This window comes from Marinobacter sp. L-13, assembly GCF_056857715.1.
This window is the reverse complement of sequence record NZ_JBSXNQ010000068.1, coordinates 173015-287611: the sequence shown is the minus strand read 5'-3', so window position 1 is coordinate 287611 and position 114597 is coordinate 173015. Positions and strand designations below refer to the sequence as shown.

General features: G+C 58.9%; 105 protein-coding genes, 1 tRNA gene and 1 riboswitch (2 of these 107 only partly in view). Of the genes, 50 read left to right on the top strand and 56 right to left on the bottom strand.

Annotation, left to right across the window (positions count from 1 at the left end; translation table 11 throughout):
- The 6 genes from AC13DD_RS20500 to AC13DD_RS20475 form a co-directional block, all read left to right on the top strand.
- Window positions 1-318 carry the 3' end of a formate/nitrite transporter family protein gene (locus AC13DD_RS20500; protein ID WP_008176963.1) on the top strand. 531 nt of this gene lie to the left of the window's left edge, so 318 of the gene's 849 nt are visible here — the last part of the coding sequence; its start codon lies beyond the left edge, outside the window; the stop codon is at window positions 316-318.
- A 77-nt stretch (window positions 319-395) separates the two neighbouring features.
- The gene (locus AC13DD_RS20495) at window positions 396-2120 is read left to right on the top strand and encodes a bifunctional protein-serine/threonine kinase/phosphatase (protein ID WP_482931661.1); all 1725 of its coding nucleotides are present in this window, start codon (window positions 396-398) and stop codon (window positions 2118-2120) included.
- Window positions 2121-2334: 214 nt separating this feature from the next.
- The gene (locus AC13DD_RS20490; protein ID WP_008176957.1) at window positions 2335-2853 is read left to right on the top strand and encodes an Hcp family type VI secretion system effector; all 519 of its coding nucleotides are present in this window, start codon (window positions 2335-2337) and stop codon (window positions 2851-2853) included.
- Window positions 2854-2906: 53 nt separating this feature from the next.
- Window positions 2907-3254 (top strand): hypothetical protein, encoded by a 348-nt coding sequence (locus AC13DD_RS20485; RefSeq protein ID WP_139043689.1) that lies wholly within the window; start codon window positions 2907-2909, stop codon window positions 3252-3254.
- 10 nt (window positions 3255-3264) lie between these two features.
- Window positions 3265-3714, top strand: coding sequence for a hypothetical protein (locus AC13DD_RS20480; protein ID WP_139043688.1), 450 nt, complete (start codon window positions 3265-3267; stop codon window positions 3712-3714).
- Between the two features lie 103 nt (window positions 3715-3817).
- Window positions 3818-4141: a hypothetical protein gene (locus tag AC13DD_RS20475; protein ID WP_273084176.1), complete on the top strand. Its 324-nt coding sequence runs from the start codon at window positions 3818-3820 to the stop codon at window positions 4139-4141.
- A gap of 119 nt (window positions 4142-4260) precedes the next feature.
- On the opposite strand, the gene AC13DD_RS20470 is transcribed toward AC13DD_RS20475, so the two are convergent.
- Together AC13DD_RS20470 and AC13DD_RS20465 are read right to left on the bottom strand one after the other, a co-directional pair.
- Window positions 4261-5166, bottom strand: a complete 906-nt coding sequence (locus AC13DD_RS20470) for a nucleotidyl transferase AbiEii/AbiGii toxin family protein (RefSeq protein WP_008176949.1) — start codon at window positions 5164-5166, stop codon at window positions 4261-4263.
- Window positions 5167-5213: 47 nt separating this feature from the next.
- On the bottom strand, window positions 5214-5786 hold the full coding sequence (locus tag AC13DD_RS20465; protein ID WP_008176946.1) for a type IV toxin-antitoxin system AbiEi family antitoxin domain-containing protein: 573 nt from the start codon (window positions 5784-5786) through the stop codon (window positions 5214-5216).
- Between the two features lie 299 nt (window positions 5787-6085).
- Here AC13DD_RS20465 and AC13DD_RS20460 point away from each other — a divergent pair, with 299 nt between their 5' ends.
- Entirely contained in the window at window positions 6086-6751 is a 666-nt protein-coding gene (locus tag AC13DD_RS20460) for a hypothetical protein (protein ID WP_050898367.1), read from the top strand.
- Here the strand turns inward: AC13DD_RS20460 and AC13DD_RS20455 are convergent.
- Window positions 6735-9380, bottom strand: coding sequence for a nitrate reductase (locus AC13DD_RS20455; protein WP_092033118.1), 2646 nt, complete (start codon window positions 9378-9380; stop codon window positions 6735-6737). The genes AC13DD_RS20460 and AC13DD_RS20455 overlap by 17 nt on opposite strands.
- A gap of 95 nt (window positions 9381-9475) precedes the next feature.
- Between AC13DD_RS20455 and AC13DD_RS20450 the strand changes: the two genes are divergently transcribed.
- The 4 genes from AC13DD_RS20450 (at window position 9476) to AC13DD_RS20435 (ending at window position 13319) form a co-directional block, all read left to right on the top strand.
- Complete coding sequence (locus tag AC13DD_RS20450) at window positions 9476-9658, top strand: hypothetical protein (RefSeq protein ID WP_139043687.1); 183 nt, start codon at window positions 9476-9478, stop codon at window positions 9656-9658.
- Between the two features lie 223 nt (window positions 9659-9881).
- Entirely contained in the window at window positions 9882-11264 is a 1383-nt protein-coding gene (locus AC13DD_RS20445) for a CmpA/NrtA family ABC transporter substrate-binding protein (protein ID WP_482931660.1), read from the top strand.
- Between the two features lie 27 nt (window positions 11265-11291).
- The gene (locus AC13DD_RS20440; RefSeq protein ID WP_286803757.1) at window positions 11292-12299 is read left to right on the top strand and encodes an ABC transporter permease; all 1008 of its coding nucleotides are present in this window, start codon (window positions 11292-11294) and stop codon (window positions 12297-12299) included.
- A 153-nt stretch (window positions 12300-12452) separates the two neighbouring features.
- On the top strand, window positions 12453-13319 hold the full coding sequence (locus tag AC13DD_RS20435) for an ABC transporter ATP-binding protein (RefSeq protein ID WP_482931659.1): 867 nt from the start codon (window positions 12453-12455) through the stop codon (window positions 13317-13319).
- Between the two features lie 10 nt (window positions 13320-13329).
- On the opposite strand, the gene AC13DD_RS20430 is transcribed toward AC13DD_RS20435, so the two are convergent.
- Window positions 13330-14625, bottom strand: coding sequence for a nitrate- and nitrite sensing domain-containing protein (locus tag AC13DD_RS20430; protein ID WP_092033062.1), 1296 nt, complete (start codon window positions 14623-14625; stop codon window positions 13330-13332).
- Between the two features lie 384 nt (window positions 14626-15009).
- Here AC13DD_RS20430 and AC13DD_RS20425 point away from each other — a divergent pair, with 384 nt between their 5' ends.
- From AC13DD_RS20425 to nirD, 3 genes are all read left to right on the top strand, one after another.
- Window positions 15010-16242, top strand: coding sequence for an NAD(P)/FAD-dependent oxidoreductase (locus AC13DD_RS20425; RefSeq protein WP_288365683.1), 1233 nt, complete (start codon window positions 15010-15012; stop codon window positions 16240-16242).
- 25 nt (window positions 16243-16267) lie between these two features.
- On the top strand, window positions 16268-18793 hold the full coding sequence (nirB, locus tag AC13DD_RS20420) for a nitrite reductase large subunit NirB (protein ID WP_482931658.1): 2526 nt from the start codon (window positions 16268-16270) through the stop codon (window positions 18791-18793).
- Between the two features lie 224 nt (window positions 18794-19017).
- Window positions 19018-19386: a nitrite reductase small subunit NirD gene (gene nirD, locus AC13DD_RS20415; RefSeq protein ID WP_008176927.1), complete on the top strand. Its 369-nt coding sequence runs from the start codon at window positions 19018-19020 to the stop codon at window positions 19384-19386.
- A gap of 135 nt (window positions 19387-19521) precedes the next feature.
- Here nirD and AC13DD_RS20410 read toward each other — a convergent pair whose 3' ends face one another.
- Window positions 19522-22686, bottom strand: a complete 3165-nt coding sequence (locus AC13DD_RS20410) for an efflux RND transporter permease subunit (RefSeq protein WP_482931657.1) — start codon at window positions 22684-22686, stop codon at window positions 19522-19524.
- Window positions 22686-23750: an efflux RND transporter periplasmic adaptor subunit gene (locus AC13DD_RS20405; RefSeq protein ID WP_053113564.1), complete on the bottom strand. Its 1065-nt coding sequence runs from the start codon at window positions 23748-23750 to the stop codon at window positions 22686-22688. The genes AC13DD_RS20410 and AC13DD_RS20405 overlap by 1 nt, the downstream gene beginning before the upstream one ends.
- A 200-nt stretch (window positions 23751-23950) precedes the next feature.
- Between AC13DD_RS20405 and AC13DD_RS20400 the strand changes: the two genes are divergently transcribed.
- Window positions 23951-25318, top strand: a complete 1368-nt coding sequence (locus tag AC13DD_RS20400) for a WS/DGAT/MGAT family O-acyltransferase (protein ID WP_053113562.1) — start codon at window positions 23951-23953, stop codon at window positions 25316-25318.
- A 10-nt stretch (window positions 25319-25328) separates the two neighbouring features.
- Here the strand turns inward: AC13DD_RS20400 and AC13DD_RS20395 are convergent, their stop codons facing one another.
- Both AC13DD_RS20395 and AC13DD_RS20390 read right to left on the bottom strand, forming a co-directional pair.
- Window positions 25329-25736, bottom strand: a complete 408-nt coding sequence (locus AC13DD_RS20395) for an NINE protein (RefSeq protein ID WP_176443079.1) — start codon at window positions 25734-25736, stop codon at window positions 25329-25331.
- Between the two features lie 366 nt (window positions 25737-26102).
- Window positions 26103-27209, bottom strand: a complete 1107-nt coding sequence (locus tag AC13DD_RS20390; RefSeq protein WP_482931656.1) for a helix-turn-helix domain-containing protein — start codon at window positions 27207-27209, stop codon at window positions 26103-26105.
- 225 nt (window positions 27210-27434) lie between these two features.
- Between AC13DD_RS20390 and AC13DD_RS20385 the strand changes: the two genes are divergently transcribed.
- Entirely contained in the window at window positions 27435-28340 is a 906-nt protein-coding gene (locus AC13DD_RS20385) for a metal-dependent hydrolase (protein ID WP_482931655.1), read from the top strand.
- A gap of 132 nt (window positions 28341-28472) precedes the next feature.
- On the opposite strand, the gene AC13DD_RS20380 is transcribed toward AC13DD_RS20385, so the two are convergent.
- From AC13DD_RS20380 to AC13DD_RS20370, 3 genes are all read right to left on the bottom strand, one after another.
- On the bottom strand, window positions 28473-29258 hold the full coding sequence (locus tag AC13DD_RS20380) for a class II glutamine amidotransferase (RefSeq protein ID WP_288365688.1): 786 nt from the start codon (window positions 29256-29258) through the stop codon (window positions 28473-28475).
- 48 nt (window positions 29259-29306) lie between these two features.
- Window positions 29307-30407, bottom strand: a complete 1101-nt coding sequence (locus tag AC13DD_RS20375; RefSeq protein WP_008176916.1) for a GGDEF domain-containing protein — start codon at window positions 30405-30407, stop codon at window positions 29307-29309.
- A 101-nt stretch (window positions 30408-30508) separates the two neighbouring features.
- Window positions 30509-31324: an SDR family NAD(P)-dependent oxidoreductase gene (locus AC13DD_RS20370; RefSeq protein WP_053113553.1), complete on the bottom strand. Its 816-nt coding sequence runs from the start codon at window positions 31322-31324 to the stop codon at window positions 30509-30511.
- 205 nt (window positions 31325-31529) lie between these two features.
- Between AC13DD_RS20370 and AC13DD_RS20365 the strand changes: the two genes are divergently transcribed.
- Entirely contained in the window at window positions 31530-31988 is a 459-nt protein-coding gene (locus AC13DD_RS20365) for an NfeD family protein (protein WP_008176913.1), read from the top strand.
- A 2-nt stretch (window positions 31989-31990) separates the two neighbouring features.
- Entirely contained in the window at window positions 31991-33025 is a 1035-nt protein-coding gene (locus tag AC13DD_RS20360; RefSeq protein ID WP_273070950.1) for an SPFH domain-containing protein, read from the top strand.
- A gap of 13 nt (window positions 33026-33038) precedes the next feature.
- On the opposite strand, the gene yfbR is transcribed toward AC13DD_RS20360, so the two are convergent.
- Complete coding sequence (gene yfbR / locus AC13DD_RS20355) at window positions 33039-33632, bottom strand: 5'-deoxynucleotidase (RefSeq protein WP_273018459.1); 594 nt, start codon at window positions 33630-33632, stop codon at window positions 33039-33041.
- Window positions 33633-33738: 106 nt separating this feature from the next.
- Here yfbR and AC13DD_RS20350 point away from each other — a divergent pair, with 106 nt between their 5' ends.
- Entirely contained in the window at window positions 33739-34563 is an 825-nt protein-coding gene (locus tag AC13DD_RS20350) for a substrate-binding periplasmic protein (protein WP_227497887.1), read from the top strand.
- A 2-nt stretch (window positions 34564-34565) separates the two neighbouring features.
- Here AC13DD_RS20350 and AC13DD_RS20345 read toward each other — a convergent pair whose 3' ends face one another.
- Window positions 34566-37391 (bottom strand): DUF748 domain-containing protein, encoded by a 2826-nt coding sequence (locus AC13DD_RS20345; protein ID WP_039882155.1) that lies wholly within the window; start codon window positions 37389-37391, stop codon window positions 34566-34568.
- A 79-nt stretch (window positions 37392-37470) separates the two neighbouring features.
- A complete protein-coding gene (locus AC13DD_RS20340) occupies window positions 37471-38757 on the bottom strand; it encodes an MHYT domain-containing protein (RefSeq protein WP_008176902.1) in 1287 nt (428 codons plus the stop codon).
- 234 nt (window positions 38758-38991) lie between these two features.
- Between AC13DD_RS20340 and pdxH the strand changes: the two genes are divergently transcribed.
- The 5 genes from pdxH to AC13DD_RS20315 are packed head-to-tail and all read left to right on the top strand — an operon-like array spanning window position 38992 to window position 41787.
- Window positions 38992-39627, top strand: coding sequence for a pyridoxamine 5'-phosphate oxidase (gene pdxH, locus AC13DD_RS20335; protein WP_008176900.1), 636 nt, complete (start codon window positions 38992-38994; stop codon window positions 39625-39627).
- Window positions 39596-40354, top strand: coding sequence for a 4'-phosphopantetheinyl transferase family protein (locus tag AC13DD_RS20330; RefSeq protein WP_008176898.1), 759 nt, complete (start codon window positions 39596-39598; stop codon window positions 40352-40354). Before pdxH ends, AC13DD_RS20330 begins: the two co-directional genes overlap by 32 nt.
- Window positions 40355-40387: 33 nt before the next feature.
- Window positions 40388-40969 carry a DNA-3-methyladenine glycosylase I gene (locus AC13DD_RS20325; protein ID WP_008176897.1) on the top strand — a complete coding sequence of 194 codons (582 nt, stop codon included), beginning with the start codon at window positions 40388-40390 and terminating at the stop codon, window positions 40967-40969.
- 57 nt (window positions 40970-41026) lie between these two features.
- Complete coding sequence (locus AC13DD_RS20320) at window positions 41027-41332, top strand: DUF6482 family protein (RefSeq protein ID WP_008176895.1); 306 nt, start codon at window positions 41027-41029, stop codon at window positions 41330-41332.
- On the top strand, window positions 41329-41787 hold the full coding sequence (locus AC13DD_RS20315; RefSeq protein WP_008176894.1) for a DUF3429 domain-containing protein: 459 nt from the start codon (window positions 41329-41331) through the stop codon (window positions 41785-41787). Before AC13DD_RS20320 ends, AC13DD_RS20315 begins: the two co-directional genes overlap by 4 nt.
- Before the next feature lie 33 nt (window positions 41788-41820).
- Here AC13DD_RS20315 and AC13DD_RS20310 read toward each other — a convergent pair whose 3' ends face one another.
- The 8 genes from AC13DD_RS20310 to AC13DD_RS20275 all read right to left on the bottom strand — a co-directional run bounded on the left by AC13DD_RS20310 (window position 41821) and on the right by AC13DD_RS20275 (window position 52484).
- A complete protein-coding gene (locus AC13DD_RS20310; RefSeq protein WP_008176892.1) occupies window positions 41821-42819 on the bottom strand; it encodes a sigma-70 family RNA polymerase sigma factor in 999 nt (332 codons plus the stop codon).
- A 138-nt stretch (window positions 42820-42957) separates the two neighbouring features.
- Window positions 42958-44400, bottom strand: coding sequence for an aspartate kinase (locus tag AC13DD_RS20305; protein WP_039882177.1), 1443 nt, complete (start codon window positions 44398-44400; stop codon window positions 42958-42960).
- Between the two features lie 50 nt (window positions 44401-44450).
- The gene (gene ectB / locus AC13DD_RS20300) at window positions 44451-45719 is read right to left on the bottom strand and encodes a diaminobutyrate--2-oxoglutarate transaminase (RefSeq protein ID WP_008176887.1); all 1269 of its coding nucleotides are present in this window, start codon (window positions 45717-45719) and stop codon (window positions 44451-44453) included.
- A 207-nt stretch (window positions 45720-45926) separates the two neighbouring features.
- Complete coding sequence (gene ectA, locus AC13DD_RS20295) at window positions 45927-46442, bottom strand: diaminobutyrate acetyltransferase (RefSeq protein ID WP_008176886.1); 516 nt, start codon at window positions 46440-46442, stop codon at window positions 45927-45929.
- A 148-nt stretch (window positions 46443-46590) separates the two neighbouring features.
- Window positions 46591-47541, bottom strand: coding sequence for a metallophosphoesterase family protein (locus AC13DD_RS20290; RefSeq protein WP_008176885.1), 951 nt, complete (start codon window positions 47539-47541; stop codon window positions 46591-46593).
- 4 nt (window positions 47542-47545) lie between these two features.
- The gene (locus tag AC13DD_RS20285; protein WP_014578974.1) at window positions 47546-48949 is read right to left on the bottom strand and encodes a sodium:solute symporter family transporter; all 1404 of its coding nucleotides are present in this window, start codon (window positions 48947-48949) and stop codon (window positions 47546-47548) included.
- A gap of 387 nt (window positions 48950-49336) precedes the next feature.
- Window positions 49337-50308 carry a radical SAM protein gene (locus AC13DD_RS20280; RefSeq protein ID WP_339624145.1) on the bottom strand — a complete coding sequence of 324 codons (972 nt, stop codon included), beginning with the start codon at window positions 50306-50308 and terminating at the stop codon, window positions 49337-49339.
- Entirely contained in the window at window positions 50295-52484 is a 2190-nt protein-coding gene (locus AC13DD_RS20275) for an FAD-dependent oxidoreductase (RefSeq protein WP_273070969.1), read from the bottom strand. Before AC13DD_RS20275 ends, AC13DD_RS20280 begins: the two co-directional genes overlap by 14 nt.
- 254 nt (window positions 52485-52738) lie before the next feature.
- Between AC13DD_RS20275 and AC13DD_RS20270 the strand changes: the two genes are divergently transcribed.
- From AC13DD_RS20270 to AC13DD_RS20255, 4 genes are read left to right on the top strand one after another with little or no spacing between them, the layout of a single operon-like run.
- On the top strand, window positions 52739-53356 hold the full coding sequence (locus AC13DD_RS20270; protein ID WP_008176878.1) for an RNA polymerase sigma factor: 618 nt from the start codon (window positions 52739-52741) through the stop codon (window positions 53354-53356).
- Window positions 53350-53616, top strand: a complete 267-nt coding sequence (locus AC13DD_RS20265) for a zf-HC2 domain-containing protein (RefSeq protein WP_008176876.1) — start codon at window positions 53350-53352, stop codon at window positions 53614-53616. Before AC13DD_RS20270 ends, AC13DD_RS20265 begins: the two co-directional genes overlap by 7 nt.
- Window positions 53613-53924: an EthD family reductase gene (locus AC13DD_RS20260; protein ID WP_008176874.1), complete on the top strand. Its 312-nt coding sequence runs from the start codon at window positions 53613-53615 to the stop codon at window positions 53922-53924. The genes AC13DD_RS20265 and AC13DD_RS20260 overlap by 4 nt, the downstream gene beginning before the upstream one ends.
- A 42-nt stretch (window positions 53925-53966) precedes the next feature.
- Window positions 53967-55139 carry an ADP-ribosylglycohydrolase family protein gene (locus AC13DD_RS20255; protein WP_008176872.1) on the top strand — a complete coding sequence of 391 codons (1173 nt, stop codon included), beginning with the start codon at window positions 53967-53969 and terminating at the stop codon, window positions 55137-55139.
- A 16-nt stretch (window positions 55140-55155) separates the two neighbouring features.
- Here the strand turns inward: AC13DD_RS20255 and AC13DD_RS20250 are convergent, their stop codons facing one another.
- Window positions 55156-55848: a TVP38/TMEM64 family protein gene (locus tag AC13DD_RS20250; RefSeq protein ID WP_008176869.1), complete on the bottom strand. Its 693-nt coding sequence runs from the start codon at window positions 55846-55848 to the stop codon at window positions 55156-55158.
- A gap of 143 nt (window positions 55849-55991) precedes the next feature.
- Entirely contained in the window at window positions 55992-57014 is a 1023-nt protein-coding gene (locus AC13DD_RS20245; RefSeq protein ID WP_273070970.1) for a Fe(3+) ABC transporter substrate-binding protein, read from the bottom strand.
- Window positions 57015-57207: 193 nt separating this feature from the next.
- Here AC13DD_RS20245 and AC13DD_RS20240 point away from each other — a divergent pair, with 193 nt between their 5' ends.
- Complete coding sequence (locus AC13DD_RS20240; protein ID WP_008176865.1) at window positions 57208-58323, top strand: ABC transporter ATP-binding protein; 1116 nt, start codon at window positions 57208-57210, stop codon at window positions 58321-58323.
- A 7-nt stretch (window positions 58324-58330) separates the two neighbouring features.
- Here the strand turns inward: AC13DD_RS20240 and AC13DD_RS20235 are convergent, their stop codons facing one another.
- From AC13DD_RS20235 to AC13DD_RS20225, 3 genes are all read right to left on the bottom strand, one after another.
- The gene (locus tag AC13DD_RS20235; protein WP_104270409.1) at window positions 58331-60043 is read right to left on the bottom strand and encodes an ABC transporter permease; all 1713 of its coding nucleotides are present in this window, start codon (window positions 60041-60043) and stop codon (window positions 58331-58333) included.
- Between the two features lie 147 nt (window positions 60044-60190).
- On the bottom strand, window positions 60191-61042 hold the full coding sequence (locus tag AC13DD_RS20230) for a UDP-2,3-diacylglucosamine diphosphatase (protein ID WP_482931654.1): 852 nt from the start codon (window positions 61040-61042) through the stop codon (window positions 60191-60193).
- 177 nt (window positions 61043-61219) lie between these two features.
- The gene (locus AC13DD_RS20225; protein ID WP_008176858.1) at window positions 61220-61843 is read right to left on the bottom strand and encodes a YbhB/YbcL family Raf kinase inhibitor-like protein; all 624 of its coding nucleotides are present in this window, start codon (window positions 61841-61843) and stop codon (window positions 61220-61222) included.
- A 114-nt stretch (window positions 61844-61957) separates the two neighbouring features.
- Between AC13DD_RS20225 and AC13DD_RS20220 the strand changes: the two genes are divergently transcribed.
- The 3 genes from AC13DD_RS20220 (at window position 61958) to AC13DD_RS20210 (ending at window position 63316) form a co-directional block, all read left to right on the top strand.
- Window positions 61958-62290 carry an ankyrin repeat domain-containing protein gene (locus AC13DD_RS20220; protein WP_008176856.1) on the top strand — a complete coding sequence of 111 codons (333 nt, stop codon included), beginning with the start codon at window positions 61958-61960 and terminating at the stop codon, window positions 62288-62290.
- Between the two features lie 6 nt (window positions 62291-62296).
- Entirely contained in the window at window positions 62297-63040 is a 744-nt protein-coding gene (locus AC13DD_RS20215; protein WP_219122437.1) for a spermidine synthase, read from the top strand.
- A 102-nt stretch (window positions 63041-63142) separates the two neighbouring features.
- Window positions 63143-63316: a hypothetical protein gene (locus AC13DD_RS20210; RefSeq protein ID WP_227510501.1), complete on the top strand. Its 174-nt coding sequence runs from the start codon at window positions 63143-63145 to the stop codon at window positions 63314-63316.
- 33 nt (window positions 63317-63349) lie between these two features.
- On the opposite strand, the gene AC13DD_RS20205 is transcribed toward AC13DD_RS20210, so the two are convergent.
- Together AC13DD_RS20205 and yghU are read right to left on the bottom strand one after the other, a co-directional pair.
- On the bottom strand, window positions 63350-63910 hold the full coding sequence (locus AC13DD_RS20205; protein ID WP_482931653.1) for an LOG family protein: 561 nt from the start codon (window positions 63908-63910) through the stop codon (window positions 63350-63352).
- On the bottom strand, window positions 63907-64779 hold the full coding sequence (gene yghU / locus AC13DD_RS20200; protein WP_014578957.1) for a glutathione-dependent disulfide-bond oxidoreductase: 873 nt from the start codon (window positions 64777-64779) through the stop codon (window positions 63907-63909). The genes AC13DD_RS20205 and yghU overlap by 4 nt, the downstream gene beginning before the upstream one ends.
- Window positions 64780-64888: 109 nt before the next feature.
- Between yghU and AC13DD_RS20195 the strand changes: the two genes are divergently transcribed.
- Window positions 64889-66997 (top strand): 4Fe-4S binding protein, encoded by a 2109-nt coding sequence (locus AC13DD_RS20195; RefSeq protein ID WP_482931652.1) that lies wholly within the window; start codon window positions 64889-64891, stop codon window positions 66995-66997.
- A gap of 26 nt (window positions 66998-67023) precedes the next feature.
- On the opposite strand, the gene AC13DD_RS20190 is transcribed toward AC13DD_RS20195, so the two are convergent.
- Window positions 67024-67578 (bottom strand): carboxymuconolactone decarboxylase family protein, encoded by a 555-nt coding sequence (locus tag AC13DD_RS20190; protein ID WP_273017721.1) that lies wholly within the window; start codon window positions 67576-67578, stop codon window positions 67024-67026.
- A gap of 117 nt (window positions 67579-67695) precedes the next feature.
- On the opposite strand from AC13DD_RS20190, the gene AC13DD_RS20185 reads away from it, so the two are divergent.
- Together AC13DD_RS20185 and AC13DD_RS20180 are read left to right on the top strand one after the other, a co-directional pair.
- Complete coding sequence (locus AC13DD_RS20185; RefSeq protein ID WP_273084121.1) at window positions 67696-68301, top strand: TetR/AcrR family transcriptional regulator; 606 nt, start codon at window positions 67696-67698, stop codon at window positions 68299-68301.
- A gap of 246 nt (window positions 68302-68547) precedes the next feature.
- Window positions 68548-69858 (top strand): NAD(P)/FAD-dependent oxidoreductase, encoded by a 1311-nt coding sequence (locus AC13DD_RS20180; protein WP_482931651.1) that lies wholly within the window; start codon window positions 68548-68550, stop codon window positions 69856-69858.
- A gap of 24 nt (window positions 69859-69882) precedes the next feature.
- Here the strand turns inward: AC13DD_RS20180 and AC13DD_RS20175 are convergent.
- Window positions 69883-69956 (bottom strand) — tRNA-Gly (locus AC13DD_RS20175).
- Window positions 69957-70026: 70 nt separating this feature from the next.
- On the opposite strand from AC13DD_RS20175, the gene AC13DD_RS20170 reads away from it, so the two are divergent.
- The 3 genes from AC13DD_RS20170 to AC13DD_RS20160 all read left to right on the top strand — a co-directional run bounded on the left by AC13DD_RS20170 (window position 70027) and on the right by AC13DD_RS20160 (window position 72911).
- Complete coding sequence (locus AC13DD_RS20170) at window positions 70027-71751, top strand: potassium/proton antiporter (RefSeq protein WP_008176837.1); 1725 nt, start codon at window positions 70027-70029, stop codon at window positions 71749-71751.
- A gap of 107 nt (window positions 71752-71858) precedes the next feature.
- A complete protein-coding gene (locus AC13DD_RS20165) occupies window positions 71859-72422 on the top strand; it encodes a L,D-transpeptidase family protein (RefSeq protein ID WP_008176836.1) in 564 nt (187 codons plus the stop codon).
- 207 nt (window positions 72423-72629) lie between these two features.
- Window positions 72630-72911, top strand: a complete 282-nt coding sequence (locus tag AC13DD_RS20160; protein ID WP_008176834.1) for an Lpp/OprI family alanine-zipper lipoprotein — start codon at window positions 72630-72632, stop codon at window positions 72909-72911.
- A gap of 42 nt (window positions 72912-72953) precedes the next feature.
- On the opposite strand, the gene AC13DD_RS20155 is transcribed toward AC13DD_RS20160, so the two are convergent.
- From AC13DD_RS20155 to AC13DD_RS20125, 7 genes are all read right to left on the bottom strand, one after another.
- Window positions 72954-73757 (bottom strand): slipin family protein, encoded by an 804-nt coding sequence (locus AC13DD_RS20155; protein WP_273017725.1) that lies wholly within the window; start codon window positions 73755-73757, stop codon window positions 72954-72956.
- A gap of 37 nt (window positions 73758-73794) precedes the next feature.
- Window positions 73795-75282, bottom strand: a complete 1488-nt coding sequence (locus tag AC13DD_RS20150; RefSeq protein ID WP_482931650.1) for an NfeD family protein — start codon at window positions 75280-75282, stop codon at window positions 73795-73797.
- A 112-nt stretch (window positions 75283-75394) separates the two neighbouring features.
- A complete protein-coding gene (locus AC13DD_RS20145; protein ID WP_008176827.1) occupies window positions 75395-76441 on the bottom strand; it encodes a L,D-transpeptidase family protein in 1047 nt (348 codons plus the stop codon).
- A 52-nt stretch (window positions 76442-76493) separates the two neighbouring features.
- Window positions 76494-77063, bottom strand: a complete 570-nt coding sequence (locus AC13DD_RS20140) for a TMEM165/GDT1 family protein (protein ID WP_008176825.1) — start codon at window positions 77061-77063, stop codon at window positions 76494-76496.
- A 4-nt stretch (window positions 77064-77067) separates the two neighbouring features.
- Window positions 77068-77250: riboswitch (yybP-ykoY riboswitch) on the bottom strand.
- 51 nt (window positions 77251-77301) lie between these two features.
- Complete coding sequence (locus tag AC13DD_RS20135; RefSeq protein WP_008176822.1) at window positions 77302-78693, bottom strand: DHA2 family efflux MFS transporter permease subunit; 1392 nt, start codon at window positions 78691-78693, stop codon at window positions 77302-77304.
- Window positions 78694-78696: 3 nt separating this feature from the next.
- Window positions 78697-79122: a MarR family transcriptional regulator gene (locus AC13DD_RS20130; RefSeq protein ID WP_008176821.1), complete on the bottom strand. Its 426-nt coding sequence runs from the start codon at window positions 79120-79122 to the stop codon at window positions 78697-78699.
- 162 nt (window positions 79123-79284) lie between these two features.
- A complete protein-coding gene (locus AC13DD_RS20125; protein ID WP_482931649.1) occupies window positions 79285-80568 on the bottom strand; it encodes an MFS transporter in 1284 nt (427 codons plus the stop codon).
- Window positions 80569-80839: 271 nt separating this feature from the next.
- Between AC13DD_RS20125 and AC13DD_RS20120 the strand changes: the two genes are divergently transcribed.
- The 4 genes from AC13DD_RS20120 (at window position 80840) to AC13DD_RS20105 (ending at window position 85752) form a co-directional block, all read left to right on the top strand.
- Window positions 80840-81742, top strand: coding sequence for a helix-turn-helix transcriptional regulator (locus AC13DD_RS20120; RefSeq protein WP_175497395.1), 903 nt, complete (start codon window positions 80840-80842; stop codon window positions 81740-81742).
- Between the two features lie 150 nt (window positions 81743-81892).
- A complete protein-coding gene (locus AC13DD_RS20115) occupies window positions 81893-83512 on the top strand; it encodes an ExeM/NucH family extracellular endonuclease (protein ID WP_482931648.1) in 1620 nt (539 codons plus the stop codon).
- A gap of 128 nt (window positions 83513-83640) precedes the next feature.
- A complete protein-coding gene (locus tag AC13DD_RS20110) occupies window positions 83641-84528 on the top strand; it encodes an alpha/beta fold hydrolase (protein ID WP_008176813.1) in 888 nt (295 codons plus the stop codon).
- A 156-nt stretch (window positions 84529-84684) separates the two neighbouring features.
- Window positions 84685-85752 carry an AraC family transcriptional regulator gene (locus AC13DD_RS20105; protein ID WP_008176811.1) on the top strand — a complete coding sequence of 356 codons (1068 nt, stop codon included), beginning with the start codon at window positions 84685-84687 and terminating at the stop codon, window positions 85750-85752.
- Here AC13DD_RS20105 and queE read toward each other — a convergent pair whose 3' ends face one another.
- Window positions 85753-86409 (bottom strand): 7-carboxy-7-deazaguanine synthase, encoded by a 657-nt coding sequence (queE, locus tag AC13DD_RS20100; protein ID WP_008176809.1) that lies wholly within the window; start codon window positions 86407-86409, stop codon window positions 85753-85755.
- A complete protein-coding gene (queC, locus tag AC13DD_RS20095) occupies window positions 86409-87074 on the bottom strand; it encodes a 7-cyano-7-deazaguanine synthase QueC (protein ID WP_008176806.1) in 666 nt (221 codons plus the stop codon). The genes queE and queC overlap by 1 nt, the downstream gene beginning before the upstream one ends.
- 185 nt (window positions 87075-87259) lie before the next feature.
- Here queC and AC13DD_RS20090 point away from each other — a divergent pair, with 185 nt between their 5' ends.
- Complete coding sequence (locus AC13DD_RS20090; RefSeq protein WP_039882176.1) at window positions 87260-87793, top strand: 3'-5' exonuclease; 534 nt, start codon at window positions 87260-87262, stop codon at window positions 87791-87793.
- Window positions 87794-87808: 15 nt separating this feature from the next.
- Here the strand turns inward: AC13DD_RS20090 and AC13DD_RS20085 are convergent, their stop codons facing one another.
- Window positions 87809-88048: a hypothetical protein gene (locus tag AC13DD_RS20085; protein WP_008176800.1), complete on the bottom strand. Its 240-nt coding sequence runs from the start codon at window positions 88046-88048 to the stop codon at window positions 87809-87811.
- Between the two features lie 546 nt (window positions 88049-88594).
- On the opposite strand from AC13DD_RS20085, the gene AC13DD_RS20080 reads away from it, so the two are divergent.
- Window positions 88595-88867 carry a hypothetical protein gene (locus AC13DD_RS20080; RefSeq protein ID WP_041645887.1) on the top strand — a complete coding sequence of 91 codons (273 nt, stop codon included), beginning with the start codon at window positions 88595-88597 and terminating at the stop codon, window positions 88865-88867.
- A gap of 25 nt (window positions 88868-88892) precedes the next feature.
- On the opposite strand, the gene AC13DD_RS20075 is transcribed toward AC13DD_RS20080, so the two are convergent.
- From AC13DD_RS20075 to AC13DD_RS20065, 3 genes are read right to left on the bottom strand one after another with little or no spacing between them, the layout of a single operon-like run.
- A complete protein-coding gene (locus AC13DD_RS20075; RefSeq protein ID WP_008176796.1) occupies window positions 88893-89306 on the bottom strand; it encodes a response regulator in 414 nt (137 codons plus the stop codon).
- Window positions 89307-89320: 14 nt separating this feature from the next.
- Window positions 89321-89878, bottom strand: a complete 558-nt coding sequence (locus AC13DD_RS20070; RefSeq protein WP_008176794.1) for a hypothetical protein — start codon at window positions 89876-89878, stop codon at window positions 89321-89323.
- 32 nt (window positions 89879-89910) lie between these two features.
- The gene (locus AC13DD_RS20065) at window positions 89911-93399 is read right to left on the bottom strand and encodes a response regulator (protein WP_482931647.1); all 3489 of its coding nucleotides are present in this window, start codon (window positions 93397-93399) and stop codon (window positions 89911-89913) included.
- A 172-nt stretch (window positions 93400-93571) separates the two neighbouring features.
- On the opposite strand from AC13DD_RS20065, the gene AC13DD_RS20060 reads away from it, so the two are divergent.
- Window positions 93572-94642 carry a hypothetical protein gene (locus AC13DD_RS20060; RefSeq protein ID WP_482931646.1) on the top strand — a complete coding sequence of 357 codons (1071 nt, stop codon included), beginning with the start codon at window positions 93572-93574 and terminating at the stop codon, window positions 94640-94642.
- Here the strand turns inward: AC13DD_RS20060 and AC13DD_RS20055 are convergent.
- On the bottom strand, window positions 94639-94890 hold the full coding sequence (locus AC13DD_RS20055; protein WP_064229378.1) for a hypothetical protein: 252 nt from the start codon (window positions 94888-94890) through the stop codon (window positions 94639-94641). The genes AC13DD_RS20060 and AC13DD_RS20055 overlap by 4 nt on opposite strands.
- A gap of 196 nt (window positions 94891-95086) precedes the next feature.
- Between AC13DD_RS20055 and AC13DD_RS20050 the strand changes: the two genes are divergently transcribed.
- Window positions 95087-95431, top strand: a complete 345-nt coding sequence (locus AC13DD_RS20050; RefSeq protein WP_008176786.1) for a hypothetical protein — start codon at window positions 95087-95089, stop codon at window positions 95429-95431.
- A 10-nt stretch (window positions 95432-95441) separates the two neighbouring features.
- On the opposite strand, the gene AC13DD_RS20045 is transcribed toward AC13DD_RS20050, so the two are convergent.
- Both AC13DD_RS20045 and AC13DD_RS20040 read right to left on the bottom strand, forming a co-directional pair.
- Window positions 95442-96728 carry a serine hydrolase domain-containing protein gene (locus tag AC13DD_RS20045; RefSeq protein WP_053113496.1) on the bottom strand — a complete coding sequence of 429 codons (1287 nt, stop codon included), beginning with the start codon at window positions 96726-96728 and terminating at the stop codon, window positions 95442-95444.
- A 124-nt stretch (window positions 96729-96852) separates the two neighbouring features.
- The gene (locus AC13DD_RS20040; protein ID WP_175497392.1) at window positions 96853-98040 is read right to left on the bottom strand and encodes a sensor domain-containing diguanylate cyclase; all 1188 of its coding nucleotides are present in this window, start codon (window positions 98038-98040) and stop codon (window positions 96853-96855) included.
- Window positions 98041-98262: 222 nt separating this feature from the next.
- On the opposite strand from AC13DD_RS20040, the gene ybaK reads away from it, so the two are divergent.
- Both ybaK and AC13DD_RS20030 read left to right on the top strand, forming a co-directional pair.
- A complete protein-coding gene (ybaK, locus tag AC13DD_RS20035; protein ID WP_008176781.1) occupies window positions 98263-98745 on the top strand; it encodes a Cys-tRNA(Pro) deacylase in 483 nt (160 codons plus the stop codon).
- Between the two features lie 3 nt (window positions 98746-98748).
- A complete protein-coding gene (locus AC13DD_RS20030; protein ID WP_053113494.1) occupies window positions 98749-99942 on the top strand; it encodes a cation:proton antiporter in 1194 nt (397 codons plus the stop codon).
- 98 nt (window positions 99943-100040) lie between these two features.
- On the opposite strand, the gene AC13DD_RS20025 is transcribed toward AC13DD_RS20030, so the two are convergent.
- The 8 genes from AC13DD_RS20025 to AC13DD_RS19990 all read right to left on the bottom strand — a co-directional run bounded on the left by AC13DD_RS20025 (window position 100041) and on the right by AC13DD_RS19990 (window position 112726).
- A complete protein-coding gene (locus AC13DD_RS20025; protein WP_014578929.1) occupies window positions 100041-102284 on the bottom strand; it encodes an NADP-dependent isocitrate dehydrogenase in 2244 nt (747 codons plus the stop codon).
- Window positions 102285-102768: 484 nt separating this feature from the next.
- Complete coding sequence (locus AC13DD_RS20020) at window positions 102769-104757, bottom strand: acetoacetate--CoA ligase (RefSeq protein ID WP_008176774.1); 1989 nt, start codon at window positions 104755-104757, stop codon at window positions 102769-102771.
- 16 nt (window positions 104758-104773) lie between these two features.
- Complete coding sequence (locus AC13DD_RS20015) at window positions 104774-105553, bottom strand: 3-hydroxybutyrate dehydrogenase (protein ID WP_092032234.1); 780 nt, start codon at window positions 105551-105553, stop codon at window positions 104774-104776.
- Window positions 105554-105566: 13 nt separating this feature from the next.
- On the bottom strand, window positions 105567-106931 hold the full coding sequence (locus AC13DD_RS20010; RefSeq protein WP_008176768.1) for a TRAP transporter large permease: 1365 nt from the start codon (window positions 106929-106931) through the stop codon (window positions 105567-105569).
- Window positions 106931-107569: a TRAP transporter small permease subunit gene (locus AC13DD_RS20005; protein ID WP_008176766.1), complete on the bottom strand. Its 639-nt coding sequence runs from the start codon at window positions 107567-107569 to the stop codon at window positions 106931-106933. The genes AC13DD_RS20010 and AC13DD_RS20005 overlap by 1 nt, the downstream gene beginning before the upstream one ends.
- Before the next feature lie 116 nt (window positions 107570-107685).
- The gene (locus tag AC13DD_RS20000; RefSeq protein ID WP_053113486.1) at window positions 107686-108738 is read right to left on the bottom strand and encodes a TRAP transporter substrate-binding protein; all 1053 of its coding nucleotides are present in this window, start codon (window positions 108736-108738) and stop codon (window positions 107686-107688) included.
- 327 nt (window positions 108739-109065) lie between these two features.
- Entirely contained in the window at window positions 109066-110511 is a 1446-nt protein-coding gene (locus tag AC13DD_RS19995; RefSeq protein ID WP_008176761.1) for a sigma-54 interaction domain-containing protein, read from the bottom strand.
- A gap of 109 nt (window positions 110512-110620) precedes the next feature.
- Window positions 110621-112726, bottom strand: a complete 2106-nt coding sequence (locus tag AC13DD_RS19990) for a 3-hydroxybutyrate oligomer hydrolase family protein (protein ID WP_482931645.1) — start codon at window positions 112724-112726, stop codon at window positions 110621-110623.
- Window positions 112727-113080: 354 nt separating this feature from the next.
- On the opposite strand from AC13DD_RS19990, the gene AC13DD_RS19985 reads away from it, so the two are divergent.
- Entirely contained in the window at window positions 113081-113992 is a 912-nt protein-coding gene (locus AC13DD_RS19985) for an alpha/beta fold hydrolase (protein WP_482931644.1), read from the top strand.
- 11 nt (window positions 113993-114003) lie between these two features.
- Here AC13DD_RS19985 and AC13DD_RS19980 read toward each other — a convergent pair whose 3' ends face one another.
- Window positions 114004-114366: a DUF6164 family protein gene (locus AC13DD_RS19980; protein ID WP_008176755.1), complete on the bottom strand. Its 363-nt coding sequence runs from the start codon at window positions 114364-114366 to the stop codon at window positions 114004-114006.
- Between the two features lie 97 nt (window positions 114367-114463).
- On the opposite strand from AC13DD_RS19980, the gene AC13DD_RS19975 reads away from it, so the two are divergent.
- Window positions 114464-114597, top strand: partial view of a DUF2868 domain-containing protein gene (locus AC13DD_RS19975; RefSeq protein ID WP_482931643.1) — the beginning only. It continues 1276 nt past the right edge of the window; the window shows 134 of its 1410 coding nt (coding positions 1-134); the start codon lies at window positions 114464-114466; its stop codon lies beyond the right edge, outside the window.

Sequence of the window (114597 nt, the reverse complement as noted above, 5' to 3'; positions counted from 1 at the left end):
GGCGTGGTTGGCGCCATGATTTCCACCAGCGTCAGTGGCAAGGTACTGGCTATGTGGATGCCCATCATGCTGTTCTTCTTCATGGGTTTCGAGCACTCCATCGTGAACATGTTCCTGTTCCCGTCTGCCATCATCATGGGCGGCGAGTTCTCGGTGATGGACTACCTGTGGTGGAACGAGATTCCCACCGTTCTGGGTAACCTGGTTGGCGGCCTCGCCTTTACCGGCCTGACCCTCTACACCACCCATGTGCGCACCGCGCCCAAGCGCAAGGTTGCGGAAACCTACAACGACGCTGCCCTGGCCCGTACCAACTGAGTCGGGGCGTCCTGCAACTCCGGCTGCCGCACCCGCCGGAGTTGCTTTTTCCTTGATCGAGGAAATGCCGTTTCCCAATGACCAGCTCCCTTTCCGTTTCCGCCGGCCAGTACTCCGACGCTGGCGTCAAACCAGTCAACCAGGACTTCCACGGTTTACTGGTGCCAAAGGGCCACCAGCTGATCACCAAAGGCATCGCCGTTGCCATCGCCGACGGCATCAGCTCCAGCAATGTCAGCCAGATTGCCAGCGAGTCCGCCGTCGCGGGTTTCCTCAGCGACTACTTTTCCACTCCGGAAAGCTGGTCGGTGAAACAGTCCGCCCAACGGGTGCTGCTCGCAACCAATGCCTGGCTTCATGCCCAGACCCGGCAAAGCCAATACCGCTATGACCGCGACCGAGGCTATGTCTGTACCCTGAGCGTGATGGTGCTCAGGTCCGCCACCGCACATCTGTTTCATATCGGCGACACCCGCATCTACCGGGTTCACCACGACCAACTTGAACAGCTCAGCACCGATCACCGGCTCTGGCTCTCCCCGGAAGAGAGCTGCCTGACCCGGGCCATGGGCATTGGCCATCAACTGGATATCGATTATCGAAGCCTGCCGATCCAGCCCGGCGATACCTTTTTGCTGGCGACCGACGGCATCCATGAGCACCTGGATGAGCGAACCATGGCCGGTATCATCCGGGAATCTGGCGATGATCTGGACGCTGCCGCCCGCCGGTTGGCAGCCCAGGCCCTCGAACAGGGCAGTGATGACAACCTGACCGCCCAGATCATCCGGGTGAACTCAGTCCCCGCGGTTCCGGAAAGCAGCGAGCTGTTTCACCAGCTGGCCCAGCTGCCCTTTGCGCCGGAACTTCAGCCGGGCCAACATCTGGACGGTTACCGGATTCTGAGACAGATTCACGCCAGCAGCCGCAGCCATGTCTACCTGGCGGTGGATGAGGAAACCGATACCCGGGTGGTGCTGAAGATGCCCTCACTGGAACAGAGACACGATCCGGTCTACCTGGAACAGTTTTCCACCGAGCAGTGGATTGCCAGGCGAATCAGCAGCGCTCATGTCGCAAGACCGTTCCAGTCCAGCCAACGACCCAGCTTTCTCTACCAGGCCACAGAGTTCGTGGAAGGCTGTACCTTGCGGCAATGGATGCTGGACAACCCGGCTCCGACACTTGATACCGTGCGTGATCTCGTTGAGCAGATTGGTAAAGGCTTGAGGGCATTCCACCGGCTTGAAATGGTGCATCAGGACCTGAAGCCGGAAAACGTGCTGGTGGATCCCCATGGCACTGTCACGCTGATTGATTTCGGTGCCACCCGGGTCGCCGGCCTTGAGGACTCTGAGATCGGCGAACAGGCGGTTCCTCGGGGGGCCGCCCTTTACAGTGCCCCTGAGACCTTTCTCGGCGAGCCCGGCAGCTGGCTATCAGACCAGTTCTCCCTGGGCGTGATTACCTACCAGTTGCTCACCGGCCAGCTTCCCTATGGCGCGGAAGTACCGAAAATCCATAGCCGGAACCAGCTTCGCGGGCTGAACTACCGGCCCGCGAGACACTTACGTGAGAATCTTCCCGCCTGGGTCGACGATGCCATTGAAAAAGCGGTTCACCCTCAGGCCCACAGACGTTACCCGGCGCTCTCGGAATACCTGTACAAGCTGCGACACCCATCCGTCGACTGGCACAAGCGTCATCGGCCGCCACTGATAGAGCGCAATCCCGTGGCCTTCTGGCAGGGTGTATCCGGGTTATTGCTCCTGGCATTGCTGGCAGCCCTCGGCCTGGGCTGAAGCGAGCATTACCGAGCAAATTCTTGCCCCGCCAGCAATTCGTCGCCTGGCGTTCGGGCGCGGGATTGCCTGGCACGCCTCGAGCATCACCAACAGAAACGCTAAAATCCTGTTTTTATTGCCATTACCTCTTATGGCACGGGCTTTGTAATGAAAGTCGGCGTCCAGGGAACACCCCGGGGACACTATTCATTCACAAGTCATGGAGCAGACTATGCCAACTCCTTGTTATATCAGCATCGAAGGCCAGACCCAGGGCAACATTACTGCCGGCGCATTCACTTCCGATTCCGTCGGTAACATCTACGTGGAAGGCCACGAAGACGAAGTGCTGGTTCAGGAATTCAGCCACGTCGTTACCGTACCGACCGATCCCCAGTCCGGTCAGCCTTCCGGCCAGCGCGTGCACAAACCGTTCAAGTTCACCTCCGCCCTGAACAAGGCCACCCCGCTGATGTACAACGCCCTGGCCTCCGGCGAGATGCTGCCCAAGGTCGAGCTGAAGTGGTACCGCACCTCCGTTGAGGGCAAGCAGGAGCACTTCTTCTCCACCATCCTCGAAGATGCGACCATTATCGACATCAACTGCAACATGCCCCACTGCCAGGACGCCGGCAACGCCGACTTCACCCAGCTGGTCACCGTTTCCCTGTCCTACCGCAAGGTAACCTGGGAGCACGCCGTTGCCGGTACTTCCGGTGCTGACGACTGGCGTTCGCCGATCGAGGCGTAATCACGCCAGAAGGGCCCCGCAGGGGTCCTTCTGCCTTTGCAGGGATGAAAAAAATGGATAGTCAATTGTCGGCCGAAGACATTGATAAAATCAGAGCCATCATGAAGGCGTTCTACGGCCATTCTGTTGCTTCAGGATTCACTGAAAGCAGCGTAACCGAAGAAACCGTGCGCGCTATCGCCCATATGCTCGTGGAAACCGTCGATTGTAGTAGATGGGTTGATGCTGTTCCTTCTCCACAGGACCTACTACGACCAACACGCAGGATCACAAAATGGGCTTTACGCCTGATTCGCGAGGCAGGGAAACCTTTTTTGCAGAACGAAGTGAAGGTAAGCTGGATTTGCCGAACTGTTCGTTCTGGCCAGTTCAGATCCTCTATCGAAACGACATTGAGATGAGACTCCCACCATGGCAAGGATAGCCCTAGCTTTATCATTTTTACTTCTTCTCTCCGGCTGCGCATCCCAATCTTCATTGGTCATTCAACCATACAGCGAACTAGCTATAGAAGTACCAGAAAAGATGTTCTCCTCTGTGAAGATGAGGGATGGCGAGCTTGTATTTTTGAGAAACAACCGGGTCGTAGGTTTTGTCAGATCGGAGGAGATTCCAAGTACAGTAAGCTCAAGTTCAGCGATTGACACCTCAACGACGCTTTTTGAGAGTGCCAATCAGGGTTCAAGTAAACCAATTTGGATGGAGCAAATTCCCGAAGCTCAGGTATTTGGAGTAGTTCAGGGGGACTTTAGAACCGTATTTATTGTACCGAACGGCCAAGCTCAATCGCTTATTACCTTCCAGGGCCCAGTTGAAAGCTCAACGTCATTGCGGATAAATGGCGCGAAGATTTCAGAATAATGCATAGCTACCACTCACCCGAGTCCCGAATTCAGCAGCCTTCCAGCAGCTTTACGTCGAAATACAACCGGTAATGAGAAGATTCATAATTTTAAGGATTGTTTTGGCCAGCCTGGTCTCAGGTTGTGCTGTAACTGACCAGGCATCCATTGAGTTTCGCACCTCCAACGATCTGACGTTCGAACTCAGTAAGAGTCGGTTTGATGCTATCGAAGTGCAGCCTTTCGAAACGCAACAATACTCTGGTAAGGTCAAAAAGTTGGATTTGGGTGGCAGCGCCTACGGCTTCTCGGTCACCGTCAAAGGCTACACCACTGCATTTATCGCGACCTCGGAACACCCTTCTTCATGGATTACCATTAGTACTCAGGATGACGTGTTCGGCGAAGTTCTATCTTCTTTGTCTGTCAGTAAAACACGCGAATGATCTATGCTGTCTATGTCAGGTTTTCCAGCTTTTCGGTATGACGGTCCAGCCCATTGGAGCCGTAAATATGCTGCAAGCGCTGCAAAAGTTCTTGCTTGATACTGTCTTCCGAAATAAGACTAGCCATAAGCCTGCCGACTCCATGGACCGGGTGGGCACCAAATTTCCTTGGGCGCGTCCACGTCTCTGCTCAGCATCAAAGGGCCGAGGAACTCAACCACCGCCTCTACTACCTCCGAAAAAGCCTCTGGCACATGTTCTTGGCCAAGGCGCTTACGGAAAGCCCGCCACTGTGGTTGCTTGCTGTCCATAAAAGCGGCAGAAAAGGGACTGGTTTCAGGGATTGCTGTCCCACGCTTTCGGAAGGTGCCCTCAACCGCCCCCTCGAGATTTTCCAACCGGAACTCGTGCTGACGCGAAAGCAGCCAGATATCGTAAAAGTCCTTCATCCGGCTGTTCAGTTCGCCAAGGTTGACCATCGCCTGGAACTTCTCAGCAATCGACGATTCCGGGGTGTAGCACTTAATCCGTGCAGTTGGAAAATCCAGCAAGCCCGGGAACTCCAGCCAGGATGGGAACGGAAATATGGGATCGCCAAAGCCAATGTCCAGTTGCATTGGAATCCTGGCGTTGTCGAGAAAACCGCTGAAGGTCACCCTTAGCCCCTGATAGTCTGCATCTTCGGTAATGGTCTCCGCCTTCAGGGTATCCGGATCAAATCGCAAGCCATCATCCGGCACCTCAGTCGCAATAATCTCGCCCACCTGGGCCAAAATAGCCTCTGGATCATTGCTGGTCTGGCCCGACATATCGATATCCCGTGTCGGTCTGCTGTTCGGCCCCTGCATTGCCCAGAACATCAGCGCACCTTTGAGGGTAAAGCAGCGGTTATGGGGCGACTGACTCAACCGGTAAAGAAACCGCTCCATGGCGTAATACTGCAGCAGTTCATCAAAGCGACGCTTTTCTTCCCGGGACTTATTCAGCAATCTCTGCCGAACGGACGCAGCAGTGTTTTGTGCCACCGTGATCTCCTTTCACTCTTTTTATTCCATCGCCAGGATGATTCTGTTCACAGCTTGGCTTCCAAGTAGGGTGCCATGACATTGGCGACCCTGCAGATTCTGGCATATTCCATCAGTTTTCCTGGACGGAAGTTTTTGCGGGTGCGGTATAGATCCAACGCCTCCAGAACCACATCCATGCCGATTCGATTCCGGAACTTGAAACAGTCGGCCAGGGTTTTCTCCGGGTTGTAGACGTTCAGGGTGATGGCATCCACGTCAACCTGTTCAATGCCTTCACTAAAGGCCCGCCCGGAGAACCGGTACCCGGCTACCGGCGGATAATCCAGCACCGGCAAACGGGCATCCCGCTCCACCGCCAGATGCACCTGATGGGGAATCTGTGTAGTAATGTCGTGCCAGGCCAGCGCGGAAATCAGGCAAAGCACCGCATTGGGAAAACGGGTAGCGGCAGCCACCAGATCCGGGTTCTCTATTGAGGGCAGGTCCGCCAGCCGGTAAATGCCACGGCTGACCGGCTCAATCAGCCCCTCGTCCCGAAGCTGATAGAACTGGTACCGGCTAAAGCCCCGAGCCAGCGCTTCTGTCAGGCGGAGCTGACCGCCGCGTTGACGGAACATGGTTTGGAGTTTTGCCCTGGAAGATCGGGCGGAGTCGGAGCCAGACAAATCGTCACCACTTATTTATATATGGTGACAGTTTGTCTGAATGGCATAGGTCATTCAAGTGTCGGCTTTGCTGGACCTTTCCCAAGGTCGATAATCAGTACCACCGCATAATATTGCCGAGCCAGACCATAGCAAACCGTAAATTCGAACGTTAAGCTTGTTTGGTATTACGCATCCGTGAAGTAGCCAGGTACCCAAGTTTGCAGAAAACGCCCCTACCAACCCAGACCGCCATCAGCCTTGGCGAACTCATGTGCGCCGTCACCCGGGACTGGCTCTGGCAACCGGCGGAGCAATGGGTCCGGGAACGCAATCCGGGCAGCGTCCTGCATTGCCGGGTTGGGTCCGGCCAGGCCACCTATCACCGTTACGATTCTCGAGACGGGCAACACCTGATCACCTACGGTGCCCGCATGATTGCCGCCAAGCACCAGCCGGAGACGGCGAGCGGCTGGCTGTCAGGCCGAGAGATCCGGAAACGGGGGTACTTTGGCGGGGAACTGAGCACTCTGAATCTGTTGGCACACACCTGCTGCCACGAGTTTGCCCATCTCCTGCAGCAAAGTGCCGGCCAGCGATATCGGGGCTCTGTGCACAACCGCCATTTCTATACCATTCTGGATGAGTTGCACGAGAACGGGGCGGCGCAAGCGACCCGTAAGGCCCTGGCAGATGAGGCGAGGGAACAGGGTCTGGCGCTACCGGATACGCCCTTCGAGCCTGTGGACACAAGGCAACAGATGGCCCACTGGCAGGTGGGCGATACCGTGCGTTTTGGTGCCGGCCGGCGGGAACTGCACGGGCAGATCATTCGGGTCAATCGAAAGACCTGCACCGTGGACGGCATCGGGCACTCGAAAGGGGTGCGATACAGAGTGCCTGTGCAGATGCTAAGCCCGCTTACACCACCTCGGTAGAGGCAACCAGGAGGCTCCGTATCTCCGGCACACAGGACCCACAGTTGGTGCCACACTTGAGCTCACGGCCGAGGGCATCGACGCTGTTGGCACCCCGCCCAATTGCCTGCTGAATCTGTCGGTCCCCAACCTGGAAGCAGCTGCAAACCAGGTTGCCAGCATCATCCCCATCGACGGCCTTTGCCGCCAGCAGGCCGCGCCGGCTCGCCTCGTCGAGCTCTGGCTGACTAAAGCAGCTGACCAGCCAGTCCACGGATGGCAAGGCAGCCGCGTCACGATCCACCATGAGTACCGCCTCCAACTGACCATTGCGCAACCGCGCCGCCCGGAAGCGGCCTTCGCGGACATCTTCCATCACCAGCTGCGGCTGGCCGCCGAGCCAGTCTGGCACAGCACTTTTCCAATCCATTTTGCACTGCCCCGCCACGATCCAGCTATCGCAATCGGGCAGAACCTGTTGGGCCCAGTAGTCTGCCTTCCAGCGTTTTGGACGATCCCGTCGCACCAGCAAACGTCCATACCAACGGGCAGGCCAGTGGGTGAGGGTAGCACGACCGTGCTTGGCTTCCGGTTGCCCGGATATCGGGTCTACCAGGCTGTCAGTAAGCGCTGTAGCCAGACCCTGCCCGGTGAACTGATCGTTCCAGTGGATCGGCACAAACACCTCACCACGCCGCTGCTCCGGCGCACTGCGCACCCGGCCGACAAAGTGCCCATGGGCACTCTTCAGTGTTGCCAATGCCCCCGGGGTGAGGGAAAGCGCCCGAATATCCTCGGGATGCACCTCAATGAACGGCTCGGGGCGATGGGCCAGCAACCGGCTGGACCGGGCTGTCCGGGTCATGGTGTGCCACTGGTCCCGGATACGGCCGGTATTCACGATCAACGGAAACGCTTCATTCGGATTCCTGGCCGGTAATCGAGAGGCAACTGGCATCAGTCGAGCGCGCCCGTTGGCGGTCGCGAACCGACCGTCAGTGAACAGTCGCCTGGAATCAGACGCCGCCCCGGTAACCGGCCATTGGACAGGCTCAAGCAACTCGTATTGTTCATTGCTCAACTCCGCCAGCCCGGAAATATCAAAGAAACGCTGACCGGCGTTCTCGAACCCCGACAACCGGGCATGTTCCCGGAAAATGTCCGCGGGCTTCCCATAGTCAAAGCCCGCCTGGTGTCCCAGGGCGCGGGCCACCGCACTGACGATCCACCAGTCGGGCCGGGCCTCTCCGGGCAACGGCAAAAAGCGCCGCTGACGGGAAATGCAGCGTTCGGAATTGGTAACCGTGCCGTCTTTCTCACCCCAACCTGCCGCCGGCAACAGGATGTCCGCATGGCGAGCGGTGTCTGTGTCCCTGACGCAATCAGACACAATGACAGTCGGGCACAGGTCCAGAGCCCGCCGAATACGATGGGTCTCCGGCAAACTGACCGCAGGGTTGGTGGCCATGATCCACAACACCTTGATATCACCCCGCTCAACCGCATCGAACAGGTCGACGGCTTTCATGCCCGGTCCATCTGCGACCGCCTCGGTCTCCCAGAACCGGGCCACGCGGTCCCGGGCATCCGGTCTGTCGTAATCCATATGAGCGGCAAGGGTGTTGGCCAGCCCACCCACTTCCCGGCCACCCATGGCATTGGGTTGGCCGGTCAGGGAAAAGGGGCTGGCGCCGGGCTTTCCCACCCGGCCTGTGGCCAGATGGCAGTTGATAATGGCGTTGCCTTTATCGGTGCCGGCTGAGGACTGGTTGATGCCCTGGGAGAACGCCGTCACCGTGCGCTGTTCTTCTGCGAACCATCGGTAAAAGGCAATGACATCTTCTACCGGCAGTTCACAGATCCTGGACACCGCTTCGGAAGAGGGTGCCGCGATTCTGGCAGCGCTGAGGCTGGCGTCGAAACCCTCACAATGGTCCTCCAGATAGCCATTATCAACAGCCTGCTGGTCGGCCAGCCAGACCAGTAAGCCATTGAACAGCACCGTATCGGTCCCGGGGCGGATGGCCAGATGCAAATCCGCCAGATCGCTGGTCGCGGTTTTACGGGGATCAATCACTACGACCCGGCGACCGGGTCGCGCCGAAGCCTGCATTCTCTGATAGAGCACCGGATGCGCCCAGGCCGCATTGCTGCCGGCCAGCACCAACAGGTTGGCCAACTCCAGGTCTTCATAACAGCCGGGAACCAGATCCCCGCCAAAGGCCCTTTTATGGGCTGCAACGGCAGACGACATGCACAGGCGGGAATTGGTATCCACGTTGGGTGTGCGGATAAACCCCTTGGCGAGTTTGTTGGCCACGTAATAATCTTCCGTCAATAACTGACCGGAGAGATAGAAGGCCACAGACCGGGGCCCATGAAGCGCCACTGATTCACGAATCCGTCGGGCCACTTCCGCCACTGCCTGCGGCCAGGCACTTTCACGACCGTGAACAACAGGCCGCAACAGTCGTCCATCAGGAGTCAGCGTTTCGTGTAAGGCAGAGCCCTTCACGCAAAGGCGCCCCAGATTCGCCGGATGTGTCTCATCCCCGCGGGTCGCAGATGGCGTTGCGCTCACTCCACAACCCACACCGCAATACGGGCAGGTGGTTTGAACCGTCGCCGGTTTTTTGTTGGTACCGGTCACAGCACCTCCTCGGGTTTCATAAAAAAAGCCCGCCAATCCGGATGCCTTGGAGGCGCATCAGGGGCGGGCTTCTTTGCCAATGGAATCAGGTTGTCTTGAACAGTCGCATTACCGGCTGCAATAACAGGGCCATTCCGATCAAGGGCGGCTCCGGGCTCTGCCAGACACCGACTATGGCGGCTCTCGAGGATTTCAGCCCCGCATCAATGCGCCAAGGCTCCGGGCCAACCATCAAATCCGGTATCAAAGTGGTGCAAACCTGGCCTACCACGCACTAAAACCAGACGAATGCCCGCTCACCATACCTGCCGCCTCCTCGAAGAACTCTCCTAACTCGTTGTTTTATTGAGACCAGCCGAGATGGCACGGCCCGTGCAAGACTATAAACAGAGACGCGCGTTACGACTCAACAGAAAACTGATCCCCAGGCACAGGCGCCTGCTTTCCGGTAACGGAGAGCGGGCGTTTTTGCATTTGGGCCAAACAGAATGAGGTATATCCATGTACACGCTCACACGAAGAACCGCCCGCTGGCTCACTCGAATTCTGCTAACAGCCACCTTCTGGACAGTCAGCACGGGGACTCACGCGGAAATTGGTCCGGCCGAGAAGCCGGACCTCAAGCTCGGCTTTATCAAGCTGACCGATATGGCGCCCCTGGCGATTGCCTGGGAACAGGGCTTCTTTATGGACGAAGGCCTTTTCGTGGAACTTGAAGCGCAGGCGAACTGGAAGGTGCTGCTGGACCGGGTCATCACCGGAGAACTGGATGGCGCCCATATGCTCGCTGGCCAGCCTCTTGGCGCCTCCATCGGCTACGGCACCCGGGCCGATATCATCACGGCCTTCAGCATGGACCTGAACGGCAATGGCATTACGGTTTCAAACGATGTCTGGGACACCATGAGCCAGCACATCCCCGACAATGCCGACGGCAGGCCCGAACATCCCATTAGCGCCAGCGCGCTGCGGCCGGTCGTGGAAGCAGCCCGGGATCGGGGCGAACGGTTCCGGATGGGCATGGTGTTTCCCGTGTCCACCCATAATTACGAGCTTCGCTACTGGCTGGCGGCCGGTGGCCTGAATCCCGGCTACTACGCGCCCCAGCGCGGCGACACCAGCGGCACCCTGGAAGCCGACGTGCATCTGTCCGTAACTCCGCCGCCGCAGATGCCCGCCACCATGGAGGCGGGCACCATCCAGGGCTACTGCGTGGGTGAGCCGTGGAATCAGCAAGCGGTTTTCATGGGCATCGGCGTGCCGGTGATCACCGATTACGAAATCTGGCCGAATAACCCGGAAAAGGTCTTTGGGGTTACCCGGCAGTGGGCCGAAGACTATCCCAACACCCACCTGCGACTTTTGCGCGCCATGATTCGGGCCGCCCACTGGCTGGATGAGAACAACAACGCCAACCGGGACGAGGCCGTAAAAATCCTGGCCCGGCCCAGCTACGTGGGTGCCGATAAGGCGGTGATCGCCAACTCCATGACCGGCACCTTCGAGTATGAAAAAGGCGACATTCGCGAGGTTCCGGACTTCAATGTCTTCTTCCGGTATCACGCCACCTACCCCTATCCGTCTGATGCCATCTGGTATCTCACCCAGATGCGCCGGTGGGGCCAGATCCCCGAGGCCAAGCCGGACGACTGGTACATGGAAACCGCAGCCAGGGTTTACCGGGCCGACATCTACGAGCAGGCAGCTCGTTCACTGATTGCCGACGGCACGCTGAAGGCCAAGGATTTTCCGGACTTCGATGCCGAGAACTTTCAGCGCCCGCAACAGGGCGAGCTGATTGACGGTATCGCCTTCACCCCCCGAACACCCAACGCCTATATCGACAGTTTCGAGATCGGCCTGAAAGGTACGCAAACCCCGTAACCGGGTTTGCAAGGAGGTTTGATAACCATGACTACGATTACTTCGGCCAAAAAACCCTCCCAGCCGCCGCGCTGGCTGGGCCAGAGATTCAGGTCCCTCGGTGAGTCGCTGACACCCGGCCAGCTCGCCGCCACCGGGCGCCAGATGTTGCTGCCACTGATAGGTATTCTGGTATTCGTCGGTTTCTGGCATCTGGCTGCACCGCAGGTGGATACCTCACTGGGCAGCTTCCCGGGCCCGGCACAGGTCTGGGAACAATCGGGGCAACTCTGGCAGGAGCACGTCAACCAGCGCGAGCGGGCCGACAAGTTCATTGCCATGCAGGAAGAGCGGAACGCCCGGATTCTGGCGGACAACCCTGAGGCTGAGGTCAGGATTCGGAATTACCCCGGTGCCCCCACCTTTCCCGACCAGATCCTGACCAGTCTGGTTACGGTCCTGGCCGGATTCATCGTGGCGACCGCTATCGCCGTGCCCCTGGGCATCGTGGTTGGCCTGAACCGGCATTTCCAGGCGGCGGTCAACCCGCTGATCCAGGTGTTCAAGCCGGTGTCACCGCTGGCCTGGTTGCCGCTGGTGACCATGGTGGTCTCAGCAACCTACGTGAGCGATGACCCGATGTTCGAGAAGTCGTTCCTGACCTCCATGATCACGGTCACTCTGTGCAGTCTATGGCCCACGTTGATCAATACCAGCGTCGGTGTGGCCGCGGTCAATCCGGATCTGCTGAATGTCTCCAGGGTGCTGCGGCTGTCGTTCTGGACCCATGTCCGCAAGGTGGTTTTACCTTCTTCGGTGCCGATGATTTTCACCGGCCTTCGGGTGTCGCTGGGCATTGCCTGGATGGTGCTGATCGCGGCCGAGATGCTGGCCCAGAGCCCGGGGCTGGGCAAGTTTGTCTGGGACGAGTTCCAGAACGGCAGCAGCCAGTCCCTGAGCAGGATCATGGTGGCGGTTCTGGCTATCGGGTTTATCGGGTTTGTGCTGGATCGGGTGATGCTGTTGATTCAGCGCAGGGCGGCCTGGAACGAATGAGCCCTGGTTTGGAGTATGCCGCACCGGGCAGGGGATGCCTCCCGGGACACGCGGTGAATACATCCCTGTACGCTCCGCAAAAACATCCATGTTTTTGAGGGTCCCGGGAGGCATCCCCTGCCCGGTGCTCCGCATGATTGAGAGGTGACTTCTATGAGTAAAACACATTTGGAACTGACTGGTGTTGAGATGGCGTTTGATACGCCGAAGGGGCCATTTGTGGCCCTGGACAACATTAATCTGAAGATACAGAAGGGCGAGTTTGTTTCCCTGATTGGCCACTCCGGTTGTGGCAAGTCCACCGTCCTGAACATTGTGGCTGGCCTGCTTCAGGCGACCAGGGGCGGCTGTGTGCTGGATGGCCATGAGGTGAATTCGCCGGGGCCGGAGCGTGCGGTGGTGTTTCAGAACCATGCGCTGATGCCCTGGCTGACGGTGTACGAGAATGTCGAGCTGGCAGTGCAGCAGGTTTTTCGAAAATCCATGGGCAAGCAGGAGCGACGCGACTGGATTCATCACAACCTGGAGCTGGTGAATATGGCCCATGCGGCGGACAAGCGACCGGGTGAGGTATCGGGTGGTATGGCCCAGCGGGTGGGGATTGCCCGTGCCCTGGCCATGAAGCCCAGCGTGCTGCTGATGGACGAACCGTTCGGCGCGCTGGATGCACTGACGCGGGCCCACTTACAGGACTCGTTGATGGAGATTCAGCAGGAGTTGAACAACACGGTAATCATGATCACCCACGATGTGGACGAGGCGGTGTTGCTGTCAGACCGGATCATCATGATGACCAACGGGCCCGAGGCCACCGTGGGCGAGGATCTCTACATTGACCTGCCCCGGCCGCGCAACCGGGTGACTCTGGCCGATAACCCGGAATACGTGCATTACCGGCAGGAGGTCTTGCGCTTCCTGTACGAGAAACAGCGCAAGCTGGAACACATCTCGACACGTCGTTCGGGAAAGCCGGAAGCCTCCGAGGGTGAGCAACCGAAGGCCCGGGCCGCCAGGGCGTGATACGTTTCGGTTACTTCAGAACATCCGCCATGGACACCAGGGCCCGGGCTACCTCGGGCAACTTCCGGCCCTGGTCCATGGCCAGTTTCCTTAATACCCGGTGAGCTTCGTCGTTGCTGATCCTGCGATGTTCCATCAGCAGCAGCACGGCCTTTTCCTGGGTTTTGCGGTCTTCCAGAGCTTCCCTGGCACTCTGCAGCTCATCGGTCATCTGCTGCAGGCGCCGGGTTTGCTCCTGGACCAGATCGAAGATGGAACGGCCAAACTGCTGACCAATACCGTCGCTGGCCCATGACTCACCGGCCTGTTGTTCGTTTCCGGAATCGCACAGCACCAACATGGGTTGAGAAGCCGGTTCCTGGGCATCCAGGGAAGTAATCAGGGTTTCCTGGTGGGCCAGCGAGTTTCTGGCATCGGCAAAACGCTCGGTGCAACGGGCGTGAAAACAGCCCTCCACGGAATCCTCTATCTTTTTGAGTTCATCCATCCGCTCAGACATGAGCCTGAACCATTCATCGGCCAGGGCCGGGTCCAGGTCTTTATAACGACCAATGGCTGTGCCCCGCTGGCGGAGGTTTTCAATTTCGGACTCACGGGGGTTTTCGCGCAGTTTTTCCCACAGGTCCAGGGAACCCTCATCGGCAAAGCTGTTAAACACCTCGAAACAGCGTTCCTGCGCCTCAATCAGGTGCGCCATGCGCTCTGACAGTGCACGATCAAACCGGCCACTGGAAAACCCCGCCGAACCGACAGCCCGCTCCTGTCCACAGAATTCTTTGCCGTTCATCAGGTGCACCATGGCCACCAGAAGCCCCGCTATGGTGGGGTCAACCGCGGTATCTGCGGCCTCAAACACCACCGCAATCAGGTTGTGGATCAGGGTACTGTAATCCTCGGTGGCAGAGGCCGCGGTTACTTTCCGGGCCACCACACACCGTCGCAGTTCGGGCAAGCCCTCAAGGCCGTGAAGGGCGCTCGCAAGCTGGTTAAGCAGGCGGCTACTGACAGGATGCGCCGTCAGTTCCTGGTGAATCTCGGCAAGGGCCTGCTCAAACTCAGAACGGAGCTGATCCGACGTCGCAACCAGGTGTTTTCGCTCCTGGGCAAACTTTTCGCCGGAAGAACCAAGAAACACGTTAGACGCACCCCGCTCGCACTGCAGTGCATGTACCAGATTGCTGATGCACTGGACCAGTTTGCCCATCTGCAAGAAGTACTGGAGGTTCATCAACTCGCAGCTTTTCGAGGCAATCAGGTAGTCGCCCGCGGATGGCGATTTATAGGCGGGGGCACGTTTGGTGTTCATAACAGACTCCGGAGGCAGACAGCCTCAAATGCGACAATCACGGTCAGATCAGTCACTCGCGTAACCAACCTCCTGCCAGTGCGCAGCAATTACCGCGCCACCGCATCTGGCCCAAAACCGTGCAATCCGCCCCGTCGCAGGGCAGTTTTCAAGTGTTCGTACTGGTGATAGCAGCCTTATAAAATTCTAATTATCTGATTTTTAAAGGTTCGTAGAACTGGCACGAAGATCGCTTTGCAATTGGTAAGGACGAACGTCTCGGCCAAGGATCAGGCCGGACCATCAGATCATTGTTGTTGGCATTGGCGCCGGACCATCGACTTCCCCTCGGGAATAGATGCTCCGGCTTTTTTTGTTTGGTCGAAAAGTACGGGTTCGAGCGAAATGACAGGAAACACTGAATCGACACTGGTGATCTGCGGGCACGGCATGGTTTCGCAACGCCTGCTGGAAGCTCTCTGCCGTGGGCGAGTCAGACCGTTTACCCGCATCATCGTGTTCAACGGCGAAGCATCCGCTGCCTACAACCGGATACAACTCTCGCTGCTGCTCGCCGGTGAAACAAACGAAGCTTCGCTGGCCTTGCAACAGGACGAGTGGTTTCGGAACAACGGCATTGAAGTCTGCAACGGAGAACCGGTAGTCACCATCAATCGGGAAGATCAGACGGTGACCACCGGATCCGGTCGGGTGCAACCCTATACCCATCTGGTGCTGGCCACCGGATCTCGGCCCGCCAAACCGGGGCTACCGGGCGCAGACCTTCCGGGTGTCATGACCTTCCGGGACCTGGAAGACACCAGGACCCTGATTGAGTCTGCTGGCCGCCATCGGCGGGCGGTGGTCGTCGGCGGAGGCTTTCTTGGCCTGGAAGCCGCTGAAGGTCTCCGCCAGCGTGGTATGGCCGTCACCCTGCTGCACCGCAGCGGCCATCTTCTGAACCGTCAGTTGGACAGAATCGGGGGTCAGCTCCTGCAACAGCACATGGAAGAGCGGGGCGTAAATATTCGCACCGGAACGGCTCCCAAAGCCCTGCTCGGGCGTTCCATGGTCCGGGCCGTCCAGCTGGATGACGAAACTCTCGTCAGCACGGATCTGGTGCTATTCGCCACCGGTATCACGCCTGCTACCGAGCTTGCCCGGACTGCCGGCCTGGAATGCGATCGCGGCATTCTCGTGGACGGGCAGCTAAGCACCAGCGATCCGGCAATCTCTGCGCTGGGTGAGTGTTGTCAGCGTGGAAACACCACCTTCGGACTGGTGGAACCCGGGTACCAGCAGGCCGAGGTGCTTGCAGGCGTGCTCAACGGAAACACTCCAGACGCCGAGTATCGGCCGGTGGACACACCGACCCGCCTGAAGATCAGCGGCGTTCCGATTTTCTCCTGCGGACAGATCAGCCCCGACGGGGACACCGAATCCGTGGTCTGGCAGGACCACGAACAGAACCACTATTGCCGGCTGCTGATCCGCAATCAGCGCCTGACCGGCGCCGTACTGCTGGGCGACACCCGGGACGGCCCCTGGTACAGCCAGCGCATTCAGCAGCAGGACGATATTTCCCGCTACCGGGACTTCATTGCATTCGGCAAGAACTACTGCGAGGCGGCGGCATGAGCCGCTCCGGAAAGAGGACAGACCCATGAGCAAGAAAACCCTGATAGTCGTCGGCAACGGCATGGTCGGCCATCACTTCCTGGAACAATTCTGCGCCAGCCCGGCCGCTGCCGATTTCGAGATCATCGTGTTCGGCGAGGAAAAACAGCTGGCCTATGACCGGGTTCACCTGTCCGAGTATTTCGGCGGCTCCAGCCATGCCGATCTCGCCATGGGTACCCTGGAGTGGTACACCGAGCAGGGGATTCAACTGCACCTGAACGAACAGGTAACCGGCATAAACCGGGAAAATCGCACTCTGGAAACGCCCCGTGGCAGCTACCGGTACGACGAACTGGTGCTGTCCACCGGCTCCTATCCGTTTGTACCCCCTATCAAGGGCAATGACCGCCCGCACTGCCTGGTTTACCGGACCCTGGATGACCTGGATGCCATTCACGCCAGCTCGGAAGGTGCCCGCACAGGCGTGGTGGTAGGCGGCGGCCTGCTGGGTCTTGAAGCTGCCAATGCGCTCAAGAGCCTGGGACTGGAAGCCCACGTTGTGGAATTTGCACCCCGGCTGATGCCGGTTCAGCTGGATGCCGATGGCGGCGCCCTGCTGCGCCACAAGATTGAGGAGCTTGGCGTTCAGGTGCACACCGAGAAGGCCACCACAGCGATTACCGAGGGCGAGGATGCCCGTCTGCGCATGAATTTCAGCGACGAATCCTTCCTCGAGACAGACCTGATCGTCTTCTCCGCAGGCATTCGGCCCCAGGACGCCCTGGCCCGGGCCAGTGGACTGGAGATCGGCGAGCGCGGCGGCATCGCCATCGACAACCACTGCACCACTTCGGACCCCCATGTGCACGCCATTGGCGAGTGCGCACTTTGGGAGCAGAAGATTTTCGGCCTGGTGGCCCCCGGCTATACCATGGCCCGCACTCTGTCTTCCGCCCTGAACGGTGATCGGGAGACTGCTTTCACCGGCGCCGACATGAGCACCAAGCTCAAATTGCTGGGTGTCGACGTGGGTTCCATCGGCGACGCCCATGCCCAGACCCCGGGCGCTCGCAACATCCGCTTTAACGATGAACAGGCCGGCCACTATCGACGAATGGTGATCAGCGAGGATGGCAAGACCCTGCTGGGCGCAATTCTGGTGGGCGACAACAGCCACTACGACACCCTGCTGCAATATGCCCTCAATGGCATCACCCTGCCGGAGAATCCGGAAACGCTGATCCTGCCGGAGAGCCAGGGCGGAGCGCCGGCCCTGGGCCCGGATGCCCTGCCGGAAACTGCCTCCATTTGCTCCTGCCACAACGTCACCAAGGGCGATATCTGCGGCGCCATTGATGCCGGCTGCTCGGACCTTGGCAGCGTCAAGGCCGAAACCAAGGCCAGCACCGGCTGTGGCGGCTGCACCGCCCTGCTCAAGAACGTAGTGGACAGCGAGCTGGAAAAACGCGGCGTGGAGGTCAGCAAGGATCTGTGCGAGCACTTCCCGTACAGTCGCCAGGAGCTGTTCCACTTGGTGAAGGTGAACGGCATCCGCACCTTCCGCACCCTGATCAGTCAGCACGGCAAGGGGCACGGCTGCGACATCTGCAAACCGGCGGTGGCGTCGATTCTCGCCACCTGCTGGAACGAGCACATCCTGGCCACCGACCACGTGCCGCTTCAGGACACCAACGACACCTTCATGGCCAACATGCAGAAGAACGGCACTTACTCGATTGTGCCGCGCATTCCCGGCGGCGAGATCACCCCGGACAAACTGATTGTGCTGGGTGAGGTGGCGAAGGAATACGATCTTTACACCAAGATCACCGGCGGCCAGCGCGTGGACCTGTTCGGCGCCACCCTGAGCCAGTTGCCGGAGATCTGGGAAAAGCTGATCGCTGCGGGTTTCGAGACCGGCCACGCCTACGGCAAGTCACTCCGTACCGTGAAATCCTGCGTCGGCAATACCTGGTGTCGCTACGGCGTTCAGGACAGCGTGGGCATGGCGATTCGCCTGGAGGACCGCTACAAAGGCCTGCGGGCGCCCCACAAGGTGAAGATGGCGGTCTCGGGCTGTACCCGGGAATGCGCGGAAGCCCAGAGCAAGGACTTTGGTGTGATTGCCACGGAGAACGGCTGGAACCTGTATGTCTGCGGCAACGGTGGCATGCGGCCCCGCCACGCCGATCTGTTTGCCACGGATCTGTCTGACGAGGAGCTGATCCGGACCATTGACCGGGTGGTGATGTTCTATGTGCGCACGGCCGACCGGCTGCAGCGCACCAGTGTCTGGATGGAAAATCTGGAGGGCGGCCTGGAGTACCTGAAGCAGGTGGTTCTTGAGGACAGTCTGGGGATCGGCGCTGAGCTGGAGGAGCACATGGAGGGGATTGTTGGGACCTACCAGTGCGAGTGGAAGACGGCCGTCGAGGATCCGGAGAAGCGGAAGCGGTTCCGGGAGTTTGTTAATGCGCCTTCGCAGTGCGATCCGGTTCAGGAGTGGACTGTTGAGCGGGGGCAGCGTCGGCCTTTACTCGAAAACGAGCTGGAGAGCGAGGCCGTGTAGATTTCTTGTTGGGGGGCGGAGCGCGGGGGCAGATATCTTTTCCCTCGGGAAAAAGAACTCGCTGCGCTCAGACACCTTTTTCCTGTCGGTAAAAGATATCCACCCCCACGCTCATCAAATCACCCGTTAACGCCATAAGACAAATAAAACCGAATTTTGAAGCTGAATCACCCCACAAACCAGAAATATTCGGTTGATTCGCAATAGCGACATTGGAGGAGCACATGAAACCACGCACTCGTTGGGAAGCCGTCTGTACCGTTGACGACCTGGTGCCGGAATCTGGCATCGCGGTATGGACCGAAGAAGGTCCGGTGGCGGTGTTTTATCTGCCGCATCGGCTGCCGGCGTTGTTTGCCATCAGCCATACGGACCCGTTCAGCGGCGCCAATGTGCTGGCCCGGGGGATTACCGGGGATCTGAAAGGGGAGCCGGTGGTGGCGTCGCCGTTGTACAAGCAACATTTCAGTCTGCTTACGGGTGTCTGTCTGGAAGACGATACCGTGCGGGTCAAAACCTACCCTGTCCTGCTGGACGGCAACCAGATCCGCTTGGAAGTACGGGCCAACCAGCGAGAATCCATCGCGGCCTAGGCCCTTAACAATGCCGGCGAAAGCCGGCGCGTGGTATGGGAAGTCTTTGTGCAGGGGAAAAGATGTCTGAGCGAAGCGAGTTGCTTTTCCCCGGAAGAAAGACTTCCCATGGCGCGTGACGGCGATACTCCGAGGCTAAACCTCTCTGGAGCGACGCCAACGCTCCCGCCAGCCAAGAACAAAGATGGTCAGTGACGGCAGAAAAGTCACGGTTACGATCGCTGCCCCAAGCAGGCCAAACAGAACGATGGCGCCCACGCCCCGATACAGCTCGGTGCCTTCGCCGGGCAGGAACACCAGGGGCGAGAGGCCGCAGATGGTGGTCAGGGTGGTCATGGCAATCGGGCGCAGGCGGGTCTGGACGGCGGCGGTGACGGCCTGTACTACGGTAACGCCTTTCTGGCGCAGGTTCTGCCGGGCCTGGTCCACCACCAGGATCGGGTTGTTCACCACGGTTCCCATCAGTATCAGGAAGCCCAGCATGGTAATCATGTCGAAGGGTTGTCGCAGAGGCTGGAGGCCGATCATGGGCAGCAGGCCACCGACCAGGTTCATCAGGGCCAGGCCCACAATGCCACCGGCCACGCCAAGCGGTATTGCGGTCATGATCAGCAGCGGGAATCCCCAGTGCGCGAAGATGGCCACCAGCAGCAGGTAGACAATGGCAATGGCAATGATGAAATTGCCGGTCAGAGCCTCCCGTGTGGCATTAAGCTGATCGCTGGCGCCGGAAATATCCACGTTCACATTCGCGGGCAATGCGCCGCTGTCCCGCATGAACTGCAACAGTTCCGTGCGTACCCTCTCAACGCCGGCTTCGAGCGGCACATCGTCCGGGGGAATCACGTTCAGAGTCACCGTGCGGCGACCGTCCACCCGGCGGACCGTGCTGGTATCGACGGTTTCCTCGATGGTAGCCAGGCTGGAGAGCGGCAGGGTAGCACCCTGGGGGGTGTGCACCATGACATCCGGCAGGCTGTCCAGTGACGGGTTGCGACCCTCGCTGCCGTAGACGTAGATATCGATCTTTTCGTCGTCCAGGAAGAAATCGTCGACGTAGCTGCCCTCGGTTAGAGAGGCTACGGTGAAGCCAATGCTTTCTGCTCCCAGACCCAGTTCAGCCGCGCGATCCCAGTCGGGCATAATCTGGATCAGCGGTTGCGCCAGGGACAGCGTGGAGGGCTGGCTCTGGATGCGGGGGTTGTCGAAGATCTCCTCGGCCCGCTGGTAAGCGGCATTGGCGGCGCTGTAGACCGACACCAGGTCCGGGCCGGAGATGTCCAGGTTGATGCTGCGGGTGCCGCCGTCGTTGCTGGAAATGATGGAGCCTTTGGCCGCGAAGGCGCGCATGCCCGGGAACTGTTCATAGAACCGGGTGATCTCGTCCATCAGGGCTTCGATGTGCCTTGGATTCAGGGTCTCGGCGATGATCCGGATCCTGGTGGGCGTTACCTGCATGTTGAGATAGGCCATGGGCGGCACGCTGGTTTCGCCCGCGGCGTAGGCCTGGCCGTCCGCGTTCACGTGGGGCAGGAAGTAGTCTTCCACCTGGCGGGCAATGGCTTCCATCTCCTGCAGGTTGTAACCCGGCGGCGCCGACATGGCGGCAAAGGTCTTGGGCTCCTCGCCTTCCGGCAGGTATTCGGCGGGTGGGGTCAGCACAAAAATCACCCACAGGCTGAAGCCGACGGTGGCTGCCATCACCAGAAGCCGGCGCACCGTGCCATTCACCAGCCATCGCACCGCCCCCATGGCGGCCCCGCTCCAGCGACCCGAGGTTTCGTTGCCGTATTCATCGGTGGTCACGCCCCGGCGGCCGAAATCCAGCCGGGCGCAGAGGGTGGGTATGATGGTGATTGCCACCAACATGGAGGCGAGAATGGCGGCAGAGATGGCAATGGCTACGTCGGAATACAACTGGCCCGCCTCTTCCTCGATAAACAGGATCGGCAAGAACACCAGAATGGTTGTGGTGGTGGACGCCAGCACCGCCGGCCAGACTTCACGCACGCCCTTGAGGGCCGATTCGAAACGGTCCAGCCCCAAACGCCGGTGTCGCTCGATGTTCTCCAGCACCACGATGCTGTTGTCCACCGTCATGCCGATGGCAAAGGCGATACCGGCCAGAGAGATCACGTTGATGGTGCGGCCGGTGATCAGCAACCCGATAAACGCGGCTATGGCACACAGCGGTATGCCCACCACCCCGGCAAACGTGGCCCGGCCGGATCTCAGAAACAGGAACATCACCAGGGTTGCGAAGGCGGCACCGATACCCAGATTGGTCCAGACATTGGCCACCGAGGCTTCCACGTAACGGGCATCGTCTGCGGTCAGGCCCAGCCTCATGCCCGCCGGCTCCAGCACCTCCTGGTTGATGGCGGCCACTTCGTCCATCATCGCGCGTTTGATATCTATGACGTTGGAGCCGCTTTCACGGCGCACCTGCAGGCCAATCACCCGCTGGCCGTCGATAAAGGACAGCTCCCGGATCCGGGAATGGCCCTGCTGAACCCGGGCCACCTCACCAAGGCGCACCACGCTGTCACCCTGCCGGCGTACCACCAGCTGTTCCAGGGATTCAACGTCGTCAAAGCGCCCGACCGTGCGCAACAGATACCGGCGCTTGCCAGAGTCGATCTCGCCGCCGGAAATGTCCTGGTTACGGGCCACGATTGCGTTGCGCAGATCCACCAGGCTCAGGCCGCGCTGGGCCAGGGCGGATTCGTCCACAATGATCTGCATCTGCCGGTCGGCACCACCGCCAACGGTAACCTCGGAAACCCCCGGCACGCTCTCCATCCTGGGCCGCACGCGGTCCTCGATAAAATCGCGCATCAGCTCGATGTCCAGCTCACGGGGATTGCCTTCGAGGGTGGCGATGCGAAAATACATGAATGCGTTGGAGGAGAACGACGCCGCCACTATGCGCGGCTCATCGACGTTCCTCGGATAATCCGGCACCTGGCTCAGGGCATTATTGATCTGGATCAGGGTCTCGGTGATATCCACCCCGAACGGGAACTCCAGCTCGATCTCCGCCGCTCCGCTGGATGCGGTGGAAGTCATCCGGCTCAGGTTAGGAACATTGCGCAGGAACCGTTCCTGCTCAATCAGTATGTCCTTCTCAATGTCCTGGGGCGTGGCGCCTGGCCAGCTGGTTTCCACCGTGACCGTCCGCACCTCCAGATCCGGAATCATCTGGACCGGAATCCGCAGTGCTGCAGCAGCCCCAAGGATCGCGACAATCAGGGCAATAACGGTGACCAGAGTGCCGTGGCGGATAATGCCGGCAAACATCAGCGGCTCTCCCGTTCGGCAATGCGAACGCTGATGCCCTCGCTCAGGGACTCGTTGCCACGGACCACCACCTGCTGGTCCGCTTCAAGACCACTAGTGACCTCTACCCGGCCCTCGAAGCCGGTGCCAAGGCGCACCCGCTTTTCGCTCACGGTCCAGGTGTCTTCATCCCCCGGTTCGGCGATCCACACGGTGGTTCGTCCTTCGGGATACCGGTTGATGGCATCGCGGGAAACCGTCAGGCCACGTTCACCGGTAGTGACCCGCAGTACCGCCTGTACCGACATCCCCGGGAGCAGCTTCACGGATTCGGGCTTGATGGCGCGGAGGAGAAAGGTTCTGGACTGGGGATCGTTGACCGGTACCAGAACATCGATGGTGGCGCTGCTCAGTGCCTGGTCATCCTGCACCAGCAGCCGGCTGTTGTCGTCGATGCGTTTGTAGAAGGACTGGGGTACCTGGAAATCCAGACGAAGGTTGTCGGTATCCACCAGAGTCAGCAGCTGGTCACCGGGGGTAACCCATTCCCCGAGATCCCGGGAGCGCTGGCTGACCACACCGTCGAAGGGCGCGGTCACGCGGTGGCGCCCGGCCCGGACTTCCACCTGGCGGCGGGCGGCTTCCAGGCGAGCCAGGGTCGCTTCGCTGGCGGCCACTTCACTTTCCCGTGCACTGACTTCGGTGGCCGCGATATTGCGGCCTGCGCCGACGGATCTGGCCTCACGCAGGCGACGCCGGGCTTCCTCCAGGCGACTGCGGGCCTCTTCTGCCTCGGCTCTTGCCGCGGCCAACTCCCAGGTAACCAATTCGTCATCCAGCTCGACCAACACATCGCCCCGGTCAACACGATCACCGGTTTCCACCCGAACCTCGTCCAGCAGGCCCGCAACCGCCGCCGACATGCCAGATACCCGAAGGGCATTCACCGTACCATTCAGGGTCACTTCCTGAACGATATCTTCTGAAGAGACGGTTTCCAGCTGAACACCAGGCAGGTCCTGGGCAGCGGTGAGCACCGGAAACAGGCTGCACAAAAACAGAACAACACCCTGCAGGCTCTTCATGGGGGTAGCCACGTCCTTTTCTCCAAGATTCATTTCGATGGATGCAATTACTAACCTTAGTTCATGGCTTACGAAGAAAAACCCCGTCCAGACCTTGGCCCGCGTTTGACCTGGCCGGTGCGGAGAATGCGAACCGTGGTCAATCACGTTGCCAGCTATCTGCGCTACTATTGTCACAACACCGACAACAAGGACGCCCTGTGAAACCTCTTAGCCCTACGGATCAGCTTTTTCTCTGGCTGGAAAAGCGGCAGCAGCCCATGCACGTGGGCGGTCTTCAGCTGTTCTCTTTTCCCGACGACGCACCGGATGATTACGTCGCACAGCTGGCCGACCGGCTCAGGCAGTACACGAAGGTGACTCCGCCGTTTAATCAGCGTCTGGATTACCGTTTCGGCCAGCCGGTCTGGGTGGAAGACGAGCACCTGGACCTGGAACACCACTTCCGCTTCGAGGCACTGCCGACACCCGGGCGGGTCAGGGAACTCTTGTCGTTTGTCTCGGCGGAACATTCCCACCTGATGGACCGGGAACGTCCGCTGTGGGAGTTTCATCTGATTGAAGGCCTGGGGGAACGGCAGTTTGCGGTGTATATCAAGGTGCACCATGCCCTGGTGGATGGTGTATCCGCAATGCGGATGGTCACCCAGATGCTCTGCCAGGACACCGGCGAGCGGGACATGCCGCCGATCTGGGCCATGCCACCACGCCCGGAGCGTGAGAAGGATGATGGCGGCCCCTCGCTATGGCGAAGCATTGGCCACCTGCTGGGTGAATCCGGGAAGCAACTGGGTACCGTGCCCACCGTCGCCCGGGAACTGCTGCGAACCATCAATAACGCCCGCAAAGACCCCGCGTACTCCTCCATATTCCACGCGCCCCGCAGCATTCTTAACCAGAAGATCACCGGCTCCCGACGCTTCGCCGCACAGTCCTATGACCTCAGCCGGATAAAGGCAGTGTGTAAAATCTACGGAACCACGGTGAATGATGTGGTGATGGCCATGTGCGCCACCGCGCTGCGCAGCTACCTGATGAACCAGGACGCCCTGCCGGAAAAGCCGCTGATCGCCATGGTGCCGGTGTCCCTGCGCAAGGATGACAGCTCCGGCGGCAACCAGGTCGGCGTTATCCTCGCCTCACTGCACACCGATGTCACCAGCCCGGTGACACGACTGATGCAGATCCATGAGGACGTGAAAGCCGCCAAGGACCGCTACGCCGACATGTCTGCGGAAGAAATCATCAACTACACCGCCCTGACCCTGGCGCCGGCGGCGTTCAATCTGCTCACCGGCATGGCACCGAAATGGCAGACCTTGAACGTGGTGATTTCCAACGTTCCCGGCCCGCGAGAGACTTGCTACTGGAACGGCGCCACGATGGACGGCATGTACCCGGTCTCCATCGCCATGGATCGCCTGGCCCTGAACATGACCCTGACCAGCTACGGCGACCAGGTGGAATTCGGCCTTATCGGCTGCCGCCGCACGCTACCCAGCCTGCAGCGGATGCTCGACTATCTGGAAGAGGCCCTGGTCGAACTGGAAACCGCCGCCGGCCTTTAGGCAAAACCGATCAACCGAACCGGCGTTCTTCGTTCCGGATGGAAATCTGGTTGTTCAGGGTCCAGAAGTCATACAGCACGCCGATCAGGAACAGGCCGCCGGTAAACAGGTAGATGATGCCGGTAATCCACTTGCCCATGTACATCCGATGAATCCCGAACACCCCCAGGAAGGTCAGCAGGATCCAGCTTATGTTGTAGCTGACCTCACCTTCCCGGAACCGAAGATCCGCCTCCCGGTCCATGGCCGGGATCAGGAACAGGTCGATGATCCAGCCGATGAACAGCAGCCCCAGGGTAAAGAACCAGATGGTGCCGGTAACGGGTTTGCCGTAGTAAAACCGGTGTGAGCCCAGGAATCCGAAGATCCAGAGCAGGTAGCCGATCAGTTTGCTGTGGGTGTCTGGGCGTTCTGTCATATCCGTTCTCATCCTTCTGGATTCGTAGCCGATTTACACTATAGACCCAGCCTGCATGTGCTGGGGGCTGGCCGGGGGGAAGGAATATTTTCCCTCGGGAAAAACAACTCGCTTCGCTCAGACATCTTTTTCCTGTCGGGAAAATATTCCTTCCCCCCGTCCGTCGAACCATTGTGGCATAGGATTAGAAAAACAAATTAAGAACGAGCAATAACTCTTCTGACGGCATTCTCAGCTGTCAGCAGGGCGTGGGGTGGGGCATAAATTTTTCGGGGAAAAAGATGTCTGAGCGAAGCGAGTTGCTTTTTACCCGAAAAATTTATGCCCCACCCTGCGACCACGCTCCAAACCAAGAGGCCCAAAAAATCAGGGCCCAACCTCTGGGGCAGGATCCGGACCACCCTCGCGAAACTCGCTGGCCGACTTGCCGGTCCACTTCCGGAAGGCGCGGCTGAAGTTGGAAAGGTCGGCATAGCCCAGCTCGTAGGCAATCTCGCTGACCGATTGGTTGGTATACCGGAGCAGCTGGATCGCCCGGTCTTTCAGCACCGATTCGACAATTTCCCGATAGCTGGTATCCCGGTCCGCCAGCCGGCGTTTCAGGGTGCGCGACGAGACGCAGAAGCGTTCGGCCATGGCTTCCAGTGACGGCAACGGCCCGGGCATCATTCGGAGCATGTTGCGGATCGCCAGGACGATATCGCCCTGTTCCTTCAGCGCCTTCTGCAGCTCGAATTCGCATTGGTCCCGGGCCATTCGGGAGGCTTCCGCATCGGCCAGGCGCATACGCACATCGAGAAGCTCCCGGGGGAACACCATCATTTCGTCGGCCTGGCCGTACTCGAACCGAACCGGAAGCTGGTCGGCAAACCGCTGGTACCAGGGCGGCTCCGGAGCGCTCAGGCGAACGGTGACACCCGGCAGTTTGCCGTCTTCCAGGGCAAAGCCGTGTTTGGCGGCGTCCTCGCGGTCCAGGAGCTGTTCGGTCAGCAGAATCAGGGTGGCGCTGACGGTCTCGGCCAGAAACGGGTAGAGGCCGGGCACTTCGAATTCGGTGCAGAGTTTTACCAGTACCTGATCCCCCGCTTCGGACTGGCTCATACTGAGAAACGGCACCCGCAGGTGCAGGTATCGACGCACAGAATCCAGGGCATCGGCAAAGGTGGGACTGGTTAGGGCCGCGAAGCCCAGGGTGCCGTGGATTGTCAGCCGCAACTCCCGGGCCAGCATAAAGCTGAGACCGTCCTGACCGGCCAGGTTCACGGCCCGCTTGGCCAAGATGATGGCATCAGTGACAAACACCCGGCTGTCGTTAGACTTGAGATCTTCCGGGGTGAAATCCAGGCCTTCATAGAGTACTCGGTCGTTATAGCCCAGTTGCCGGACGGTCTCGGCCAGAACCCGCAGGTAAGCGCCCGGCACCAGGAACAATCCCAGCATCTGCCGTTCTTTGTCCGGACCAGTTGCGCTCATTGGCATTCCTTATTATTGAGTTGGCTGAAGCACTTGAACTGACTCTATCAGATGCCTCCCGCCGGAACAGTGGGGCCCGGCACACCCGGGTCGCCGTCAGCCTGGCCAATCAATTTCCCGCCAGTGTCCCATCCTGATCGACTGACGTCCCCTTTGCGCCTTCCTACCCGGCCTTGACTGCCACACACTGGAGCCATGACATCAGCCAGAGTGAGGAGTACACACATGCTGAGCAACAAAACCGCAGAAAACAAAACGGCGCCGGTTACCCGGGCCTCCAACACACCGGACAACGTCACCATCACAGCCCAGCGCATGGGGTTTGAGTTCGGTGAGCAGGTGCCCCGTTACTGGGTCGATAACAGCTACACCATCAGCCACATCATGAATGCCCTCTCGGTCCTGTTTCCGCAGGGCGAGCAGTTCTTCGTGGATTCGGTAAGAGCGTTCCGGGACCAGATCTCCGATCCCAAACTAAAAGAGGAGATACGCGGGTTCATCGGCCAGGAGGCCATGCACTCCCTGGAGCACATCGCCATGAACCAGCACGTTCGTGACCAGGACATGCCGGTGGAAGAACTGGAAAAGCATCTGGAGGTGGTTCTGGGGATTGCCAAGAAGCTGCCCAAGCGTCACCAGCTGGCCATCACCTGTGCCCTCGAGCACCTCACCGCCATGATGGCCGACATGCTGCTGGAGCGTGACGATGTGCGCCAGGACATGGATGAATCCATGCGCCCGCTGTGGGTCTGGCACGCCATTGAAGAAACCGAGCACAAGGCGGTTGCCTACGACGTTTTCCAGGCAGCTGGCGGCACTTATGCAGAGCGTGCGTTTTATCTTATGTTCAGCACCGCCGCACTGGGCGTGATGAGCACCTATTTCACCAGCCGGATGATGCTCAACGACCGCAAGAACTTCTCTCTTGTAGACACGGCTACGGGTCTCTGGCGCCTCTGGGGCGTAAACGGCACCTTCTCAAGTCTGATTCCCACATGGCTTGAGTACTTCAAACCGGGTTTTCACCCCTGGGACCACGACAATAGCGATCTGATTGCCCGTTTCAAAGAGGAGATTCAGGCGCACATCGCACCACAGTACAAGAAAGGTAATCGCAGGACGCTTCAGTAAACCACGGAAGCAACTCCCAACCCTGAAGGGAAGCGGGTGGGGAGGTCTTTGTGCAGGGAAAATGATGTCTGAGCGTAGCGAGTTGCCTTTTCCCGGAAGAAAGACCTCCCCGCCCGATTCCCCACTTCCGGGTCAGGCATTCGGCTCAGCGACTCCGGATCGAATGACTTCTCCCTTCCGCCAAAGCCGCCATTCACCTGGCTGGTAAACATCCCACTTTTCATCTGTGGTCAGAGGTTCAGTAACGATCACGCTGACGATGTCGTTGGGCGTCGTTTCCGATTCGAAATCCACCGTTACATCCGCGTCTTTCAGACGAGCGGGACCAAACGGCGCCCTTCTGGTAATGCTGGCCATTTTGGTGGTGCAGTAGGTGAACAGCCAGTCGCCGTTGCTCAGCAGGAGGTTGAACACGCCCTGGCTGGCGTAAGCCTTCGATAAGCGCACCAGCCGCTCAATGATGTCGTCGGTGGGGGTGTTCCGGTCACAATGGCTGCGCAGGTGGTTGAGGATATCGCAGAACAGGGCTTCGCTGTCGGTGGTGCCGACCGGCTCGTAGAAGCCCGGATTTGAACGGAAGCCGGAGAGCTGGCCGTTGTGGGCGAACACCCAGTAGCGACCCCAGAGTTCGCGCATGAAGGGATGGGTGTTGGCCAGGCAGGTGTCGCCGACGTTGGCCTGGCGAATGTGGCAGATGGCCACTTCGCTTTTTATTGGATGAGTCTGGACCACTGCGGCGATTCGGGAATTGGCGCTGGCATCGGCGTCGTGGAAGGCCCGTACGCCTTTGCCTTCGTAAAAGGCGACGCCCCAGCCGTCCTTGTGCGGGCCGGTCTGTCCACCCCGACGGGTCAGGCCGGTAAAGCTGAAACACAGGTCAGTGGGGGTGTTGGCGCTCATGGCCAGTAATTCGCACATGGGTTACGTCATTCTTGCCGGAGGATGTCTGCCACAAGAATAACGTAATCAACTCGCTTCGACAGTGAGAATCTCAAGCTGGCGGGGATTGTGGCCGGCGCCGACCACACAGTTACGCCCCGCTCGCTTGCCACTGTAGAGCCACCGATCGGCAACCCGGAACAGGCTTTCGGCCTCGCGACCATGGTCTGGCCACTGGGCTATCCCGAAGGAGGCAGTCACCCGGATGCGGGCTTCCCCGTAGGGCAGTTCAAGGTCAGATATCCGCTGGCGCAGCTCGTCCATCAGGACAAAGGCATCCGCCGGCTTCACATCTCTCAGAATCAGGCCGAACTCCTCGCCACCCAGGCGGCCGACAAAATCGGTGCTCCTCAGCCGTTCGGTCATGCATCGGCTGATGTTTTTCAGAACAAAGTCTCCGGCCTCATGGCCCAGAGTGTCGTTAACGACCTTGAAGTGGTCAATATCCATCACCACCAGCGCAAAACCGGCTCCACTGCGATCGCACTCGGCAATGGTGCGATTCAACGTACCCTGGAAGTTGCTGCGATTGGCGAGGCCGGTCAGTGCGTCAGTCTGGGCCATGTCCACCAGGCGCTGCTCGGACTCTTCGCGGCGCACCTCATACAGGTGAATGAAGGCCAGCATCAGTGCACCGCACAACACCATGTTGAGCAGATCGATCATCGCGTGGGGGCTGCCGACCTGGCCAAGGTGAATGTAATAGATAACGCCCCCGACGAGCATAAAGGGTGCGCTGAGAATCATGCCTTCTTTCTTGCCAAGCAACAGGTAGGCGAGAACCGGCATCATCAGCACCCAGACGAAAGCGGACACCGAGGCTTCCGGTAACAGCATGATCACCAGGAAGAACGCGAACAAAGGCACCAGATAGGCATAGACCCACTGCTGCAGATGAGGAGTGGATTTCAGGCGCCAGACGCCGAAAAAAAGCAAAGTGCTGGCAAACAGCTCAGCAACCGCCACCCATGGGTAGCCATTGAGAAACTGCAGGCAAGCAAAAATCACCAGAGCCGAGCCGGTGATCAGAAAAAGCAGCCGCATCAGTGAGCGGCGATGGCTGTCGCGCAGACCCGAGCGGCTCTGTTCCAGAGTGGCCCCCAGGTCAGAATGGTGAGGCGTATTCATGCTGACTCTTCCTTGGATCAGCTTCCGAGTATAGCCCCGAAAAACTGTTTGTAAAACGTACAGCGAGCCCAAGCTTCAGGCCCGCCGCACGCATCGAGTCTTCAGATATAGAGGTTCTTGCGGGAGAAACGCTCCACCAGCGGCTGGTAAGCAGAACCCAGCAGGCGGTTGATCGCATCAATACCCCAGGCGTCCGGGCCCACCAATATGCGGGACTCATTCTTGAGGATGCCTTTTACAATGATTTCTGCGGCTTTCTCGGGCGTGGTCATGGCGAGTTTATCGAAGCCTTTACGCTGGGCGACGGCGTTCTCGGACTTGCCCATGCGCGCTGCATTGACAATGTTGGTGCGGATACCACCAGGATGCACACAACTCACCGCCACCGGCTGGTTCTCCAGCTTCATTTCCTGGCGCAGGGCTTCGGTGAATCCTCGCACCGCAAACTTGGCGGCGTTGTAGGCGCTCTGCTTGGGCACTCCAATCAGGCCAAATACACTGGAAACGTTCACCACATGGCCATCGCCCGAGGCAATCAGATGGGGCAGGAAGGCCCGGGTACCGTGAGCAACCCCCCAGAAATCAATGTCCATGACCCATTTGAAGTCTTCGTCGGTCATCTCACGGACCGTGGCAGACAGGGCAACGCCCGCGTTGTTGATGACCAGATTGACCTGACCGAAATCTTTCACAACCTCCTCCGCATGGGCAAAGATGGCATCGCGATCAGACACGTCCAGCCGGTAGGTTTTTACATCAGCGCCGCTTAGCGCTGCAGCGGTTTCGGCCAGGCCTGACTCATTGACGTCGGACAGCGCCAGTCGGCAGCCCCGGTCCGCCAGCGATTTGGCGAGCGCGCGGCCGATACCCGAACCGGCACCGGTAACAACGGCAACTTTGTTCTTCAGATTCTTCATGGTCACAGACCTCTTAATTGTAGGCACATCAATTAAAGCAGATACTCTAACAATTGCCTGCTTGCGGGATATGGCTTTAGTGAACCAGGCCACATGGCATTCCGGCCACCCTCTGACGCGGCACCCGGTTTCCGGTACAATCCCTTGCCGTTGGCCGGTGCACGACACCGGCCCTCTACCTCCCCCGAATCTGTGGATTTTCTGTATGGAATGGAGTCTTACGCATTTCTGGCTGATCCTGGCGCTGGTGCTGGGCCTGGCTGAACTGGCCTCAGGTGTCCTGTTACTTCTGGCCCTGGGCATTGCGGCCGCGCTGACCGCCTTGCTGGCCTTTCTGGGAGCACCATTCGAATGGCAGCTGGCCGGTATGGGGCTGTTCTCGGGAATTCTGGTACCTGTCGCCATTCGCTGGATCCGTCCGCGCTTCTCACCCAAAGGTGTGGCATATGGCACAACCGGTACCGGCGTGGAGCAAGGCCGGCGTTATCAGACCCTGAAGCGGGATTTCGATGGAGCCACAGGCATCAAGGTCAATGGCGATTTCTATCGCCTGCGAGTGACTGACACCGGAGAAACCGACCTTCCGGAAGGAACCGACGTCATTTTCAAACAGTTTGACGGCACGACCGCCGTTGTTGAGACGATCACACACAAGGAACAGTAAGCATGGAACAGTATCTTTCACCCGGGCTGATCATCAGCCTGATTCTGGTCGCTATTGGCATCTTCATCATCGCCAAGGGTCTGGTCATCGTGCGCCAATCCGAGGTTATGGTCATTGAGCGCCTCGGTTCGTTCAACCGGATCCTCGAAAGCGGTGTGAACATCATTATTCCCTTCATCGAGCGCCCACGGCCGATCACCATGATCCGCTACGTACGCATGGGTGAGGATTATCATCCGGTGATGAGCGACGAAACCCGCATCGACCGCCGGGAAACGGTCATGGACTTTCCGGGACAGCCCGTGGTGACCACCGACAACGTGACGGTGAAGATCAACGGCGCCCTCTACTACCAGATCATCGACCCGCGCCGGGCCGTGTACGAAGTGGCCAACATGAGCCAGGCGGTGGAAGTGCTGGCCAAGACCACCCTGCGCTCGGTGGTCGGCAAGATGGAACTGGACAAGCTGTTTGAATCCCGCAGCGAGGTGAATAACGCGATCCAGGCCGAGATGGAAGAGGCCGCTTCCAAGTGGGGTGTAAAACTCACCCGGGTGGAGGTTCAGGACATCAGCATGCCGGAAGAAGTGGAAGAAGCCATGCGATTGCAGATGGCTGCGGAGCGGAAACGCCGGGCCACGGTCACCGAAGCCGAGGGTGAAAAGTCAGCAGCCATCGCCATGGCCCAGGGTCAGCGGGAGTCCGCCATCCTCAACGCCCAGGGCGACAAGGAATCGGCCATTCTCCGGGCCCAGGGCGAACAGGAGTCCATCCGTCTGGTACTCAGCGCCATGGGCGACTCCGAGGAAAACAAACAGACCGTCATTGGCTACCTGCTGGGCCAGAGCTATATCAAGGTTCTGCCAAATATGGCGAAAGAGGGAGAGCGGGTGTTCGTGCCCTATGAATCCTCAGCGCTGCTGGGTTCCATGGGCATGTTCCGGGAACTGGCCGGCAGCCCCGAAGACACCGTTCGCCAGCACTTGCAGCGCGATGGCTTGCGTGGCGGACTGGTTGGCTCGGCCGGTAACAGTTAAGCCCTGAAAGCTTTCACCCCAGCAGGTTGTCCAGGGGTTGCTCGTAACTGGGGGCAAACACCTTCAGGAAATAGGCAACCTCTGACAGCCCGTCTGCGTCCAACCGCTGGCGGATCTGCCGGGCGGCCGGCTCGAATTCCTTGTTGCCGGCCCGGATCTCCGCCTGGCACTTGAGCCACGCCGAGAGCCTGTCGGCGGCCTTGATCAATTCCCGGTCTTCGGCCGGTAGCTGAGACTCCCGAACGTAGGGCGAAAAATCCTCCCGCAAATCCTCCGGTAACAGCGCCAGCAGCTCGGCCTCGGCCTTGTGCTCGATGTCCCCGAACGCCTCACGCATCACCTTCGAATGGTATTTCACCGGTGTTGGCATATCCCCGGTAATTACTTCCGTCGCATCATGGTAAAGCGCTGCCGCTGCAATGCGGTCGGCGTTCACCTGGCCGCCAAAATGCCGGTTGCGGATGATGGCAAGGGCGTGGGCGAGGGTCGCCACCTCCCAGGAATGGGTGGCCACATTTTCCTCAATGGCATTTCGCATCAGCCCCCAGCGCTTGATCCAGCGCAGGCGGGAAACATAGGCGAAAAAATGGCTGGCAACGTTACCCATCACTTACAGACCTGTTTTGCATAAGTTCATAATCTTTTGCTTCAGGTGCACAAAATCCCCGTGCTATTCTGAATGCGTATTCAATTGTTACATAACCGGGGATATCGTGTCCGCTGAAGCCCATATTCGAAGATTAATGGCCATTCTTGTTGCGGCTATTATGCTGGCAACGGCGCCGGTTCGGGCAAACGAAACCGAAATCACTGTGGGCGTTTACCACTTTCCCCCGATCGCCAGTGTCAATTCCGATGGCAAAGTCGAGGGCTTCCTCGGGGGACTGCTGGAGGTGCTTGAGCAGATACACCCGGATGTCTCATTCCATATCATCCACACCTCCCCCAAACGCCGCCACCTGGATTTCGATGCCGGTCTCTACGACGTCATCTTCTTTCAAAGCCCTGACTGGGGTTGGACAGAGAAGGATGTGGACATTACCCGCCCGATCCTGGCCGACGAGGAACTTTATGTCGCTCTCAAGAAACCCGGCAGAGACTCCTCATTCTTTAACGACCTGCGCAACCGATCTATTGTGGCCATTTCCGGCTATTACTATGGTTTTACCGGGTACGAAACTGACAACTCCGTGCTGGAAGAAAAATTCAATATCGAGTTTTCCGACAGCCACACGCGCAACATGAATCTGATCAAGGCCGACCGGCCTTCTGTTGCCGAGGTTGCCATCATCAGCCGTTCTTACCTGCAGAAACATTTTGCCCAGCACCCGCAAGACCGGGACAAATTGCTGATCTCGAACGAGCCGGATCAACGCTACCAGCTCAGCATCATTGCCCGAAAGGGCGGCGCCCCGAGTGCGGACGAAATGCTTCGACTACTGGCGCCACTGGTGGACGACGGCCGCTACCGGCAACTCGTTGAAAACTGGGGCCTGCGGTTGCCAGCGGGCTTTCTGACCAGCTTCGAGGCACCCTGACTTCATCGCACGTCCAGGTTGAACGCCACGATAACGTTGCCCTCATCACCCACTTCCGCATTGCGGGCCGGACTCAGAAGGAACAATTGATCGGCAGGGACTCCGTGGGTTTGCTGCATGATGTTACGCAAGCTTTGGCCTCGCGAGGATGCCAGATTTCTCAATGCCTCCGGCGCAAGTGACCGCTCACCGGCCAGGTAGGCTTCCCGGGCCTCCTGCCATGCCTCCTCCGACAGGTCCTGCTCACCACTTGCAGTCAGTTCATCACGCAACAGGGCAAGGCCATCTGCCTGGGACTCAACGTTGCCACGTATGTTCAGCAACAGGTCCGGCCGGTCCAGCAGCGCGTCTGCCAGAGCGGCCAGCTTTTCCGCCTCGCCTTCGGCCAGTTGGATACTGCCGGGGATAAACCTCACCTTCCCGAGCTCCTCCCCGCTCAGGCCGGCGAGCTCGGCAATCGAGCCGAGCATACTGAACGGTGAGGCCGCTGCCTTGGCCAGAAGGTTCACGAACGCCCGCATCACAACTTTTCCGACGCTGAAGTCCGGGTCAGACAGGTCGCCGCTGATGGGCAAGTCGACTTCAATCACTCCCTTACTGTCCCGAAGCAGCGCGAGGCCGAGTTTTACCGGCGCATTAACGGCCTGATCACTGGCGATGGCCGAACCCAGCTCGAGACGATCCATCACCACCAGATTGGACGCATCGATCCTGGATCCGGCAATTTCATAATCAAGATTCAGGTTCAGCTTGCCACTGTCCACGCCATAACCCAGGTAACGACCAAAGTAAGGCGAAAGCGCAGGCAGGGACAATTCCTGCATATTCAGTTTCAGATCGCTGACATCCTCGGTACCAAGGGTGCCAATGGTGCCTTCAAAGTCCAGGTCCGCCACGCCGCCGACCCGGCCCCGGATAGAGACCTTGCCCTGTTGTGGGGAAATGTTGCTGAGGCCTGTCACGCTGCCGTTCAGCTCATCAAACCAGGTGGTAAACGCCGGCGCCAACGTGCGGTCGGTATACGCCAGCTCGCCATTTTCCAGCATCAGCTGGCCAATACGGAAAATGAACCCCGGCTCGGAATCCTCCCCCTGCTGAGCATCTGCGGTCGCCTCCTGCTGACCACCGGCCGCTGGCGCTTTGGCGATCCGCTCGACGTTGTGGATATTGTCGGTATTGCGGACAACGTTGATGACCGGCTGGGCCAGGGTCACCGTTCCTATTTCCAGGCGTGCCGGATACACGTTGTATTCAATAGGTGCCAGGCGCAGAGTTTGCCAGGAAACCAGCGAACCAGAACTGTCGGGCAGCTTCAGATCCAGACCGGCCACTTCCGCGGTGCCGCTGAAGGTGCCCGTGAGAGGCTCCTGCTGCCCATCCAGATCAAGGTTGCCGTCAACGCCCAGAGTGCCGCTGGTAATGGCGAGGTTGGCGCCTTCCTGAACGTAGGGCTCAAAGGCGGCCAGAGCGATGCCGTTTCCGGAGATGGCGGCTTCCAGGGTAAACGGTGCAGGTGTCAGCTGGCCGTTCAGTGACAGTTGGCCGCCACTGGCCAGGCTTCCGGTTATTTCGTAAGAGACCGGTTCTTCAAGTAGATGGCTCAGTGGCCCGATGGATGCGGAAAGCTGCTCTACGGCAATTTCAGTCGCTGTCGCCGGTTGACTGTCCTGCCAGAGAATACGCCCACCGGAGAGCGCGACGCCCGCCACTGACCAGCGGAATGGCTGGCCGCCGGTAGACGCTTCGCCGCCGCCCTCCGTCTCACCGTTGTTGGTGGCCAGCGGCGCCAACCAGTCAATCTCTCCGTTTGCGCTCCTGGCCACGGCCACATCGAGCTTGTCCAGAGAGACCTGGCCGATACGGATTTCGCGGCCATTCAAGTCGAACCCGACAGCATCCACAGAAAGCTCAGCGTTGGTCAATCTCGCCTGCTCACTCTGTTCATCCAGAGCGACGGCCAGATTCTCGAGTTGCAGCTGACCGTTGGCCGTCTCCAGGAAAAAGCCGTCGCCGGCCTGGATTTCATAGTCGGAGCTCAGGGTGACGCTGCCACCACGCAGATCATAGGGAAAGAAAGGAGCCAGGAAATGAGCCAGGGTTTCATAGCCCACCGATGACACCTTGAGCGTGCCGTTCGAGTAGAACGGGGCGACGCTCAGATCACCCTGCCACTCGATGGTCTGACTGCCCAGCGCCGCCAGCAGGGAGTAATCGCTGTCCTGCCCCTCGCGACGCCAGGTGGCCAGATCACTCAGGGTAAGATCCATCGGGGTAATCCGGAACTCGGCCATGTCCGCCTGGGTAAAATCCCGGAACAACATTTCGCCGCCGTTGAGTTCAATTTTCCCGAAGTACAGCCGGGGTGGCGCCGCCGCGTCATCCGATTGCGACGCTTCAGGCGCTGGTTCTGCAGGTCCCGGGTTGGCCGCCTGCCAGTCTCTCGCAAAATTGACGCTGTAGTCCTCCAGCAGATCCACCCGAACATAGGGCTCATCCAGCTGGATGGCTTCAAACCCGGCAATACCCCGAACCAGCTGGAAAAAGTTCATGTCCAACATGAGCCGGTCAAAGGCAACCACCTGCTCACCCTGGGGATCGTTGGCCGACAGACCCAGCGCCTCAACTCGAAGGGTGAACGGGTTGGTTCGGATATCAGTGATTTCTGCCTGCCAGCCCATACGCTGGTCCAGCTGCTCGGGTACCAGACGCTCCAGCCACCAGGGAAGTAGCAGGAAACCGGCCAGGGCATAGAGGATGAAAAGCACCAGGAATCCGATCAACAGATTCCTGGGCATATGACTGCGTTTACGGCTCTGGGCCACGGACATCTCCTTCTAAACGGCGGATTCCCGGGGCAATCTTGCCCACCTGCCTGTTCACAAGGATAGTCGTCCCAGAGGCTGTTTGTCAGCTGTGACGGTTATGACCCGGCATCACTAACTCCGGGTCGGCGGCCATGTTCGCAAATTCGCCGATCTCATTGAGGTCTCTGGGTACCATGGCAGCCCGCACCAACTTGCGGGTCGAATTGCCGGTTTTCGGATAGGCCGCCTGGCCGGCGCGCCAGGTAACCGGCATTGAAGGCGTGCCGATACGCTGATCAATCTGCCGCAACCGCTTGTACATGAAGGCATGCTGGCTATCTTCATGATCTGGCACCAGGGCAAAGAAGGCGCTGGCCGAGTATCGGGCGAGAAACACCTGATCCGACATCTGATCACGCAATGCCTCGCTGATTTCCCTGACGACCGCGTTCAACGACTCATCACCCATTCCGGTGGACAGTTCACGGAAGTTGGCGATGTCGAGGTAAATCAAGGCAAACGGGTTGCCGCGGTCGTTGTCCCGGGCAAGGATATCCAGCAGGCGTTGTTCCAGCGCTGACCGGTTGGGCAGGCCGGTAACGGCATCGGTAAAGGCAAGCTCTGCCACCCGTTTATCCTCTTCCGCCTTGAATGCCTCAAGTGCCCGCTGATGTTTTACATCCAGAACGGTCACAACCAGGGCCACGGCCAGCATCGCAATGCAGAAGACTGCCAGGGGTATTCCCATCCAGTTCCCCCGCAGGCCGTTGTCAGCTGCAGGCACGGCGCCCTCCGGAAAGGTCATCGCCATCATGCCCGTGTAATGCATCCCACAGATTGCAGCGGCCATCACCAGGGCGGCCACGAACTGTACCGCCAGGGTGCCGGATCCGTCCATGCCCTGCAGTTTCCGGCAGAGGGCAAGCGCAGCTCCCGAAGCCACAACGGCAATCGCGATCGAAATCAGCAAAAATACGGTGTTAAACGTTGGCGGCGCTGACATGCGCATGGCATACATGCCCAGGTAGTGCATCACTACGATACCGCTGGCCATGGACAGGGTCGCACTGACGAACAGAGGGACTCCCAATTGTTTGCGCCCGATGATGTGCAGAGCCACACCGGAAGCGAGCACGGCTGCGAGCCAGGAAACCAACGTCATCATCACATCAAACGACATGGGAACACCCATCGGCATAGCCCGCATTCCGACGAAATGCATCGTCCAGACTCCGGTGCCCATCAGCAGGGCGCCGGCCAGTAGCCATTTCCGACGTTCGCCAGACTCCGCATTAACGAGTCTGGCACCAAAAAACAGAGCCGCATAAGCTGCCAATACAGCAACCAGAAAGGAGGCGACAACCAGGGGCAGATCATATTCGGACATCATTTGTGCAAACCTTTGTTTTGTGTGTGCGCGCGGGCCAGCCAGGCAGTTTGCCCAAACCAGACCCGCATCGGCGTCGAAGGAGATACGGGCCAGCTGTGATACAGGTCTCACTTTATTGTTGGGTTTATGTAACCGTTTCAGACATAAGCAGCGCTGACAGTGAACCCTGAACCCGATATGCTTCTGGCTCGTATTTCTCCCGGGGCGTTTTACGCGCAGGCAAGAGGACAGGTTATGGACATCGGCGATATGCGTCGTGATTTCGAGAGCGAGGGGCTGGATCGCGATGCACTGGACAATAATCCGGTGCAGCAGTTCCAGAACTGGTTTGAGGATGCCCGGGAAGCAGGCATTCTGGAACCCAACGCCATGTCGCTGGCGACCACGGGGCAGGACGGCATGCCAGATCTCCGCACGGTATTGCTGAAGTACTTCGACGACCATGGCTTTGTGTTCTACACCAACTACGGCAGTCGCAAAGCGAAGGAGATGGAGGAAAATCCGCAGGCGGCGCTTTTGTTCCCCTGGATCGGATTGAACCGACAAGTAAGGATCCAGGGTGCCGTTGAGAAAGTCAGCAAGGCCGAATCCCTGCGGTACTTCGCATCGCGCCCCAGGGGCAGCCAGATCGGCGCCTGGGTTTCCGAACAGAGCAAGGCCATTACGTCCAGGGGCCTACTCGAACAGAAGGTTGCCGAAATCAAGCGGAAGTTCAGCGAGGGCGAAGTGCCTCTTCCCAGCTTCTGGGGCGGCTATCGCATCGTGCCGGAGCGTATCGAATTCTGGCAGGGCAGGCCCAGCCGGCTTCACGACCGTTTTGAATATGTGAGGAAAGGCGATGGCTGGCTCATCCAGCGACTTCAACCCTGAATCCCGACCGTCGGTCTGGCTGTGTCACCAGACCGACGGGCCCGAAATTGCGCACCCGCACTGGCTGACTGACTACGAACGCCAGACAGCGAGCAAGTTCAGCGGTCCCCGGGAACGAGAATACCTTTCCAGCCGCTGGCTGATTCGTCAGGCCATCGGCAAGTCAGCGCAGATGGCACCGGACCTCTGCTGCCCGGTATCCGGGCGCCCTAATGCGTCCGGCACGCCCGAGGGCTGGCGACTGTCCCTCAGCCACAGCCAGGGCCTGTCTGCCTGCGCCACTCTATCAGGCTCCCCCATTGGACTGGATCTTGAACCCTGCCAGCGCCATGCTCAATGGCAGAAAGTAGTAAAACGCTGGTTCTCCCCCGTCGAGCAGGAGTGGCTGTTCCGCGAAGACGACTCCAACACCTTCCTCAAGGTCTGGACCCTGAAGGAAGCATGGCTGAAAGCCACGGGCAGGGGCATTGCCGGCAACCTGCAAACGCTTGAGGTGCGGAAGAATTTCGAGATCTACGGCGACCAGCCCGAGCAGGACTGGCAGGCGGCCTGTTGCTATATTGAAGGCTATCTGTTGACCGTGGTGTACCGTGGAAGCCGGCCCCTATGGCCGGAAATCACCCTACTTGAGCCGCCGCCACGGGACTTCGCCCTGGTGGATGCCGAGCCGATGGAGGCCTACTGGGAGCCACTGTTCCAACGCACGATTCGTCGAAAAAGCCCGTAACCCGAACCAGACACAAATAACACAGGCTATTGTATGGAGACCGCTGAACGCTGCCCCTGGTGTGGAAATGATCCGCTTTACGTGCACTATCACGACACCGTCTGGGGCCGCCCGGAGTACGACGATCTCGCCCTTTTCGAAAAACTCTGCCTGGACGGCCAACAGGCCGGCCTGAGCTGGATCACCATCTTGCGAAAACAGCACAATTACCGAGCCGCTTACGATGACTTCAATCCGGAAAAGATCGTCCGTTACGATGAAGCGAAGGTCGAGGAACTGCTGTCAGACCCGGGCATCATCCGCAACCGGTTAAAGGTCAGATCGATCATCAAGAATGCCCGGGGCTATCTGGATCTGCGAGAACAAGGTATCGGTTTCAGTGATTTTCTCTGGTCGTTTGTTGGCGATAAACCAATCCAGAACCATTGGCGCGCCTTCTCCGAAGTGCCGACCACAACCGCAGAATCCGAGGCCATGTCGAAAGCTCTGAAGCGGTCCGGTTTCACCTTTGTCGGCCCAACCATTGTGTACGCCTTCATGCAGGCGACCGGCATGGTGAATGATCATCTGGTTCAGTGCCCACAACACCGGGAATGCTATTTACTAAGCCAATGATCTCAATAGGCTGGGGGGTCGTAAGTTCTGGAGTGTTTGAAACCGCGGAGCTTTACTGTGCGAATCACTCTTGACCAACTCAGAAGCCTGCAGAGTCCGGTTATCGACCTGCTTGAGATCCTCTCGCTTGAGGGCCAGCACTACATGGCCCGCCTGAGTATGGACAACCAGACCCTGCTCCTCTCGGAAAAGAACGGAACCACCAGCCTTTTCCGGGGTGCCTGGCAGATCCAGGACACCCTGGCGTCGTTCGACATTCGGGAGACCCAGGTGGTCCACCCCTCCGCTTACCACGAAATGGTGGGAATGGAACCGACCGACGTTGAACCGATGCGAATCCGGGTGCAGAGGCAGAAACCGTGATTGCTGTAGCGAGACTAGCCATCCTTGTTGGCATCGCGGGGTTGATCCCGTTTATCGGCCTCTTGGCGGGGCTGTTTTTCATGCCGCAATACAGTGTGGCGCTTCTCGGCTACTTCTATCTGTACAGCGCAGGCATTCTGGCGTTTATGGCTGGCGTCTATTGGCCCATTGCCATGCAGCTGGACAACTGCTGCTACCCGTTGTCTCCACTGATGACTATGCTACTCAGCCAGGTCTTCTTTGTGGCCGCAGGGATAGGGCTACTTCTGCCTGTCAGTGGCCAGATTGTGTTGTATACCAGTGCCTATCTCGCCCTCTATCTGGTGGACGCCCGCTGGATGAAGGTCTATTGGCCAGCCTGGTATCTTCGCCTGAGACTCGTCCTCACCTCAGTCGTCCTGGTCTGTCAGCTTACAGCGGCAGCCTGGTTTCTCCTGCTGCACACTGCTCACTGAATTCTGAAGGGGAATGCGGGAGCCTGACGTAAATCAGGCTCCAAACGCATCTTCGGGGGATTCGTAACGACTCTGCAGCTTCTTCAGGGCAGTTTTCTCGATCTGGCGCACCCGCTCTCTGCTGATGCCAAGATCGTCGGAAATCACCTGCAGCGTTTCCGGTTCCGGCAGTCCCAGACCATAACGACGCGACAGAATGTCTTTCTCACGATCATTCAGCTCGCTGAGCATCGACTTCAGGGTGCGCTGCCGGTCCCTGTCCGACATCGGGTGATCCGGCGCCATCTGGTCGCCGGCGTCCAGGCTGTCTCCGAGGGTGACGGACCCGTCCTCAACAAGGGGAACATCGGTTGATATCTCCCGGGTCGCCAGCGCCCTTAACTCGCCGATCCTCGACGGGCTTGCCTCCATTTCGCGGGCAAGCTCCGATTGGGAAGGCGTCCGCCCAAGGCTCTGATGCATTCGCAGCGACACCTTGTGCAGCTGTCGAATTTCATCCACCACATTTTCCGGTGTGTGCACCAGCCGCGTCCCCCGCTGCAGGCAGCGTTTGACTTCCTCGCTTATCCACCAGTAGGCATAAGTCGAGAATCGGAAGCCCTTGGTGGGATCAAAACGCTCTACCGCCTTGATCAGACCGACGTTGGCGTCCTGGATGAGGTCAGACATAGGGATGCCGTGCTGCCCGTAACGGCGGGCAATATGCACCGCCAGACGCAGATTGCTCTGTATCAGCTTGCGACGACAAGCCGTCGCCAGATGAAAGGCCCGGCGACATCGAGATGAAAACGCACAGGCGTCTCCGAGGCTACCAATCACTTCCCGGAACGTCTGCGGAGTCTCCTCCGGCAGGGCCAGTTCGGTACTGATAATTCGGTAGCACAGTGTCAGTTTGCGGGAGAGGCGGCGTTCGGCCTCATCTGTCAGCAGTTCATACCGGGACGCATCCCTGAAGTACAGCCCGACCAGGGAATCCCTTTCACCATCGTTGGGCGTTGTCGGAGACGGTCCCAGCCTTTCGGTCGTTCGCATGGCTTAGGTACCGGTCAGAATTTACACCAAAGAATACGACGTGCTGTAGCTGATGGATTTACCGGGGCAGGGTCAGTAAAAACCCACAGGCGACACGGACGGTCGGCTGTGGGTATCGTGCGGGGAAGTTACAGAAACTCAGGCTGCGACGATCGCATACTCATGGTTGTGAGGCTCGATCAGAACGCCATGCAGAGCAACGATGGCTTTCTCATAGTCGTCCTCATCCACCACAAACTGGATGTCCACCTGACGCATGCACTGGTGCAGCGCAAGAATACTGATTTCCTCATCGGCCAGCGCCTTCACGGAACGGGCCAGAATACCCGGAACCTTCATATCGCTGCCGATGGCCGAAACAACCGCCACCTTCCGGGTGTTGATTTCGGCATTGGGGAACTCTTCCTTCAGCGCTTTGACCACCCGCTTGACGTGTTTCAGCGTGCTGCCCACATAGTGGGTAATGGTGTTGGCGTTGGTGTCCTTGGACATGAACCGAACCTTGAAACGGCTCAATACATCCAGAATACGGCGATCGGAGCCCGGCTCGCCCTGCATGTCCTGATCGAACACTTCCACGGCAAAAACGCCTTTGGCGCCCGCGATGATCTCCACCTGAGGCTTCTCACTGACGTAATCGCCGGTGATCAGCGTACCGGTGTGCTCCGGCTCAAAGGTGTTCATCACACGCAGCGGAATCTCGTTCTGGCGCATGCCTTTACCGGCACGGGGATGGATCGCTTCCATGCCCAGATTGGCCAGCTGGTCGGCCACGTCATAGTTGGTCCGGCCCAGTGGCACCACCTTGTCTGCGCCAACAATGTTGGGGTCGGCAGAGCTCAGGTGGTATTCCTTGTGGATAATCGCCTCCCGGGCCTCGGTGATTACTGCTACCCGGCTGAAGGTCATCTCGCTGTAACCCCGGTCGAAGGTACGCATCAGACCTTCCTTGCACTGGGCATAACCGGTCACGATCGGCAGCTCACGGGTGAGGTCCACCGCATCGAAGGCCTGCTTGAGCTTTTCGTCCAGCGGCAGCAACTCGTTATCGCGCCAGCCGGTCAAATCCACAAAGCGGGCATTGATGCCTTCCTGCTGGAGCTTCAGGGCGGTATTGAAGGCACTGTGGGCCTCACCAATACCGGCCAGCATTTCACGCACCGTCAGCAGATGTTCTTCCAGCTGGAACTGGCCATAGGAGCACAGGCGCTGCAGGTCGATGAGGCAGCCCCGAACACCTTCAATCCGGTCGGTGATAAACTGATCCGCCTGCTGCTTCAGCATCGGGTCTTCGAACAGCTCGCCGTTGATGTCGGTCAGGAACTTGACCAGCTTGGTGAGATCGTCACCCCAGGCCCAGTCAGACTCTGCATCCGCAAACAGGGCATAGACGCCTGGCTCACCGGTCTTCTTGTGTTCCAGCAGTTCATTGGTCACGCCGCCATAGGCAGAGACCACGAAAATGCGCTGGTACAGATTGTCCTTCTTGCGATTACCGATAATGATGTTGTCACGAACGGCCTCGTAGTTACTCATCGAGGTGCCGCCGATTTTCTCAACGGTATGTAGTTGGCTGGTCATAATCTTGCCTTTGCTATCCTGCAGCATGAATGTCCGGAGGTGCAGGCGTCTTACGACGCCTCGCTGAGCCCTTCCTGCATGATTTCGTCCACACTTTTTGCCAGCAGAGCAGCCCCTTTCTTGAGGTCTTCCTCGCTGGTTGTAAGCGGCATCAGGCACTTGATGACTTCATCATTCGGACCACTGGTCTCGATGATCAGGCCGTGCTCGAAGGCACGTTTGGTGATCGGGCCTGTGATGTCTGCGTGTTTTGCTTCAATACCACGCATCAAACCGCGCCCCTTCATTTTGAACTGACCGGGGTACTTGTCGCAAATCGACTGAAGGGCATCGCCCAGCACCTTGGTCTTGGCCTTCACCTCATTGGCAAAGGCATCGTCTTTCCAGTAGTTCTCGACAGCAGCGCGGGCAGTGATAAACGCCATGTTGTTGCCGCGGAAGGTACCGTTGTGCTCGCCCGGATCCCACACGTCCAGCTCCGGCTTGAACAGTACCAGGGCCATCGGCAGGCCATAGCCGCTGAGGGACTTGGAAACCGTTACGATGTCCGGCTTGATACCGGCAAATTCAAAGCTGAAGAACTCGCCGGTGCGGCCATTGCCCGCCTGGATATCATCCAGGATCAGCAGAATATCGTGCTTCTTGCACAGCTCCGACAGACCTTTCAGCCATTCCGCGCGACAGGCGTTCAGACCGCCTTCGCCCTGAACCGCTTCGACGATTACCGCCGCTGGCAGTTCAAAACCGGAGGAACCATCGCTCAGCAGTTTATCCATGATCGCCAGGGTATCGACATCGTCGCCCAGGTAGCCGTCATAGAACATGAAGTCGACATTGCCCAGGGGCGTGCCAACACCGCCGCGGTGATGCTTGTTACCCGTAGTGGCAACCGCGCCCATGGTCACGCCGTGGAAACCGTTGGTAAAGGAAATAATGCCGCTGCGGCCTTTCACCTTACGGGCCAGCTTCAGGGCCGCTTCCACACAGTTGGTGCCGGTGGGACCGGTGAACTGCATTTTGTAGTCCAGACCACGGGGATCCAGGATGTGCTTCTTGTAGGATTCCATGAAGTCGTGCTTGGCCGTGGTAAACATATCAAGGCCCTGGCTCACGCCGTCTGCCTCGATGTACTCAAGCAAAGCCTTCTTCAGGGTGTCGTTGTTGTGGCCGTAGTTCAGGGACCCGGCGCCGGCGAGAAAATCCAGGTATTCCTTGCCATCTTCAGTGTACAGGTGCGCGTTCTTGGCACGGTTGAAGATAACCGGAAACGCACGGCTGTATACACGTACTTCGGATTCAGTCGACTTGAAAATTTCCATCGTCTTGCCTCTTAGCATGTCAGGTTCGAGGTAGATGCGCGGTGGCTTATCAAAAACTGCTGATGGGGTAGCGATAGGCCTACCGTGCGTTGATTAAAGCCCTGTGACAGACCTACCTCAGTGGTCCGCCGGCTAATTCAAATCACAGCTTTACAGTCGTTCACAGCGCCGCAATCTTGTTGCAGGGCTGATCCAGGACCGCGGCCCTCAGGCTGGCTTCGTGAAAGGCCCTATGCGCAGCAAGAATTCGGAATCGTGCTTGCCGCCAAAGTGGGTCTCTTTCTCGAAATGCTCGTGGTAGGTGAGCTCGGCTCCCATATCACGGGCGAATGAACGGAACAGCGCCCATGAGGCCTCGTTGTCCTCGGTGATGGTTGTCTCCATATGGGTGACGTTCTTGCACGCATCACGGCCAACGATTTCTTTCAGCATCCGCTTGGCCAGGCCCTGTCCACGACCTTTCTCATGCACGGCCACCTGCCAGACAAACATGGTTTCGGGCTGTTGGGGAGGGATGTATCCGGAGATAAAGCCGACCAGATCGCCGTCCTTCTCCGCGGCCACGCCGGTTTCGGCAAAGTGGCTGCACTGCAACAGGTTGCAGTAAATCGAGTTGGGGTCCAGCGGCGGGCACTCTGCCACCAGCTGGTGGAGCCTGAAGCCATCATCTTTCACCGGTGTGCGAAGCGTGATGGCGGTGGTATTCGATCCTTCTGATGTCATAACGAGATCAATTCGTGGCAAAAAGTTAGTGTTGAATTATATAGACCACAAAATATATTTCAAGTACAGCTCAAACCCGCCTACGGCAAGGCTCCAGCTCACTCTTTCAGAATAGACCGGATTGAAGCATTCGCCAGTGACAAAATGGTTAAATTAGTGAAGGAAAAATCACATCATCGGCACTCAGTGAGGTGCCTTTCAGAATTCGGTTCCGATAGGACACAGCGGCAGGCGAGCCGACCGGCCACAACCGGTCAAACTCCGGCAACCAGGCCTCAAGTGCATAGGATACAGGCAGCAGAGACACATGCAGCCCATGCCGCTCAATTCCGGCAACCGGCTCAATGACGGGGCTGGACAGACCAATCCGGGTGATCAGCCCACGCGGGTCTGATTGCAGATTCCCCATGCCTGCGGAGCCATTGTTCACTACCACCCGATTCTGCTCACCCACCAACCCCGACCAGAGCACCGGCAGGCACGTGTGGGTTGAGGCAATGACATCGGCCCCCGACGCCAGGAACCATTGCGAGAGCTTGCCATCGTTACCCTCGACAAAAGCTTCGTGAGCCAACCCCCATCCGGCCAGGGACTCCAGATCCCCGTGCACCACCAAAACCTTTAGGCCTCCAAAGATCAGGCATCGATACCGCGGCAGCAAGGACAAGCGACGCTGGATATCCGGATGTTCCCCGGCAATCCCCTGAAGCCGCTCCATGATAAGGTTCGACCGCTCCACTACGCCCTGATCGACAAAATCCGGGTAGGCGCAACCGCATCCGGCACCGGCACTGGGATTCGCCAGCTCGAAATCCACATTCCCGAGACTGACCGTGTGATCCAACACCCGGTTATTGATGGTTCGGAACAGGCGATCGCTGGCGTTGAACCAGTTGAAGTCACCATTGAACACCAGCTTCACCCGGTGCCCCTGACGCTCCTCCGCCAGCGCCATCTGCTCGATTTCATCGAGGGCCCAGGGATTCCCGTAAAGCCCTCCAATGATATACAGCACGTCCTCGGAAACCGTGCGGGGATCCTCGCAAAGCGATTCGGCAGAGTACCGGTACGCCAACGGACAGCTGCGGCCTTCGCTCATCGGCTCAGGCCTCCCCCGCCGCCAGTGACCGTCCGGCAAGACGACGAAGCACTAAAGGCGTAAAGAAGCCAGCCGTGCAGATCAGGAAGCCATAGGCGTTCACGCCCAGCAACATGGCGTATTTGCCATCGCCAATGGCCCAGCTTGCTGGAATCAGCCCAACCGCAAGCAAGACCCCGAGCCCCAGGCCGGTCCAGAAACTCAGATGGAAACTCCACGGCGACCACTTGGTGAAACCGTAGAACAGGAACACCGGCGCCAGCCCCATGACCATCGTCCCGGAGATGGTCGTGGCCTTGAGGATATCGGTGCCGGCGAACATCGGCAGGTTGCCCAGGAAGGCAAAGATCACCATCACGACCGCACCCACCCGCATGCTCGGCAGCTTGTCAGAGGCACGTTGCGCCAGCCTGGGCAGATCTACCGCCAGCGACTTGGCCAGCGACGTGAAAGTGGAATCCAGGGTGGACCCCGCCGACGTCATCATGACCACGCTCATGAAGAACAACGCTGCCAGGCCCAGAGACTGGCCCACGGCAGCAGGCGCGTTGCCCATGGCCTCAATGCCGTTAAGACGGGCGTGAACACCCACCAGACTGAAGATAAACACCGCCACGAAGCCCAGTAGCCCGGCCACCACAAAGCTCTTCAGCATGGTCTTTTCCTTGTTCACAAAGCCCCGGTCGGTCAGCACCGGATCGTGGAACGGATAACTGAACAGCTGCAGCAAAGCCACCAACAGCAGGTCAAAACCGGCGTTGAGCCGGAACTCACCATTGGTCAGCAAGGCGCTGGTATCGTTGGCCGGAATGATCAGGAACAGCACCGCTCCCACAAAGAACACAAACACGAAAGCCTGAATCACATCGGTGAAAATCGAAGACCGCAGCCCACCCTTCAGGCTGTAGGCCAGAGTAAACACCGTAAACAGCATCGCCGCCGCGTAATACTCCCACTCACCGGGCAACCCGAAATAACCGCCCACCACCGCCGTATTACTCCAGACTTCGTTATAAAGCCGGATCAGAATCGCCGCCGCAAACGCCAGACTGGCCAGCCGGCCAAAGCGGGAGGTCAGAAAATCCTGCAGACTCCGCGCCCCGGTCTGGGTTCGGATCAGGTAAATCACATACCCCGCCACAGGAATCGACAGCCAGTAACTGGCATAGGCCAGACCGCCCACCACGCCATAAGCCGCACCCAGGTTCGCCGCATTGGTCACCGACTTGGCAAAGATCCAGCTGATAAAAATACTGGCCGTAAGCGACCACTGCCCCACCGGGTTACCCTGGTCATCGGCGCCTTTATAAAAAGAATTCGCGTTCTTGCTCCTGGGCGACAGCCAATACATCACCACGCCGTAGACCAGCAGGAATCCCCAGAACAGGGAGGCCTCTGTGAAGTTCATGTTTTCTTACCTTGTTCTTTGTCGTTTAATCCGGGGTTTTTCCCGGGTTTCTGGTTTGGGTGCCTTTCGGGACAGGCCGGTAGGGATTTCAAAAAAACGCCCGTGAACCCATCCATGGGGGGCTTGGTCGCGCCGTCCATGGCGCTCCACATTTTTTGAAATCCCTACCGGCCTGCCCCTTGTTCAACTTCCGTTCTGGTTTCCCCGGCGAAGGAGATAGCCAACAACCGAATAGCAAAGCCGTACCCGCGGTCTGGGTGGTGAGGTTATTTTCCCGCCAGGAAAAAGATGTCTGAGCGAAGCGAGTTGTTTTTCCCAAGGGAAAATAACGTCACCTCCCAGGCCGCCAATGACCAGCAATCAGTCCTGAGCGGCCCTACACCAGAATCAAGCCGGCGCCGAACAACTAGCCCCAAAGCGGTAACAGGAAAAACACCGGTGATGCCGCAACATAATGCGCTCATCCATACTCTCGGTCAGCGTCCCCCCCAGGTCATACTGCGGGTCATCGTCCACCAAAGTGCAGGCATACACCCGAACCTCATCGCCCTTCTTCACCAGCATCCGGGTATAGGTGCACATGAAATGAGAGCGAGCCTCCTTGGTCGGATACTTCTCCATGCAGGTCTCGGTAATCTCCGGGCTGCCGTCTTCCGAGCCTGGCGTACCCAGATCCGGAAATGCGGTGAATGCCAGGTTCTCCGGAATGCCCCACTCCCGGAAGATGTCACGGAACGCGGCTTCGACATCTGCCGGAATTTCCTCCGGATCGGTCTGGCGGGCAATGGACACCTTGAAGCCCTGATCGACCAGCCAGCGGATGCCCTGCAAGGCCTCATCAAAGCTGCCGTCACCGCGGTCCTTGTCGTGACGGGCCCTGTCCGGGAAGTCCAGGCTGACCCGGAAATGAATCGGGTAGGGGTTATCCAGCAAAGGCAGCACCTGATGCTGTCGCTTGTGCAGCGGCTCGGTGGCGTTGGTCAGCACGAAGCAGGGCCGGTGCTGGCTGGCGTAGTCCAGGATATTGACGAAGTCGCGGATCACAAAGGGCTCGCCACCAGTGAAGGAAAACTGCTCCACGCCCATGTCGATGGCTTCGTGGATAAACGGTTTTACGTCACTCAGTTTCATGCCCGGAATGCGGCCATCGCCGGGGTGCGATCCCTCCAGGCAAAACGGGCAGGCCAGGTTGCAGGCGGTGCCGGTGTGGATCCACAGCTCTTTGAGCTTGTCGGCATCGATGTAACCCCGGGGGTCGCCGTTGCGAGTGTGGGTCCAGCTATCACGGGCCCGGGGTTCCAGGACTTCAACGGCCGGAATTCGATTTTTCCGGGCCGGTCTGGCTTCAGTCAGGGGCATAGATGCTCCTCGGTGTATTCGTGTTTTTCCCACGGCGCCAGCCGTGCAGTTTCTCCAGCAGCTTCAGGATGCCTTCGGGGGCATGGGCACGCTTCCATTCGCCGGCAGCGTATTTCGCCGACTCGTTCCAGGTCGGGTACGGGTGAATGGTGCCCAGGATCTTGTTCAGGCCCAGGCCATGCTTCATGGCCAGGGTGAATTCGGCCAAGATTTCCCCGGCGTGGCTGCCAACCACCACGGCGCCCAGGATCTTGTCCTTGCCCGGCGGGGTCAGCACCTTGATAAAACCATGATCCTCATTCTCGGCAATGGCACGATCCAGATCATCCAGCCCGTAGCGGGTCACTTCGTAGGCCACGCCCTGCGCGGTTGCCTCGGCTTCACTGAGTCCCACCCGCGCCACTTCCGGCGAGGTAAAGGTCACCCAGGGCATTACGCGGTAGTCTACCTTGAAGCGCTTGAACTGCCCGAACAGACCGTTGACCGCCGCGTACCAGGCCTGATGGGCCGCCGCGTGGGTGAACTGGTATGGACCAGCCACATCGCCGCAGGCAAATACGTTCGGGTACCTCAGGCTCATGTCTTCCTCTACCGGTACGGTTCCGTTCGGCAGGGTATCCACACCAATCCGCTCCAGGTTCAGGCCGGCGGTGTTGGCCGCACGGCCAACAGCAACCAGAACCTGGTCGAAAGGAATGCGCACCCGCTCACCCGCGTGCTCGCAATAGGCAACTTTCTCTCCTTCCTCTATACGGAACTCGGCAGCAGCATGTTTCAGCCGGACATCCACACCGTCCGCCTGGAACTGCTTCAGAACCAGTTCGGAGACATCCTCATCCTCCTTGGCCAGCAGGCGTTCACCCATCTCCACCTGGGTCACCTTGCTGCCCAGTCGGGCAAAGGCATGGGCCAGTTCGGAGCCAATCGGACCACCGCCCAGCACCAACAGACGTTCCGGCTGCTCTTCCAGCTCCCACAGGTTGTCGGAGGTCAGCGGCTGCATGTCCTTGAGACCGGGGATCGGAGGTACGGCCGGCTTGCCGCCGGTGGCAACAACGATACTGCGGGCAGTCAGGCGCTCCGTGCGGCCATCGTTGTGCCGGACCTCAAGCTCCCAGGGCGACACGAAGCTGGCTTCACCGGCGATGCAATCAACACCCAGCTTTCGGTATCGCTCCGGGGAGTCGTGGGGCTCCACTTTGGCGATAACATCTTTGACTCGGTTCATAATGGTCTTGAACGAGCCTTTAACCGGCACGGACTCCAACCCGTACCGATTGGCATGGCGCAGGGTATCCGCGGCCTTGGCGCTGCGGATCAGGGCCTTGGAGGGTACGCAGCCGGTATTCAGGCAATCGCCACCCATCTTGTGCTTCTCTATGAGAGCCACCCTGGCTTTCACGGCTGCGGCAATGTAGGCGGAGACCAGACCGGCAGAGCCACCGCCTATGACCAGCAGGTTGTAATCGAAATGTTCGGGCTTCTGCCAGCCGGCGTACACTTTGCGGCGGCGGATAAAGCCCACCACAAATTTGGCAATCAGCGGGAACAGACCCAGTAGCGCGAAGGAGAGCAGTAGATCGGCCGAGACGATGTCGCCGGTGGACTGGATCTGGCCCAACTGGGTACCCGCATTCACATAAACAAAGGTGCCGGGCAACATGGCGATCCAGCTTACCAGCGCATAGGTGCGCAGCTTCATGGCCGTCAGGCCCATGGCCAGGTTGATCAGGAAGAAGGGAAATACCGGCACAAGCCGCAGGGTTGCAAGGTAGAAGGCGCCGTCTTTTTCAATGCCGCGATCCATCTTCGCCACGGTTTCGCCATACCGTTTTCGAAGCGTGTCTCGCATCAGGAACCGCGCCACCAGGAAAGCAAGCGACGCACCGATAGTTGAAGCAACGGAGACGGCTGCCAGACCGTAGAGATTGCCGAAAAACGCACCACCAGCCAGAGTCATGATGGTAGCGCCTGGCAGAGAAAGCGCTGTTACCACGACATAAACAACAACGAAGCCCAGCACCGCAACCAACAGATTATGATCGATCCAGTTACCGAGGGACTGTTGGTTTTGCTTCAGGTTCTCGAGAGTCAGAAGCTCGCTACCACCACTGGCAATAAACCCGACAACCACAGCCGCAATCAACGCGACCAGAATCCATTTCTTGAGTGTCATGAAATAATCCTTTCTACCTTGAACGTGATAACGAAGAGACACCCCAATCCCGGAAGTGTTACATCAAACCTTGGGCTCAGTGTTCGTTACCGGCTTACCGTTGTTGTACGTCGTTCGGCAACGCATTGTGTCAACGATTGCTCATGAATATCTAACAATTTGATTACACCGCCTACCGAATACGCCGGGAACTTATCGACCGATTTCCAAACTTACTGCTATTCTTGAACAATTGCTCATAAAAGGGAACGGTCATGACTGACTCAAGTCGGGAAAAGGAGATAGAACTGATTCAGGGCTTGAAAACGGGTGATAATGACTCTTTTCAGGAAGCAGTACGTGCCTACACCCCCGGCATGTTAGCAGTCGCCCGGTTCTATCTGGATCATTCCAGTGCAGAAGAAGCCGTTCAGGATTGCTGGGTTAAAGTTATTGATGCGATCCATGGCTTTGAAGGTCGTTCAGGTTTAAAAACCTGGTTGCACCGGGTTGTTGCCAACCGTTGCAAGAATCAGCTTCGATCGGCCAACAGGGAAGTCCCAACAGACTTTTCGGACATCCTGGAGCCAGAACTGGCCCATCGTTTTAACGCCAAAGGACGCTGGGAGTTGCCACCCAAACTTCAATTCCATGAATCCGCCGACACCCTGATGGAGAACGGCGCCCTCAGCGATTGCCTCGACAAACACCTCTCCTCCCTTCCGGAAACCCAGCGCTCGGCGCTGATGCTCTACGAAGCCCACCAGCATAAATCCGATGACGTCTGTAACATTCTTGACGTCAGTGCCTCTAATCTTCGTGTTCTTTTGCATCGAGCGAGGCAAAAGATCTTTCTGATGGTGGAGAATTTCCAGGAGACCGGCGAATGCTGATGTGCAGGGATCTCGCGGTAATTGCCAGCGACTATATTGATGGCGAGCTGCCTGTTCTCCAGAACATGTCAGTCAAAATGCACCTGATGATGTGCAAGGACTGCCGGACCTTTATCGGCAATCTGCGGGCAAGCACCGACATGTTAAAAGCACATTCCTCTGGCGAGGCAGACGAGGAGCTTATCCGCAAGATTGACGAACGGGTGGCCGAGGCGCTAAAAGAGGGTCCCCGCGATTCCACAAACCGAGGCCCGAAATGATCAAAGTCAGTGTGATGTATCCGAAAACCGCAGAAAGCACCTTTGACCTTGCCTACTACCGAGACACGCACATGGCGTTGGTCCGCGACAGGCTGGGCGATGCCTGCAAGCGCACAGCCATCGAATCCGGGTTGGCCGGCGGCGCCCCGGGAGAGGGCCCCACTTACATTGCCATGGGCCACATGTATTTTGACTCTGTTGCCGATTTCCAGACCGCCTTCGGCCCCCATGCCAAGGAAATTCTTGGCGACATCCCGAACTTCACCAACGTTCAGCCAACGGTCCAGATCAGCGACGTTATCGAATAATCCTTCAGGTCGGACTCACAAACCGGACATCAAGGATCTCCCATGGTCAGCAATCTCCCTCCCGAAAGAAAAGGCGCCATCACCGCTGCTCTGGCAGGCGGCTGGGTCGCAGACGCAGCCAGCCTGGGTTTGCACTGGCTCTACAACAGCGAGCGCATTCTGGAGGTGGGTGGACAGTCGCCCGAATTCCTGCCTCCACGAGCCGAGTACTACACAAAGGGATTCGGTTACTTCGCTCACGAGGGGAAACAGGTTGGCGATGTGAGTCACTACGGCGCAGCCACCGGCGTGCTGACCGACAGCTTACTGGCCACCAACGGCAATCTGGACATCCGCGATTACCAGCGCCGGTTTCGTTCGTTCTTTGGGCCCGGTGGCCAGTGGCGGGGATTCATCGATAACCCGACACGGATCACGCTGGAGAATTTCAATGCGATCGAGCGCAAGGCGGTCGAGGAGGCGCAGTCCGGCATGCCGGATGATCTTTCCGACAAACAGAAGCGGATTCTGGTGCAGAAGGTCATGCCCTACACCCGCCGTCTGAGCGGCAGCGCGCTTGCGCAGCCGGTGCGGGAGGCCATCAGCCTGACGTACAAGGAAAAGGCCATTCAGGACGCCGGCGTTCATCTGGCGGAAACCATCGACCGCAATCTGGTACCGGCGAGTGGCGCCGACGACATGCAGTTGCCTGCGGTGTCCAAGCTGCCGCCACTCGTTGCCGCCCATAGCGGAAGCACAAACCTCCTGGACGTTGTTGAAGCAGCCGTGCGGGTTACCAATCACAACGACGAGGCCGTTGCCTGGGCAAAGTGTGCAGCGGTGCTTCTGGACGGGCTATTCAGGGGCGAGCCTCTTGCCAAGGCAATGAATTCGGCCATCGACGAAGCACCCGATCAGGCGTCCCTCAAACGGGCACTTGAGAGCTCGGAACTGAACGGCGTTGCTGCCGGTGACACGTTTGGCCGCACCTGTTACCTGCAGGAAGCCATGCCGGTCAGCTTTCACATTCTGAACACGGCCCGGAGCTACACCGAAGCCATCCGCGCCAACATTCATTGTGGTGGTGACTCCTGCGGTCGAGCCTGGCTGATTGGCCCGGCCATGGCCGCCATGCACGGTGTTGGCGGTGAGAACGGCATTCCTCTGAGCTGGCTCGCCAGGGTAACGGATGCTGCGACCGTCTATCAGGATATCGAGTCGCTTGTGGGAAATTGAGAATCTGCAGCGGGCATCAGACCCTTCCATCCAGCTGCAGCCAGCGAGCCAGACGGGAATGTGGGCGATGCCGCAGGTAAAGGGGCAACGTGCTCATGACCAGCAATACCGTAGCTGCCGCTATAACGGTCAGGGTGGGGTTAAGCTCGAGGGTATGCCCCAACCCGGCAAACACAAAGGTCATGGGTAACATTCCAATAACCGTTGCCAAGGCGTAACGCCAAAGGTGTATCGCCGTCACTCCGGCGGCATAGCTGATCAGGGCGAAGGAGAACACCGGGATTAACCGGGTGAGGAGGACTGCAATAAACAGGAACCGCTGTGACCCTCTGGCCGAGAATACCGGGTTGTTTTCGAGCTTCTGCTGAACAGCATCGCGACCAAGCACTCGCGCCAGATAAAAGGCAATCAGCGAACCCGCCAGTGCACCGGCTACCGCGATTGCCGTTCCGTTGAACATTCCGTAAACCAGGCCGGACGCCGCACTGATCGGCAACGTGGGTATTGGCCCGACCACGACAGCAAGAACCATCAGGAGCATCAGTAATACCGGCCCAAGAGTCCCCTGACTGGCAAACCAGTCGGACAGCACCGTTGGTGCAAAGCTGGCAGGCATGCCCAGTTGCCGCAGCAGAAGCCAGATCATGGCCATCAAAAACGCGACAATGGCAAGAAAGGAGAGACGGAAAACCAGCGGCGATCGGGTCATCCGGCTATTCTACCCGCTCATCAGGTAACAGGAAGCACAGCCGGTGCCTCGATAAAATAAAAAGGGCCGGATGTCTTACCAACATCCGGCCCTTGGGCACGCTCTCTCAAGCGTAATCTGCGATCAATTTCGTGATACTTCGATTAACGCCAGCCCACACGGTCGAAGATCTTCACCGCTTCCGGATTGTTGGTGCCCAGTACGCTCACATTGATGTCATCAATGTTCAGGTTGCCCCAGGAATCCAGCACCGGATTCTTCAGTACACCGTCTACCGCCGGGAACTCGTGATTGCTCTCAGCGAAGATCTGCTGGGCGGTATCGGAGGACAGGAACTCCAGGAACCGGACAGCGTTGTCGCGGTTAGGCGCGGTAGCCACCACACCCGCACCACCGATGTTGGCGTGAACACCACGGCCATCCTGGTTCGGGAAGATAATGCCAACCTCCCGGGCCACTTCACGGTCTGCAACATCATCAGAGTTCAGCAGGCGCGCGTAGTAGTAATGGTTGCCAACCGCCAGGTTGCATTCACCGGCAGCCACAGCACGGATCTGATCGGTGTCGCCACCCTGGGGATCACGGGCCATGTTATTGACTACGCCCTGCGCCCACTCCTCAGCGCCTTCTTCGCCGTGGTACTCAACGAGGCTGGCCAGCAATGACTGGTTGTAGATGTTGCTGGAGGACCGGATGCAGATCTCGCCCTTGAATTCCGGGTTGGCCAGGTCCTCGTACTGACTGATCCGGGAAGGATCAAAGTCTGAACGATCGTAGTAGATCACGCGCAGACGCTGACTGAAGCCGAACCAATGCCCTTCCGGATGACGCAGGGAATCCGGCAGACGGCTGTTCAGAACTTCCGAATCCACCGGCTGGAAGATGCCTTCCTGGTCGGCTCGCCAGAGGTTACCCGCGTCAACGGTAATCAGGATATCGGCCGGGCTGGCGACACCTTCTCGCTGGATTCGCTGGATCAACGCATCGGACTTCCCCTCAATCAGGTTGACCTTGATGCCGGTCTCCTCGGTGAAGGCGTTATAAATTGCCTGGTCCGAATCGTAGTGCCGCGCAGAGTACAGGTTGACTTCACTCGCGGAGACACTCGTTGCTGCCAGTGTTGTTGCCAGGGCAGCGGCTGCCAACTTCGCTTTATGAGATACCACGGGATCTCTCCTTGGTTGCTAATTACTATTGCAGGTGAAAACGATTAGTATTTAGATGCGATTTAAACGAACCCGGGCATAGAAGTCAATAAATAGGAATCAGTCGCTTTTACGTATTCAATACACAATCAGACGCAACAAGCTTACAATTGCACCTCCACTGGAGTTTGAACCGGGAGGCTGGATCGGCACCATGAGCATTTATCAGGAAAGCCCAACCTACAGCGACCAACTCGAGAACGGCCTGTCGGGCCCGTCATTGATGCTTGACCGCGTGCATTGCCAATTCCATGGCGATAGCGTTGTCAAAGACATCAACCTGCATCTGGAAGCAGGCGAGGTTGTCTGCCTCCTCGGCCCTTCTGGCTGCGGCAAAACAACGCTGCTGCGTATCGCTGCAGGCCTCCAGACGCCGTCCCGCGGCAAAGTCTTTCTCGGCAGCTCCCTGGTTTCGGCACCCGGTGGCGTGCAGGTACCCCCGGAAAAGCGGAATGTGGGCCTGGCATTCCAGGAATCTGCACTCTTCCCCCATCTGACGGTGCTGGAGAACGTCTGCTTCGGCATCAGCTCCATGCCGAAAAAGCAGCAACGTACGCGCGCACTCGAACTGTTGGGGCGCCTGGGCATGGCCGATGCCGCCAATGTTTACCCACATACCCTCTCAGGTGGTCAGCAGCAGCGGGTAGCCCTGGCCAGGGCCCTTGCTCCGTCGCCACGGGTCATGCTGCTGGACGAACCATTCTCCAGCCTCGACGCCCGGCTGCGCGACCAGATTCGGGACGATACACTGCATGTGCTGAAAGAGCTGAACACGGCCACTCTTCTGGTTACTCATGACCCGGAGGAAGCCATGTTCATGGCAGATCGGATCGCACTGATGCGAGACGGAGAGATCGTGCAAACGGGAACTCCTACAGACCTTTACTGCAATCCTGCCGAGCCGTTCGTGGTCAACTTTTTCGGGCAGGTGAACGAACATCGCGGCGTTGTCCACAACGGCGTGGTGACAACGCCATTGGGCCACCTGGAAGCTAAAGGTTTTGAGGACGGCAGCAGCGCTAGAATTCTGATCCGTCCGGAGGCGGTCAAAGTCAGGCAACTTGAAGGACAGGCCGGTGATGACCGCACCAGCCATGTTCTGATGTCCCGACTGCTCGGCCCGACCAGTCTGTTGCATATTTGTGCTCACGGGCCGGACGGGCAGGAAATGCACCTGCATGCAAAAGTGCCCGGGGTGTTTCTGCCGGAAGAGGGACAGGCTGTCTCGCTTGAGCTGGATATGTCGCAGGTTTTTCTGTTCGCCGAGTAAACCGTGGCTACCCCGTTTTACTTCCCGGGCGGGACCGACGCATCGCCAGGCTCAGAATGACCACGGGAATGATCCCGACCACAACAATGGCGAGGGAGGACATGGCCGACTCGGCCAATCGCTCGTCAGAGGCCAGGCTGTAGGCACGGACCGCCAGGGTATCGAAGTTGAACGGCCGGAGTATGATGGTCGCCGGCAACTCCTTCATCACGTCCACAAACACCAGTATACCGGCCGCCAGCAGGCTACTGCGCATGATCGGCGTATGAACCTTGCGCAAGGTACCACCGGCGGTTTGACCGAGGGTTCGCGCAGCTGCGTCCATTGAGGGCGTAACCTTCCCCAGACTGGCCTCAACCGTATTGAAGGAGACGGCCAGGAATCTCACCGTGTAGGCGTAGATCAGGACAAAAGCGCTGCCACTGAGTACCAGACCCACCATGAAACCAAAGTTGTCACGAAGAAAGAGATTGAGCTTCTGATCCAGCCAGGCCAGCGGAATCATGATGCCCACGGCAATGACAGACCCTGGGATGGCATAGCCCATGGCCGCAATCCGGTTCGCACTCCGGACCCAGGAGCTGGGATTCAGCCGTGCGCCGTAACTCAGCATTACAGCAAGCGTAACGGCAACCAGCGCCGCGCTTGAGGCGAGTATCAGACTGTTGAACGCGAATTCCAGAAAACGCGTCCCGAAAAGGCTGTCGCCGGTCGTAATCGCCATTTCCAGCAGAATCAGGGCCGGAACAATAAAACCAATAAGAACAGGCAGGAAACACACTGCAAAGGCGAGCGCAGCCTGACCTGAATTCAGCGAATACTCGGGCAATGCCTGGTACCGTGCCGAGGTATGGTATTGCTTGCCACCGCGGGAAACGCGTTCCAGAACAACAACAAGAACCACGAACACCAGCAGGCAGGCTGCGAGCTGAGCCGCTGCAACCGGCTCACCCAGGCCAAACCAGGTCCGGTAGATTCCGGTGGTGAAGGTATCGACGCCAAAGAACTGGACTGCCCCGAACTCGTTCAGTGTTTCCATCAGGACCAGCGAAACGCCGCCGATGATCCCAGGACGGGACAGCGGCAGAGCAATGCGTTTGAACATACGCCATGGCCCCAGGCCCAGAGTGCGGCCAACATCAAGTGCACTTACCGACTGCTCCATGAACGACGCCCGGGCAAGCAGGTACACGTAGGGGTAGAGCACCATGGTAATCAGCAGGGCAGCACCGCCCAGGGACCGGATATCCGGAAAGTAATAGTCGCCAAACTCCCAGCCGAACCAGTCGCGCAAGGCGCTTTGTAGTGGCCCCGCAAACTGCAGGAAATCCGTGTAAGCATAAGCAATAACGTAGGTTGGCACCGCCAGCGGCAGCAGAAGGGCCCACTCGAACAGCCGCCTGCCGGGAAACCGGCACATAACCACCAGCCAGGCGCAGGCAGTGCCAATCAGGGTGGTTCCTACAGCCACAGAGACACTGAGCACCACGGTGTTACTGAGGTATCTTCCAAGAACCGTGCTGACAAGGTGTTGCCAGACTTCACCGGACGGGAAAAACACATGGGCAAGGATGACCAGCACTGGCATCGCAACCAGCAGGGCGATCACGAGGGTGCTGACCGTCCAGGCATTGAAACGACGCGCGCGATGACTGGCGGCGCCGGTTCCGGGGCCAGCGCCAGCAAAACCGCTTGTCTGTGATGTCGTATGTTCAGCCATAAAGCCTATGAAGGGCTGGTAGGGACACGGAGTATAAGGGATACGATGGCGTTATGAAAAATAGCCACCCTGAAGGAGGGATATTGAAGCCTCGATCGGCCTGAGCGAGTGCCAGGGTGGGCGACCGAGGTCGCCGCACACCTCTGCTCAGCTGACGAGCCGGTTGACCTGCTCCACGAACGCTGTGGGCAGGGCATCAATCACCGGCCGGGCGTCTCCGCAAACATCCGGATGCGGGGCGTCAGGCTCTCTGGCCAGAACATTGGGGTTTTCCGACCAATGCAGCAGCTCCAGTGTGCCGTTCTCCTGCTCCACCAGCGCCGTGCAGTGTTCTACCCAATCGCCGTCATTGCAGTAAAGACCATCTTCGCTGCGCAGGAAGCCGGCGGAGTGGATGTGGCCGCAGATAAAACCGTCGTAGTTGCCCTTTTCCGCGACCGTCAGCGCCGCCAGTTCAAACCGCCGGATGAACGTGCGCGCCTTGCCGATTCTGCTCTTTACCCAGGCTGCCAGCGACCAGTAAGGCTTGCCCTTGAGCCGGCGCCAGGCGTTGAACCAGCGGTTCAGGCGGAGCAGGATACCGTGGGCACGGTCACCGACCAGAAGCATCAGCGGGCTGCAACGCACCACCTGGTCAAACTGGTCGCCGTGGCAGACCATGAAGCGTCGACCATCTGCGGTGGTGTGTATGGCCTTGTAGCGCAGCTCAATACCGGCAATGGTCTGGCCGCAGAACCGGCGCAGGAAATCGTCGTGGTTACCGGGCACATAGACCACCCGCGTTCCACTGGCAGCCAGCTCAATGAGTTTGTGAATGACGGCCCGATGGGAATCCGGGAAGTGAACCCGTCGCTGCATCGCAATCAGGTCGATGATATCGCCCACCAGATACAGAGTTTCGCAGCGGACCTGGTTCAGGAAATCCAGCAGATACTCGGCCTGGCAGTCAGCCGTGCCCAGGTGCACATCGGAAATGAAAACGCTCCGGTAGCTCCGCATCTTGCCTCCCGTCTTTCAACCATTCCGGATGCTGACACCTTGGCAAGACCGGGTGACGGGGACATGACAACAACAAGACACTTCTGTGACGTTCAGAAAGGAATCAGGGGGAGGGAACGATGGCTATCCGGTAACCGATTGGGTTACCGGAATATCACTGCTCGGTGTCTGAATCCGTTAGCGCAGGTCCGGATTCAGGGTGTAGGTACCCGTCACCCGGGCGCTGGCCAGTACGTGGCCTGCCATGGCTTCGCGCACATCGTTACCATCGAACTCGCCATCCAGGGCAAGGGTATCCACATCCAGTGCATGCACCTCGAAGTGGTAGTGATGGATGATCTCATCGTTCCAGGGCGGACAGGGACCATCGTACCCGGCGTAGGTGCCGTTCATGTCGGGATTGCCCGCCAGGAACTGGGTGTAATTGTTCACGCCGCGGATACCGATGGGGCCGGGCCCCGGCTCCTTGCCCTTGGGAATCACGCCATCGCTGTCTTCGCCTTCCGGAATCCGGGTGGTGCCGGCAGGCACATCAACCAGCAGCCAGTGGAAAAAATCGACCCTCGGGATGTCCCTGGAAACCGTCTTGCCTTCCTGGTTTACATCATCCGCAACGCTAGGCACGTCCGGATCAAACATCATCACCACGAAGCTTTTCGTGCCCTCGGGCGCACCGTCCCAGACAACTTCGGGGTTCCGGTTGGGACCGAAGCTCATGTGGTCATCTTCGCTGTATACCCCGAATGCGAACTTCTCGGGAATCGGCTGGCCTTCTTCGATGCCTTCAACCTGTAGTTTCACGGCGTTGCCTCCTGTCGTTTTTAGCCTTGGGCTCATTGACTGTGTCTGGGACAGTCTCATTCTGTGATAATACGTTTTTAACACAAAATCGATTGAACTGACCACGGAGCCCCGATGAGCCAACAGAAGCCCGGCAAGCCGCAACAACCCGCGAACCAGAAAGACGAGGATGCGGTTGCCTTCGCCCAGGGTATTTTCGAACTGGCCCGCAACGGCGGTGCCGGACCTCTGAGCGTGATGCTTGATGCCGGTGTCCCGGTGAACATGCGCACCAGCGAGGGCGAGACCCTGCTGATCCTGGCCAGCAAGCACGGCCACCCGGAAACGGTACGTCTTCTGCTGGAAAAAGGCGCCGATCGCGAAGCGAAGGACAGCAACGGCAATACCGCTCTGTCGCTGGCAAAAACCGACAGCGTAAAGCGCCTGTTCGAAGAATCCGGCCGGTAAGCCGGCATGTTCAACAAAGGCGAGATTATCCACCACACCCGGGATGCCCTGGGCAGCATTCTGGTGGTCGATTACCGCAAACACCGGGTGCTTACCTTCAATTCGGTGTTCGAGCAAAGCAAGATTGATCGCCGATTTCCCTATCTGCCAGTCCATGAGTACAACCGGGCCATGATGCTGCCGGCGGTCTTTGCCAACCCTCGCCACGTCACCATTCTGGGTCTGGGCGGCGGCGTGATGGCGGGCGCTTTTCACCATCTTTATCCCGAGTGTCGGATACACGCCGTCGAACTGCGCCAGGCGGTACTGGACACTGCCAGGGAATTTTTTGATCTGCCCGGCAGTGAGCGCCTTGAGGTAACCATTGCCGATGCCCGGGATGCCCTGGAAAAGCTGCCTGAGGCGAGCACGGATATGATTCTGGCCGATCTGTACAACGCAGACCGGATGAGCCCTGCACAGGCCCAGAAACAGTTTGTGGATGAGTGCGCCCGGGTGCTCACGGAGGACGGCTGGCTGGTGCTGAATTACCACCGGACTCCGGATGTCCAGGGGGCTTACTTCCGGCGGCTCAAGAGGCACTTTGCGGTGCTTCTTGGCTTTCGAAGCAAAAGTAACAACACCGTGGTTTATGCCAGCAAACAGCACTTCCAGTCGGTGCACCCGAAGGACCCGGTGCTGGAGGAACTGGAGAACCGGCTACCAATAGACTGGCGTCGATTGATGGCGAAAGTCAGCCGGATGGAGTGAGCTGGAAAATCGTCCCGGACTTGATCTGCGTCCTTGATGATTATTGGGGATGATCCATAGTTACTGGTATGGAATCCACTATGTTCGAAAGGAGTGCTGACCATGAGCGAGGAAGACTATAAAAAGCTGCATCCGGTACTGAGCGAGGTCACCAAGACCTACGTCGATCTGTATACCAACCGGCCGAATGAGGAAAACCGCGAAAAGCTGATAAAGCTTGAGGCCCTGCTGCACGAGAAGCTGGAAACCATTCAGAAAGCCAAGAACGAGCAGTAACAGGGCCCGACTGAGCCGGGCCCCTGGACACGATCAGGTCCATTTTTCTCCGGGGCTCTGATAGTCCCGGAAGGCCCTGTGCAGGCGATCAGGTTGGTCAGTCCGGATCAGCATGTCGATGTATTGCTGCTGCAAAAAACCGGCACGTTCCATGTTCTCCGCCAGTGCCAGCAAAGGGTCAAAAAACCCGTTGACGTTGTAGATGGCACACGGCTTCTGGTGCAACCCCAACTGGCCCCACGTCCAGGCCTCAAACAGTTCTTCCAGTGTGCCAATCCCGCCTGGCAGCGCAACGAAACCGTCAGCCAGATCCGCCATCAGGGCCTTGCGCTCGTGCATGTTTTTGACCACATGCAGCTCGGTCAGGCCGGAGTGGGCCAGCTCCCGGTCCCGCAGATGCTCGGGGATGACCCCGTGGACCCGGCCGCCCGCGGCCAGGACCGCATCCGCCACAACACCCATCAGGCCGACGTGCCCGCCACCGAACACCAGCTCAATGCCATTTCGACCGAAGTAATCACCTAACTCCCGGGCCTTGTCCGCGTAAAGCGGATCATTTCCGGACCGGGAGCCGCAATAAACCGCGACCTTCATTCACCGTCACCAATCTTGTCCTGGGTTTGGGTCTCGAAATCACTGGCGTCGTGACGCTCGTGCAGCTGGCTGCTCGGCTCACCCCAGGCCCGGTTGACCATGCGGCCACGCCTGACCGCCGGGCGCTGGGCGATCTCATCCGCCCAGCGAATGACGTTGGTATAGGTGTGGGCTTCCAGGAACTCGGCCGCGTCATACACCTTGTTTTTCACCAGGGCGCCGTACCAGGGCCAGATCGCCATATCGGCGATGGTGTATTCATCGCCCGCGATGTAGCGGTTATTGGCCAGCTGCCGGTCGAGCACATCCAGCTGACGCTTGACTTCCATGGTGTAGCGGTTGATCGGGTACTCGTAGTATTCCGGCGCGTAGGCGTAGAAATGACCGAAGCCGCCACCGAGCATGGGCGCACTGCCCATCTGCCAGAACAGCCAGTTCATGGTCTCCGCGCGTCCGGCGATGTCACTGGGCAGGAACGCCCCGAATTTTTCCGCCAGGTAAAGCAGGATGGACCCGGATTCGAACAGGCGGATGGACGGGGTGACACTGTGGTCCACCATGGCCGGGATCTTGGAGTTGGGGTTCACTTCCACAAACCCGCTGCCAAACTGATCGCCCTCGGTAATCCTGACGAGCCACGCATCGTACTCGGCGTCCTTGATACCCAGCTCCAGCAGCTCCTCCAGCATCACCGTTACTTTCACGCCGTTGGGCGTCGCCAGCGAATAAAGCTGCAACGGATGCTTGCCAACCGGTAGCGCCTTGTCGTGGGTCGGACCGGCGATCGGGCGATTGATACTGGCAAACCGACCTCCGCTCTCAGAGTCCCATTTCCAGACTTTGGGTGGCGTGTAGGTAGCGTCGGTCATGGCATTTCTCCTCACAAAGTAGCATTCAGCTGGCTCCGAGGTCGCATTGAGCCCGGGGCCGAAAACTCTAGCATGGAAGTTCAAACAAAAAGAACCACAGGAGTACCCCATGGCAGGGCGCATCGTGCTCCTTCTTGCCTGTCTGTTTTTAGTGCCCCCGGTTCACGCCGAGCTGTCAGACAGCAAGCGGGCGCTGATTCAGGAGCTGTTTCCCTCGGCAACGGTCATTGAAGACAAGCTGCCCGATTTTCCCGTGTACCCGGTGTATCAACTCCAGGAACTGCTTGGCTATGCCTACGAAACCGCAGACCATAGCCGCCTACAGGGCTTTGCCGGCAAACCGATCAGCATGCTGATCGGCCTCGACAGCAAAGGGCGTTTCACCGGCATCAAGGTGCTGAATCACCACGAGCCGGTTTTTCTCCATGGCCTGGGCGAAGGCCCCCTGTTCGACTTTGTAGACCAATACGAAGGGCATTCGTTACAAGAGCAGATTATTGTCAGCACCTCCAACTCCAGCCGTTCCGGACGAACCAGCGACGGCAACGTGGTGCACTTTGACGGTGTCAGCAAGGCCACGGTTTCGGTCCTGATCATCAACGACACCGTGCTCTCTTCAGCCCTCAAGGTGGCCCGCAAGAAACTCGAGGGCTTTGCCCAGAGCGCACCCACACGGGCGAAACCGGATTTCTACCAGCCCATGTCCTGGCAGCAACTGGTGGATCGCGGTTACATCGGACACTGGCAGATTGCTGCCGAATCCATCGAGGCCGAGCTGGGCCGGCCTCTTTCAGACTACCCCATGGACATCGAACCCGCAGACGGCGAACCTTTTACCGAGCTTTTCTTCGCCTACATCAATTCGCCCATGGTGGGACGAAACCTGCTTGGAGACGATGGCTATCAGCGCCTCATGCAACGGCTGGATGACGGCGCACAGGTTCTGGCCGTCATGTCCCGGGGCGCCTTTCCCCACGTTTCCCGAGAGTTCGTGCCCGGCAGCTCTCCGGACCGTGTTGGGCTCACCCAGAACAACCTTGCCGTGGAAATGCGCGACCTCAACCTGCTGGACCAGAATCTCGATTTCCGGGCGGCCGGCATTCCGTCATTCGATGCCGGAAACCTGTTCCGCGTGGGCGGTAACGCCGGCTTCAACCCCGGGGCGGAAGCCAATCTGAAGCTCAATGTCGAACTGGCCCGCAATCACCTGATGGTGGACCGCACGTCCCTGAATATCCCGGTTCGCTTCAACGAAGAACTGTTCGAAACCGTCGAGGTTGCTCCCAACCCGGAGGACACCCGTGAACCGGTCTGGTTCGGCCTTTGGAAAGAACGTTGGTGGCAGATTTCACTGCTGGTAATCGGCCTGACCGTTCTGACCGTGTTCTTCGCCCGCCAGAAAACCCTGAGCCGCAACCCGAAGCTGGTACACCGGTTCCGCTGGGGATTTCTGTTCTTCACCCTGTTCTTTATCGGCTTCTACGCCCAGGGCCAGCTTTCGGTGGTTAACATCTACACCCTGTTCCTGGCGATCTGGGACGGTTTCTCTCTCAATGTGTTCCTGCTGGATCCGATCATCTTTATTCTCTGGGTGTACACATTCATAACCCTGTTCATCTGGGGCCGTGGCCTTTTCTGCGGCTGGCTCTGCCCGTTTGGCGCCCTGCAGGAAATGGCCGCCTGGCTTGGCGAGAAACTGAAGTTCCGCCAGATCAAAGTGCCCGAGCACTGGCACCGGCGCCTGATTCTGCTCAAATATCCGATCCTGCTGGCTCTGGTGGGCACCGCTTTCTACTCCCTGACCGTCGCCGAAAAAATGGCGGAGGTGGAACCATTCAAAACCAGCATAACCCTGTTTTTCGTTCGCTCCTGGCCCTTCGTTCTCTACGCCGTCGGCCTGCTTGTGATCGGCATGTTCATCCACAAATTCTACTGCCGCTACCTGTGCCCGCTGGGCGCCGGCCTCGCGGCGCTCGGCCGGTTACGCTTGTTCAGCTGGCTGGACCGGGTTGAGCTCTGTGGCAACCCCTGCCAGCACTGCAAGAATGAGTGCGGTATCAATGCCATTCGCAAGGATGGCCGGATCGATTACGACGAATGCATTCAGTGCCTGGAATGCGTCGTTATTCTCGAGGACGACACCCGGTGCGTCGACAAGCGGCTCGAGACCAAAAAACGATCAAGACAGGCGAACATACTGGCAACGGACGCGGGCTGACCCGTCCCGTTGCCGCGAAGCCCGGATTATTGCTTCTTCTGCCATTCAAACTTCTTGAACGGCTCATCAACGGGCGTCTCCGCAATGTGGTTGACGTAGTTACTCATGACTTTCTGGGACAACACCAGAATCACTTCCAGCACCTGGCGGTGCTGGTAACCCGCTTCGTAAAACGCGTCCAGATCCTCTTTGCTGACATTGCCGTGTTTGCGCATGACCGCAAGAGTGAAGGTTCTGAGCGCCTCGAGCTTGTCGCTCGGCAGCGGCGTTTCGTCCCGCAGTGCATTGGTAATGTCGTCAGACACATCCATCATTTTGGCAATCCCGGTATGGGCCGGAACGCAGTAATGACAGGCGTTTTCCACGTTGATGGTCTGCCAGACGACAGTCTTTTCATCATTATCAAAGCTGCTGTCCAGCACCAGTTGATGCAGTTGCTGGTAACCCTCAAGGATGCCCGGCGCCTCCGCCATGACCGCATGCAGGCCAGGAATCATGCCGAACGCCTTGAGCGAGTTGTCCAGCAATGGTCTGGATTTCTCCGGTGCCGTGTCTTTGTCGTGAAGGGGGAAATCTGTCATTGCCAACTCCTTTATTGAATGATTGCTCATTTACCACTTCAGGCTAACTGTTATTGAGCGGTCACTCAAGATATAATTGAGGGGTCATTCAAATCACTACGATGGTGAATTGTTGTTATGGCCAGACACGCACGCTATGACCGAAAAACCGCTCTGGAAAAGGCCGTTGGTCTGTTTTGGGAGAAGGGCTATCACGGCAGCTCCATGAAGCAGATCGAGCAGGCCCTCGATATGCGGCCGGGCAGCATCTACGCCACGTTTGGCAGCAAGGACGGTCTGTTTTCAGAAGCACTGGCCGCCTATGCGGAACAGGGCGGCCGGGAGTTGGCCGTTCACCTCAAGGGTTTTGATTCCATTGTTGACGGCCTTCAGGACTATCTGCGCGGCATCGCCTGCGGTTGCGGCGACGGAAGCGCGGCACCTTCACGAGCCTGCATGATCGTGAAAACACTGCTGGAATCCAGCAATACGCATTCGGCCCTGGCGGACCAGGCCAACAGCATTCTTGCTGCGATCGAGGGATCTCTTGCAGACCTGGTAGAGCAGGCTCGGGTGAAAGGGGAGCTGGCGCAATCCGTAGACAGCCGTCGACTTGCCCGGCTCCTGCAGGCGCAGATCATGGGCCTGAGGTCCATGGGTGAACGCAATCTGGATCCGCAAGCCATGAAAGACCTTGGTGACGATATGGCCGCCATCCTGGACGGGTATCGCACCCAGCATTAGACCCGCTGTTCCTTCTGCAGCTGCGGCGAGCGCGCCATCCACAGGTTCGCGAGCGCCAGGCCGGAAGGAAACAGCACTTCCGTAGAATTGTACCCACAGGTCCGGGCGCGTTAACATTATTGCCCGGCTCAGGCCCCGCCCTGTTTCCCGATCGAATTCCGGCTTCTCGTCTGGTTCCGAGTGAGGACAGCCAAGCATTCTCGCCTGAAGAGTCCTTGGCTCTCTTCACTTACAGGTCTGATTGGTATGGATAACCTTCATCACATTGTTGTGGTCGGCGGTGGCGCCGGCGGTCTCGAACTTGTTACCAGCCTCGGGAACAAACTGGGTAGAAAGGGAAAAGCCAGAATCACGCTGGTGGATTCCGGTCTGACCCACGTCTGGAAACCCCTGCTGCACGAAGTTGCCTCCGGTTCCCTGGATGCCAGCGCGAACGAGATCAACTACCGCGCCCATGCCCGCAAACACCATTACGAATTCCAGCTCGGCCGCATGAGCGGACTGGACCGCGATAGCAAGAAAGTGGTCATAGCCCCGTTCCACGATGTCGACGGTACAGAGGTCGTTCCCGAACGCCATATCCCCTACGACACACTGGTGATTGCCGTGGGCAGCACCGCCAACGACTTTGGCACGCCCGGCGCCCAGGACAACTGCCTGTTCCTGGACAGCCTCAAACAGGCCCGGCGCTTCCACAACCTGATGCTCAACGCCTTTCTGCGCAAGAATCACGAGGCGTTGCAGGGGGCTGAGCATACCCTGAATATCAGCATCATCGGCGCGGGTGCCACCGGTGTGGAACTGGCAGCAGAATTGCGACTGGCGTCCCGCGAGCTGCCGGTGTACGGCATGAACCACCTTCAGCCCTCGGACGTTTCCATTTCCGTGATCGAGGCCGCTGACCGCATTCTTCCCGCCCTGCCTGGCCGGCTGTCTGCGGCGGCCACCAGGGAGCTGGAACACCAGCGGGTGAAAGTACTGACCGGCCAGCCGGTGAGTGAGGTACGGCCCAGTACGGTCGTGATGAAAGACGGCACCGAATTACCCTCGGAAATGACCATCTGGGCAGCGGGCATCAAGGCCCCGGCCTTCCTGGCCGAGCTGGAAGGTCTGGAGGTGAACCGGAGCAATCAACTGGTGGTGGAACAGACCCTGCAAACCACCCAGGATGCCAATATCTTCGCCTTCGGCGACTGCGCTGCCTGTCCGCAACCGGATTCCGACCTGCCGGTTCCCCCCCGGGCCCAGGCTGCGCACCAGCAGGCAAACACCCTGTTCAAGACCCTCTGCAACCGCCTGGACAATGGCGAGGCGGTGCCCTTCGTCTACAACGACCACGGCTCGCTGATCAATTTCAGCCGCTACACCACCGTCGGCAATCTGATGGGCAACCTGTCCGGCCGCAGCATGTACATCGAGGGCAAGGTGGCCCGCATGTTCTACCTGTCCCTCTATCGGATGCATCAGGTAGCCCTGCACGGCATGTTCCGCACCGGGATTATCTGGCTGATGGATAAAATCAGCCGTGCCATGCAACCCCGACTCAAACTACACTAGAGATACAGTCGAGCGGCAATGAAGTGGAGCGGGTGAAGGGAATCGAACCCTCGTATGCAGCTTGGGAAGCTGCCGTTCTACCATTGAACTACACCCGCAAAAAAAGGGCCGCGAAAGCAATATAAGCGGTCCGCCCGGCAATGGGCAAGCATTCTGTCTGGAGCAACAATGGATCCCACCCTGACTCTGATTGGCGCCCTGATGCTGGTCATCAGTATTGTGCTCAGCCCGCTTTCCAGCCGGGTGGGCATGCCGGTGCTGCTGATCTTTCTGGTGGTCGGCATGATGATGGGCGAGGACGGCCCGGGTGGCATCCAGTTCGACGATTTCGAGCTCGCGTTCCTGATTGCCAATCTGGCGCTGGGCGTGATCCTGCTGGACGGCGGCATGCGCACCCGTGCGGAAACCTTCCGCGTGGGGCTGAAACCCGCCCTGGTGCTCGCTACACTCGGGGTCGCGATGACCGCCGCTGGTGCCGCAGTTGTGGCCTGGTGGGTGTTCGACCTGCACTGGCTGACGGCCCTGCTGATTGGCGCCATCATCTCATCCACCGATGCCGCAGCCGTGTTTTCGCTGCTTCAGGGGCGGGGCCTGCACCTGAACGAACGGGTCAGTGCCACCCTGGAGATCGAATCCGGCAGTAACGACCCCATGGCGATTTTCCTGACCCTGATGCTGGTCACGCTCATCGGTAACGATGGCGACCACGCGGGCTGGGCGGTCTTGACCATGCTGGTGCAGCAATTCGGTGTCGGCGCCGTTGCCGGGATCATTGGCGGCTTCGCCGTGGTTGAGCTGGCCAACCGGATCCGCCTGACGCCTTCGCTGTATCCCCTTCTGGTCGCCGCTGCTGGCATCTCGGTGTTTTCTGCCACAAACGCCCTCGGCGGCAGCGGGTTTCTGGCCATTTATCTGACCGGCGTGGTGATCGGTAACCGCCATGTCCGGATGATGCCGATGATCCTGCAGGTGCACGATGGTCTGGCTTGGCTGGCCCAACTGTGCCTGTTCCTGATGCTCGGACTGCTGGTAACGCCCTCCGATCTGATTCCTCTGGCCGGCGGCGGGTTGATCCTGGCCCTCTCGCTGATCTTCATTATCCGCCCGCTGACGGTCATGCTCACCCTCTGGCCGTTTGCCTTCAATCGCCGCGAGCTGGGTTTCATCAGCTGGGTCGGCCTCCGGGGTGCGGTGCCGATTGTACTGGCCCTGTTCCCGATCATCGCCGACTTGCCGGAAGCTCAACTGGTCTTCCACGCGGCTTTCTTTATCGTGCTGGTCTCGCTCCTGGTTCAGGGCACCACCATGACACCCCTGGCCCGGAAACTTCGCCTGGAAGTTCCGGCCGGAGAGGATCCCTATCGAAGGCTGCCCCTGGATGCGCCGGCCGCCGGCGACCACGAATTGATGCTGTTTCCGCTGCGGGGCGAAATCTGGGAGACGCCGCGGCGGCTGAGCCAGCTGCGGTTTCCCGAGAACACCGCGGTCGCTGGCGTCTTCCGGAACCGGGTTTGCCTGCAGCCGAAAGCCGATCTGGAAGTTTCCAGTGGCGACATGGTGGCGATGTTCGCAACCCCGAGCGTGCTGCCGGAGCTCGGCAAGGCTCTGAGCGGCCGCCACGCGCCCAAGTACCTGGCTGAACGGGCATTTTTCGGAGATTTTGTGCTCAACGGCGATGCCCTTCTGGGTGACGTCGAGCAGGTTTATGGCATTGAATTTGACGATCTGCCCCCGGAACTGTCCCTGGCTGAATGCTTTGCGAGGCGCACCAAGGGGCACCCGGTTGTCGGTGACGTGGTTACCCTTGGCCCGGTAACGCTGGTGGCCCGGGCCACCAGTGCTGACCAGGTAACCAAGGTGGGACTGAAGATGGACAATTCACAAAATGGTTGATCAGCGAACCAGATAGCCAAAAAAGTTAACAAAACCCCTTAACAGATCCCTTGCGGGCTATGGTATAAATCGCCTGTACAAAGATTAATCATTGGTAAGTTAAGGACATGAGCATTTTCCGCGCCCTATTATCCAGCCTCGCCCTGCTCTGCATGGCGGCCGCTCCAACCGCCTTTGCAACCGAGCTGCTGGCCAAGGCCGACACCCGGATGCCGGTTGCCACCATGTATGAGCCCGCGGACATTCAGAACGTCAGTAGGGTGGTGGTTCGCAAGGGAGAGCGCCGCCTGTACCTGATGGATGGCGAGGACGTGGTTCGCAGCTACCGCATTTCCCTGGGCGACAATCCGGAAGGCCACAAGCTGTACGAGGGTGACGAGCGCACACCGGAGGGCGATTACACCCTGGACTGGCGCAATGCCGAGAGCGATTTCTACAAATCCATCCACATCTCCTACCCCAGTGAGCGGGATCGGGAACTGGCATCCGCCTGGGGCCTGGACCCCGGTGGCAGCATCATGATCCATGGCCTTCCCAATGATGTGGGCGACATGGCCTTCGCCTACACCGGTCTGGATTGGACCGATGGCTGTATTGCCGTGACCAACGAAGAGATGGACGAAATCTGGCAACTGGTGTCGAACGGGACCCCGATCAGCATTCACCCCTGAGAAAAGCCTGACAGCAGAATTAAGTTGTTGTCATACGCTAAGAATATTTACCTATCCTGAGTTAACATTTTGGCTTACAGTGTTTTACACTGTTTAACGACTCCGGTAGTCAATGCCTATTATGCCTATCGGGCACAGGTTGACAGGAAGTCGTCTATACTGACTTTTGGATCACAGGAAATAACTCGACCAATAAGGGGATTTACAATGCGTAAACTGACGATCGCCGGGATTGCACTGGCCACTGCTCTGACTGCAGGTTGTGCCACGACTGACCAAGGCGCCCTCGACGAAGCGAATGCAACCGCCAGCTCCGCTGAGCGCACTGCTGAAAATGCAATGAACACCGCTAACAGCGCTGCAAGCTCTGCACGTACTGCCCAGCAGACTGCAGAAGAAGCTCTGGCCGCTGCCAAGGCAGCCCAGAAAGCCGCTGACGAAGCAAACGAGCGTGCCAAGCGTATGCTCGAGCGTGCCAGCCAGAAGTAAGGCTGATACGTAACAGAAAAGGCCGGCAATGCCGGCCTTTTTTTATGCCTCGGGTTCGGGTTTGTCCGGATCGGGCTTATCAGGCGTAAAGGGTTTGTTTTCCTTCAGGAACGTGGTCATCAACTCCATTGGCAGCGGAAACACAATGGTGGATGAATTGGTATTGCTCATATCCGCCAGGGTCTGCAGGTAACGCAGCTGCATGGAACCGGAGTTGGTAGACATGACATCCGCCGCTTCCACCAGCTTCTTGGACGCCTGTAATTCGCCCTCGGCGTGGATGACCTTGGCACGCCGCTCGCGCTCGGCCTCGGCCTGGCGGGCAATGGCACGAATCATGGACTCGTTGAGATCCACGTGCTTGATTTCCACGTTGGCCACCTTGATGCCCCATTCCTCGGTCTGGGCATCGATGATTTCCTGGATATCCGAATTGAGCTTGTCCCGTTCTGACAGCATTTCATCCAGGTCGTGCTTACCCAGCACCGACCGGAGAGTTGTCTGGGCGAGCTGGCTGGTTGCGGAATTGAAATCCTCCACCCGGATAATGGCCCGCTCCGGATCCACGACACGGAAATAAAGCACGGCATTCACTCGCACCGTCACGTTATCCCGGGAAATGACATCCTGGCTGGGCACATCCAGAGTGATGACCCGCAGGTCCACCCGCACCATCTGCTGAATGCCGGGAATCACAATGATCAGCCCCGGGCCTTTAACACCCTGGAACCGACCGAGAAAGAACACGACGCCCCGCTCATACTCCGGCAGGATCTTGATGGCCGAAGCGAGAATCAGCAGTAACACCACCGTGGGTGCCAAATAGGGAATCAGATCGCCAATCATACGGCCTCCTTGTATTGCCGTTACTTTGTCTGCCAGGTCAGCCGTTGTCCGGAATGACCCTGACGGTTACCGTCAAACCCTCGATTGCTGTCACCTGAACCCGGTCACCTTCGTTGACCGGTCCTTCGCTGATGGCGTTCCACCGCTCACCGCTCAGACGGACGTGGCCGCGAAAATGACCATGGTCTCCGGAGAAGTCATCCAGCGCCACACCTTCCTCGTGGGTAATCTGTTCAGCACCACTGACCGGATGCCGTCGACGCAGCCCGATAAACCGTGTCACCGTCCACAGGATAAAACCGGCAGCCACGATGGCCGTGCCGCCAATGGTCGGCAGTGAAATATCCCGGTGACTGCCGTCCATCAAGATGATCGAGCCAGTCACGAAGGCGACAATCCCGCCAACCCCCAGTATCCCGAAACTGGGCACAAACGCCTCGCCCACGATGAACGCCAACCCGAGCAGAATGAGGGCGAGGCCGGCATAATTCACCGACAGGACCTGGAAGGCGAATAGCGCAAGGATCAGAGAAATCGCGCCAATCACGCCGGGCACGACGGCACCGGGGTTGGCCAGCTCGAAGATGATGCCGTAGAAGCCGATGATCATCAGAAAGTAGGCCACGTTCGGATTGGTAATCACCGACAACAGGCGGGTGCGCCAGTCCGGCTGGGATCTGACGATTTCCATATTGGCCGTGTTCAGGGTCCTGTCGCCTGACGCCATGCGAACGGTGCGTCCATCCACTTGCTGCAACAGATCCCGGAGGTTGGGGGAGACCACGTCAATGACGTTCTTCTCCAGCGCCTCTTCGGCACCGAGGTTTACAGCCTCACGGACGGCCTCTTCAGCCCAGTCGGCGTTGCGACCATGGCGTTCGGCCAGGCCGCGGATGTAACTGACCGCGTCCTCCAGAACCTTGCGCTCCATGGCGGTACCTCCGCGCCGTTTGCCTTCGTCGTCGCCGGCTTGACGCTCATTGTCGGATGACGATTCGGAGGCGGAATCCGACCCTTCCTCGGAGGTCGGAGCTTCGGAGGCCGGATCGCTCTCGGGTTCAGGGCTACCCGGCAGCCCACCCATCTGGACCGGCGTGGCCGATCCCAGGTTGGTGGCAGGCGCCATGGCGGCAATGTGACTGCCATACAGAATGTAGGTGCCTGCGCTGGCAGCCCGGGCGCCCTGCGGGGAAACATAGGTAGCCACGGGAACTTCAGAGGCAAGAATCACCTTGATGATATCCCGCATGGAATCCATCAGGCCGCCCGGGGTGTCCATTTCAATGATCACCAGGCCGGCACCCTCAGATTCGGCCCTGCGAATACCCCGGGTGACATAGTCCATGGTCGCGGGGCCAATGGCGCCCTCAACTGTAAGCACCAGAGCGGTCTCGGAAGCCTTCTGCTGGGCAAAAACCTGATGGGCGAGGGAAGCCAGTGCCAGCAGGGCGCCGGTCATCATCACCAGGGCCCAGCGCCGAAGCCGGGCAGGGTTCTGTGATCGCATGGGATGGTTTACCTGCATGACGCCTCCCCGGATCCGGAAAAATTCTGATTGCTGGACATACGATGGCACAGTGGCCGCGGTTCTGTCTCAGGCACTCACGCAGCGCGGCACTCTTGCCCGGAACTCTATGTCAGAAGTATAGCCGCTGCTCCGGCTCGTTGGCCGATTCCGGTGACTTCTCTTCCACGGTCTTGTCTGCGGCCATTTGGGTAACCCGTTCACCAATCATGGTTGGCAGACCATCGGCCTGGTCCACTGCCAGCTCAATGGCGCCACGCTTGACCTCAACGCCTGGGTGCTGGCTGCGGAAAGCTTCAACTTCAGCGAAGACCTGCTGCCATAAACGGTCGCGATCTTCTCGGGGGTAGTCTTCATGGGGGCGGTGCACCTCAAGCCAGACCTCACCATCCGAGAAACCGATCTTGACGGCATCGTGGACAACCTGAACCGGTGTACCTTTCTCAACCTGGTAAACAAACCGGGAGATATCCTCGTTGTACATCCGGAAACAGCCATGGCTGACCGGCATGCCCACACCAAACTTCTTGTTGGTGCCGTGGATCAGATAGCCTTTCTCGCTCAGCAACAGGGCGTGGGTACCAAGCGGATTCCCGGGGCCCGGAGGAATCATACGGGGCAGGTACTCACCTGATGCCTCGTACTCCGCGCGAATACTGGCCGGCGGATACCAGGCCGGAGATTCCAGCGGCATGGTGACTTCGGCATCGGTCAGCGGAGAGGGATTTTCAGCCGTTCCCACTCCAACCGGGTACACCTGAACTCCCCCATTGGTGAAGTAATACAGGCGGTACTCCGCAAGATTGATGACAATGCCCTCGCGCCGGGAGTCGGGCAGCACATAATGGCGCGGCAGGGTAATCGTAGTGCCTTCTCCGGGTAGCCAGGGGTCGACACCGGGATTGGCCTTCACCAACTCCAGATAGCCCATGGCCAGACGGTTGCCAATGCCGGCAAAAGTGTCCTCGTAACGGGTCTCGAATACGCCAAGCTCTCCGGCCAGGTCCCCCTGGATCGGGAAGGTGGGCACACGAGGGCTTCTGTCGGGTTTCTCCGGGGTATCCGAATTACTGACAGCCTCCACAGGCTGTTCCGAACCGATGGTCGGAAATGCCAGGAGCTGTGCCAAAGCAAAAACCATTAAGAATCTGAACCACATAGAAAACATTCCGAAAGCATCAGGCAACCGGGTACAGTGACAGCAAGTACCCTCAGGAGTTCATAAAGGTTGCCCACACTGTTACAACGGCAAGCACCACGAACAGAACGCTTGCGCCAATCCGGGCTGTGGCAAGGGGCAACCGTTCCATCAGCCAGCGTCCTGCCATGATAACCGGTATGTTGGCCAGCAGCATCCCCACCGTGGTGCCCAGAATAACCCAGAAGGTTTCGGTAAAGCGGGCGGCGAGAACGACCGTTGCCACCTGGGTCTTGTCGCCGATTTCCGCCAGGAAAAACATGATGGTGGTGGCCATGAACGCCCCCATGCCCAGAAACTTCGAGTCTGCGCTGTCATCCTTGTCGGGCACCAGTAGCCACAGAGCGATGGCGACAAAGCTGCCGGCCAGAATCCAGGGCAGCCAGGCTTCTGGAATAAAGGAAGCGACCCAGGCACCGAGCCAGGCAGATAAGGCGTGGTTGAGAACCGTTGCGACAAAAATGCCGAGAATAATAGGCAGGCGTGTGGCGTATCTGGCAACCAGGAAAAGCGACAGCAACTGGGTCTTGTCACCAATTTCCGCTATGGCAACAGCAACCGTCGAGGCGAGAAAAGCGTCCATGAAAAACTCCAGGGCGGATAACCAGACATGAGGCAGCCCACCTTCCGCCCAATGGAGGTGAAACCGCCTCAGGTCTTGCCAATATCACCGGTGTTGCGGTGAAACATGATAGCCATGGGGATTTGGCCCCAAGTATGTTGACTATCATCCGCTCGGACATTCCGATGCGGAGGCTACTCCCCTGAAGAGATGCCGGCATAATAATGAATCCGGCGCGGGGCCGCAACCACAGGTCTTCCTAGACCCGCATTCGCCAAACCGGGATCGCCGCAACCGCTACGAATGCCGCCACCAGCCACCAGGCGGAATGGAACGCATTGATCGTTGGCATGCCCGCACTGTGCTCGCCGAACTCGATGGTCAGGGCCACCAGGTTGACACCAAAGGCGCCCCCGAGCTGTCGCATAAAGTTCAGGCTACTGGAGCCGGCACCTAACTCCTGTGGCTCCAGCGGGTTCAGGGCACCGGTCGACAGAGCCGGAAGCATGAATCCGATGCCAACGCGCCCCAAAACGGTCCAGAGAACCAGCCAGCCGAACGCCAGCTCGAGGTCTGACATCGCGAACAGTACGGCTGAAAGGGCAAATACACCAATCCCGAAGACAACCAGAACCCGGGCGCTATGCCTGTCCGCCAGCCGACCGGCCAGCGGGAACGTCATACCCAGGACAATCCCTGCAGGCAGCATCAGCAACCCTGCCTCCGTCGCACTGAACCCGAGGGCTGTCTGGACAAACAACGGAATAAGATAAGTGGATCCGAACAGCGCCAGCCCCAGCGCCATGGCCCCGAGGCAGGCGAACAGGAATGCCGGTTTGCGCAGCAAGCCGATGTTCACCAGCGGGTGCGCAGTCTGCCGTTCACGCAACACAAAGAACACCAGCCCGCAAAGGGCCAGCAATGCTTCAGCAAGAATCCACGTCTGCTGTCCTGACGCCTGCTGCAGTCGGTTGAGGGTATCCAGGGACAGGGCAATGGTGAGGCCGAGCAGTAACAAACCGGGCAGATCAAACCGATAGGGCGCCGGCCGGGAGACCGGCAAAGGCAGGAAACGCCAGGCCATCAACACACCCAGAAGCGTAACCGGAGCCGGTGCAAACATCACGTAGCGCCAGTCCAGCTGATCAACCAGAAAGCCTCCCAGCACCGGACCGAGGGCCGGGGCCAGAATCACCCCCATACCGTAGATACCCATGGCCTGGCCGCGGCGATCGCGGGGGAAAATCCGGAACACCAGATACATGCCCATGGGCTGCATCAGGCCGGCCATGGCACCCTGGCCGATCCGGGCGGCGATAAGCTGCCCCGGCGTCTCGGCAAAACCGCCGGCAAGGGAAATCAGGGTAAAGAGAAACATGGCTACGGCAAGGGTCTTGCGAACCCCGAAGTGATCCAGCAGCCAGGAGGAGGCCAGCATGGTGGTGGTCATGGCGGCGATAAAGCCCGTTGCCAGCCAGTGAACCTGGCCCTGGCGAATGCCGAACTCCACCATGATATCGTGCAACGCCACGTTGACTACGGTGGCGCTGAGTACGGTAGCCATGGTGCCTATCATCACCGTGGCCACCGCCAGCCAACGCCAGCGATCCCCGTAGCGGGCTTTCAGACCCTCAACTGAGTTATCAGCCAAGGGTTATTTCTGCTTTTCGGCGTTTTCCAGGATCTTGTGGAACACCTTTACGGTGCACTCGATCTCTTTGTCGCTGATGCCTTCCAGCATTTCCTCGCGCAGCACCTCGGCTCGCTCGGAAAGGTCATCCATAAACGCCCGGCCGGCGTTGGTCAGATGCAGCCGCCGCGCACGGCGATCGTTCGGGCAGGGCCGGCGCTCAATCAAATTCTGTTGCTCGAGACTGTCCAGCAGTCGAACCAGGGTCGGATTCTCGATCGCCATCAGGCTTGCCAGCTCACGCTGTGTGAGGCCCTCACCGCCTTTTTCCAGGTACACCATCGTGCTCCAGCGCGCCTGGGTGACGCCCAGATCCTTCAGGCGCTCGTCCAGCATTTTTCTCCAGCGCCGGGTAACCCGCGCTACCGCAAAAGGAAACTGGTCTCTCATTTGTCGTCACTCCATATCAAAAGAGGGCTTGGCCCGGGCCGGGCGCTGCCGCGCCTTCGGCCAATTAATCACATTATCGGAAAGTCACCAATAGTATGCTAACCATTGTGATAAAAACAGATACGGAAGTAAAAACAAAATTGGGGAAAACCGAAAGCAGCGTCAGCTCGCCTGACGCTGCTCTTCGTGCATTTCCTCGACTTCAGGAGACTCGTGGAACTCGGTATTTCGTGGATCCATCTCGGCAAGCACCGGCGAGGCCTCCGGCATGGCTGGCACGAAGTGCTCCTGATCCGCCACGGCAACGTCTTCGGTATGGCTGATCCGATAGCTGGTAATCACCGCCAGCACCAACAGGAAACCGGCATTGCCGAAAAACAGGCCTTTCGGTCCCAGAAGGTTGATCAGCTCGGCCATGACAACCGGCCCGATGACACTGCCAACCCCGTAACTGAGCAGCAGCGTGGCGCTGGCGGCAACGATGCGGGTACTTTCCATACGGTCATTGGTGATTGCCACCGCGACCGGATAAAGGGCGGCCGAAAGGCCGGTGAACAGACCGACCAGCAGGGTCAGCAACCAAGGGTTGGCAGCCCCCAGGACGCCAACACCACCCGCTGCGGACGCGGCCAACACGGCAATCCAGAACATCACCCGGCGGCGGTCGAAACGGTCACAGAGCCGGCCCAGCGGCCAGGCAAGGATCATGGCCGCGACAATGGCACTGGCCATGAACGTGGATGTCCTGGCAACGTCCAGCCCGACCAGGGTTGCGTACACCGGCCCGAGCGCATAGAAACCGCCAATCATGACGCCGCAGATCACGGCACCGGCAACACCGGTGAAGGACTCCCTGGCCAGGGTAAAAAATGAGATGCGCTGGACCTGTTCAATGACCGGCGCCTCCATTTTTGTCAGTGCCAGCGGCATCAGCGCCAGCGCCAACAGAATCGCGGCAATCGAGAAAGGCATGAAATTGGCGGGGTCGCCGATATTCACGATGAGCTGGCCGCCGGCGGCGGACAGATAGAAAACAATCTGGTACACCGCAAACAACGCACCGCGGTTGGCATTGGTGGCACGGCTGGAGAACCAGCTCTCGATGACCACCAGCACACCGGCAATACTGAACCCGGAGAGTACCCGCAGAACAGCCCAGAAAATCTCGGAAACGGCCATCGGATAGAGTAACGACGTGACAGCGGCAGCGGCGGCAAACACCGCGAACGCCCGGATATGACCAACCCGGCCGATAATTCGGTGAACGTAGAGCGTACCCAACACAAAACCGATGGAATAGCAGACCAGAATCCAGCCGATAATATCCGGCGATATCGCCTCGATACTCAGACGGATGCCCAGCAGTGTCATCAGGAATGCATTGCCGCTGACCAGCAAAATAATGCTTAGAATCAGGGCAGACAGGGAGGTGACCATTCGGGTCATTACAGCGGCTCCGGGCGTTACAGGGTATTCTGGATTGAATGACAGACAAAATAGCAGCAAGTCCCGGACTTTGCCGGCGACGTATTAGATCAGTAGCGGGAAGTGAAGCCACTAGGCACTTCCCGAAACCCGTTAACTGCATCACAAAAACCCGCAAAGGCCGCCGTGTAGCGGTTTAACAGGGTTTTACATTAATGCGCCGTAACAGACCATGAGTGCCGGAGCAGGTAACATGAAAACGAGCTATTCATTGGACCGTGAGCGCCTGGTTATGAAAAAAACGGACTGGCCCATCCGCTGGGATCTGCTGCTTCGCTATCGACTTATCGAAACGATTGCCCTGTGGGAAGGTCGTCTGACTACCAACCACATCTGCCACAGTTTCGGGATCGGTCGTCAGCAGGCGTCCAAGGATATCAACACCTATCTTCGCGAACTGGCGCCGGGCAATCTGGTTTACGACCGTCACCTGAAAGGTTATGTCCCGGCCGATAGATTTCGCCCGGTGGTCACCCGAGGCGTGGTCAATGAATATCTGGACCTGCTTGCCCGCCAGCAAAACCTGAGCACCACGTTTGAATCCCTGAACATTGGCCTGCCGGACAGCACCGTGGTCCAGGGTCCGAATCGGGTCATCGCGCCCGAAACCATGCGTGCGGTGGTGACGGCAACACGACAGGGAAGACAGCTGCGGGCCAGCTATGCCTCCCTGAGCCGACCGGAAGCGGTGGAAAGCATACTTGAGCCGCATACTCTGGTTTGTGCCGGCGACAGCTGGCATTTGCGGGCATGGTGCGACTCAAACCGGGAATTCCGGGATTTCGCCCTGAGCCGATTCCGGACCTCGCCGGAGGCCCTCCGGCAGCGCGCCAGACACACCCGGGACCAGGACGAGCACTGGAACCGGCAGGTTACCCTGGTGGTCACCCCGGATCAGCGCCTGACCCAAGCCCAGCAAGAGATCATTGCCCGTGACTACGGCATGGAACATGGTCGGCTGGAAGTTGCTACCCGTGCCGCGCTTGCCCCCTACGTGCTGTCACGGCTCGGTATTACCTTCGACAATCAGCACCCGGATCCGCTGGTGCAACAGCTTGAGTTGGCCAATCCCGACCAGTTGGGATTTGGCAGCAAACGCGAACAGGCCCTCAAAGCCGTTGCCGGCCTCAGCTAAACTGCCAGTGTGAGCTCTGGGACCTGGCGGTATGTCTTTCTCGGCGTTCTGATTCTGTCATTTCTGCCCGCAGCAGGGAGGGCAGAATCGGCCTGTGGTGATCCCGCAACGCCCATTTCCCGGGTCCAGGGCACTGGACCGGCCTCACCCATGGCAGGAGCTACCGTCACCGTCGAGGGCATCCTGACCCAGGATTCCCGGGCAAAGGGCGGCTTTGGTGGTTTTTACCTGCAGCAAGCCGACCATCAGACCGACGGGAATCCCGCCACTTCCGAAGCGCTGTTTATTTACACCGATCGTGAAATCGCCGATGTCGGCATGCGAGTGCGGGTAACCGGAAAGGTGAAGGAATACCACGGGCTGACCGAACTGGTGTCGGTTCGGAGCATCCGGGCGTGCGGGCGTGGGCCGCTTCCAGCGCCCATTGCCATCACCCTGCCCTGGGCCGTCGATCCGGAACATCTGGAGAACATGAGAGTTACCTTTCGCCAGCCCCTGACGGTGGTGGACAACTACAACCTGGCTCGCTACGGCGAGCTTGGGCTGGCGGCCTCAGACCAGGTCCAGCCTACGGAATACCTGCCCCCCGGCAAAGAAGCACACCGGGCATTCACCCGGGCCGGGGCAAACCGCGTTCTGCTTGATGACAACCGGTCCAGGAGAGACCCCCGCCCGGTACCCTGGCCCCCGGGCGGCCTGTCTTCGGCAACCGTAAGGGCCGGGGATCAGATTAAAGGGCTCATCGGTGTGCTGGATTTCCGCTTCGATGCCTGGCGGCTCCAGCCCTCTCAGGAGCCGGCTTTCCTCGCCACCAATCCCAGAGAAACCGCACCCGGGCCGCGGCATGAGGCTTCGGTGCGGATCATGGCTCTGAACCTTGGTAATTTCTTTAACGGAGATGGCCGGGGCGGCGAGTTTCCAACGAGTCGCGGGGCCGGGACACCGGCGGAATTCCGGCGCCAGCAACAACAACTGGTGAACACACTTCTGGCCCCCGATCCGGACATTCTTGCGCTGACCGAACTTGAGAACGACGGCTATGGACCGGCAAGTTCCATAGCGGAACTTGCAGAGGCCTTGGGCGGCACCTGGTGGTTCGTCAGCACGCCCGGCCAGGACGGCGATGACGAGATCCGGACCGGCCTGCTCTACCGCAGCGACCGGATTAGCGCGGTTGGCTCGCCAGAACGGCTTGCCAAAGGGCCATTTGAATCGGGAGGCCGGCCTCCCCTGGCTCAGGATTTCGGCCGAACGGACGGTGATGCTACCGTTCGGGTCATTGTTCCTCACCTTAAATCGAAATCCTGTCGGGGCGCCCGTGGCGATAATCAGGACCAGGCCGATGGCCAGGGCTGCTACGCGAGCCGGCGGACCAACGAAGCGAAAACACTGGCGGCCTGGTCCGGCAGCGATACCCGCAGGCACCATTCAGTCGGCACCCTGATAATCGGTGACCTCAACAGCTATGCCCGCGAACATCCCATCGCAGTGCTGGAGCAGGCAGGTTTTACCAGCATGGTGCACCATTTCCATCCCTGCACCGAAAAGATCTGTGGTCACTACACCTACCGTTACCGTGGTCAGAAGGGCTCGCTGGATTTCGCACTCGCCTCCGAGACCTTAAAACCAAGGGTTACGGGCGCCTGGAGCTGGCTGGTGAACGCCGATGAGCCCCGGGTACTCGACTACCGGAGCGATCACCCGGCATCCGGCCGGGGACCCTGGCGATCCAGCGACCATAATCCGGTGATTGTCGACCTGAAGCTCTGACTTTCGACGCCCCGTCACGGGCAATCTGTTGCCCATTCGCCGACGTCCACGGGCACTGTGGCCAAGGCTCCGGATACTGGTCCCGGTAGACTGGTGGTCAGACCCAAAACCGGTGATCGCTGACAACCATGAGAATTCCTGCCCCCAACTTCTGGCCCGCTGCCCGCACGGGACAACGATTACTTCTCCAGGCCCGCCGCCATGAAACCATGGTCGATGGCCACAAGATGGTTTTCCTGGAACGGGGATCGCCAGGTGTCGGCCGCCCGACGATCGTCCTGATTCATGGCTTTGCCGCCATGAAGGAAAACTGGGGGCTGTGGCTGCAAAGACTGCCAAGACGCTGGCATCTTCTGGCGCCGGATCTGCCGGGATTCGGGGAGAGTGATTACCGGCCGGAGGCCTGCTACCGCTACGAAACCCAGGCCCGTCGACTGGCTCAGTGGCTTGCGGGCGTTAACACGGACAACATCCATCTGGCCGGCAGCTCCATGGGTGGCGCGATTGCCGCAATACTGGCCCACACACTGGATCCGGCGCCCCGCTCGGTGACGTTGCTCAACAGCGCCGGCATCCCCGAACATAAAGAGGCAGACATTCACGCCCCCCTGAAGCCTGACCGGGATGGCATCCTGATTCCACGGGACTGGAAAGGCGTCTACCGCATGTTCAACAGTGTTGGCACCGGCAAGCCCACGGTCTCCGGACTTGCCATGGCCGGCCTTCTCGGACCGGATCTCCTGGGCCGCACCGAGGCCCTCCGGCATATCTTCAGTGACATGGTGGCAGACGCGCTGGCACCGGCCCGCTACCTGGGCCCCGAGACACCACCACTGCAGGTTCAGTGGGGCGACCGTGACGTGATTACCCCGACCCGCTGCGTTGACTGGTTCAGCTCGGCCACGCCTCAGGCAGAAATCCACATGTTCCGGGGTGTCGGACATCTTCCGATGCTGGAAACGCCCGGGCGATCTGCCGCAGCCCTGGAACACTTCGTCCGCCGTCATGGCCAGTGATCGATCCGGATGCTTCCTGCCAACCGGCCGATGATTGGCCTTTCAGGCCATTTATTCCGTCACCGAAGTCATGGGGCAACGAGCCGCGAGGCGCCATAATCGTCGAAACCAAGCGTTCTGCGACATAACAAGAACAGAATCAGACGAGGAAATCCCATGCGCGCCTCCGTTTCAACGGCACAGGACCTGGGCATGCCGGCCATCTACCTGCATCTTCTGGCCGAACTGCTGAACACCATCGGTGTTGACGAACAGGACCTCCTCCTCCGGGTCGGTCTTGACCCGGTCCGCCTGCAATCCACCGATCGGCGGGTGAGCCAGACCCAGGCCAGCGAATTCGTCACCCGGGCCATTATCGAGAGCGGCGAACCGGGGCTCGGTATCATGCTCGCCAGGGAGCTGAAGCTGCCCCTGCACGGCGCCCTGGGTACGGCCGTCATGAGTAGCCGTACCCTGGGCGATGCCATGGAGCTGATGACCCGATACCTGACGCTAAGGGTGCCTCACCTTCGGGTCTGCAAACGGGAGACCGGCAACCTGGCCTGGTACGTTGTGCATTGTGATATCGACCTGGGGCCTCTGCACGGCTTTATCATGGATGCCATGCTGTTCGGTTGCGTTTCCATGGGGGCACAGTTGACAGGCTCGGTCATTGACGGTTTGCGGATTGTTCGCCGGGGAACGGAGCCGGCCTATTTCCAGCGTTTCCGCTCACAGATCCCGGTGCCGGTGGAATTCGGCGCTACGGAGAATGCCCTGGTGATTCCGGTTGGCCGTCTGAGCCTGCCCGTGCGCTTCACCGATGATCAACTGGCGGCCTCGTCCAAAGCCCAGTGCGAGGAGGCGCTGCGGCAGCTGACCGAAGACGCCGGATTTGCCTGTCGCGTCCGACGGGTAATCGAGACCAGCCACCCCTTCCCGCCAAAACTGGCCAGGGTAGCGGCCACCCTGTTTGTGTCCGAGAGAACGCTCAAGCGGCGGCTGCAGGAAGAAGACGCCAGTTTCCAGCAGCTGGTAGATCAGGTCCGCCTGGAACGGGCACAGGATCTGCTCCGCAGTACCACCATGAATCTGAGCCAGATTGCCGATGCCCTCGGTTACGCCGACGCGGCGAATTTCACCCGGGCTTTCAAGCGCTGGACCGGCAGCAGCCCCAGCCATTACCGAATTTCGCAACCCGGCCCCGGGCTGATTACCGCCAGGCGGGCACTGGCCACGGGGTAATCAGTCGATGCCGATGATCTTGTGCATTTGCAGGGTCAGGCGCCACTGCGGATGCGCGAGACAATAATCGGTGGCGCGTCGGGTATTGCTTTGTTTGATCTCATCCACAGCCGTTTCCGGTATCGAGGGAGAGGCCATCGGCGACAGGAAATAATGGCTTGCGCGAATGCCCAGGAATCGCTCCGGCATCGCCAGGGGCTGGGGATAGACCAGCTTCAGCTCGTCACAGGCCTCAAGCACCACCGGGGCATCGGCTTTCGGACTGACGCAGAGCCAGTCGATGCCTTCGGGCGCGGGCAGGGTACCGTTGGTCTCTACCCCTACCTCGAACCCTTCCCGGTGCAGAGCCTCGATCAGGGGAGCATCCAGCTGCAGCAGGGGCTCGCCACCGGTGCAGACCACGTAGGGCTTGCCGGGTGCCTCCGGCCAAAGATTGCGTATGTGACGGGCCAGTTCCTCCGGGGTTTCAAAGCGACCACCATTCTGGCCATCAGTACCGACAAAATCGGTATCACAGAAATTGCACACGGCAGTGGCGCGGTCCTTCTCGCGACCGGTCCAGAGATTGCACTTGCTGAAACGACAGAACACGGCAGCACGCCCGGCCTGGGCACCTTCACCCTGCAACGTGTAGAAGGCTTCCTTGACCCGATACATCAGCTTGCCGCCTCGTAGTCCAGGGGATCTTTGACACCATTGGCAGCGAAGGCTTCCAGTCGTTCAACACAGGAGCCGCAGCGTCCACAAGCCCGCTCCCGGCCGTTGTAGCAGGTCCAGGTCTGTGCATAGTCCAGTCCCAGGCGCAGGCCTTCAGCCAGGATCTGACCCTTGTCCATGGTCATGAAAGGCGCCTCAATGCCGACCGGCTCGTAGTTGGCCACGCGGCAGACCGCGTCCATTTTATCCACAAACTCCGGGCGACAGTCCGGGTAGATAGCGTGGTCGCCACCATGAGCTCCGTACCAGACGGCGCCAGCACCTGCGGTCACGGCGTAACCGGTCGCCAGGGACAGGAGAATCATGTTTCGGTTAGGCACCACGGTCGCTTTCATGCTGTCTTCTTCATAGTGGCCTTCCGGCACATCGATATCCGAGGTCAGCGATGAGCCGGCCATCACCTCACTCATGGCGCGGATATCGATCACCTTGTGGGGTACACCCAGCGCTTCACAGACCGAACGCGCGCACTCAAGCTCCCGGACATGGCGCTGCCCGTAGTTGAAGGACAGGGCATGAACCTGGTAGCCGCGCTCCCGGGCCAGATGCAGCAGGGTGTAGGAGTCCATGCCTCCGGAATAGATAACGACTACGGTGTCTGTCATTCGGGCTCCCCGTATGGTGCGGTTCGGATTTGGCTGGTTTACTGTCGCGCCCGAGGCCTGTTGCTGTCATCGGGCTTTTACAATGAATGGACATATTGTAACAGTGCAGGAACAGGTTGGGTTCGCGTCTCGCTTGCGGGGCGGGTAAACTCAGCGAAAAACAACTCATCAGCTACACTGACTCCATGACCACTATCCAGCCGGCATTCATCGATTTCGAGGCATCAAGCCTTGATCTGATCGCGAGCTACCCCATTGAGGTGGGAATCTGCATGCCGGATGGCACTCTCCACAGCTGGCTGATCAGCCCCCACGTGCTGTGGCAGGACTGGTCACAAAGCGCTGAGCAGATTCACGGCATTTCCCGCGAGACCCTGGAAGCGGATGGTATTGCGGTGAGCGAAGTCGCCAGTGCCCTCAACGAACTGCTGCCGGAACAGGTGTTTTGCGATGCCTGGACCTTCGACAGTTTCTGGCTGCACCGTTTGTTCAAGGCCGCCCGCATGACGCCAACGTTTCAGCTTGAATCCATTTCAGCGCTGTTGGACACGAGGCAGGTGCGCGAATGGTCAGCACTTCGCCAACAGGTGATTACAGAGCTTGGCCTGCCTGTGCATCGGGCCGCAAACGATGCCCTGATTCTCCACAAGACCTGGGAACGGATTGCGCCGAATCAGGACGAACTGGCGCCGTTAACGGGTCAAACCCGGCAGGCCTGACGCATTCCCGGTTGATCAGTGCCTGGCGTGACGGACACGCAGTGCGATGACCTCGAGACCATCCCGAAGGGTATTCAGCGTCCAGTAGGTCACCAGGGCCATGAGCGCGGCTCCGGTCACGGTAAACACCAGATTCTCACCCACGACCTGCTCCTGCGCGACCAGCAGGTAAAGACCAAGTGCAATAATCAGGGCGAGTTCAATCAATGCGTGGGAACGGAACTTTTTACTGGCAGATCCGGCTTCGTCGGACATTTTGCTAGGTTTCAACCTCTGTCTGTTGATGGCGATTAATCGAATATTAGTGTGCGAATTATCGCCGGGACAGGCCGCAAAATCTGTAAGAAGTAATGGCTACGAAGATTCCACTACCCAAAAAAAACGCAGCCATAGAGGCTGCGTAGAAAGGAGAGATCCATCGACTGCCTGGCGCGGCAGGCAGTCGGGATTGCACAACGTAAAACACGTGACGGAAAGAATTATGCCAAGCGCCCCTGGAGGCCGTCTGTAGGGGTTTGCCGAAGAAGCCGGGCTATTGCAAACGGCCCATTAGCCTATACACTGGTAGTCGAACCGAAACATAAGAGCCGGTATGACCAGAATGATTCCACAGTTCAGCGCTTACACAGCAGCAGGTTGCCATGCAGGGCAGTCTGTCCGCGCGATGGTGAAAGACATCTAACGGCTTTCGGTCAGTCCCGGGAGCCTATGTAGCGACCGGGTCAGCTTCTCCGCGAAACCCCGGTCGCTTCAGGCACCGGGGTTTTGTTTTTGCAGCCGCAAAACGACAAGGAGAACATCATGAAAAGACATCCGACAACTCGCGCAGCAAACCAGCCCATGAACAATCGCCAGGGCCCGATCAAGCGTCCGGAGAAGCTGCCGCTGCTGGATGCCATCTGCAAAAAACTTAATCAGCGCGTCAATCTGGATGACGAACAGCGGGTGCTGGGAGTGTATGAGCGGGGCTGGATCTTCAAGGGCGTCCTGGGCAATATGAACGACGCCGAGGCAAGGTACGTCAGAGCATTGGCGACCCGTTACAATTCCTGGATTGCCCGGCAGGTCGCCTGATTCAGAAGCCGCGTGTCTGAACCGGTCAGTGGCGCCGGTTCAGACCCTGCATCATCGCCATATCGCCGCCGTGAACCATGGCGTAATTGTTGACCACATCGTGTATTTTTTCCTGGGAATAAGGCTTGACCACGTAGCCGTTAGCGCCGGCACTGATCGCACGCTGAATACTCTCGATCGAATCGTCCGCCGTCACCAGCACAATGTGCTGTTCCTCACGGGCGTCCTTGAATTCCAGCATCAGTTCGTGCCCATCGCCGTCCGGCAACCCCAGATCCAGCAGGATGATGTGAAATTCCCCGGCTTTGAAAGCCGTCCTGGCGGAAGCTGCGTCAATACACTCGATCACTTTGGTTGCGCCAGCGTTGTAGAGCATATCCACGAGCCGCTCTCGCATCACAGGCTCATCTTCCACTACCAGCACTTTCAGATCCGTCATGTGGGTTGCTCCTCTCAAACTGTCGGGTCGTTGCCTGTGCGCCGTGGCAGGTCCAGCGGCGCTGGTCGGGGCTCGCTCATGTCACTGTAGTCAGAGCGTGGCGAGGTCTCCGGATTGGCCGTCGTCCCGTCCTCCATGCCAAACCGTGTCAGTATATTGCTGATGCTCACAGCGGTTGTGTAGAGGGATATCGCAATAATCAGAAGGATCGGCTGAACAAAGGTTACAAAACCGGGTACATCCGCGCTTCCCAGTATACTCAGGATCAGAATGATTGCCGGCCCCAGCACCACGAAAAGCGTCAGGGCGATGAAGAAAACAATGCGCTCCTTGTAGCGCCCGAGCTCCCGGTTGGTCACGAGACCGAGCACGAACTTGCCGATAGCCAGACCGGCAAGGATAGCGGCGGCGATGCTCAGGTCCGGTCGCAGCAGGGTTTCGTAAAGCCGGCCTTCCCACAACCGTTGCATACCGATAATCAGAAAGGGAAACAACACAAACAGGATGTCGGCATAGGTACCATACATCATGCTCAGGGAATGGTGTTCTCGGCGTTCCGGCAGCTCACTCATCGGGTTCTTCCTGTTGGTCATACTCACACACGTCAGCCTGGCGTTTTCGCAGCGGCGAGGGCACGGTCTATCATTTCACCGAGTTCCTTCAGTTCGCTGCGAACACGTTCCCAGTCCGGCTCAGTGACTTTCAGCAGCTCTTCCAGTATACCCGCCTGTCGGGTCATCAGCGGATAGCCCATGGCACCCGCCGTGCCCTTGATCTGGTGGGCTTCGGTTTTCATTGCTTCACGATCTGCGTCCGCCAGCGCGGCATCCATTCGGGTCCGCCGCGCGGCAAGCCCATCAAGAAACTGTGCCACCAGGTGGGCAATTTCAGCGTCTTCGCCGGTATCCGCGGCGAAAACGGGGCCCGTGCCCAGCAGCCGATCCAGCAGGGCCGTCAGGTGGGACTGATCAATGGGCTTGTTCAGCACGCCGTCACATCCGGCCTCAAGCAATGCATCGGTTTCCTGCTGATCGCCGGCTGTAAAGGCAATCACCGGCCGGCGGAACCCGGCCTGGCGCAGCAACCGGGTGGCATCAACACCATCCATTCCCGGCATGTGACGGTCCATCAGCACCAGATGAACCGTATCGGACAATGCAGTCCGAACCGCGTCCTCGCCGCCGGTCACTGCCACGACGTCCAGACCTTCCCGGCGCAGCATACGCTCTACCAGCTGCCGGTTTTCGGTGTTGTCTTCGGCAACCAGCACCTTGCCCTGATAGCGTGAGGTTCGTTCATTAGCGGAGGCCGGCGTCACCGAAAGGTATCGTCCCAGTGTTTCATAGAACCGCTGCTTGTCGATAGGCTTGGCAAGGTGCTCATTGCAGCCCGCCAGCCGATAATCGGCAATGTCTTCGGACATCACATTGGCGGTCAGGGCGATCACCGGCGTATTCACTCCGGCCTCGCGCAGGGCCGCCGTGGCATCCCGGCCGTTCATCACCGGCATCTGGATGTCCATCAGTATCAGATCAAAGGGCTCGCGAATCGCCAGTTCCAGGGCTTCGGCGCCATTGCTCACATGAACCAGTTCCGCCCCGGTTCGCGACACCAGCAGGGACACAAGCCGCCGGTTTACCTCGTTGTCTTCGGCACACAGGATGCGCCCGGACAGACTCGGCGCCACCACCATGGGTATGGCCCTGCGGCGCTGGCTGAGCTCCGACGCATCGCGCAGGAAATGGACCTGTTCCAGTGGCCCGGTCCGGATCGACAGCTCAAACTCGCTGCCCTCGCCATAGGTACTGTTCACCCGGATACTGCCACCAAGCATTTCCGCCAGCCGCCGGGAAATACTGAGCCCGAGGCCGGTGCCGCCGTATTGCCGGGAAATCGCGGCGCTGCCCTGGGCAAAGGGATCAAACAGCCGCCCCAGCTGTTCCGGCTTCATGCCAATGCCGGTATCCACCACCCTGGCCACCAGCAATTCCTGCTCGCGATCACAGCGGACCACCAGGGAGATCGACCCTTTGTCGGTGAACTTCAGGGCATTGCCACACAGGTTGATGATGATCTGTCGCAGGCGGGTCGGGTCGGTACAGACCTGCTCCGGCAACGGGTACTCACAGATGACGCTGAAATCCAGCCCCTTTTCCCGGGCCCGGGGGGCAAAGAAGGCGCGGATTTCATCGAGAAGTTCCGGCAGATTGACCGATACGATATCCACATCCAGTTTGTTGGCGTCGATCTTCGAATGGTCGAGAATGTCGTTGACCAGATCCAGCAAATGGCGCCCGCTGCGCACCACGGTCTCTGCGCTGCTTCGTTTCTCCGTTTCGCTGAGATCCGGCTCAAGCAGGGTTTCACCGTACCCGATGATCGCCGCCAGCGGTGTGCGGATTTCGTGGCTCATATTGGCCAGGAACTGGCTTTTCGCCTCCGCGGAATTGCGGGCAAGCTCCTTCTCGAGACGCTCCTGCTCGCGCTCCCTCTCGATCCTCAAGCGATTGTGACTTTCGGTGGCGTCGATGCAGGTGCCTTCCAGATGGGTCGGCTCACCCTCGGTGTCATACACCGTATGCAGTGAGATGGTCGCCCAGCGCTCGTCACCGTCCCGGGTAAGGTATCGGGCCTCAATGCCCTTGACCGTGCCCCGGGCCTCCAGCTGCTCGATCACCAGCCGCCGCAACCGCTCGTCGGCGATGCAGGTTTCCAGTACGTCCGGGTTCCGCTTGAGCAACTCGCGGCTGCTGTTATAGCCCAGCAGGCGCGCCATGGCGGGATTGGCCGTGACAAATCGCCGGTCCGGCGACATCTGGAACACGCCCTCGATGGCGTTATCGAACAGCGACTGGTAACGCTGAAGGTTCGACAACGCCCGCTGGCTCCAGCCCAGGGCCTCGCCCTGGACCTGCTTGATCCTGTCTGCGAGGGCAAAAGAAAACAGGATAATCTGCGCGGTCAGACCAAACTGGGGTGAGTAAGCGGTGAAGGTGTTCAATGGCAGTATGCCCATCACCGTCAGGGCATAGATACCGAAGCCCACCAGCGCCAGTGTCCAGGCGAAAAAATAGGAACGGGCCGCCGGATTGTAATAGCGCCAGGACAGGTAACTGACCACGATCAAAATCAGGCTCAGCAGAATGGAGCCAACCACAATCCATTCCATGGCCACGTGGTAGGGCAGGAACAGCGACAGCACGAAAGTGGCAACCACCGAATACAGGCACAGGCGGATGACCTGATCAAGATCGGCCGACCGTTCCCGGGTTTCAAGCAGCGACCTTGCCATCAGCAGGCCCCAGAACCAGGTCAGAATGATCTGGAAGTGCAGGAACTGCTTGTCGAACAGAGCGGGCCGGCTGTCGAGAAGCTGGATACCGTGAACCTGTTCGGTGAAGATAAAGATGGCCGCAAAGACCAGGTAGAGCACGTAATAGATGTTGCTCCGCTCGCGCACCGAGACCGCGACAAACAGGTTGTAGGCCAGAATGGCGAGCACCGCGCCCAGCAGGATGCCCCGCACCAGTTCATCCACCGACACTTTTTCAATGTAACTGTCCGGGTGCCAGAGGCTGATGGGCAAACGGAAGGTGTTGGTGTTGACCACCCGAAGATAGACGCGATTGAGGGTATCCGGCGCCAGGGACAGGCGGAAGGTAGGATTGGGAACCGCCAGATCCCGCTCCCCCCAGTTATCCTCGTAACCGGCCTGGCGCTGTTCAACCAGGGCGCCGTCGCGGACCATGAACAGGGCGACCTGATCGACCAGGGGCAGGGCAAGCTCCAGGATCCATCCGTTCTGGTCGAGGTTACCGTCTGCCCGCAGATCCAGGCGCACCCAGTATGCGGACTCGGTGTAGCCGAAGTTCAACACGCCGCCTTCGTGGCGGGTGAAGGCACCCGATTCCAGTTTGCGAACCTCTTCCAGAGTCAGTGCCTGCTCCGGATCCTCGAGGTACCAGATACAGCCACCCAGATCACGGATACTCTCGACACCGCCATCCAGGACAATCTCGCCATCACGGCAGGGCCCGGCTGCACTGGCCGAGGACGGCGTCATGGCCGTGACCAGGAGCAGCAGAACTACCATCAAAGACGTCACCGCCGGGGGCGCCAATTCAAGCCGTTGCCGCAAAATGTGATCTCCGCGAGGGTAGATACCTGTTTTTTGTTTTACTGTCGGTAACCGCACCGGGGCCATACCGTCCTGGTGACTCACTTTAGCCGTTTACACCGTTTATCGCATCCCGGGGCCTTCTGAAATGAGACATTCCTGCATTTTCGCTGCTGTTGCCATGACCACGCTTGTCCTGAGTGGCTGCGGACTTGAGGACACCGGCCCTTCAGCGTTCAATCCGGCCACCAATGTGGATCTGACGTTCTCCAGCTTCACCCTGGAGAACACCGAGGTGGCCCCCGACAACCTCAGACACACTCGTTTCCGGGACTTTTACCGGGGCATACAGCCCGCAGGGGAAGCGTCCGACGACCTCGAGACTACCAGCGAAATACGCTCCCATATCGAGATTTTTATCCGTGCCACGCCCACAGACTCCGGCACCAGCTATGACAGTGTGCGCAACCCGCTGGACCTGATGAACCAGGTGCTGGCGTCCGGCGAAGTCACCAATTTCCAGGAAGGCAAACGGTACATCAGTCAACGCATTGCCGATGGCGTCGCGGGCACCTACAACACCCGGGGCAACGGCGCCCAGATCCGGTTCACAGACCAGTCGGCGGTGATTGCCGATCTGCCACTGAACGACCAGCTCTGGATCTACCCCACCCTGGACTGGCGTTACCTGCCGGATGGCCCGGAGGAGTCGGATCTCGAAAACAAGGTCTATCGCACCGTCCAGTACGTCAGCCGCAGCGTTGAGGAAGAGGACCAGGCAGCCCAGCCGGAACTTGTCAGCGTGCTGGCAGGTAGCCGGTTCGATGCCAACAGCTTCATGACGCTGGGCTACAGTCCCACCGAGTTTGCAACGGCCGACTACCTGAGCCGGAACCACGGCAGTATTGAACTGCGCCAGGATTTCATTGACGAAAACACCGACACACTGTTTATCAAGAACGACGAATCCGAAGTCATCAAGCTCGACCGCTATCCGGGGTACACTCGGGAAGACAACCATCCGGACTGCCTGAGAATCGAGCTGGATTACAACATGGAACTGGTCAGGATTTTTGCCTCGGATGGCGAGCCGGCCCGCATTGACGATCCTGACTCAGCGGACGAGGAGGACACCATGGCCAATCCGGCCAACTGTACCTATCAGGAGGACGCGGAGGCTGTGGCCAGTTGGGCAACCGTGGCGATCGCCGAGCGCTAGCTGGCGCCTCCGTCCCTGAGGTCCCAGTTTTGCAGGAAGCCTTTCTTGCGGTCGATCATCCGTTCATAGGTGGAGATCATGATGGCCGCATGAGGCGCCTTGACCAGACGGAGGGTTTCGATTCGGCGTTCGAGCCGCTCAACCTCGGAGCGCACCTGCTGATGCACGTGATTGCGAACGCTGTCGTGATGGTCCAGCTTGACCTCGCGGGAGGCTGACTGGTGGCTGGGGGGTGTGGGCTTGTCCATTCGGCTTCTCGTCCATTGAGTCGTGATAGATCCTTTTCCCATCAGGCAAGTCTGCACAACTGTCAGACAAAGTACAATTAAAATGAATAGAGTTTCATTTTTATTTGCAGCCTTGCCGGGCTTCCTGCGATCTACACGACGGAAGCCCTGCTATAGTTCCCTGTAGATACGACATTGCCCACCGACAGGAGTTCCCATGACCCAGACATCCGTGGCGGATACCCTCCGTGAATATCTGTCGCTACTGGAACTGCTGGACGATGCCTACTGGGAAGCCAGCAGCATTCACCACAAGGACATGCTGTACGACATCATCAGCATCTTCAGCCAGGAAGTGGCCGAGATAAACAAGCTCAGTATCCAGGACCACCACTACCCCTATGAGGTAATTACAGAAGGCATACGCCGGGTTGTGCCCAAGCTTGAGCGACTTGATGAAAACCGGGAAGACGTCATCCAGCGCACCCAGACCCTGACGGATTTCAGGGACATTCTGTCCTCCGTGCTGGGCATACTCGAAGCCCAGCTCAGGACGCTCTGAACCCTTTGCCTCAGGCGGCGATCAGCGGTCGCCGGTGCTCGGGTATGAGCGGAAAACGATTGCCCACGGTATAGACGAACTTTGCCAGTGCCGGCAGGTGATGACCGACGATCGGGATGCCGGTGTTCAGCAGACTGACCGAAATATCACGGGCCGCATCCGCCCAACACAGCTTGTTGATCAGACCGACGTGACCGAAAGCAAACCGGCTGTTCTGACCCCAGAGGCCCACCGGATTGCCACCCAGCATCATGCCGGCACTGAAGCGCATGGGTATCATCATGGTGCGGTCTATCTGTAGCGAACCGAACTGTTGAATGGCCCGGCGGATTGTGATTTCGCTGCAGATACGACGGCCATTCCAGAGCCCGCCATTCAGCATCATCTGGAAGAAGCGGCCCATTTCCTCGGCGGTGCCGCACAGATTGCCCGCAGGAATCACCGCTTCCTGGAACCTCGGGTCATTGGTAACCCGCTCGACGGTCCGGATATCGCCACCCAGCGCGCGGTTAACAACCCAGGAAACGGGGAAACGGGGCGTTGGTCCGGTGGCGTAATTGCAGGCCAGCTCATCGAGATGCTCCGGGGCAATGCCATAGGTAAACCATTTCATGCCCATGGGCCGACGCAAATGCTTGTCGAGGTATTTTTCAATGGTGTCGCCCGTGACGCGTTCCAATACCCGCTGCAGGACAAAACCGCCGGTGATGGCGTGATAGGCCACCTTGGCGCCGTCCACTTCCACCGGTCGTGCAGCACAGAGCAGACGCCAGATTTCATCGTTATCCCACAGCACATCAATCGGCGTTTCCCGTGGAATGGCAGGAATGCCCCCGCGGTGAGAAAGAATCTGGTGAACGGTGATGGTCCTTTTCCCGTTAACCCCGAACTCCGGGCAGTAGTAGGAGACGGGATCCATCAGGTTGACCAGGCCCTGTTCCGCCAGCATGTGCATAAGCAATGCCGTCACCGCCTTGGAGGCGGAGAAGTAGCAGATTGGGGTATCAGTCGTCATCGGAACCTTGGCGGCGTCGCGCGGGTCATGGGGGCCATTGCCACTGGCATGGCCAATCGCCCGGTGCAGAACCTGCTCACCCTTGTGGCGGATGGAAATCTGGATACCCGGGTGCACGCCGGTCCGGTAAAGGCTCTGGACGCTGCGCCACAGGGCATCAACCGTTTCCTGACTGACACCGGCAGCTGCCGGATTTTCACCGGCATCATCCCGAAAGGTGACGGATTCGAGATCCTCGGGAATCTGACTGCTATGGAGGGCACGGCGGGCAAGTCGGTTCATCGGCTCAAACCTTTTTCAGTACGATTGTTGTTTTTCTATGTTCAACAGAACCGGCCCGGGCCACATTGGCCGGGCCGCGGCAAAGCGGACGTCACCTCCTCCACCTGCCGGGACACGAGTCTCACTACTGATTATGGACCTGGTCGTGCAGGTGCGCCATGGCGACACAGTTGCGGCCCCTGTCCTTTGCCAGATACATGGCTTTGTCGGCGGCGGCGCAGAGTGTCGAAGCAGTCTGCCCGTGATCCGGGTAGACCGCAACGCCCACGCTGATGGTCAGGGGCACCGCCTCGCCATTCCCCAACGGCTGCGGCTCTTCCGCCACTTTGCGCCGCAAACGCTCGGCCGTTTCCTGGGCCTCCTCCAGATCCATTTCAGGCAAAACAATCACGAACTCCTCGCCGCCAAACCGACCGATGGAATCGACGCTGCGGACGCTGCCCAGCAACAGGCGGCTGATAGCTCTGAGAACCGAGTCACCTGCAGCATGGCCGTAGGTGTCATTCACATCCTTGAAATGGTCGAAATCCACCCAGAGCACCGCCATGGGTCGCTGGTAACGTCGGGCTCTCTGAAGCTCCTCATCCAGCACCCGGGACATTTCCCGCCTGTTCAGAAGACCGGTCAGGGGATCCCGAGTGGCCATTTGCTCAAGCTCTGTCTCCAGCACTTTGCGGTCAGAAATGTCCAGAATGATGCCTTCAAGGTGGAGCGAGCCATCGTCCTCCTGAACGCCTCGTCCCCGCTCCCAGACCCAGATACGACTGCCGTCTTTTCGGGTGACCTCGTATTCCAGGGAAAACGATTCTTCTTTTTCCAGGGCCACTCTGACTTGCTCGAACAGTTGCTGATTAGAAGCGTCGCTGACCAGCGCCGCATAGCTGGTGACGCGGTTATTGACCAACTCGTCCGGTTCATAACCAGTCAACTTGGTACACCCCTGGGAGACAAATTTCATCGTCCAGTCGGGATCATACAGGCAGCGATAGGCCATGCCCGGGAGATTGTCCATCAGGATCTGGAGCTGCCGCTCGCGCTCACGGAGTGCTTGCCGTTGTCGGTGCTGGAGGTTGAGCAGGGCCCGATCCTTGGTGAGTTGGCGGAGCAACACGGAAAAGAGAATCACCCCGGTTATCAGCACAAAGAAAGAGCCTTTCCAGGTCTGGATGACGGAGAGGGTTTTCGGATCGGGAAACCATGCTTCCGCGAGAGTGTCGGAAAACGCAATCCAGGCAAAGCCGGCGATCAGATAGACCACGGCAACCCAGCCAGCGCGCCGCAGGGGTGTGCGGTTTTCGTTCAAGCTTTTCATTCCCTGAGATTTCGACGACGAAGGCTCCATGAACACCGCCATCGATGTTTGAATAATTATAATGTACGAAAAATAGTCATAACGGCGCTTTAAGTCGAGCGTCAAATGTCATGCCCGGTAAAATCCACCCAGGAATCGGGTTTTGCCTCCACGCCAGACAGTTGTTGTGATGCCGCTTAGCTGCTTTAATTCCCGGTTTCTGCCGTCTTTCAGGAGCCCAGCATGACGCCTGGCATCAACGCTGCGCGCAAAGCCTCTGTACCCCATACCATCCATGAGTACGACCACGACCCGGCCAGCGAGAGCTATGGTACCGAGGCCGCCGAGAAAACCGGCGTGGATCCCGCCCGGGTCTTCAAAACACTGGTTGTGGCCATCGACGGCAAGGAGCTGGTGGTTGCCATTGTCCCGGTGACCACCATGCTCAATATGAAACTGATCGCCCGGGCCTCAGGTGGGAAAAAAGCCGGGATGGCAGACAAACAGTTGGTCGAGCGCACCACCGGCTATGTCCTGGGTGGTGTCAGCCCCCTGGGCCAGAGAAAACAGCTGACAACCTTTATTGACGACTCGGCATTGGACTTCGACACCATATTTGTCAGCGGGGGGCGCAGAGGGCTAGAGATTGAACTTGCGCCCCGCGATCTGGCCCTCCTGACCAAAGGCGCGTTCGCTCCGCTACATTCCACCCCCCACCAGGAGTAGCCCGTGAATCACGCAACGGATCTGCTACTAATCGGCGGCACCCTGCTGCTGGCTCTTGCCGCACACGGCATCGGCCAGCGCATACACGTGCCCAGGGTTACCCTGTTGCTATTGCTTGGGGCGCTTGCCGGGCCGGAACTTCTGGATCTTCTGCCAGCAGGTGCAGACGATCACTTCGGATTCATTACCCAATTAACGCTTGCCATGGTCGGCTTCCTGCTGGGCGAGCGCATGGCAGTGAAAAACCTGTCAGAAGGCCGGGAAGCCGTGATTGTGAGCCTCGCGGTCACTCTGGTGACGGCGGCATTTGTTGCCGTTGCAGTCTGGCTTGTTACTCGTAATCTACCCGCTGCGCTGCTCCTGGGTTCCATCGCAACAGCAACAGCACCGGCAGCAACACTTGATACGTTGAAGGAAGCTGGTGCGAACGGTCCGCTGACCCGGCTGGTGTTCCAGGTCGTCGCCATTGATGATGCCTGGGGCGCCATCCTGTTCAGTATCTGCCTGGTCGGTGCACAACTGCTGCTGGGCGAAGGCGGTACCGGGCTTTCGACCCTCGGAGTCGGTCTTTTGGATGTCGGAGGGGCGGTTCTGCTGGGCACGGTCCTGGGTCTGCCTATGGCCTGGCTTACGGGCCGGCTGCGGCCCGGCGAGCCGATGTTGCTCGAGTCCGCCGGGTTTGTTTTTGTAGCCGCCGGTATCGCGTCATTTCTTGGTCTCTCCTATCTGCTGACCTGCATGACCCTCGGCATCGTGGTCGCCAACCGGGCAAGGCATCATGTGCGCCCGTTCCGCTCAATTGAAGGGGTTTCCGAGCCGTTCCTGGCCCTGTTCTTCTTTATGGCCGGCTACCAGCTCGAGTGGGCCATGCTGCCAACCCTCGGCGCACTGGGCCTCGCCTATGTTGCCGCCCGGATTGCCGGCAGGTTGGCCGGCGGACGGTTCGGCGGCTATCTGGCCGGTTCTGCATCTCATACCCGGAAACGGATCGGCGCCTGCCTCATGCCCCAGGCCGGCGTTGCCCTGGGCCTGGCACTGCTGGCCACAGAACGGCTGCCGGAACTGACGTATATTCTGCCTCTGGTCATTGGTGCAACGGTGATCTTTGAACTGGTGGGACCCCCACTCACCCTGATTCAGCTCAGGCGAGCCGGCGAAACCGGCAAAGGCTATCAGGACGAACCGGACGAGGAATGAACGCCCGGTATACAGCCATAAAAAAACCGGAGAACCCGCCAGGGTTGTCCGGTTTTTTGAGGGCATCCGGCTGTTAAACCGGATGCTCACAGGCTGACTTACTTCACGGATGCGCGAGCTTCTTCGAGAATCCGGTTCAGCGTGGCGCTCGGCTGCATCACTTCGCAGACCTTCTCCATCGGCGGATGGTAGTAGCCACCGATATCCGCCGGGTTGCCCTGAACCACCGTCATCTCTTCCAGGATCTTGTCCTTGTTCTCTTCCAGCTGTGCAGACAGCTTGGTGAAGAACTCCTTCAGCTCCTTGTCGCTGTCCTGGTTGGCCAGTTCCTCTGCCCAGTAGCGGGCGAGGTGGAAGTGGGAACCACGGTTGTCGAGCTCGCCGGTAACCCGGGACGGAGACTGGTTGTTTTCCAGCAAACGCTCGGTCGCCTTGTCCAGGGTCTGACCCAGCAGACGCGCGCGCTCGTTGTTCTGCTTCTCGCCCAGCTCGTCCAGGGAGACCGCAGTAGCCAGGAACTCACCCAGGGAGTCCCAGCGCAGGTGGTTTTCCTGGATCAGCTGCTGCACGTGCTTGGGTGCGGAACCGCCGGCACCGGTCTCGTACAGGCCACCGCCGTTGAGCAGCGGAACGATGGACAGCATCTTGGCACTGGTACCCAGCTCGAGGATCGGGAACAGGTCGGTGAGGTAGTCACGCAGTACGTTACCGGTCACGGAGATGGTGTCGAGGCCGCGAATCAGGCGCTCCATGGTCCAGCGGATGGCGCGAACCGGGGACATGATGCGGATATCCAGACCTTCAGTGTCGTGATCCTTCAGATAGGTGTTCACTTTCTGGATCAGCTGCGCGTCGTGAGCACGCTCGTCGTCCAGCCAGAACACGGCCGGCATACCGGTGGCACGGGCACGATTGACCGCCAGCTTGACCCAGTCACGGATCGGCAGGTCCTTGGTCTGGCATGCGCGCCAGATGTCGCCTTTCTCAACGTTGTGCTCGGTCAGCACGGTGCCGTCTTCGGCAACAACGCGAACAACACCGTCTTCCTTGATTTCAAAGGTCTTGTCGTGAGAGCCGTACTCTTCGGCTTTCTGCGCCATCAGACCAACGTTCGGTACGGTCCCCATGGTGGTGGGATCGAAGGCACCGTGAGTCTTACAGAAGTTGATCACTTCCTGGTAGATGGTGGCGTAGGTGGACTCGGGCATAACCGCCTTGGTGTCCTTGAGCTTGTTGTCACGCGCCCACATCTTGCCGGAGTTACGGATCATCGCCGGCATGGAAGCATCAACAATGACGTCGCTTGGAACGTGCAGGTTGGTGATGCCCTTGACGGAATCGACCATGGCGATTTCCGGACGGTGCTCGTAACAGGCGTGCAGGTCTTCCTGGATCTGCTCCTGCTTGGATTCCGGCAGTTGCTTGATCTTCTCGACCACGCTCGACAGACCGTTGTTCGGGTTCACGCCGATCTCGTCGAACAGCTCGCCGTACTTGTCGAACAGATCTTTGTAGAAAACCTTCACCGCGTGACCGAACACGATCGGGTGGGAGATTTTCATCATGGTGGCTTTCACGTGCAGGGAGAACATGACACCGGTGTTCTCGCAATCGGCAATGGCGTCCTCGAAGAACTTCACCAGCGCCTTCTTGCTCATGAACATGCCGTCCAGAACTTCGCCTTCCTGCAGCGGCAGGTCGGATTTCAGAACCGTCTGCTTACCCTGCTTGTTCTCAAACACGATGTTGGCTTTGGTCGCCTTGTCGAGAGTGACAGACTGCTCGCTGGAGTAGAAGTCACCACCGCGCATGTGGGCCACGTGGGTACGTGAGGCCGGGCTCCACTCACCCATGGAATGCGGGTATTTGCGGGCAAAAGCCTTTACGGCAGTCGGCGCACGACGGTCGGAGTTGCCCTCACGCAGCACCGGGTTAACGGCACTACCGAGAACCTTGGCATAGCGGGACTGAATTTCTTTCTCTTCGTCATTTTCCGGGTTTTCTTTGTATTCCGGAACGTTGTAACCCTGCTCGTTCAGCTCCTTGATTGCGGCCCGCAGCTGGGGAATGGACGCTGAGATATTCGGCAGTTTGATGATGTTGGCGTCCGGGTCCTTGGTGTATTCACCCAGTTCGGCCAGGGCATCCGGAACCCGCTGATCTTCCTCCAGATAATCCGGGAAGTTCGCCAGAATACGCGCCGCGAGAGAGATGTCGCTGGTTTCGAATTCAATACCAGCCGGCTTGGCGTAGGTTTCCAGGATGGGAAGAAGCGACCGTGTTGCGAGGGCTGGCGCCTCGTCGGTCAGTGTGTAGACAATCTTGGCTTTGGATGATGTCATTTTCGTCCTCAGGCTAATGGGTGGGTTCAGGACGGTCATGGCGGGGTCAGGCGTCTTTTGAACGTCCGACCTGAGCAATGACTGATTAGGAACTTTTGATAGGGCTACTAAGATACCATTTTTTCGTTAATTTTGGTTACGATCTTAGTATAAGAACGGACTAAAAATGCCTGATCTTCGGTTACAAGACGATGAAATGGCGGGAATTTACGAAACTTTCTAACATCGGACATTCGGGTAGAGCGGCAGAAGAACCCCTTTCCAAAACACGCTCCTAACGGCACATCCCTGTGACGCTTGGGCTCCGCCATCCCTGGCTCCGCACAGTTTTGGAAAGGGGTTCTTCTGCCGCTCACCGGGCCTCTCGGTGTGCCTCCGCGCGGTCAATCAAGGCCATTCTCGGAAGCATTTTTGTCGACAAAATCAAGAGAGTAAGTCGGATTAGCACAGCATAAACCGACAGCCTCCATCAGATTTCAGACCTTCAACTGGGCAACAGCCCAACCTCGGCCAACCGCTCCCGAATGTGATCCAACGCTTCGGGGTTCCCCAAAGCATCCCGATTGTCCGCCTTCTTCGAACCATTGATCAGACGGGCCACTGCCAATTCCACCTTTTTGCCACTGCGGGTGTACGGAATGTCGTTCACCTCCACAATGTGCTTGGGCACGTGCCGTGGGCTGGCGCCTTCGCGGATTCGACTCTTGAGCTGTTTCAGCAGATCGTCGGTGATTTCCTGGCCGTCGGCCGGAACCACCAGCAAAACCACTTCCACGTCGCCGTCGATCTGACGGCCGACAACGAGGCTGTCTTTGACCTCGGCCACGGTTTCGACCTGGCGGTAGATTTCCGCGGTACCGATTCGAACGCCGCCCGGGTTCAGGGTGGCGTCAGAGCGGCCATAGATGATAGCCCCGCCGTGCTCGGTGAACTCGATGAAATCACCGTGGGCCCATACGTCCGGGAAGGTGTTGAAGTAGGCGTCGCGGTAGCGCTCGCCATCCGGATCCTGCCAGAAGCTAACGGGCATGGATGGCAGCGGCTGACGGCAGACCAGCTCGCCGCGACCTTCACTGACCGGCTGGCCATCGTCGCCGTAGGCAACCGCGTCGACGCCCAGGAAACGGCACTGGATTTCACCGCGGCGAACAGGCAGAAGTGGCGTTGAACCCACGAAGCAGCCGCAGATGTCCGTGCCACCGGCAATGGAGCCAAGCAGGGCCTCGGGGGCGCCATCGCTGTAGACCCAGTCATAGTCTTCCGGCAACAGCGGTGAGCCGGTGGAAAACACCACTCGCAAATTGCTCTGATCCAGGGTTTTTGCGGGCTTGAGTTCGCCTTTGCGGCAGCCGGCAATGAACCGGGCGCTGGTTCCGAAGTGGGTGACCTTCTCTTCCGCAACGGTGTCCCACAGGAAGTTCAGGCTCGGGTAACCCGGAGAGCCATCAACGGTGATCACGGCGGCGCCGGTCATCAGGGCGGAGGCCTGCCAGTTCCACATCATCCAGCCACAGGTGGTGAAGTACAGGAACCGGTCTTCGGGACCAACGTCGCCGTGCAGCATCAGCTCCTTGGCATGATTGACCAGCAGGCCAGCATTGCCGTGCACGATGCACTTGGGTTTGCCCGTGGTGCCAGAGGAATACAGGATATACACCGGATGATCCGGAGGCAGAGGCGTAAAGGAAGGAGCCGTTCCTTCGCCAGCAGCGAGGGCGTTTTCCCAGGTAGTCACCAGATCGCCCGAAATCGGAGCCTCGTCTGGCAGTTGCTGGACACTGACAACCGCCTTGAGCGTTGGCAGGCCGGCAATGAGCTCGGCAAAATCCTGCTGGCGCGCAAACACTTTGCCGCCGTAGCCGTAGCCGTTCACGACGATCAGAGCTGAAGGTTCGATCTGGCCAAAGCGGTCAAGAATCGCGCCGATGCCGAAATCCGGTGAAGCGGAACTCCAGATGGCCCCAAGACTTGTAGCGGCCAGCATCCCGACCAGGGCTTCATAGCCGTTGGTAACAACACCGGCTACCCGGTCACCCTGTTTGATGCCTTTACTTCGCAGGAAGGCTTCCAGGGCACCGGCGTCGGCTTTCAGTTCGGCATAGGTGCGACGCAGCACCGGACGGGTTTCACAGTACGCCACCACGGCTTCGCGATCGCGGTGCTCACCATCTGCGAGCCTCAGCAGGTTGGCGGCAAAGTTCAGCTTCATCCCGGGGAACCATTCGGCGCCCGGCATTTCATGCTTGCCCAGTACTCTTTCAGCCGGTGTATCGCAGACAAGACCACAGTAATCCCAGACTTTTTGCCAGAAGGTTTCCAGCTCATCAATGGACCACTGGTGCAGTGCGTGGTAGTCAGCAAACGGGCCGAAGCCCTGCTGCTCCAGCCAGGCCTTGAACTGGCCCATACGGGAATTGGCCAGGGTGTCTTCCGACGGAGACCAGACTACCGGTGATTGTTCTTCATTGCTCATCCATATCTCCTGAATGTTACTGCATATGCCAGCCGTGACTGACTACGATGGACTGGCCAGTCAAAGCCGCAGAGGGGAATGCAGCCAGATGAACCGCCAACTCTGCCACGTCTTCCAGGGTCGTGAATTCGCCGTCCACAGTGTTCTTGAGCATAACTTTACTGATCACTTCCTCTTCGGAAATGCCCAGCTCCTTGGCCTGTTCCGGAATCTGCTTGTCCACCAGAGGCGTGCGCACGAACCCGGGGCAGATGATGTTGCTCCGCACCCCGTGTTCCGCACCCTCTTTCGCCACCGCCCGGCACAGCCCCAGCATGCCATGCTTGGCCGCCACGTATGGGGCTTTCAGGGGCGAGGCTTCCTGGGAATGCACCGACCCCATGTAGAGCATGGTGCCCCCGCCACTCTCGTACATGTGCTTGAGTGCCGCGCGGGTCACCAGGAATGCGCCATCGAGATGCACATTCATGACTTTGCGCCAATCGGAGTAGGCCAGCTTGTGCACCGGGTCGATGTGCTGGATGCCGGCGTTCGCGATGGCGATATCCAGACCACCCCACTGTTTAACCACAGAATTGACGTTTACGTCAACTGCATCTTCGTCAGTGACATCCATTTCAAGGGCGATGGCAGTGCCGCCGGCCTGCTCGATGGCATCTACGGTGTCCTGGGCCGCCTCGAGTGTCAGGTCAGCCACAGCGACCTTGGCGCCTTCGCGGCCGTAGGCCTCGGCAATGGCCCGGCCGATGCCGCGACCGGCACCGGTAATCAAAGCAATCCGGTTTTCCAGACGCATGGTTATTTTCTCCTTAGTCGTAAGCCACGCTGGGCAGCCAGGTCGCGATTTCCGGTACCACGAACACAATAGCCAGCGCTGCCAGCTGAATAATGATGAACGGTATAACGCCACGGTAGATGTCGGTAACGGCGATCTCCGGCGGCGCCACACCCTTGATGTAGAACAGCGCAAATCCGACCGGCGGCGTCAGGAAAGAAGTCTGCAGGCACATGGCAAACAGGATGGTGAACCAGACCAGATCAAAGCCGAGGCTTTGCACAACCGGGGCAACCAGCGGCAGGATGATCAGTGTGATTTCCACCCAGTCCAGGAAGAAGCCGAGCAGGAATACGCCGAACAGAATGGTCAGAACCACACCATAAGGGCCGAACGGCAGACCCAACAGGGCGTCCTCGATCACCTGGTCGCCGCCCAGACCCCGCAGGACCACGGAGAACGCGGTGGCACCCAGGAAGATGGCAAAGATGAACGCCGCCGTGCGCGTCGTCTGCTGCATGGAAGAGTTCAGCACGTTCAGGTTCAGTCGGCCAGACATCAGTGCCAGCAGGAGAGCACCCAGGGCGCCCACACCGGAAGCCTCCGTTGGAGTCGCTATGCCGGCAAAGATGGAACCCAGTACGCCCAGGATCAACGCGGCGGTTGGCACTACTGCCTTTGCCACTTCCCAGACGATGGCCCAGCTCACTTTTTCGGTACCTTCCGGCACCGGCGCAATGTTCGGCTGCAGCATCGGACGGATAATCGCGTAGGCCACGTACATGGCACCCAGCATAAGGCCGGGGAAGAAGGCGCCCATGAACAGGTCACCGACTGACGCCTCGGGAACCGCCAGGCGGTCGGCCATCAGAACCAGCATAATGGAGGGCGGAATCAGAATACCCAGGGTTCCGGTGGCACACGCCGTACCCACCGCAAAGCCCTTGTCGTACTTGTTCTCCATCATTACCGGCAGGGACAACATGCCGAGGAGCACTACGGACGCCCCGATGATACCGGTGGTCGCGGCCAACAGAACGCCGATAACGATGACGGTCACCGCATAGCCGCCGCGAACGGCGCCAAACAGTTTGACCATGCTGTTCATCAGTCGCTCGGCTACGCCGGACTGGTCAAGCATGATGCCCATGAATATAAACATGGGCAGTGCCACAAGGGTTTCGCTACTGACCACCTTCCAGATTCGCTCGGGCACAAGCCCCATGGAAGATTGATAATCGAACCACAGATTGGCTCCAAAATTCTCAACGGCGACGACACCAACAACGGTCCAGATAACCGCGGTGCCGCCCAGTACCCAAGCAACCGGATAGCCGGTCATCAGCAGCGCCCCGAAGGTGAGGAACATGCCGATTACAAATAGGGTTTCAAGCTCCATCAGGACGCATCCTCTTTCTTGGTCTCACCGGACTCGACCCGGATTGGCTTCGGAAAGCCGAAAAGCAAAGCCGTCACTTTCAGCAGACGGGACAGGGCCGCGACGATCAGGAGCCCAAACGACAGCGCGAGAACGCCCTTGAGAATCCAGCGGTAAGGAAGGCCCGCCGGCGCCTGACTGGTCTCGCCCTGCTCCCAGGAGCTCACGGCATAGGGAATCATTTCGTAGACCGCCAAAACCAAAAACGGCAACAACAGGAACACCAGCCCAAACAGCTCGATCCAGGCCTGGCCTTTCAACGACAAGCGCTCATGGATAACGTCCACCCGCACGTGATCATCGGTTACCAGGGTGTAGCCCAGCCCCAACAACCAGCCCGCGCCAGCCAGATGCCATTGAACTTCCTCCAGAGTGACCGACCCCATGCCAAAGGCATAGCGCCCCACCACTGCGTAGATAATCACGCCCGTGACCACAATCCAGAGCCAGGAGGCACTCTTGCCTATTGCAGAAATCACGGCGTCCAGAACCCGGCTTAGCCAGGTGGTTGGAAACTCGGTGTGATGATGAATAAATTGACCGGCGTCCGACGCCGATGCATGCACCTCGGGCGGAGAGCCTTTATCAGACACTGTCATACAACAGTTCCTCGTTCAGAAAGCCTGCCGTGAAACAAGGATGGCCCCGCAGGGCCATCCAGACTAAATCAAAGAGCACCGGAATTGCGTCCGGTGCCCTGGGTCAGCCCCGAACCTTACAGGTCCGCCGGAACATAGGCGCGGGTATCCCACACCTTGTAGGATTCCATGAACTCCTGCTGGCTTTCGTAAACACGCTTGAAGTCAGCATCCTTGGAAGCTTCTTCTTCGAGCACTTCCTCGGTTACTTCCCTCAGCTTGAGCAGAACGTCGCGGGGGATCTGGTCAGCCTGAACGCCTTTGTCCTGGAACTCGGCCAGAACCTTGCCGTTCTTGTACTCGCCCTCGGCCAGACCACGGGTGGTTGCCGCGGTGCAGGAAGCCTCAACCAGCGCCTTCTGTGCCTCGGTGGCACGTGCCCACTCGTCCTTGTTGATCAGCATGTACTGGGCAGTGAACTGCTGGTGCCAGCCCGGGAACAGGTTGTACTTGACCACCTGGTTGAAGCCCAGGATCTGATCGATGGCTGGCATGGAGAATTCGGTGGCATCGATGGTGCCCTTCTCCAGTGCCTGGTAGAGCTCGCCGCCAGGCATCATGGTGACAGAGGCGCCCAGCTTTTCGAGGACCTTGCCGCCGAGGCCGGCGAAGCGGATCTTCAGGCCTTTGTAATCTTCCAGGGTTTCGATGGGCTCGGAATACCAACCCGCTGTTTCAGGCCCAATGATGCCGCACAGCTGTGCGTGAACATTGAAGCCTTTGTTGGCATAGGTTTCCTGCAGCATTTCATGACCGCCACCGTAGTAATACCAGCCGATATAGGCAGGCGGCTTCATGCCGAAGGGAACAGCGGCAAACAGGGGAATAGCAGGCACTTTGCCCTGGTCGTAACCGATCCAGGTGTAACCGGCTGAAACCTTGCCGTCTGAGACGGACTGCAGGATGTCGAACGGCGGAACCAGCTTGCCGGGCTCATAGACACGGACCTGGATGCTGCCATCAGAAGCGGTAGTGAGGTTGTCTGCGACCCAGGCAGCGGGAGAACCGAGGCCAGGAAGGTTGGTTGCGAAGGCTACGGGCATTTTCCAGCGCAGATCGTCTGCAAAAGCGGAGCCCGTGGTAAGAGCGATCGCACCGGCCACACCGGTGAGAGCCTTGAGAAGTTTCATTGGCAAGTCTCCTAACTTTGTTGTTTTGTCTGGCCTGGCGGCTTTCAACCAGAAAGGCCTGAACTGAGTATAATCAGAGAATGCAGGAACAGACGGACAGGGTGATGTTTGGGGTCCAACAGTTAGCGCCAGTCTTGTTCTGTGCATTGTTCTGACGTCCTGCGCCTCGGATATAGCAGACACTATGCCATCTTAGTTTTATTGATATAATTCAGTAAGTTATAAAATGCGGTCGAAGCCGGCACGAGGGAAAGTGTCCGGAATTTAGGACATCATTAGACGTCAGTCGTAAGGGATTGTACGGATGAGCAGACAGTCGTCCGGATTTCAGGACAACTTGGCCAGTTTCTCGTACAGAACAGATCGGGATATACCCAACAGCTTGGCAGCCCGGGTACGGTTGCCACGGCTTGCCACCAGAGCTTCTTCGATCGCCTGGGCCTCTGCCTCGGCGAGTGTCTGGGACAACGGCCTCACGGGTTGCGGTGCAAGAGAAGACACCGGGCGCGTCCCGGCTCGGGGCAACACCTTGAAAATCGCGTCGGCATCGAGCAAGCCACCTTCCTCGCCCATGGTCATTGCCCGCTCGAGAACGTTGCGCAACTCACGGATATTGCCCGGCCAGTCATAACTGCCCAGCGCCGAGACGCCGGCATCCGTAATCTCACCACGCAACTCCAGACCCTCGCAGATCTCTTCAAGAAGCGCTTCGCAGAGCACACCGAGATCCGCCAGCCGATCCCTCAAGGGTGGAATGGGGATTTCCAGGACATTAAGGCGGTAATAAAGATCGGAGCGGAAAGTACCTTCGGAGATCATGACCTCAAGATTTCTGCTGGTGGCAGCAATAACCCGAACATCCACCGAAACCACCTTGTTGGAGCCCAGCGGTTCAATCTCTCCCTCTTGCAGGGCCCGCAACAGCTTGGCCTGCAGCGGCAACGGCATGTCACCCACCTCGTCGAGAAACAGGGTGCCACCGTTAGCCAGTTGAAACTTGCCTTCCCGGGTGCGGCGATCGGCACCGGTGTAGGCGCCGGGTGCGACGCCAAAGAACTCGGCCTCAAGGAGGTTGTCCGGAATGGCGGCCACGTTCACTCCCACGAACGGTTTCTCCGCACGTCCCGAGACCGTATGAATCGCCTGGGCGAGTACTTCCTTGCCGGTGCCCGTTTCTCCCAGCAGTAGAACCGGCATATCGCGACCGGCCGCCAAGCGCGCGCGACGCTTGACCTCCAGCGCTGCCGGGCTGGCACCAACGAAATCACCGAGGCTGTAGCGAGTACCTCGTGCCTTTTTCGCCAACGCCTTGCGCGCGGCCGCAAGATCCTGGTGGAGCCGACGGTATTTCGACACCAGTGGCGTCAGGGGCTGAAGGTCGTCGTAAAGTACAAAGGCCACGGCACCGACGATTTTTCCGTTGTCGTCGTAGTACGGCAGGCGCGTTACCACCAACTGTTGCTGGTTGTGCTCCATGATGTCCAGCAGCAGGGGTTTACCGGTTTCGACCACTTCGGGCATTCGGGTGTGAGGGATTAGCTGGCGCACCGGTTTGCCGATGATGGTAGACGGATCGCCCAGGCCAAGAAGATGGGAGTAGCTGCTGTTAATCCAGGTAATCCGTGCATCGCAGTCCACGGCGATGGCACCGGCGCTGGCTTCCTCGAACATGGGAAACAGGGCTTCGATCAGGTCTCTGGTCAGGCCACTTTTATTGTTGTCAGAAAACAGCTGTGTCATGTACCGCGCACCAACGGGTCGAATGTCATTCATCTGGATAACCCTCGCACCCGACAGGCCGGGTGCAGTGACGGAAGTATATGGGGCCCCCGGACCGGGGGCAAACGAAGCCGGCCCCGCAACGGGCCGGCGCGTGTCACACTTATTCCGGGATCCGGACCTGATTGTCAGTAAAGACAATCCGGTCGCCAGCATCCGGCGCGGGATTGATCGCCGGCAGGTTGACCTCCGCCAGCGGTGTTGTGATAGCGCCCCGTGGCACCGTCCGGACTACCTGGCTTGGCGGCAACGCCTGCTTTTCAGTCAGATTCGCCCAGACCAGGTCCAGCGCCTGGAAATAATAGTGGTGCAACGGCACATACCGGTCAGCAACGCCCGGGAACCCATTAAGTACGTCCAGGTGATGCGCGTTCAGGATTTCGTAGTACCGCAGGTTACTTTTCTCCCCCTCCACTCGCTGGTTCAGGCCAAAATAGGGCCGGGAGGTGTGGTTGATGGGTAGAATCGCGTCGGCACGGCCGGTCACGAAAACCGTCGGCTTGCCCTGCAGATCACCCGAGGCACGGACTTCGGCGATACCCTCGGCAATAGCCGTTGCCAGCTCGGCGTCAGAGCCCTGCAGATCAGCTCCGCTGACGGCGTCGCTGCCCTGGGCAAGGCTACGAAGGCACAACAGTGCATCCAGGCCATAGTCCAATTGGTTGGTACTTGGTGAAGCACTGGCAGGCAGATTGGTGGGCTGACCATCGGCACCATCGTAGACGATGTTCACCCCGGCCGACGGCGGAATGCCATTGCTGACAGAGAACAGAGCGGCCTCTACCCCCGGCGCTATCGGAGCCACTGCCCCGGCGCCATCCACGGCCGCCAGGCTGAGATCACAGACACGATCCTCGACACCGGCGCGACTATAAGCATTGGCATAGGTCATGGAAATACTCTGGGCTACGGCGAGCCCGAAGTGCACCGGCGCCAACAGATTCTGCTCCGGCTGAATACCAAAGTCCTCGTTCAGGATGCGCAGCGCTTCGGTAGCCCGGTCATCCAGCGTGGCACCACTTACCAGACCCTTGTTGGCAAGGGAGTTACAGATATTCTCGCCGATTGCAGGGGGATTGAAGGTGGCGTTCAATGGCGCATCGTCCCGGATCGCCGGCGCCTGGTTGGCACAACCCTGATAGACGGCAAGGGCCGTGGTGTAATCCAGCAGGCTGCGGCTGTGCTCGGTAATCTCCGGGCCCTCGCCCTGGCGTATGGTGAAGCTTCGGTCCACCTGCGGGTTCACGTTGGGCTCGGACACCGCCACTCCATCGATAAGGCCCTTCGTATCCTGCTCGGCTGCACGGACGGAAGAACCACCACCGTTGGAGACACTGGAGGCAATGACCACGGTGTTTTTGGGTTTGATGGTCAGCAGCGTTTCGCCGTTGCCCAGCTCACGGCCAAACTTCTCGTTCAGCACGTAAAACCCGAATTCGATGGACTGCAGTACATGCTGGCCCCAGTCGGCTTCCGGATTGGCTCTGGAGTGAGCGTGCTTCCAGGCAAACCGATCCGGCCACGCGCTGTCGAAATCCGCTCGCTGCCCATCGGTCAGGTCGGCCCGGAACTGCACTGGTTCGACATCGGAGGTGAGCGTGCCATCAATCCGCTGGGCGGTGTTTGTAGCCAGGTTATGGGAACCTGTTCCTGTGCCCTTGTCGGTGTATACGACAGCACACCCTTTTTTAAGGCCCCACTCGCCGGCCGTACCGATAGCACCGTAGATGCCCCGGGAGCCGGAGGACGGCGCCGTGACCATGCAGGGTCGATCCGGGTCAAAGCTATCGGGCACCTGGGCCATCACCGTAACCGGCACGTCGGTTCCGGGCACAGACATGTAGGCAATGAATTCTTCACCCGCAATCAGGCCTTCACCGCTGGCGTTAACCTGCGGACCAAAGAAGGTCCCATAACCGCCTCCGGGGGCGGTATCCACCAGTGCGCGGTAGTTGTTATAGATCGCCAACCGCCGGAGTTCTGCAGCGGTAGGGTTCAAAGGGTCTGCGAATGCAGGCCCGGGCGCACTGGCCAGACCGCTGGCACCCAGGCCCGCAGTAAGCAGGTCATCGGTGATACCGTCGTAGCTGGTCTGACTGATATCGCCCTGAATGAAATCGGGGATTTCGTTGAACGGTGGATTATCCTTGCAAGCTGAGAGGGTCAACCCCGTGGCGCCGATCAGGGCGCAGAGCATTATTCGTTTCATGATCGTTCCTTGTTTGTTGTTGTAAACGAACAGACCAGGCCGCAAGCCGGGCCCCGGGAACGCCATGCGCATCCTGTGCCAATTGGCTATGTATCTGATTTATATATATTAAAATTACCTATTACTTGAACTTGAGAGAATAATTCCGGATTTCCGGACAGTCCCGGGGTCGGCAATCATCAAAAAACACGCCTATTGCGAGCCTTGCAGAGATTGTCCTTGAAACCGGACACTGTACTGAATGTCGGACAATGGAGTCTGGATGAGGCAATCCGCCCCGTACCGGCATCCATCAATATCAGTGCGTCGTAGATTTGATGTGAAACCTCAATTCGCCTGAAAAAGGAGAGCCCAGTGCCCGGTTACCGAACAGGGGGCAGACGGGGTGGGTTGGTCGGCGTGATTGGCAGCCTGCTGTTGCTGGCCGGATGCGCGACCCACCACAATGGACCAGAGAACGCGGCCTTGCCGGGAGAGCAATCCTTTCAGGTAGAGCGCAATTTACAGTTCTCCCCAGATAACTGGCCACAACAACTCTTCGCCGACCTTTACCTGCCCGAGAACGGGGCCTCAGGGCATCGCCATCCGGTGGTCCTGATGGTTCACGGGGGTGGCTGGCAACGACGGTCCCGTGAAGACATGGCCTGGATCGCGGAAGAAGTGGCCAGCCACGGTTTCGCGGTGCTGAACATCGACTACCGGTTTGCACCGGAATACACCTTCCCGGCGCAGCTGCATGATCTCCAGCTCGCCCGCCAGTGGTTGAACGAGCATGCCGACAAATACCGCCTAGACCGCAAGCAAGTCAGCGGTTTCGGGTTTTCATCCGGCGCCCATCTGATTGCCCTGCTGGCCCTGGTGGCAAGCTCCGACAGCGAGCTGAACGAGCCCTACGGCGGGCCGGAGTCCCGGCTGCACGCTGTTGTCGCCGGCGGCTTGCCGTCTGACCTCATGGCGTTCGGTTCGGGCAAGTTGATCCGGCAGTTCCTCGGTGGCGAGCAGCAGGCGATGCCGGACACCTATCGCAGTGCCTCACCGATCAGTCACGTGACGGCCAACGCACCGCCCTTTTTCCTGTTTCACGGCGCCGTGGACATGCTTGTGCCCTTCAGCCAGGCCGAACGTTTCCGGGACGCACTCGCAAGTCATCAGGTATACAGCGAACTCTATGAAATGCATCTGCGAGGACATGTCACCAGCTTTCTCACAGCCGGCGATGCGGTTGACGAGGCAATCGCATTCCTCGACCGAAAGAAAAGCAACTGATTGCCGGGTCGCTATCCGATCCGGATGAACGGCAGCAGGCTCAGGCCCATGATGACCAGAATGGCAATGCAGGCCGCCAGAGTCCGGATTGGCCTCTGCCTGAGCATGAACCAGAAACCGCCGGATTCGCCCCGGGCCAGGTGCTCCTCGTAGGCCTGTCGCTGGGTTTCATAGCGTTGCCTCTGATACTCATCCAGCAGCGCCCTGGCCCTGGCCGCCTCATCGTCGTCGTGCACCCAGAAACCGCCCATGCTGATGCCCCAGCGGCTTGGTGGCGTCTCGTAATAGGCTACCTCGTGGGCATCAAACAGGGCCCGGATTTCCTCGGCCTCGTCATCGGGTACATGGCGCAGGTTCATCAGATGGTGGGGCATGGACTCTCGTTGTCTGGTATCAGGTGCGGGTATCCCTATATCCTAGCACTAAAGCCCGACGGGGCCCGACAGCCCGAATTCGACACCGGAACCCTGAATGACCGACAACCCCCTCCGATTGCTGCTGGAGTTTGACAGCCAGGCGCAACGGGACAGATCACAGCCGCCTACCTTCCTGCATCGACGCGACCGCAAGTTCGCTCTCGTCTGTGAAGAGCAGGGCGAGGCCCC

Excerpts from the sequence above, each read along its gene's own strand:
- AC13DD_RS20215 (WP_219122437.1), top strand. The coding sequence starts at position 62,297 with ATGTTCAACAAAGGCGAGATTATCCACCACACCCGGGATGCCCTGGGC.
- AC13DD_RS20040 (WP_175497392.1), bottom strand. The coding sequence starts at position 98,040 with ATGAAAAGCTTGAACGAAAACCGCACACCCCTGCGGCGCGCTGGCTGG.
- AC13DD_RS20055 (WP_064229378.1), bottom strand. The coding sequence starts at position 94,890 with ATGGACAAGCCCACACCCCCCAGCCACCAGTCAGCCTCCCGCGAGGTC.
- AC13DD_RS19990 (WP_482931645.1), bottom strand. The coding sequence starts at position 112,726 with ATGAAACGAATAATGCTCTGCGCCCTGATCGGCGCCACGGGGTTGACC.
- AC13DD_RS20370 (WP_053113553.1), bottom strand. The coding sequence starts at position 31,324 with ATGAAGAATCTGAAGAACAAAGTTGCCGTTGTTACCGGTGCCGGTTCG.
- AC13DD_RS20080 (WP_041645887.1), top strand. The coding sequence starts at position 88,595 with ATGAAAAGACATCCGACAACTCGCGCAGCAAACCAGCCCATGAACAAT.
- AC13DD_RS20380 (WP_288365688.1), bottom strand. The coding sequence starts at position 29,258 with ATGTGCGAATTACTGGCCATGAGCGCCAACACCCCCACTGACCTGTGT.
- ectA (WP_008176886.1), bottom strand. The coding sequence starts at position 46,442 with ATGACATCAGAAGGATCGAATACCACCGCCATCACGCTTCGCACACCG.
- AC13DD_RS20110 (WP_008176813.1), top strand. The coding sequence starts at position 83,641 with ATGAGAATTCCTGCCCCCAACTTCTGGCCCGCTGCCCGCACGGGACAA.
- AC13DD_RS20070 (WP_008176794.1), bottom strand. The coding sequence starts at position 89,878 with ATGAGTGAGCTGCCGGAACGCCGAGAACACCATTCCCTGAGCATGATG.
- AC13DD_RS20005 (WP_008176766.1), bottom strand. The coding sequence starts at position 107,569 with ATGACAGTGTCTGATAAAGGCTCTCCGCCCGAGGTGCATGCATCGGCG.
- AC13DD_RS20365 (WP_008176913.1), top strand. The coding sequence starts at position 31,530 with ATGGAATGGAGTCTTACGCATTTCTGGCTGATCCTGGCGCTGGTGCTG.
- AC13DD_RS20190 (WP_273017721.1), bottom strand. The coding sequence starts at position 67,578 with ATGACAGATTTCCCCCTTCACGACAAAGACACGGCACCGGAGAAATCC.
- nirD (WP_008176927.1), top strand. The coding sequence starts at position 19,018 with ATGAAACCACGCACTCGTTGGGAAGCCGTCTGTACCGTTGACGACCTG.
- AC13DD_RS20045 (WP_053113496.1), bottom strand. The coding sequence starts at position 96,728 with ATGAACCGACTTGCCCGCCGTGCCCTCCATAGCAGTCAGATTCCCGAG.
- AC13DD_RS20125 (WP_482931649.1), bottom strand. The coding sequence starts at position 80,568 with ATGACCCGAATGGTCACCTCCCTGTCTGCCCTGATTCTAAGCATTATT.
- AC13DD_RS20410 (WP_482931657.1), bottom strand. The coding sequence starts at position 22,686 with ATGTTTGCCGGCATTATCCGCCACGGCACTCTGGTCACCGTTATTGCC.
- AC13DD_RS20390 (WP_482931656.1), bottom strand. The coding sequence starts at position 27,209 with ATGAGCGCAACTGGTCCGGACAAAGAACGGCAGATGCTGGGATTGTTC.
- AC13DD_RS20285 (WP_014578974.1), bottom strand. The coding sequence starts at position 48,949 with ATGAACTTCACAGAGGCCTCCCTGTTCTGGGGATTCCTGCTGGTCTAC.
- AC13DD_RS20130 (WP_008176821.1), bottom strand. The coding sequence starts at position 79,122 with ATGAGAGACCAGTTTCCTTTTGCGGTAGCGCGGGTTACCCGGCGCTGG.
- AC13DD_RS20445 (WP_482931660.1), top strand. The coding sequence starts at position 9,882 with ATGTACACGCTCACACGAAGAACCGCCCGCTGGCTCACTCGAATTCTG.
- AC13DD_RS20255 (WP_008176872.1), top strand. The coding sequence starts at position 53,967 with ATGGTCAGCAATCTCCCTCCCGAAAGAAAAGGCGCCATCACCGCTGCT.
- AC13DD_RS20405 (WP_053113564.1), bottom strand. The coding sequence starts at position 23,750 with ATGAAGAGCCTGCAGGGTGTTGTTCTGTTTTTGTGCAGCCTGTTTCCG.
- AC13DD_RS20230 (WP_482931654.1), bottom strand. The coding sequence starts at position 61,042 with ATGCGGAGCTACCGGAGCGTTTTCATTTCCGATGTGCACCTGGGCACG.
- nirB (WP_482931658.1), top strand. The coding sequence starts at position 16,268 with ATGAGCAAGAAAACCCTGATAGTCGTCGGCAACGGCATGGTCGGCCAT.
- AC13DD_RS20195 (WP_482931652.1), top strand. The coding sequence starts at position 64,889 with ATGGCAGGGCGCATCGTGCTCCTTCTTGCCTGTCTGTTTTTAGTGCCC.
- AC13DD_RS20165 (WP_008176836.1), top strand. The coding sequence starts at position 71,859 with ATGAGCATTTTCCGCGCCCTATTATCCAGCCTCGCCCTGCTCTGCATG.
- AC13DD_RS20460 (WP_050898367.1), top strand. The coding sequence starts at position 6,086 with ATGTGCGCCGTCACCCGGGACTGGCTCTGGCAACCGGCGGAGCAATGG.
- AC13DD_RS19995 (WP_008176761.1), bottom strand. The coding sequence starts at position 110,511 with ATGAATGACATTCGACCCGTTGGTGCGCGGTACATGACACAGCTGTTT.
- AC13DD_RS20210 (WP_227510501.1), top strand. The coding sequence starts at position 63,143 with ATGAGCGAGGAAGACTATAAAAAGCTGCATCCGGTACTGAGCGAGGTC.
- AC13DD_RS20140 (WP_008176825.1), bottom strand. The coding sequence starts at position 77,063 with ATGGACGCTTTTCTCGCCTCGACGGTTGCTGTTGCCATAGCGGAAATT.
- AC13DD_RS20060 (WP_482931646.1), top strand. The coding sequence starts at position 93,572 with ATGAGACATTCCTGCATTTTCGCTGCTGTTGCCATGACCACGCTTGTC.
- AC13DD_RS20160 (WP_008176834.1), top strand. The coding sequence starts at position 72,630 with ATGCGTAAACTGACGATCGCCGGGATTGCACTGGCCACTGCTCTGACT.
- AC13DD_RS20345 (WP_039882155.1), bottom strand. The coding sequence starts at position 37,391 with ATGTCCGTGGCCCAGAGCCGTAAACGCAGTCATATGCCCAGGAATCTG.
- AC13DD_RS20120 (WP_175497395.1), top strand. The coding sequence starts at position 80,840 with ATGAAAAAAACGGACTGGCCCATCCGCTGGGATCTGCTGCTTCGCTAT.
- AC13DD_RS20325 (WP_008176897.1), top strand. The coding sequence starts at position 40,388 with ATGGAGACCGCTGAACGCTGCCCCTGGTGTGGAAATGATCCGCTTTAC.
- AC13DD_RS20235 (WP_104270409.1), bottom strand. The coding sequence starts at position 60,043 with ATGGCTGAACATACGACATCACAGACAAGCGGTTTTGCTGGCGCTGGC.
- AC13DD_RS20270 (WP_008176878.1), top strand. The coding sequence starts at position 52,739 with ATGACTGACTCAAGTCGGGAAAAGGAGATAGAACTGATTCAGGGCTTG.
- AC13DD_RS20340 (WP_008176902.1), bottom strand. The coding sequence starts at position 38,757 with ATGATGTCCGAATATGATCTGCCCCTGGTTGTCGCCTCCTTTCTGGTT.
- AC13DD_RS20090 (WP_039882176.1), top strand. The coding sequence starts at position 87,260 with ATGACCACTATCCAGCCGGCATTCATCGATTTCGAGGCATCAAGCCTT.
- AC13DD_RS20180 (WP_482931651.1), top strand. The coding sequence starts at position 68,548 with ATGGATAACCTTCATCACATTGTTGTGGTCGGCGGTGGCGCCGGCGGT.
- AC13DD_RS20260 (WP_008176874.1), top strand. The coding sequence starts at position 53,613 with ATGATCAAAGTCAGTGTGATGTATCCGAAAACCGCAGAAAGCACCTTT.
- AC13DD_RS20250 (WP_008176869.1), bottom strand. The coding sequence starts at position 55,848 with ATGACCCGATCGCCGCTGGTTTTCCGTCTCTCCTTTCTTGCCATTGTC.
- AC13DD_RS19980 (WP_008176755.1), bottom strand. The coding sequence starts at position 114,366 with ATGCCCCACCATCTGATGAACCTGCGCCATGTACCCGATGACGAGGCC.
- queE (WP_008176809.1), bottom strand. The coding sequence starts at position 86,409 with ATGTATCGGGTCAAGGAAGCCTTCTACACGTTGCAGGGTGAAGGTGCC.
- AC13DD_RS20360 (WP_273070950.1), top strand. The coding sequence starts at position 31,991 with ATGGAACAGTATCTTTCACCCGGGCTGATCATCAGCCTGATTCTGGTC.
- AC13DD_RS20220 (WP_008176856.1), top strand. The coding sequence starts at position 61,958 with ATGAGCCAACAGAAGCCCGGCAAGCCGCAACAACCCGCGAACCAGAAA.
- AC13DD_RS20305 (WP_039882177.1), bottom strand. The coding sequence starts at position 44,400 with ATGACCAGCCAACTACATACCGTTGAGAAAATCGGCGGCACCTCGATG.
- AC13DD_RS20375 (WP_008176916.1), bottom strand. The coding sequence starts at position 30,407 with ATGAATACGCCTCACCATTCTGACCTGGGGGCCACTCTGGAACAGAGC.
- AC13DD_RS20025 (WP_014578929.1), bottom strand. The coding sequence starts at position 102,284 with ATGACATCATCCAAAGCCAAGATTGTCTACACACTGACCGACGAGGCG.
- AC13DD_RS20485 (WP_139043689.1), top strand. The coding sequence starts at position 2,907 with ATGGATAGTCAATTGTCGGCCGAAGACATTGATAAAATCAGAGCCATC.
- AC13DD_RS20065 (WP_482931647.1), bottom strand. The coding sequence starts at position 93,399 with ATGGTAGTTCTGCTGCTCCTGGTCACGGCCATGACGCCGTCCTCGGCC.
- AC13DD_RS20480 (WP_139043688.1), top strand. The coding sequence starts at position 3,265 with ATGGCAAGGATAGCCCTAGCTTTATCATTTTTACTTCTTCTCTCCGGC.
- AC13DD_RS20435 (WP_482931659.1), top strand. The coding sequence starts at position 12,453 with ATGAGTAAAACACATTTGGAACTGACTGGTGTTGAGATGGCGTTTGAT.
- yfbR (WP_273018459.1), bottom strand. The coding sequence starts at position 33,632 with ATGGGTAACGTTGCCAGCCATTTTTTCGCCTATGTTTCCCGCCTGCGC.
- AC13DD_RS20150 (WP_482931650.1), bottom strand. The coding sequence starts at position 75,282 with ATGCAGGTAAACCATCCCATGCGATCACAGAACCCTGCCCGGCTTCGG.
- AC13DD_RS20385 (WP_482931655.1), top strand. The coding sequence starts at position 27,435 with ATGCTGAGCAACAAAACCGCAGAAAACAAAACGGCGCCGGTTACCCGG.
- AC13DD_RS20010 (WP_008176768.1), bottom strand. The coding sequence starts at position 106,931 with ATGGAGCTTGAAACCCTATTTGTAATCGGCATGTTCCTCACCTTCGGG.
- AC13DD_RS20265 (WP_008176876.1), top strand. The coding sequence starts at position 53,350 with ATGCTGATGTGCAGGGATCTCGCGGTAATTGCCAGCGACTATATTGAT.
- ectB (WP_008176887.1), bottom strand. The coding sequence starts at position 45,719 with ATGGAAATTTTCAAGTCGACTGAATCCGAAGTACGTGTATACAGCCGT.
- AC13DD_RS20145 (WP_008176827.1), bottom strand. The coding sequence starts at position 76,441 with ATGTGGTTCAGATTCTTAATGGTTTTTGCTTTGGCACAGCTCCTGGCA.
- AC13DD_RS20440 (WP_286803757.1), top strand. The coding sequence starts at position 11,292 with ATGACTACGATTACTTCGGCCAAAAAACCCTCCCAGCCGCCGCGCTGG.
- AC13DD_RS20310 (WP_008176892.1), bottom strand. The coding sequence starts at position 42,819 with ATGCGAACGACCGAAAGGCTGGGACCGTCTCCGACAACGCCCAACGAT.
- ybaK (WP_008176781.1), top strand. The coding sequence starts at position 98,263 with ATGACGCCTGGCATCAACGCTGCGCGCAAAGCCTCTGTACCCCATACC.
- yghU (WP_014578957.1), bottom strand. The coding sequence starts at position 64,779 with ATGACCGACGCTACCTACACGCCACCCAAAGTCTGGAAATGGGACTCT.
- AC13DD_RS20275 (WP_273070969.1), bottom strand. The coding sequence starts at position 52,484 with ATGACACTCAAGAAATGGATTCTGGTCGCGTTGATTGCGGCTGTGGTT.
- AC13DD_RS20185 (WP_273084121.1), top strand. The coding sequence starts at position 67,696 with ATGGCCAGACACGCACGCTATGACCGAAAAACCGCTCTGGAAAAGGCC.
- AC13DD_RS20290 (WP_008176885.1), bottom strand. The coding sequence starts at position 47,541 with ATGAGCGAAGGCCGCAGCTGTCCGTTGGCGTACCGGTACTCTGCCGAA.
- AC13DD_RS20465 (WP_008176946.1), bottom strand. The coding sequence starts at position 5,786 with ATGTTCCGTCAACGCGGCGGTCAGCTCCGCCTGACAGAAGCGCTGGCT.
- AC13DD_RS20155 (WP_273017725.1), bottom strand. The coding sequence starts at position 73,757 with ATGATTGGCGATCTGATTCCCTATTTGGCACCCACGGTGGTGTTACTG.
- AC13DD_RS20495 (WP_482931661.1), top strand. The coding sequence starts at position 396 with ATGACCAGCTCCCTTTCCGTTTCCGCCGGCCAGTACTCCGACGCTGGC.
- AC13DD_RS20050 (WP_008176786.1), top strand. The coding sequence starts at position 95,087 with ATGACCCAGACATCCGTGGCGGATACCCTCCGTGAATATCTGTCGCTA.
- AC13DD_RS20240 (WP_008176865.1), top strand. The coding sequence starts at position 57,208 with ATGAGCATTTATCAGGAAAGCCCAACCTACAGCGACCAACTCGAGAAC.
- AC13DD_RS20115 (WP_482931648.1), top strand. The coding sequence starts at position 81,893 with ATGGCAGGAGCTACCGTCACCGTCGAGGGCATCCTGACCCAGGATTCC.
- AC13DD_RS20205 (WP_482931653.1), bottom strand. The coding sequence starts at position 63,910 with ATGAAGGTCGCGGTTTATTGCGGCTCCCGGTCCGGAAATGATCCGCTT.
- queC (WP_008176806.1), bottom strand. The coding sequence starts at position 87,074 with ATGACAGACACCGTAGTCGTTATCTATTCCGGAGGCATGGACTCCTAC.
- AC13DD_RS20000 (WP_053113486.1), bottom strand. The coding sequence starts at position 108,738 with ATGAAACTTCTCAAGGCTCTCACCGGTGTGGCCGGTGCGATCGCTCTT.
- AC13DD_RS20395 (WP_176443079.1), bottom strand. The coding sequence starts at position 25,736 with ATGACAGAACGCCCAGACACCCACAGCAAACTGATCGGCTACCTGCTC.
- AC13DD_RS20085 (WP_008176800.1), bottom strand. The coding sequence starts at position 88,048 with ATGTCCGACGAAGCCGGATCTGCCAGTAAAAAGTTCCGTTCCCACGCA.
- AC13DD_RS20015 (WP_092032234.1), bottom strand. The coding sequence starts at position 105,553 with ATGCGTCTGGAAAACCGGATTGCTTTGATTACCGGTGCCGGTCGCGGC.
- AC13DD_RS20430 (WP_092033062.1), bottom strand. The coding sequence starts at position 14,625 with ATGAACACCAAACGTGCCCCCGCCTATAAATCGCCATCCGCGGGCGAC.
- AC13DD_RS20170 (WP_008176837.1), top strand. The coding sequence starts at position 70,027 with ATGGATCCCACCCTGACTCTGATTGGCGCCCTGATGCTGGTCATCAGT.
- AC13DD_RS20330 (WP_008176898.1), top strand. The coding sequence starts at position 39,596 with ATGGCTGGCTCATCCAGCGACTTCAACCCTGAATCCCGACCGTCGGTC.
- AC13DD_RS20075 (WP_008176796.1), bottom strand. The coding sequence starts at position 89,306 with ATGACGGATCTGAAAGTGCTGGTAGTGGAAGATGAGCCTGTGATGCGA.
- pdxH (WP_008176900.1), top strand. The coding sequence starts at position 38,992 with ATGGACATCGGCGATATGCGTCGTGATTTCGAGAGCGAGGGGCTGGAT.
- AC13DD_RS20020 (WP_008176774.1), bottom strand. The coding sequence starts at position 104,757 with ATGAGCAATGAAGAACAATCACCGGTAGTCTGGTCTCCGTCGGAAGAC.
- AC13DD_RS20105 (WP_008176811.1), top strand. The coding sequence starts at position 84,685 with ATGCGCGCCTCCGTTTCAACGGCACAGGACCTGGGCATGCCGGCCATC.
- AC13DD_RS20280 (WP_339624145.1), bottom strand. The coding sequence starts at position 50,308 with ATGCCCCTGACTGAAGCCAGACCGGCCCGGAAAAATCGAATTCCGGCC.
- AC13DD_RS20490 (WP_008176957.1), top strand. The coding sequence starts at position 2,335 with ATGCCAACTCCTTGTTATATCAGCATCGAAGGCCAGACCCAGGGCAAC.
- AC13DD_RS20425 (WP_288365683.1), top strand. The coding sequence starts at position 15,010 with ATGACAGGAAACACTGAATCGACACTGGTGATCTGCGGGCACGGCATG.